This is a genomic window from Micromonospora sp. NPDC005206, assembly GCF_040608175.1.
In the GTDB taxonomy this organism is placed as follows: Bacteria; Actinomycetota; Actinomycetes; order Mycobacteriales; family Micromonosporaceae; genus Micromonospora.
The window spans coordinates 166,669-262,501 of record NZ_JBEXHU010000005.1; the positions used below are offsets into that span (position 1 = coordinate 166,669).

The following is a 95,833-nucleotide window of genomic DNA, read 5'->3' on the forward strand; positions in this document are numbered from 1 at the left end:
CTTCGCGTACCCGTGTCATCGTCCAGGGCCGTCCGAGTCCCGATCCACTCGGACAGGCCCGGAATCCCGGCTGCCTGTCCAGCCCGTCGCCGAACGGCGACAGACAGGACGACGACCCGTGGCGCCCCGCAACTTCCGACCAACCGAACGCGACCGGTCCCGTCGCGTACTCAGCCAGAACTTTCTCGTCGACCGGGCCGCGGTGGCACGGCTCGTCCGCGCGGCCGACCCCGATCCGGACGGGCTCCTGCTGGAGGTCGGCGCCGGTCGCGGCCAGCTGACCCGACCGCTCGCCGCCCGCTGCGGGCGACTGACGGCGTACGAGGTGGACCCGGCCGCCGGCCGGGAGCTGGTTGCCGTCTGCGCGGCCCTGCCCAACGTCGAGCACCGGCAGGCCGACTTCCTCGCCGCCGAGCCGCCACCGGAGCCGTTCGCGGTGGTCGGCAACATCCCGTGGTCGCTGACGTCCGCGGTGGTGTGGTGGTGCCTGGCCGCGCCCCGGTTGCGCTCGGCCACCCTGCTCACCCAGCTGGAGTACGCCCGTCGCCGCAGTGGCGACTACGGCCGGTGGACCCGGCTCACCGTGTCGACCTGGCCGGAGGTCGACTGGCGGCTTGCCGGGCGGGTGCCGCGTACCGCGTTCCGGCCGGTGCCTGCGGTGGATGCCGGGATCCTGCGGATCGACCGACGGGCGGAGCCGCTGCTGCCCCGGGCCGCCCTGCCGGCGTACCGAAGGCTGGTGGCGGTGGGCTTCGAGGGCGTCGGCGGTTCGCTGGCGGCGACCCTGCGCCGGCACCACCCGCCGGCCCGGGTGGCCGCGGCGCTGCGCGCCACCCGGACGGCGCCGGACACCCCGGTCGGGTACGTCTGGCCGGAGCAGTGGCTGGTCCTCTTCCGACTGCTGCACGCCCGCTGACCGCAGCGGGGTCAGGAGAGGGTTGTCAGCGCCGCGTTCAGCTCGTCCGGGGACTCGAACTGCTCCATCGGCAACGCCTGGAACATCTGCAACATCGCCGTGCTGGCCCCGTTCTCCTGGCCCCAGCGGACCAGGTCCTCGCGGGAGACCGGGTAGTCGAGCCCGGCCAGGTACTCCTGCAACTGAATCCCGGTGACGGTCATGCCGGCCGGCTACCCGCTCGTCGTACGCGTACACCGGTCGGCCGGGCGGCCGGCGGACGGCGTGTCGCCCGGCGGCGCGCCGCCGGTTTGTCGGAGCGGCCGCCGGGTAGCCGCGGACATGCTGGTTCAGCGGCTCGGCGCGCCGAGCGACTTCGACCCGTTGCTGGAGCGCGTCCGGGACGCCCGGGTGGTGATGATCGGCGAGTCCACCCACGGCAGCTACGACTACTACCGGCTGCGCGAGCAGCTCACCCGCCGGCTGATCGCGGAGTGCGGCTTCTCGTTCGTGGCCGTCGAAGGCGACTGGCCGGACTGTGACCGGGTGCACCGCTCGGTCACCGGTGCGCCGGGCGGCGCTCTCGACCCGCAGGCGGCGCTCGAGCGGTTCGAGCGGTGGCCGACCTGGATGTGGGCCAACGCCGAGGTGGCTCGGTTCTGCCGCTGGCTGCGGGCGTGGAACCTGGAGCGCGCGGAGGGCCAACGGGCTGGATTCCACGGGCTCGACGTGTACAGCCTCTGGGAGTCGATGCAGGCGATCTTCGACTATCTGGGGGAGGAGGATCCGACCTCGCTGGAGGCGGCGCAGGACGCGTACCGGTGCTTCGAGCCGTACGGCAAGCGGGTCGAGGAGTACGGCGCGGCCAGCCGGTTCGTCTCCGCCCGGTGCGAGGAGGAGGTGGTGCGACTGCTGGCCAGGACCCGGGAGCAGGCACTCTCCGACGGCCCGGACCGCTTCTCGGCGTGGCAGAACGCGGAGGTGGTGGCCGGCGCGGAGCGTTACTACCGGGCGATGGTGACCGGCGGACCGGATTCGTGGAACATCCGCGACATCCACATGCAGGACACCCTGGACCGGCTGCTGGACCGGTACGGCCCGGACGCCCGCGGGATCGTCTGGGCGCACAACACCCACGTCGGGGACGCCCGGGCCACCGACATGGTCACCGACGGGATGATCAACATCGGCCAGTTGGCCCGGGAGCGGCACGGCGACGACGCCGTGGCGCTGATCGGCTTCGGCAGCTACCGGGGTACGGCGATCGCCGCCCCCCGATGGGGGTCACCGGCCGAGGCGATGGTCGTCCCGCCGGCCCGGGAGGGATCGGTGGAGCGGCGGCTGCACCAGCTGATGCCGGAGCGGGCGGTGCTGGTCTTCGGCGGCGACGACCAGCCGGGCTGGGTCACCGGCACCGCGGACCACCGGGCGATCGGAGTGGTCTACGACCCGTCCTTCGAGTCCTGGGGCAACTACGTGCCCACCCGACTCGGCGAACGCTACGACGCCTTCATCTGGTGCGACGAGACCACCGCCCTGCACCCGCTGCCCGTCCCGGCCGTCTCCGGCGAGATGGAGACCTACCCCGCCGGCGTCTGACCGGGCCGGGCAGCGGGAGGGTCAGACGCCGGCCGGGGTGCGGTCCGTGAGCTTCGCGCGCAGGCCTTCACCCTCGATGTCGACGTTCGGTAGGGCGCGGTTGAGCCAGCGCGGGAGCCACCAGGCGCGGTCGCCGAGCAGCGACATTATTGCGGGAACGATGGTCATCCGCACCACGAAGGCGTCGATGGCCACACCCACGGCGAGCGCGAAGCCCATCGACTTGATCACCGGATCCTCCAGGAAGGCGAAGCCTCCGAAGACCGAGATCATGATGAGTGCGGCGGCGGTGACCACCCGGGCGCCGTGCCCCATGCCGCTGATGGTGGCCTGCCGGGCCGACTCGCCGTTCACGAAGTCCTCCCGCATGCGGGACACCAGGAACACCTCGTAGTCCATCGCGAGCCCGAACAGGATCCCGATGAGCAGGATCGGCAGGAAGCTGATCAGCGGGCCCGGGGTGTCCAGGCCGACGAGGTCGGCGAGGTGCCCCTGCTGGAAGACCGCCACCGTGATGCCGAACGTGGCGGCGACGGTCAGCAGGAAGCCCAGCGCGGCCTTGACCGGCACCAGCAGCGAACGGAACACCAGCATCAGCAGCAGCACCGAGAGCCCGACCACCAGCAGCAGATAGACCGGCAGCGCGTCGGAGAGCTTCTCGGAGACGTCGATGCCGATCGCGGTGACGCCGGTGAGCAGCACGTCCGCGTCGCGGATCCCGCCCACGGAGGCACGGATGTCGTGCACCAGGGTTTCGGTGGCCTCGTCGGTCGGGCCGGTCTTCGGCACCACCCCGAGCAGGGCGGTCCGGCCGTCCGGGCTGAGCTGCGCCGGCGCCACCGCGAGCACGTTGTCGGTGCGCTGGAGCAGCGCGGTGACCTGCGGCACCGCGGCCGAGGTGGCCTGTGGCGTGTCGCCCGCGACCACCACCGCGAGGCGGCCGGTGAAGCCCGCACCGAAGCCCTCGGTGGTCAGGTCGTTCGACACCCGGGCGGGCGAGCCGGCGGCCGCCGTGGAGGCGTCCGGCAGGGCCAGCCGCATGTCCGGCGTGGGCAGCGCGAGGACTCCGAGGCCGAGCAGGCCGACGAGGATGACCGGTACGCGGAACCGGGTGACCAGCCGCGCCCAGCGGAAGCCGAAGCCGGACCGGTCCTCGGACCGCGCGGTGGCGGTAGCCGGGCGGTCGGCGTCCGTGTCGTCGGCCGGGATGCTGTCGGCGGTGACCGAGCGCAGCCGGCGGGGAAGCACCCGGCGACCGGCGAAGCCGAGCAGCGCGGGCTGGAGGGTGATGGCGACGAGCACCGCGACGGTGACCGTGCCGGCGGCGGCGAGACCCATCACGGTGAGGAACGGAATGTCCACCACGGCGAGCCCGGCCAGGGCGATGACGACGGTGGCGCCCGCGAAGACCACGGCGGAGCCGGCCGTACCCACGGCCCGGCCGACCGCCTCCTCGGGGGACAGGCCGTCGAGCAGGTTCTGCCGGTGCCGGGAGGTGATGAACAGCGAGTAGTCGATGCCGACCGCGAGGCCGAGCATCAGCGCCAGGATCGGCGCGGTGCTGGTCAACTGCACGACGCTGCTCAGCGCGAACAGGCCGGCCATGCCGACGCCCACGCCGATGAGGGCGTTGAGCATCGTCATGCCGGCGGCCACCAGCGAGCCGAACGTGATGATCAGTACGATCGCGGCGACCAGCACACCGAGCGCCTCGGTGGAGCCGATCTCCGGCTCACCGCCCAGCACCTCGCCGCCCGGGGCGACCTGCCAGCCCTGCGCCTCGGCCGCCGCGCCGACCTGCTCGTACGCGGTCTTCTGCTCGTCGGTCACCTCGTCCGCTCCGGTGGCGAACTGGACCTGGACCAGCGCGTACCGGCCGTTGGGCGAGACGGCGCCGACCTGGAACGGGTCGACGGCGCCGACCACGCCGGGCAGTGTCGATGCCTGCTGGACGATCTCCTGCACCACGGCCTGGCCCTGCGGGCTGGCCAACTGGCCGTCACCCGGTGCCTTGACCGCGATGGTGCCGGTGGCGCCACTGGCTGCGGGGAACTGCTGCGCGAGCAGGTCGAGCGCCCGCTGGCTCTCGGTGCCGGGCATGGTGAAGTTGCTCGCCGTCGGGCCGCGCAGGGTCGCCGCGGCCAGGCCGGCGACGACGAGTACGACGAGCCAGAGCGCGACGACGAGCCGTCGCCGACGCAGCGCGCCCCGGCCGAGCCGGTAGAGCAGGGTGGCCATCAGGATTCCTTGTCCTCGGTCGTGGGTGGTTGGGGCAGGGGGGACTCGACGGGCTCGACGGCCCGCCGGACGAGGGCGAGCAGGGCGGGGCGCAACTCGTCGTCGGGAACGTCGACGAACTCGGCGCACGCCTCGGAAATGCCGGCGAGCAGCACCAGCGCGGCGATCCGGGCGCCTGGCCGGTCGGAGTGCCCGGCGAAGGCGTCCCGCAGGCGCTCGGAGATCTGCTGGATGTGCGCGAAGGCCGGCTGGGCCAGCAGCTCCGGGAACTCGCCGCGGAGCAGCGCGATCTCCCGCCGGAAGCGCACCGCGAGGTCGACGAAGCCCGCGGCGGCGACCTGCTGGGCGGCCCCGCCGGTCAGGCCGGTGAGCCGGTCGTCGAGCTCCTGCAGGACGGCGATGGCCGGGGCCATCAGCTCGGCGAGCAGGGCTTCCTTGTTGGCGAAGTGGTAGAGCACGGTGGCCTTGGAGCAGCCGACCTCGCGGGCGATGTCCTGCAACGAGGTGCCCCGGTAGCCGGTCACCGCGAACCGTCGCGCCGCCGCGGCGAGGATCTCGCCGTGCGTCTCGGACACCGCTCTGGCCATCACCGGTCCACCTCCCGCAGACCAGCATGCCTGACCGATCGGTCAGACCCTGACCGATCGGTCAGATTGCCACGGTGGCGTTCCCCACACCCCGGCCCGGTTTAACCGGCGTGCTCCGCGTCGTACCTGGTCCGCGCCTCGGCGATGCCCCGGCGGTGCCGCTCGGCCCAGCTGGTCAGCGCCACCAGCGACTCGTAGAGCTCCAACGCCATCGGGGTCGCCGTGTACTCGACCTTGGGTGGGACGGTCGGATAGACCGTGCGGTGCAGCAGGCCGTCGCGTTCCAGGTTGCGCAGGGTCAGCGTGAGCATCCGGCGGCTGATCCCCTCGATGTGCCGCTCCAGTTCGGTGAAGCGCACCGGGCCATTCGAGGCGGACACCAGGATGCTGATGCTCCACTTGCCGCCGACCCGGTCGAGCACCTCGCGGACGGTGCACGCCCGGGCCTGACCTGTGGTGAACGGCACGTTCCCCGGCGCGCAGGTCAGCTCGACCAGCGCGGACACATCGCTGTTCCTCTGGGACATCACAGTGCCTCCTTCCGCCCTCACTCATGGTCACAGACGATGGCGTCGGTAACAAACCATGCACCAAGGAGGCGTTCCGATGGACCGTTCGGTCCCGTCCCGCTGGCCGGCGCTGCTCGTGCTCTGCGCCGGCAGCCTGATGATCATCCTGGACGGCAGCGTCGTCGCGGTGGCGCTGCCCGCCGTGCAACGCGACCTGGGCTTCACCGCCGCCGGCCTGGCCTGGGTGGTCAACGCCTACCTGGTCGCTTTCGGCGGGCTGCTGCTGCTCTCCGGCCGCCTCGGCGACCTGCTCGGCCGGCGGCGGATCTTCCTGGCCGGCATCGCGCTGTTCACCCTGGCCTCGCTGGCCTGCGCGCTGGCCACCGGGCCGGCCGTCCTGGTCGGCGCCCGCTTCGGCCAGGGTGTCGGCGGCGCGCTGGCCATGGCGGTCAGCCTCGGCATGATCGTCCGGCTCTATCCCGAGCCGGCCGAGCGGGCCCGCGCGATCGCCGTCTTCAGTTTCACCGGGGCGGCGGGGGCGTCGGTCGGCACGGTGGCCGGTGGGGTGCTCACCGAGCTGGCCGGCTGGCGGTCGATCTTCCTGGTCAACCTGCCGATCGGGGCGGCCATCGTGCTGGCCGCCGTCCGCCGGCTCCCCGCCGAGCGGGGCATCGGCCTGCGGTCGGGCCTGGACCTGCCCGGCGCGCTGCTCGCCACCGCCGGACTGATGGCCGCCGTGCTGGGCATCGTGGGGACCGGTGAGCACGGCTGGACCAGCCCGCGGACCCTCGGCGCGGCGGCGCTCGCGGCGTTGCTGCTCAGCGGGTTCGCGGTCCGCCAGCGGGTGGCGCCCGTCCCGCTTCTGCCGGCCCGCGTGCTGCGCGTCCCCGGCCTGGTCGCGGCGAACGCCGTGCAGTTCCTCATGATCTCCGGGTACTTCGGCTTCCAGTTCCTGCTCGCCGTGGAGCTGCAACTGGTTCTCGGGCTGGACGCGGCGGCGACCGGCTGGGCCTTCCTGCCCACCCCGGTGGTGATCGCGGTGGTGTCGCTGGGCCTGGCCGGTCGGCTGATCGCCCGGTGGGGCGCCCGGGCCGTGCTGCTGGCCGGGCTCGGCCTGGCCACCGTCGGTTTCCTGCTGCTCGGTCGGCTGCCCGCCGACGGCGGCTACCTCGCCGACGTGCTTCCCGCGATGCTGATCTTCGGGGTGGCCGGTGGCCTGACCCTGCCGGCGGTCACCACGCTCGCCATGGCCGGCGCAACCGACGCGGACGCCGGGCTGGCGTCCGGGCTGGCCAACACCACCCAGCAGGTCGGCGGGGCGGTCGGGCTGGCCGCGCTGGCGACCCTGGCCGCCACGCGCACCGAGGGTCTGCGGGCCGCCGGCTGGGCCGAGGTGGCAGCACTGGCCGGCGGCTACCGGATCGCGTTCACCGTCGCCGCCGCCCTGGTGGTCGCCGCGCTGCTGGTCGCGCTGACCACGCTGCCGGGTGCCCGGCGCGCCGCGCCGCGCGCCGGAATCGAGCGGCAGCGAAGCGCCGCGTCCAGTTGACCGACGGCGTCGGGGCCGGGAGGGTGAGCGGGTGAGCGAGGCTGACGAAACCCGGGACGGGGTGGCCCTGACCAACCTCGACCAGCCGCTGTCCGACCGCGACGACGCGACCAAGCGCGACCTGGTCGACTACCTCGACGCGGTCTGGGACCGGATCCTCCCGCAGTTGCGGGACCGGCCGTTGTCGGTGATCCGGGTCCGCCCCGGCCAGCCGCCGTTCATGCAGAAGAATCTGCCCCGCTACACCCCGGACTGGGTCCGCCGGGTGCCGGTCTGGGCCGAGGCGTCACACCGGGAGGTCTCGTACGCCCTCTGCGACGACCGGCGCACCCTGCTCTGGTTCGCCAACCAGCGGGCGGTGGAGTACCACCCGACGCTGGCCACCGCGGCGGACCTGCACCGCCCGACCCACCTGGTGCTCGACCTGGACCCGCCGGAGGGGGACGGGTTCGCCGCGGCGGTCGGCGCCGCGCTGCTGGTTCGCCAGGCGCTCGCCGACGCCGGCCTGTCCGGGGCCGTCAAGACCAGTGGTGCCAAGGGTGTGCACGTCTTCGTCCCGATCTCCGACGGCCCCACGGCCGAGGAGCTGGCCGCCGCCACCCGGGCGGTGGCCGCCCGGGCCGAGCGGCTGGACCCGGCGCTGGCCACCACGGCGTTCATCCGGGAGGACCGGGGCGGCCGGGTCTTCGTGGACGCCACGCGGGCCGGTGGGGCGACCGTGGTGGCCGCGTACAGCCCGCGGCTGCGCCCCGGGATGCCGGTCTCCTTTCCGGTCGACTGGGCCGACCTGACCGAGGTGACCCCGGCCGATTTCACCATCCGGACCGTGCCGGCTCTGGTGGCCGGGGCCGACCCGTGGGCCGCGTCGATGCCGGCGCCGCAGCCGCTGCCCGCCGACCTCGTGGCCGAGGGGCGGACCATCCCGGTGGCCCGGGTGCAGGCCATGCACGAGGGGAAGCGCCGAGCCCGCGCCCGCCGCGAAGCCGGCTGACGGTACGCCCCGACGAGCCGTGGTCTCCGCGGGCGAGGGCGCTCCCGCGGAGGCCATCAGCTGGGGTGATGCGCTTTCAGCGTCCCTGCAGACGCTTCACGTTGTCGCCGAACGTCCAGCCCTTCGACCCGTCCCAGTTCGCCGACCAGGTCATCAGACCCTTGATGCCGGGTACGGAGTTCCACGCCTGCGTGACCAGCGACGTCGACATGTAGCCGCCGCCCGCACCGGTCTGCGCGGGCAGGCCCGGAACCTGCTTGTCGTACGGCACGCGGATGGTGGTGCCCTGGATGGTCAGGCCGTTGTTCAGGCACTGCGTCTGCACCGTGAAGCCCTGCACGGTGCCGGCGGGGTACGAGTCGCCCGCGCAGCCGTACATGCTGCCGTTGTAGTACTGCATGTTCAGCCACCAGAGCCGGCCGTTGTCCACGTACTTCTTGATGATCGGCAGGTACGAACCCCAGATCGAGCCATAGACCACGCTGCCGCCGGTGACGTAGGCCGTCTCCGGCGCCATGGTCAGGCCGAAGTTCGACGGCATCCGGGCCAGCACTCCGTCGATGATCCGGATCAGGTTGGCCTGCGACGTGGACAAGGTGTTGATGTTGCCGCTACCGGTCAGGCCGGTCTCGATGTCGATGTCGATGCCGTCGAAGTGGTAGGCCGTCAGGATCGGCACGATCGTCGCGATGAAGCGGTCGGCGACCGCGCTGGAGCTCAGGTCGATGCCCGCCGCAGCCCCGCCGATCGACATCAGGATGGTGGCGCCAGCGGCCTTGGCCTGGCACATCTCGGCCGGGGTGGCCACCTTCACGCCAGCGTCCATGCCGTTCTCCCAGAGCACCGTGCCGTCCGCGCGGATCACCGGGAAAGCCGCGTTGATCACGTTGTAGCCGTGCTGGCTGAGCCGGCTGTCGGTGATCGGGATCCACCCGAGGCCGGGGTGCACGCCGTTGGAGGCGCCATCCCAGTTCTCCCAGTAGCCCTGCAGCACCTTGCCGGCGGGCCGCGACTTCACCCCACAGGTCCCACCGGTCGGTGGCGGGGTGGTCGGCGGCGGCGTGGTCGGTGGCGGCGTGGTCGGTGGCGGCGTGGTGGGTGGAGGTGTGGTCGGTGGCGGGGTGCCTCCCGAGCACGCGCCCAGGTCACGCCACAGCGACGGGGTCGCGGCCGGGTTCCAGCCGGCGCCGGGGTGTGCGGTGTGGGTGACCAGAGCCTGGTGGAGCCGACCGCCGTAGGTGACCTGCCCGCCCGCCGGGTAGGTGTTGCCCTCGGCCCAGGCCGGCGCGGTGCAGGCGACCAGCACGGCGGCGTCCGCCGACGACACGGCGGCCATGCTGGTGGGGACGAAGGCGACGGCGGCCGCGACGGTCATCGCCGCTCCGGCTGCCACTGCGAAAATTCGACGGCTTCTCATGGCTCACTCCCCAGGCTTCGACGACCCGCGACCTCCACATATTGACGTTCGTGAAGCTTAATATCAAGGGTTGTTAACAGATACCAGGGCGTCCCCCAGCGCCGAGCGCGCCCCGCCCGGGAGGATCGCGCTCGATCCAGGAAGCAGTGGGATCATCGACGCGGCGAGGCCACCCCTTCCCGCATCGAGCGCGATCTTGGGCTCGGCGTGCGGTCTGGCGGGCCTGGGAAGCGGCGAAGCCCGGGCCGATGGCCCGGGCTTCGGTGTTCTTTGGTGCCCCCGGCAGGATTCGAACCTGCGCCCCCGCCTCCGGAGGGCGGTGCTCTATCCCCTGAGCTACGGGGGCTCAGCGACTGGAGAAGACTAGCAAACCTCCATCACGAACGCCGAATCGGTATCCGGTGCCCCGATCGTGTCGCCGATTGCCCGATGCCCCTGGTGGTCAGGCCGCCCGGCCGCCCGAAACGGGGCCGCCCGGCCGCCCGAAACGGACGGTCAGGCCGCGACCGCCCGGCCACAGCTGGGCAGCGGGTGCAGCACGATCCGCCGGGGAGGCCGGCGCGGCCACTCGTTGCGCGGCCACGAGCCGTCCACGATCAGGTGAACGGTGCGCTGCTCCTCGCCGCTGAGTCGCAACACGAAGTCGCGAGGGAGTGGCGGGTCGACCGTCGGTGTGGTGATCATGAAGCGCACCCGGCCGCGGGACGAGACGGCGGAGATCACGTCGGCCGCCGGCATGGTGCCGCGCAGCCGCACCCGGCCGATCCAGTAGACCTCGGCGAGGTGCTCCTGGGCGGACCGGGTGATCGTCGGGTACTCGCTGCGTACCCAGCGTTCGACCGCGCTGACGCAGAGCCCGCAGGCGCGCTCGCGCGGCTCCCGCGGACCCAACCCCCAGGCCCGCAGGTACGCCCCGACCGCGCCCGCGTCCAGCGGCAGGTCGAACCGGCGCTGGATGAGCGCGGTGAGGCTCTGCCGCGTCCACAGCTCCTCGTCCAGGCCGAACTCGTCGGGGTGGACGCCCCGCAGCACGTCGATCAGTTCGAGTTCCTGTTCGCGGCTGAGCATTCCCGGCTCGCCCTGCCGCTGTCCGCGACGGACGGCTGCCACCGCCCCGTCACCGCCGATGGTGTGGCGCCGGCACCAGCTGGTGACCGAACGCCGTGCGTCTCTGAGTGCAACCCCCACGTCTTGGGCAACGAGCCCGAATCGCAACTGGTCACGATATGTGTGGAGAAAACTCTCTAAGCAACGTAATCGGTTGGACCGACCAAAGCGCCCAAAAGGGACGACAGGGGGCAAGGGGCATCAGTAGGGCCCGCGCCCCGCCGGTTTCACGGCGATGACGCGGGCCCGGTGTGCCCGTACGGTGGATCAGCCCTTGGCCTGCGCCTGGAGCTGCCGGAGGTTGTTCAGCTCGTTCTGTTGGGTGGCCTTCATGGTGCGCGCCACCCGAAGCACCTCGGCGTTGTCGGTCTCGCCGAGCACCGCGTCGATCATGTGGATGCCGCCGAGGTGATGGTTGATCATCAGGGTCAGGAACTGGCGGTCGACCTCGACGCCCTGGGCGTCGCGCAGCCCGGCCATCTCCTGCGGGGTCGCCATCCCCGGCATCAGCCCGTTCTTCACGGTCGCCCCGTCGGACATCCACGACATCGGAGGCTGCGACCCGGTCGGGCTCAGCTCCCACTCCCGCAGCCAGGTCTGCATGGCGCCGATCTCGCCCTGCTGCCCGGTGGCGATGTCCACGGCCATCTGCCGTACCCCGGGCAGCGTCGCCGACCGGTAGGCGGTCAGGCTCATCTCCACCGCCTGGGTGTGGTGCGTCGTCATGTCCCGAGCGAAGCCCGCCTCGACCGAGGTGTCACCGGGCCGGGTGAGGCCCGGGGTGAGCAGGCCGCCGGCGTACCCGAGGAGCAGGCCCACCACCAGCATGGCGGCCAGGGCCAGTACGCCGTAGCGCCGCGCCGCGGGGCGGTCGCCCCGATCCGGGGCGACCGGAGCCTCGTCGTGCTCGCTGTCGGTCGTGGCGGGAGCAGTCATCGCCGTCCTTACTGGGTGGGCATCTGGGCGTCGAGGTCACGCGGCGTGGTGCCGGTGGCGGTGACACCCTGGTTGCAGAGTGCGGTCGGGCCCTCGACGGAGGCGTTCACGCGCAGGTCCTTGATGAACTCGTCGATCCGCTTGTCGTCGGCGTTGTCGACCTTGAGCTGGAAGCCCCAGGCCTGGAGCGAGATCGGCTTGTCCAGGCCCTCGTACGGGCTCATCATCGTCTTCTCGACGCCACGCACCTTGCCGGCGAGCTTGTCGACCTGGTCCTTCGGCAGGTCCGGGCGGTAGGTGATCCACACCGCGCCGTGCTCCAGGCTGTGCACCGCGTGCTCGTTGGCGATCGGGGCGTCGTACACCTCGCCCATGCAGTTCTGCCAGGCGGCGTTGTGCACCCCACCCACCGGCGGCGAGACCTTCCAGGTCAGCGGGCCGGACTTGTGCGACTCGTACTTCAGGCTTTCCGGGTCCGACTTGCGGATGTTGACGATGCCGTCGATGGCGTTCGCCCGCTTGTCCCACGGCTTGGCGCCCTGGAACGACGCCCAGGCGCCGTAGCCGATGATGCCGGCCGCGAGCACGCCCACGGCGACGAAGAGAGCGATCGGGCCCCAGGCCCGGCCCTGGCTCACCTTGACCGGGGCGATCGGCTTGCGGGGACCCTTGCCACCTGCCCGCGGAGTGCCCGCCGGCTTGCCGGAGCCGGCCTTGGCGCCGGACGCCGGCCGGCCCGCGGCCGGCTTCTTGCCGGTGCTGACCACGGTCGGGCGGCGCTCAGGGCCACCCGGGGTGCTGATGCTCATCGTGCCTCGTCAGGTCGGTTGGTCAGGGGAGGTGGCGGGCCGGATGACGCGCAGGGTCGCCGCCGAGTGCCCGAGTCTACCCCCGATAACATGGTTCGGTGACTCCTGCAGAACTAGCCTCGGTCGTCCTCACCGCTGCCCACGCCGTCTTCGCCGAGCGTGGCCTCGACCACGCCGCGCTGCCGGAGCGTACGGCGGTGGAGCGACCCCGCAACCCCGAGCACGGCGACTACGCCTCCACGCTCGCCCTGCAGCTGAGCAAGAAGGTGGGTGTGCCGCCGCGCGAGCTGGCCGCCGCCCTGGCCGATGAGCTGGGCCGGGCGCCCGGGGTCAAGTCGGTGGAGATCGCCGGGCCAGGCTTCCTGAACATCCGGCTGGACGCGGCCGCCGCCGGCCAGCTCGCCCGGGTGATCGTCGAGGCCGGCGCGGAGTATGGCCGCAGCGACCGGCTCGCCGGCGAGAAGATCAACCTGGAGTTCGTCTCGGCCAACCCGACCGGCCCGGTGCACATCGGTGGGGTCCGCTGGGCGGCCGTCGGTGACGCGCTCAGCCGGCTGCTGCGGGCCACCGGCGCCGAGGTGGGCACGGAGTACTACTTCAACGACGCCGGCTCGCAGATCGACCGGTTCGCCCGTTCGCTGCTCGCCGCCGCGAAGGGCCAGCCCGCGCCGGAGGACGGGTACGGCGGGGCGTACATCTCCGAGATCACCGCTGAGGTGCAGGCCCGCCGGCCCGACGTGCTGACCATGGACGACACCGCCGCCCAGGAGGTGTTCCGGGTCGAGGGCGTCGCGCTGATGTTCGACGAGATCCGCTCCTCGCTGCGCGACTTCGGGGTGGAGTTCGACACCTACTTCAACGAGAAGGACCTGCACGACCGGGGTGAGCTGGACCTCGCCCTGGCCCGGCTGCGCGAGCAGGGTCAGGTCTACGAGTCCGCCGGCGCCACCTGGCTGCGCACCACCGACTTCGGTGACGACAAGGACCGGGTGCTGCGCAAGTCCGACGGCGAGTGGACGTACTTCGCCGCGGACTGCGCCTACTACCTGGACAAGCGGGAGCGCGGCTTCGAGCGGGTCGTGATCATGCTGGGCGCCGACCACCACGGCTACATCGGCCGGATGAAGGCGATGGCCGCGTGCTTCGGGGACGACCCGGAGCGCAACCTGGAGATCCTCATCGGCCAGCTGGTCAGCCTGCTGCGCGACGGCGCCCCGATGCGGATGAGCAAGCGGGCCGGCACGGTGATCACCCTGGAGGACCTGGTCGACGCGATCGGGGTGGACGCCTCCCGGTACGCGCTGGCTCGCTACTCCAGCGACTCGCCGATCGACATCGACATCGAGCTGTGGACCCGGGCGACCCGCGACAACCCGGTCTACTACGTGCAGTACGTGGCGGCCCGGACGGCGGGTGTGGCCCGCAACGCCGCCGAGGTGGGGCTGCTCCAAGGCGACGCCGACGCGTTCCGCCCCGAGCTGCTCGGGCACGAGAAGGAGAACGAGCTGCTCAAGGCGCTCGCCGAGTTCCCGGCGGTGGTGGCCACCGCCGCCGAGCTGCGGGAGCCGCACCGGGTGGCCCGCTACCTGGAGGAGAGCGTCGCCGCCTCCTTCCACCGGTTCTACGACAACTGCCGGGTGCTGCCGTTGGGCGACGAGGAGGTCACCGACCTGCACCGGGCACGGCTCTGGCTCAACAACGCCACCCGCACGGTGATCGCCAACGGCCTGCACCTGCTCGGCGTCTCCGCTCCCGAGAGGATGTAGTACCTGATGCGTGCTCACGAGGCTGGTGCGCTGCACGGCGACATCGGCAGCCGAGGGCCGGCCTGGCTGCGTACCCCGGACGACGTCAACGCCCTGATGCCGGGGCTGTGGCCGCGCACCGTGACGCGCGGCGCCGACGGCGCGCTCGCCGTCGCGGGCCTGAGCGTCCGCGACCTCGCGGCCGAGTTCGGCACCCCGATGTACGTGCTGGACGAGGACGACGTGCGGTCGCGCTGCCGGGACTTCCGGTCCGCCTTCCCGACCGAGGACGTCTACTACGCCGGCAAGGCGTTCCTGTGCCGGGCTGTGGTCCGGATGATCGCCGAGGAGGGGTTGCACCTCGACGTCTGCACCGGCGGTGAGCTGGCCACCGCCCTCGCGGCCGGGATGCCGCCGGAGCGGATCGGCTTCCACGGCAACAACAAGTCGGTGACCGAGCTGGCCCGGGCGCTGGACGCCGGTGTCGGGCGGATCATCCTCGACTCGTTCATCGAGATCGACCGGCTCACCGCTCTGGCCCGCGAGCGGGGCGTCCGCCCCCGGGTCCTGGTCCGGGTCACCGTCGGGGTCGAGGCGCACACCCACGAGTTCATCGCCACCGCCCACGAGGACCAGAAGTTCGGCTTCTCCCTGGCCGGTGGCGCGGCCGCGGCGGCCGCGTTCAAGGTCCTCGACGAGGGCGTGCTGGAGCTGCGCGGCCTGCACTCGCACATCGGCTCGCAGATCTTCGACGCCAGCGGTTTCGAGGTCTCCGCCCGTCGGGTGCTCGCCCTGCAGGCCCAGATCCGCGACGCGCGCGGGGTGGAGCTGCCCGAGCTGGACCTGGGCGGCGGTTTCGGCATCGCGTACACCACCCAGGACGACCCGGCCACTCCACAGGACCTGGCCAAGCGGCTCCGCAAGATCGTCGACTCGGAGTGCGCCGCCGAGCGGCTCGCCGTGCCGCGGCTCTCCATCGAGCCGGGGCGGGCCATCGTCGGGCCGTCCGTGTTCACCCTCTACGAGGTCGGCACGGTCAAGGATCTCGACGGCATCCGGACGTACGTCAGCGTGGACGGCGGGATGAGCGACAACATCCGGACCGCGCTCTACGACGCCTCGTACTCGGCGACGTTGGCCTCTCGGGCGTCGACGGCGCAGCCGATGCTCGCCCGCGTGGTGGGAAAGCACTGTGAGTCCGGGGACATCGTGGTGAAGGATGAATTCCTGCCCGCCGACGTGCAGCCCGGCGATCTTGTCGCGGTGCCCGGCACGGGCGCCTACTGCCGCAGCATGGCCAGCAACTACAACCACGTACCGCGGCCACCGGTGGTCGCGGTACGCGACGGCCAGGCGCGTCTGATCGTCCGGCGGGAAACCGAAGAGGACCTGCTCGCATTGGATGTTGGATGACGTCACCTGTGCGCTTGGCGCTGCTCGGCTGTGGCACGGTCGGCCAGGAGGTGGTCCGGCTGCTGCACGAGCAGGGCATCGACCTGGCCGCCCGGATCGGCGCACCGCTGGAGATCGCCGGCATCGCCGTCCGTCGGCTCGGCCGGGACCGCGGTGACCTGCCGATCGACCCGACCCTGTTCACCACCGACGCGCTCGGCCTGATCAAGCGCGACGACGTGGACGTCGTGATCGAGGTGGTCGGCGGTATCGAGCCGGCCCGGAGCTGGCTGGTCGAGGCGCTGCGCGCCGGCAAGAGCGTGGTCACCGCCAACAAGGCGCTGCTCGCCGAGGACGGCGTGGCGCTGCACGACGCGGCGGCCGAGGGCGGTGGCGACCTCTACTACGAGGCGTCCGTGGCCGGGGCCATCCCGCTGCTGCGCCCGCTGCGCGAGTCGCTGCACGGCGACCGGATCAACCGGGTCACAGGCATCGTCAACGGCACCACCAACTTCATCCTCTCCGCCATGGACGCCACCGGCGCCGGCTTCGCCGAGGCCCTCGAAGAAGCCACCGAGCTGGGGTACGCGGAGGCCGACCCCACCGCCGACGTGGAGGGCTTCGACGCGGCGGCCAAGGCGGCGATCCTCGCCTCACTGGCGTTCCACACCCGGGTCGGCGCCGCCGACGTGCACCGGGAGGGGATCACCGAGGTGACCGCCGCGGACGTGGCCAGCGCGCAGGCGATGGGCTGCACGATCAAGCTGCTCTGCATCGCGGCCCGGGGTGTCGACCCGGCCGGCCGGGACACGGTCAGCGTCCGGGTGCACCCGGCGATGATCCCGCGCAGCCACCCGCTGGCAAGCGTCGGCGACGCGTTCAACGCGGTCTTCGTGGAGGCGGACGCGGCCGGGGAGCTGATGTTCTACGGCCGGGGCGCGGGTGGCGCGCCGACCGCCAGCGCGGTGCTCGGCGACGTGGTGGCGGTGGCCCGCAACCGGCTCGCCGGGGTGCGCGCGGCCAGCGAGAGCGCGTACGCCGACCTGGCGGTCCGGCCGATGGGCGAGGCGCTGACCCGCTACCACGTCAGCCTGGACGTGGCCGACCGTCCGGGTGTGCTGGCCGCGGTGGCCGGCGTGTTCGCCCGGCACGACGTGTCGATCGCGACCGTGCGGCAGGGTTCGGCCGGCGGCTCGCCCGGCCGGGACGGCGACGCCGAGCTGGTGATCGTCACCCACGTGGCGCCGGACGCCGCGCTCGCCGCGACCGTGGGCGAGCTGCGCGGCCTGGACATCGTCCGGTCGGTGACCAGCGTGCTGCGGGTCGAGGGCGGGGTGTGAGTCGTTGACCCGGTGGTGGGACGGGCACGCTCGTCCCGCCAGGTGGGTAACCCGGGGTCTGCCGCCGGTCGCTCCGGCAGGCTGGTCCAGGGTGGCCTGAACCTCAGGTCGACGCGACGGTAGAGGCGAGGAGAACGACATGTGGCGGGGTCTGATCGAGGCGTACCGGGACCGGCTGCCGGTCACCGCGGCCACGCCCGTCGTCACGCTGCACGAGGGGAACACCCCGCTGCTGCCCGCGCCGGTGCTCTCCGCCCGGATCGGGTGCGACGTGCACCTCAAGGTGGAGGGCGCCAACCCGACCGGCTCGTTCAAGGACCGCGGAATGACCGTCGCGGTCTCCAAGGCGGTCGAGGCCGGCAACAAGGCCATCATCTGCGCCTCCACCGGCAACACCAGTGCCTCCGCCGCGGCGTACGCGGCACGGGCCGGGCTGACCTGCGCGGTGCTGGTCCCGCAGGGCAAGATCGCGTTGGGCAAGCTGGCCCAGGCGCTGGTGCACGGCGCGAAGCTGCTCCAGGTGAGCGGCAACTTCGACGACTGCCTGGCGACGGCCGCCAAGCTCGCACAGGACTACCCGGTCGCGCTGGTCAACTCGGTCAACATCGACCGGCTGCACGGGCAGAAGACCGCCGCCTTCGAGATCGTCGAGGCGCTCGGTGACGCGCCCGACATCCACTGCCTGCCGGTCGGCAACGCCGGCAACATCTCGGCCTACTGGATGGGGTACTCGGAGGAGCACGCCGCCGGCGCCACCACCCGGGCGCCGAAGATGTACGGCTTCCAGGCCGCCGGGGCGGCGCCGATCGTCACCGGACAGGTGGTGGCGGAGCCGTCGACCATCGCCACCGCGATCCGGATCGGCAACCCGGCGAGCTGGACCAAGGCCCTGGACGCCCGGGACGCCTCGGGTGGCCTGATCGCGGCGGTGACCGACCGGGAGATCCTGTCCGCGTACCGGCTGCTCGCCCGCGAGGTGGGGGTCTTCGTCGAGCTGGGCAGCGCGGCCAGCGTGGCCGGTCTGCTCCAGCAGGCCGCGGTGGGCGCGATCCCGGCCGGTTCGACGGTGGTCTGCACGGTGACCGGTCACGGCCTGAAGGACCCGGAATGGGCGATCTCCACCGCGCCCGCCCCGATGACCATCGCGAACGATCCGCTGGCCGCGGCCCGCGCCCTCGATCTGGCCTGAGCGGCCACCGCTCCCGACCGTCGGGGCCCGGCCGACCGTGGAACGCGGCGGCGTTGGGGCGGCAGGGGTCCGGCGGGGGGCGGGGTGATCGAGTCAGGCACACTTTCGGGTATCCCCGCCCGCCTTCTCGTTCAGGAGTGAGCCAGGCCGATGTCGCTGCTCGCCAGATTCAGCCTCGCCAACCGAGGGCTGGTCGCCCTCATCGCGGTGGTGACCACGGCGTTCGGAGCGTTCGCCGTGCCGTCGCTGAAGCAGCAACTGCTGCCGTCGCTCGAATTCCCGGCCGCGTTCATCGTGGCCGCCTATCCCGGCGCCGGACCCGAGATCGTCGAGTCGCAGGTGACCGAGCCGATCGAGAACGCGCTCCAGGGCATTCCCGGGCTGGACCAGGTCACGTCGACCTCCCGCGAGGGGGCGGCGACCGTCCAGGTGCTGTACGAGTTCGGCACCGACCTGGACGACGTGGTCAACAAGATGCAGACCGCGCTGAGCCGGATCGACGCCCAGCTGCCGGAGAGCGTCGACCCGCAGGTCATCGCGGGCAGCACCGACGACCTGCCGGCGGTGGTGCTGGCGGCGACCGGCGCGGCGGACGAGCGGGCGCTCGCCGAGAAGCTGCGCGCGACGGTGGTGCCGGAGCTGGAGGGCATCGAGGGGGTCCGTACGGTCGAGGTGACCGGCACCCGCGACGACGTCGTGGTGGTCACCCCGGACCCGGCCAAGCTGGCCGCGGCGAAGCTCCAGCCGACCGCGATCGGCGCCGCGCTGAAGACCAACGGCGTGTCGGTGCCGGCCGGCGCGGTGACCGACGGTGGCCTGGCCCTCCCGGTGCAGGTCGGCACGCCGGTCGCCACCCTGGCCGATCTGCGCGGCATCGTGGTCGCCCCCGGGGCCGCCCCGGTGCGTCTCGGTGACGTGGCGACCGTCGAGCAGCAGCTCGCCCCGGCCACCGCGATCACCCGGACCAACGGCAAGGACAGCCTCGGCATCGCGGTCACGGCGTCGCCGGACGGCAACGCCGTGGAGATCTCGCACGAGATCCGGGACCGGCTGGCCGACCTGAAGGACGCGTCCGGCGCCGAGCTGACCGTGGTCTTCGACCAGGCGCCGTTCGTCGAGAAGTCGATCGAGTCGCTGACCACCGAGGGCCTGCTGGGCCTGCTGATGGCGGTCATCGTCATCCTGGTCTTCCTGCTGTCGGTGCGGTCGACCGTGGTCACCGCGGTCTCCATCCCGCTCTCCGTGCTGGTCGCCCTGATCGCGCTGTGGATCGGCGACTACTCGCTCAACCTGCTCACCCTCGGCGCGCTGACCATCGCGGTAGGCCGGGTGGTGGACGACTCGATCGTGGTTCTGGAGAACATCAAACGACACCTGGAGTACGGCGAGGAGAAGCGGCACGCCATCATCACCGGCGTCCGCGAGGTGGCTGGCGCGGTGACCGCGTCCACCCTCACCACGGTCGCGGTGTTCGCGCCCATCGCGCTGGTCGGCGGGTTCGTCGGGCAGCTCTTCGCGCCGTTCGCGATCACCGTGACGGTGGCGCTGCTCGCGTCGCTGCTGGTGTCACTGAGCGTGATCCCGGTGCTGGCGTACTGGTTCCTCAAGCCGCGCGGCGGCACCCCGGACGACGACGCGGTGCGCCGCGGCGCGGAGGAGAAGGAGCTGCGCAGCCCGTTGCAGCGGGCGTACCTCCCGGTGATCGGGTTCGCCACCCGAAAGCGGTCCACCCGCTGGATCACCGTCGGGCTGGGCCTGCTGGTGCTCTTCGGCACCTTCGGCCTGGCCCAGAAGCTGGAGACCAACTTCCTGGACGACTCCGGTCAGGACACGCTCAGCTTCCGGCAGGAACTGCCGGCGGGTAGCGGCCTGGCCGCCACCGACGCGGCGGCCAAGCAGGTCGAGACGGTGCTCGGGCGTACCGACGGGGTCGAGACGTACCAGGTGACCGCCGGCGGCGGGGACAACCCGTGGGCCGGCGGCGGTGGCAACAACGTCGCGAGCTGGTCCGTGGCGCTCGACGGGGACACCGACGCGAAGCAGATGCGTGAGGTGCTGCGCAAGGAGTTCGACACGCTCGGCACCGGGTTGGGCGAGATCAGCTTCGGCGGCGGGCAGGACGCCTCGACCAGCCAGCTGGAGGTGATCGTCCAGGCCAGTGACCCGGAGGTGTTGACCAGGGCCGCCGAGGCGGCCCGGACGGCGATGGCCGGGGTCCCGGACGTCGAGGACGTCACCACCAGCCTGGCCGACCGGGTGCCGCGCGTCGACGTGACCGTCGACCGGGTCGCTGCCGGCCGGGTCGGCCTCACCGAGGCCGCGGTGGGTCAGCTCGTCTCGCAGACGTTCCGCGGGGCGCCGTTGGGCCAGGTCACGCTCGACGGTCAGCAGCAGAACGTGGTGCTGCGGCTGGGCGCGCAGCCGCCGGTGTCGGTGCAGGAGCTGCGGGCGCTGCCGGTGGGTCCGGTCAAGCTGGGCGACATCGCGGCCGTGACCCAGGGCGAGGGGCCGCAGCAGGTCAGCCGGATCGATGGTGAGCGCAGCGTTTCGGTCACCGGCACGGCGACCGGCTCGAACCTGGGCGCGACCAGCCAGGAGCTGCAGAAGCGGCTGGACGCCATCGACGTGCCGGGGGCGAGCCTGACCATCGGCGGGGTCAGCGCGGACCAGGCGGACGCCTTCGGCGACCTGGGCCTGGCGGTGCTGGCCGCGATCGCGATCGTGTTCCTGATCATGGTGGCCACGTTCCGCAGCCTCACCCAGGCGCTCATCCTGTTGATCTCCATCCCGTTCGCGGCGACCGGCGCGATCGGCCTGCTGCTGGTCACCGGGACGCCGCTGGGCGTGCCGGCGTTGATCGGCGTGCTGATGCTGGTCGGCATCGTGGTCACCAACGCGATCGTGCTGCTGGACCTGATCAACCAGTACCGGGCCCAGGGCATGGGGGTCCGGGACGCGGTGGTCGAGGGCGGACGGCGCCGGCTGCGCCCGATCCTGATGACGGCGGTCGCGACCATCTTCGCGCTGCTGCCGATGGCGCTCGGGTTGACCGGCGAGGGCGGCTTCATCTCCCAGCCGCTGGCTGTCGTGGTGATCGGCGGCCTGCTCAGCTCCACGCTGCTGACGCTGATCCTGGTGCCGACGCTGTACACGATGGTGGAACACACCAAGGAATCGTTGCGGGAGCGGCGCCGCCGGCGGCGCTCCGGCGACCCGGCGGTGACCGGGCCGACCGACCCGGAGACCGCCGAGCCGGCCAGCCCGAACAAGGTGGCCGTGCCCTCCGGTGCGCCGGCGGCGACGCACGCCGAGGGCTCGCAGGCGGCGGCGGGGCGACCCGCGCCGTCGGGCGCGCTGGTGGACGGCACGGACCAGTTCGAGGTGCTACGGCTGCCCCGCAGCCGCACCTCGCCGCTGCCCCCCACGGAGCCGACCGAGTAGTCGGACCGGCACCTCGGAACGCCCCCGGCGGGTTCACCTGCCGGGGGCGTTCCGGCTCTCTGCGCGCCGACCGGTTCCGAGCGGAACCGAGGGGCCGGTCGGTGCTGCTCGCGGAGGGTATCGAGTGCGATCGACCGGGTAGCGTCGCGCTACGTGGCGTCCACCCTCTCCGTCCTGACCGGCAACCGGAGCTTTCGCAATCTCTTCCTCGCCGAGCTGGTCGTCTTCGGCGCCGACTGGTTCGTCATGGTGCCGCTGCTGGTGCTGCTGCCCCAGTTGACCGGCAGCGGGGTCTGGGGCGCGCTGGTGCTGGCGGTGGACACCGGCATCGTGGCACTGCTGCTGCCGTACACGGGCACGGTGGCCGACCGGTTCGACCGACGCAAGGTCATGATCGCCGCGAACGTGGCGGCGCTGGCGGGCGTGCTGCTGCTGCTCGGCGTCCGGAGCGCCGGGACCGCGTGGCTGGCGCTGGTGGCGATCGGCGTGGTCGCGGTCGCCAAGGCGTTCTACTCGCCGGCCGCCCAGGCCGCGCTGCCCAACGTTCTGGAGCCGCACGAGCTGGCCGCCGGCAACGCCGTTGCCGGTTCGGCCTGGGGCACCATGACGGTGGTCGGCGCCTCGCTCGGTGGCGTGCTCAGCTCGGCCGTCGGCCCGTACGCCTGCTTCTGGGTGGCGGCGGTGGGCCTGGCGCTGGCCGCGGGCCTCGCCGGGCGGATCCGGCGGCCGTTGCAGGCGCCACGGGACGTCGACCAGCCGGCCCAGCGGACCTGGCCGGCGGTCCGCGAGGCGCTCGTCTACATCGGGCACCGGCCGCGGGTCCTGGCGCTGGTCACGGTGAAGTCGGCGGTCGGCCTGGGCAACGGTGTGCTGACGGTGTTTCCGCTGCTCGCCAGCGTGTACGGGGTCGGCTCGCTGGGCGCCGGCCTGCTCTTCGCGGTACGCGGGGCGGGGGCCCTGGTGGGGCCCATCCTGATGCGCCGGGTGCTGACCAACCGGTCCTGGCTGCTGCCGGGGCTGGCGCTGTCCATGTCGCTCTACGGCCTGTCCTACCTGGGCGCGTCGGTGGTCCGCTGGTTTCCGCTGGTGCTGCTGCTGGTCTTCGTGGCGCACTTCGCGGGCGGCAGCAACTGGGTGATGTCGAACTTCGCCCTCCAAGGCGAGGTGCCGGACCGGTTGCGCGGTCGGGTCTTCGCCACCGACATGATGCTCGCGACGCTGGCCATCTCGGTGAGCCAGCTGGCGGTGGCCCTGGTGGTGGACGTGGTGGACGAGCGCGTGGTGCTGGCCGGCTGCGGGCTGGTCACCCTCGTGTACGCGGTCGGCTGGCGGATCGCCACCCGCCGGCTCTCGCTCACCGACCCGGTCGCCGAACCGGTTCCGAACCCGGCCGGCTGAGCTCGCCGGTCCCACGCTGCGGGCGTCGGACCGGATCGTCGGTGCCGACCCCTAGCATGAGCGCGTGCCGATGAACTTCAGCCCCGGGCCGGTCCGGGTTCGGGTCCCCGCGACCAGCGCCAACCTGGGCCCGGGCTTCGACGCGCTGGGCCTCGCCCTCGGGCTCTACGACGACCTGGCGGCCGAGGTCGCGCCGGGTGGGGTCCGGGTGACGGTGACCGGGCAGGGTGCGGGTGAGCTGCCCGACGACGACCGGCATCTGGTGGTGCGGGCCATGCGGGCCGCCTTCGACGTGCTCGGTGGGCAGCCCGCGGGGCTGATCGTGGAGTGCGTCAACCGGATCCCGCAGGCCCGTGGGCTGGGCTCCTCGTCCGCCGCGATCATCGCCGGGGTGTTGTTGGCCCGCGCCCTGGTCGCCGACGGGGAGCACCGGCTGGACCCGGCGGCCGTGCTCCGGCTGGCCGCCGAGATCGAGGGCCATCCCGACAATGTCGCGCCGTGCCTGCTCGGCGGCTTCACGCTGGCCTGGTCCGAGCCGACCGGCGCTCGCGCGGTGTCCCTGGCCGTCGCCGACGGGGTGCGGCCGACAATTTTCGTGCCTTCGGAGCGGGGGCTGACCGCGACCGCGCGGGCCGCGTTGCCGGCCACCGTGCCGCATGGCGACGCCGCGTTGACCGCCGGGCGGGCGGCGCTGCTGGTGCACGCGCTGACCGCGGACCCGTCGCTGCTGCTGCCCGCCACCGTCGACCGGCTCCACCAGGCCTACCGCGCACCGGGGATGCCGGGCACATCGGCCCTGGTCAACGCGTTGCGAGCGGCCGGTGTGGCGGCTGTTGTCAGTGGGGCCGGGCCGACCGTGCTGGCGCTCAGCGAGCCGCCGCCAAGCCTCCCGGTGGGAACAGATTGGCAGATCTGGCAGTTACCGATAGACGTCAGCGGTGCGCGGGTTGCTCGGGGTAGACTTGGACACGCCGAGCGGGACCCTGTTGCCGCAGGTCGGAAGAGTTGATTACGCTCTAGACCTAGCACAGCCGCGAAGCACGCGATCTCCTGCGGGGCGGCGCACCCCCGAAGCTCTCGGCGGTCAGCCCGTCACCCCTGCCAAGGCCCACGCCGCGCCGCAGTTTCCACAGGTCGCCGCAGACGGCGAGACCTGCTCACCGATGTTTGGTGAGTCGGGAAACCGACCGGCTGCTGTGTCACAGACTCCCGCGACGCGTCCTTGCGAGGCGGGTGCACCGAGGCCGCCCGGCCACCTGAGTCCGACTCCGGGCAGTCACGGCCTTTACCGAGGGAAGGAATCCATTGAGCGACACCACCGACGTGACGTCGGATGTTTCCAACGTCGCTGGCGATGCCACCACCGCCGCTCCCGCCCGTCGTCGGCGTAGCGGCACCGGTCTGTCGGCGATGCTGCTGCCAGAGCTGCAGAGCCTGGCCGCGTCGCTCGGCATCTCCGGCACGGCTCGCATGCGTAAGGGCGAGCTGATCGCCGCGATCTCCGAGCGGCAGGGCGGCAACGCCGCCGGTACCCCTCGACCGCGGGCCGAGGTCGCGGCTGCGGCCGCTCCGACCCGCGAGGAGGTGCGGGAGACCGTGGACCGTCCGGCGGCGGAGGGACGCACCGACCAGGCGCCGGCCGAGCCGGCCGCCGAGACCGAGAGCCGGGGCCGTACCCGGCGGAGCCGGACCGCCGCGGCGGAGGCGCGTACCACTGAGGCGCGCACCACCGAGGCGCGCACCGATGAGGCGGAGGCCGGCGAACGGACCGAGAACCGCCGGGACCGGGCCGAACGCCCGGAGCGGGCCGAGCGCCCGGAGCGCACCGAGCGTGCCGAGCGCCCGGAGCGCACCGAGCGGGCCGAGCGGGCCGAGCGCACTGAGCGTGCCGACCGCACCGAGCGGGGCGAGCGTGCCGAGCGGGGCGAGCGTGCCGAGCGGGGTGAGCGCACCGAGCGCGGCGAGCGTGCCGAGCGTGCCGAGCGGGGCGAGCGCAACGACCGGGGCGAGCGTGCCGAGCGAGGCGAGCGTAACGATCGGCCGGAGCGTGCCGACCGGGGCGAGCGTGCCGAGCGCAACGAGCGTGGTGACCGCAACGACCGCAACGATCGGGGCGACCGCAACGACCGTGGTCAGCGCGCCGAGCGCGACAACGACGGCGACGGCGACGGCGACGACGGCGGCCGGCGCGGCCGGCGTAGCCGCTTCCGGGACCGTCGGCGGGGCCGGGGCGACCGCCCAGAGACCGGTGGCGACACCGGAGGGCGCGAGCCGCAGGTCGGCGAGGACGACGTGCTCGTCCCGGTGGCCGGCATCATCGACGTGCTCGACAACTACGCCTTCGTGCGGACGACCGGCTACCTGGCCGGCCCGAACGACGTGTACGTGTCGATGTCCCAGATCAAGAAGTACGGCCTGCGTCGCGGTGACGCGATCACCGGTGCGGTGCGTGCGGCCCGCGAGGGCGGCAACAGCGGCGATCAGCGGCGGGACAAGTACAACCCGCTGATGCGGCTGGACACGATCAACGGGATGGAGCCGGAGGAGGCGCGGCGCCGGCCGGAGTTCTACAAGCTCACGCCGCTCTACCCGCAGGAGCGTCTGCGGCTGGAGACCGAGCCGCACATCCTCACCACCCGGGTGATCGACCTGGTCATGCCGATCGGCAAGGGCCAGCGGGCGCTCATCCAGTCTCCGCCCAAGGCGGGTAAGACGATGGTGCTCCAGGCGATCGCGAACGCGATCACCCGGAACAACCCGGAGTGCCACCTGATGGTGGTGCTGGTGGACGAGCGGCCCGAAGAGGTCACCGACATGCAGCGGTCGATCAAGGGCGAGGTCATCGCGGCCACGTTCGACCGGCCGCCGCAGGACCACACGACGGTGGCGGAGCTGGCGATCGAGCGGGCGAAGCGTCTGGTCGAGCTGGGGCACGACGTTGTCGTGCTGCTCGACTCGGTGACCCGGCTCGGTCGGTCGTACAACCTGGCGGCGCCGGCCAGCGGCCGGATCATGTCGGGTGGTATCGACTCCACCGCGCTCTACCCGCCGAAGCGCTTCCTCGGCGCGGCTCGCAACATCGAGAACGGCGGCTCGCTGACCATCATCGCCACCGCGCTGGTGGAGACCGGGTCCATGGCGGACACGGTCATCTTCGAGGAGTTCAAGGGCACCGGCAACGCGGAGCTGAAGCTGGACCGGAAGATCGCTGACAAGCGCACCTTCCCGGCCATCGACGTCAACCCGTCCGGTACCCGTAAGGAAGAGGTCCTGTTCGCGCCCGAGGAACTGGCCATCATCCACAAGCTCCGGAAGGTGCTGCACTCGCTGGACTCGCAGGCCGCCATGGACCTGCTGCTGGACCGGCTCAAGAAGTCCCGCACCAACATCGAGTTCCTGATGCAGATCGCGAAGTCGACGCCGGGGGAGTAACCACCCTCGGTTGACCAAACGAAGGGGCACGGCCACAGCGGCCGTGCCCCTTCGTCATGTCCATTCGACCCCTTTGCTCTGCTTACACCCGCGCAACAGTTCGGGCCTCTCCGCGTTGCGTCCGTTGAAGCAGAGCAAAGGGCGGAGGCAAGGCCGGCCCGGCGGCACGGCCCGGCGGCACGGCCCGACGCGGGGAGAGCCGACGAGGGTGGAGTTTTCCTTCGGTTCAGTCGATGCATCTTGAAACTTCTATTCAGGATCGGGTTGACTGTCGTCCATGCGTACCCGCAGACGATCCGCCCGTCGCATCGGCGTCCTGCTGCTGACGCCGATGCTCACCCTGGCTGCTCCGGTGCCGGCGACAGCCGCACCGCCGGCCGCGCCCATCGCCGCCCCCGTGGCTCCGTCCACCGTCGCCGAGGACGCGCCGCCCGCGTCGTCCCGGTCGGCCGGCTGGGTCAGTCTGGCCGCCGACCCGGCCACCGCGACCGCCCCGACCGCCGCCGTCGACGGCGTCGAGCCGGCCGGCGGCCTGGAGACCACCAAGGCCACCCGGCCAGTTGCGCCGGGCGTGCAGCTCACCTCCTTCGACCGGTACGACGCCGAGGGCTGGCTGCGTGCCGACGCCCTCACCACGGACCTCGGCAGCGGGGCCACCGTCGACTACGTCAACTCCGGAGCCGTCAGCCAGGCCGAGCCGCTGCGGGGACCGGTGGACCGCTCGCGTGCCGTCGCCGCGGTCAACGGTGACTTCTTCGACATCAACAACTCCGGCGCCGCCCAGGGCGTCGGCATCCGCGACGGTGAGCTGATCCAGTCGGCGGTCAGCGGGCACCGCAACGCGGTGGCGGTCACCGCGGACGGGCTCGGCCGGGTGATCGAGGTGAACTTCGACGGCACCGCCACCCTGCCCACCGGGCCGGTGCCGTTGACGCAGTTCAACAACATCGTGCAGGCCGACGGCATCGGCGCGTTCACCGAACTGTGGGGGACGTACCCCCGGGAGCGGGCGGTCGCGGGCGCGGCCCGGGTCGTCGAGGTCGTCGTGGCCGGCGGCCGCGTGGCCACGGTGACCACCGCGGCCGGCAGCGGCCCGATCGTCGCCGGCAGCACCGTGCTGCTCGGCCGCGACGCCGGCGCGGACGCGCTGGCCGGGCTCCGCCCCGGTGACCCGGTGACGGTCGCCTGGCAACCGAAGTCGTCCGACGGCAGCACTCTGCACGCGGCGGTCGGTGGTGGCAGCGTCCTGGTCCGCGACGGCGTCGTGCAGAGCATCGCCGACCCGTCGCTGGCGCCGCGCACGGCGGTCGGCTTCACCGCCGACGGTCGGAAAATGATCATGTTGACGGTGGACGGTCGGCAGGTCGACAGCCGCGGCGTGACCCAGACCGAGATGGGCCGGATGATGGCCGAACTGGGTGCCCACCACGCGCTCAACCTGGACGGCGGCGGCTCGTCCACGCTGCTGGCCCGGGAGCCGGGCGCCCCGGCCGTGCAGGTCGAGAACACCCCTTCCGACGGCAGCGAGCGGGCGGTGCCCAACGGCCTGGCCATCTACGCGCCGAAGGGCAGCGGCCGGCTCACCGGCTACTGGGTGGAGACCGCCAGTGACCCCACCGCCGCTCCCGGCATCTCACCGGTGCGCGGCGGCCGGCCCGACCGCGTCTTCCCCGGCCTCACCCGCACCCTCACCGCGGCCGGCTACGACGAGACGTACGGCCCGGCGGCCGGCGCGCCGACCTGGCGCGTGACCCCGGCGGTACGCGGCCGAATCGACCGCGACGGGGTGTTCCACGCCGGCGTGCCGGGGGCCAGCACGGTCACCGCGGCGCGCGGCGGGGCAACCGGCTCGCTGGGCCTCACGGTGCTCGGCCCGCTGGCCCGGGTCAGCTCCACAGTAGAACGCGTCGGGCTGACCGGCCGGGACGGCGACGCCCTGGTCGGTGTGGTCGGCCAGGACGCCGAGGGCAACACCGCACCGATCGAGCCGGCCGACCTGACCCTCGACTACGACCGGGACCTGCTGCGGATCACCTCCACCCACGACGGCAACCTCGCCGTCACCGCGCTGCGCGAGACCGGCTCCGGGCTCGTCACCGTCCACGTCGGACGACACAGCACCGTTCTCCCGGTCACCGTCGGACTGACCGACGTCCCGGTGGCCGGCTTCGACGACGCCGCGTCCTGGCGGTTCAGCCAGGCCCGGGCCAGCGGCTCGGTCGCCCCGGCGCCGGGGCACACCGGCACCGGCCTGCGGATGTCGTACGACTTCAGCCAGTCCACCGGCACCCGGGCCGCGTACGCCGACCCGCCGGCCTGGATCGAGGTGCCCGGCCAGCCGCAGGCCTTCGGCATGTGGATCCACGGCAACGGCACCGGTGAGTGGCCCAGCCTGCACCTGCACGACGCACAGGACACCCAGCACGTGCTGCGTGGCCCGCTGATCACCTGGACCGGCTGGCGGTACGTGGAGTTCGCGGTGCCGGCGGGGGTGCAGTATCCGGTGCGCGTCCGTCGGTTCTACGTGGCCGAGACCAACGCCGCCGCGCAGTACAGCAGCGAGGTGATCATCGACGACCTGGTGGCGAAGGTGCCGCCCACGGTCGACATGCCGCCGGTGGCGCCGCGTACCGATCGGGTGGTGGTCCGCGACGGCACCGTGGACGGCGCACCCTGGCGGTTCGCGGTGCTCTCCGACGCCCAGTTCGTCGCCGCCGACCCGGACAGCGACCTGGTCGCCCAGGCTCGACGGACGCTGCGCGAGGTGAAGGCGGCCCGGCCGGACTTCCTGCTGATCAACGGAGACTTCGTGGACACCGCCTACCCGGCCGACTTCGCGTTGGCCAAGCGGATCCTCGACGAGGAGTTGGGCGACGCGCTGCCCTGGTACTACGTGCCCGGCAACCACGAGATCATGGGCGCCCCGATCAGCAACTTCCAGGCCGCGTTCGGCGCCACCGCACGGGTCTTCGACCATGCCGGCACCCGGTTCGTCACCCTGAACTCGTCCACCGGGACGCTGCGCGGCGGCGGCTTCGACCAGGTGCGGATGCTGCGCGAGACGCTGGACGCGGCAGCCGCCGACCGGCGCGTCGGCTCGGTCGTCGTCCTGCACCACCACCCGCCGCGCGACCCCAGCCCGGCGCAGGCCAGCCAACTCGGTGACCGCAAGGAGGCGGCGCTGCTGGAGCAGTGGCTGGCCGACTTCCAGCACCGCACCGGCAAGGGCGCGCTGTTCGTGGGCGGGCACGTCGGCACGTTCCACGCCGACCGGGTGGACGGAGTGCCGTACGTGATCAACGGGAACGCGGGCAAGACGCCATCCACCCCGGCGGACCAGGGCGGTTTCACCGGCTGGACGGAGTTCGGCGTGGACCCGGTCAGCCCGGCCGAGGCCGACCGGGCCCGGCGCGACCCGCTCGCCGAGGGGCCCCGCTGGGTGGACGCGGAGTTCCACGCACACGTGGACCGGCTCGCGGTGAGCGCCCCGGCCAGCGTCGCGGTCGGCGTCCCGGCGCAGGTCACCGCCACGCTGACCCAGCCGGGTGGGCGTGCCGTCCCGGTGGCCGCCCCGGTCAGCGCGGACTGGTCCGCCTCGCCGGGGGTGCACATCGGCTCGGCGGCCGGGGTGCGACCGTGGCACACCGCGCGCTTCGACCCGGCCACCGGCACTCTGACCGCGCTGCGCCCCGGCGCCCCCATCCGCCTCAGCGTCACCGTCAACGGCCTCGTCGCCAACGCCACCAGCACCGTCACGCGGTGAGACTCCCGGAAGGGCCCCTCCGCGGAGGGGCCCTTCCGCACCCTCAGAAGTCGCCGTCGGCCACCTGGAAGACGGTGAGGCCGAGGGAGCGCCACATCCGGACCACCTGGACGCGGTCGTCGAAGACGCCGACCACCCGGTAGCGGTCCCGGACCTCCCGGTCGTAGATCTCCCGCTTGACGATCGCGTCCTTGCGGGAGTCGCCGACGGCGCGCAGGTGCAGGCCGAGGTAGGGAACCCGGACGTGCCGGGCCAGCCACGCCTCGGTGGCCGCCCGCGCCGAGGCGTCCCGCCCGGAGCAGAAGACGACCCCGTACCCGGCGGCGTGCATCGCCCGGACCGCCGCGATCACCGCCGGGTTCGGCTGGTCCTCGCTCACCCGGGTCATGTCGTACGGGCTGCGCGAGACGGCCAGCGCGACCGTGCCGTCGATGTCCACCAGGACGATCTCCGGTGGCTCGGTCGACGGCGGGTGCACGGCGGCGGGTCGTCCGGTGCGGGCCTGCGGCACGGGCAACGGCAGCGCCCGCCCCTCCAGGTAGCGCTCGTGCAGCCGGCAGATCACGTCCGCGCCGACGCGGTCGGACTCCGGGCGGGCGGCGTCGCGGCGCAGGCACTCGGCCAGCGGCACGTCGGTGAAGTCGTGCACCTCGAACTCCGCGCCGTACCGGGCGGCCAGTTCGGCCCAGTCCCGCAGGGTCCGCGAGCGCAGGTTGGTGTCGTCCACGCACACGTCCGCCCGGGTCCGCAGCAGCGCCTCGACCTGGGCCCGCTGCACGGTCGTCACCTGCGCCTCCGCCCACTGGGTGAAGAGCCGCTCGCCGTGCAGCATCCGGCGCAGGTCGTCACGGTTGACCCGGACCACGGACGGCTGGAGGGTCCGGGCGAAGGTGGTCTTGCCGGATGCCGGCAGGCCCCGGGTGGCGATCAGGCGGGTCATCGGCTCCCCTCCGGCTCGGCGGGCGTACCCCCGACGGGGTGCCGGGCGGCGGCCCGCCGGGTGGGTGAATGCCCGGCCGGGCGGCGGGAATGCGGACGGGAAGGCACGTGTTGACGATGCCGGACGAGGTGTGCGGCCCGATTACCGGGTCGGCTCAGGCCCATGGCACACTGGTCAATCGGCCACCGGTTCCGGTTCACGCCCGAGCCCGTCGCGCACGGCGCGACGGGCGGTGACGGCGACCCGGCGACCACCAACGAGAGGACCGAGGCGAGATGAAGGCAAACATCCACCCGGAGTACGTGACCACCGAGGTCAGCTGCTCCTGTGGCAACACGTTCACGACCCGCAGCACCGCCAAGGGCGGGGCGATCCACGTCGAGACCTGCAGCGCCTGCCACCCGTTCTACACCGGTAAGCAGCGCGTTCTCGACACCGCCGGCCGGGTCGCGAAGTTCCAGCAGAAGTACGCCAAGGTTCAGGCCAAGAAGGCCAAGTAGCTCCTCGTTCGGCGCCCGCGTCCGGTTTTCCACCGGACGCGGGCGCCGTCCGCGTTCCGCCCTTTTTCCGGCCGGCGACCGGCACTCGGTCCGGCCCGGCCGGCGCCGCACCCTCGAAGGAGCATCCGCAGCATGAGCAGCGAGCGTCTGGCCGGCCTCCTCGACGAGTACGCGCAGCTGGAGAAGCGGCTGGCCGATCCGGCGATCCACGCCGACCAGTCCACCGCGCGGCGGGTCGGCCGCCGGTACGCCGAGCTCGTGCCACTGCACAAGGCTGCCGGCGAGCTGGAGCAGGCGCGCGCCGACTTGGTCGCGGCCCGCGAGCTGGCGGCCGAGGATCCCTCCTTCGCTGCCGAGACCGAGGCGATCGCGGCGTCCCTGCCGGTCCTGGAGGAGCGTCTCGCCGAGCTGCTCATCCCGCGTGACCCGCACGACGCCAAGGACGTGATCGTCGAGATCAAGGCCGGTGAGGGCGGCGAGGAGTCGGCGTTGTTCGCCGGTGACCTGCTGCGGATGTACACCCGGTACGCCGAGCGCCACGGCTGGATCACCGAGGTGATCGACGCACAGGACTCCGACCTGGGCGGGGTCAAGGACGTCTCGCTGTCGATCAAGACCAAGGGCGTCCCCGAGGGCGGCAACGGCGTCTGGTCGCGGCTCAAGTGGGAGGGCGGCGTGCACCGGGTGCAGCGCGTTCCGGTCACCGAGTCGCAGGGTCGGATCCACACCAGCGCCGCCGGGGTGCTGGTGCTGCCGGAGGCCGAGGACGTCGACGTCAGCATCGACCAGAACGACCTGCGGATCGACGTGTTCCGCTCGTCCGGCCCGGGCGGCCAGTCGGTGAACACCACCGACTCGGCGGTGCGGATCACCCACCTGCCGACCGGCATCGTCGTCTCCTGCCAGAACGAGAAGTCCCAGTTGCAGAACCGGGAGCAGGCCATGCGGATCCTGCGGGCCCGGCTGCTCGCCGCCGCTCAGGAGCAGGCCGACGCGGCCGCCTCGGACGCCCGCAAGGCGCAGGTGCGCACGGTGGACCGCTCGGAGCGGATCCGCACCTACAACTTCCCGCAGAACCGGATCACCGACCACCGGATCGGCTACACGGCGTACAACCTGGATCTGGCACTGGCCGGCGAGCTGGACGGGGTGCTGGACGCCCTGACCGAGGCCGACCGCGCCGCCCGGCTGGCCGGCGACACCGAGCTGACCCGCCGCTGACCGCGGCGCCGCGGGGGCGCGGGGGCGCCGCCCGGCGGGCACCCGGCGGTCAGCTCGCGCGCGGACGGCTCTTGGCTCGCAGCATCTCCCGGTCGGCCTCCTCGAAGGCGACGCTGAGCGCGTCCCGCAGCCCACTTCCGACGGAGACCTCGGCGAAGCCGATGCTCACCCCGACCGGCGTCCCCGGCACCAGCGACTCCCAGTCCTCGGCGCGGACCGCCGCTTCGATCCGGCGGGCCACCTCGGCGGCCTCGGTCATGCCGGTGTCCGGCAGCACCACCACGAACTCGTCACCGCCGTAGCGGGCCACGAAGTCGCCCCGCCGCATCACCCGGTTGATCACCCCGGCGATGCGTTGCAGCACCAGGTCGCCGGAGTGGTGCCCGTGCCGGGTGTTGACCGCCTTGAAGCCGTCCAGGTCGCAGACGCCGATCACCACCCGCTCGCCGCGGGTGACCACGGCGGTGATGTACCGCTCCAGCCGCCGCCGGTTGGGCAGCCCGGTGAGCGGGTCGGTCAGCGCCTCGCCCTCGAACCGCGCCGCCTCGCGGCGCATCTCCTCGTGGTCGATCCGGGCGGCGATGCCGTCGATGTAGACGTCGCGCAACCGGTCGTTGCGCTGCGCGGCGAGCCGGAACGCGAGCCGGTCAGCCCGGTGCGCCGCCACGTGGTCCCCGGCCCGGGCCAGCGCGATGCTGCGCAGCCGGGCCGGCTCGGCCGCGCCGAGCGTCTCCGTGGACACCCGGATGGAGTCCAGCCGGGTGACCGCCTCGATCGGCCGCCCGGCGGCGACGGCCAGGCAGACCTGACCGAGTTGACGCATGTCGCGCGCCCGGGCGCTGTCCCCGCCGTGGCCGAGCAGCCGGGACGGATCGCCGTCTCCGCCGGACTCCACCCGGTCGCCGAGCGCGGCCTGCCGGGCGGCCGCGTAGCCGTACGCGGCGAGGCTGCTGGGACGCAGCCGGCCGGCCCGCCCGGCGTTCATGAACCGGGCCAGGTCGGCGGCGACGTCCCGCAGCACGCGCAGGCAGCCGTCGCTGTCGCCGTTGTGGTCCAGCGCCACGGCGTTGCGCAGCCGGATGCCGGGCGCGGCGAACGTCTCCTCCGGGATCCCGGCGGTCAGCCCCAGCTGCCGGGCCCGTTCGATCGCCCCGAGGGCGTACCCGTGGAAGCTGAGGTAGCTGTACGCCATCGCGAGGTCGTGCCAGCCCCAGGCGGTGTCCCGGTCCGGGTCCTCCACGGCGCCCAGCGCCCGGGCGGCCTTGACCAGGTGGGTGACGCAGCGGTCCAGTGCGCCCTGGTGGTGCGCGGCGAGCGCGGCCAGCGCGTTGAGGTGCCCGTGCAGATAGGGCTCGGCGAGGTCGCGGACCGCCGCCGAGGCCTCCTCGATGGCCCGGGTGAACTCCGCCGTGCGTCCGAGATTGATCAGCGCGGAGAGTCGCTGCACCATGGCGTCCGCTCGCGCCGCCGGGTCCGTCGTGCTGCGGATCACCCGCTCCAGCAGCGCGTACGACTCTGCGGAACGACTGGCCTCCTGCAACGCCCGGGCGTGCTTGAGGGCGTCAACCTGGTCATCGACCCGGTCGAGCCAGCCCACTCGCGACCTCCCGTCGTGTGCGCCTCGACGCACCCGTTCGTGGCGTCGCCTGCGACGCTTCATGATTATCGCGTGACTACTCTGCCGCAACACCCCCCCGAAGGGACAGGCCGGCTCCGTCCGTCCGCCGCGGTGGCCCGGGCGGCCCGGTTGCTCGCCGCCGCCGGGGTGGGCCCGGCACGGGTGGAGGCCGAGCTGCTGGCGGCGTACGTGCTGGGGGTGCCCCGGGGTCGGCTGGCGCTCGCCGACGACCTGACCGACGAGCATCGGGCCCGGCTCGACGAGTTGGTGCGCCGCCGCGCCGCCCGGGAGCCGTTGCAGCACCTGACCGGTCGCGCCGGGTTCCGGCACCTGGAGCTGGCGGTCGGCCCGGGCGTCTTCGTGCCCCGGCCGGAGACCGAGCTGCTGGCCGGCTGGGGCCTCGAACAGGGCCAGCGCCGGCCCGACCCGCTGGTGGTGGACCTGTGCAGCGGTTCCGGTGCGATCGCGCTGGCGGTCGCTCAGGAGCTGCCGGGGGCGCGGGTGGTGGCGGTGGAGCGGTCCCCGGCGGCGCTGGCCTGGCTGCGCCGCAACGCGGCGGAGCGCGCCGAGGCGGGGGACCGCCCGATCGAGGTGGTCGAGGCCGATGTCACCGCGCCGGACCTGCTGGCCGACCTGGTCGGCCGGGTGGACGTGCTGCTCTGCAACCCCCCGTACGTGCCGGTCGAGGTGGTGGTGCCGCCGGAGGTGGCCGGGCACGACCCGGCGGAGGCGGTCTTCGGCGGCGTGGACGGTCTGGCGGTGATCCGGCCGGTGATCATCCGGGCGGCGGCGCTGCTGCGCGCGGGCGGCGTGATCGGGGTCGAGCACGACGACACGCACGGTTCGGCGGTGCCCGAGCTGCTCGCCGCGGACGGCCGGTTTACCGCGATCACGGAGCATCCGGACCTCACCGGCCGTCCTCGCTACGCCACCGCATCCCGACGGGCGGACGGCCGGCACGCCCCGGGCGGGACGGCGTGGCAGACTGACTCCTCGTGATGCTCTACGACTGCCGGTCGCCCGCCGATCGGGACCGCGGCATCGCTGCGGCCATCGAGGCGGTCAAGAACGGCGAGCTGGTCGTCCTGCCGACGGACACCGTCTACGGCATCGGCGCGGACGCGTTCACCCCGTACGCGGTCAAGGCGCTGCTGGATGCGAAGGGCCGGGGGCGGCAGATGCCGCCACCGGTGCTGATCGGCTCGCGGCAGACCCTGGACGGGTTGGTCTTCTCGCTGCCCAGCGCCGCGCGGGACCTGGTGGAGGCGTTCTGGCCGGGTGCGTTGACGATCGTTGTCGAGCACTCACCGAGCCTGCAGTGGGATCTCGGCGACAAGTCGGGCACGGTGGCGGTGCGGATGCCGCTGCACCCGGTGGCGCTGGAGGTGCTGCGCGAGACCGGCCCGATGGCGGTCTCCTCGGCGAACAAGACCGGCCAGCCGGCCGCGGTCACCGCGGAGGAGGCGCGCGACCAGCTCAGCTACTCCGTGCGGGCGTACCTGGAGGCCGGGCCCTGCCCGGACCCGGTGCCCAGCACGATCGTGGACCTGACCGGTGAGGTGCCGCAGCTGCTGCGGGCCGGCGCGATCCCGCTGGAGAAGCTGCGCGACGTGGTGCCGGATCTCGTCGACGGCCGGGGGGTCTGAGTGCCCCCGTTCACCGTGCTGCACGTCTGCATGGGCAACATCTGCCGCTCGCCGATGGCCGAGCGGCTGGTGGCCCTGGCGGTGCGGGAGCGGTTGGCGCGGCGCGAGCAGGATCCGGCCCGGGCCGAGGAGCTGCTGCACAGCCACAGCGCCGGCACGGGCGGTTGGCACGCCGGCGAGGAGATGAACCCGCCGGCGGCCCGGCAGGTCGTCGGCCGGGGCGGGGACGTCGAGGGTTTCGCGGCGCGCAAGCTGCGCTCGGAGCACATCGACGCCGCCGACCTGGTCCTGACCGCGACCGCGGATCAGCAGGAGTACGTGGTGGCGCTTCGTCCGGACGCGGCGGCCCGCACCTTCGTGCTGGGTGAGTTCGGCCGCCTGCTGGCCGCGGTGGACGCCGCCGCGCTGCCGTCGGCCGAGGCGACCCCGGAGGCGGTGTACGCCCGGGGCGTGGCTCTGGTGGCGGCGGCTCACGACGCCCGGTTGGGCGCCTCGCTGCTGCCGAGCGACGATCTCGACGACCCGTGGGGTCGCGGCGACCAGTGCTTCAGCCGGGTGGCCGACGAGATCGAGGAGACGGTCCACCCGCTGGCCGCCGCGCTGCTTCCCTGAGCGGCGTGCGAGTTTCCTCCGGGTTTGGGGAAAACCCGGGGCGAAAGGGGCGTTCCGGGTCATTCTGAACGGGTCCTAGCGTGACCGGCTCCTGCGGGGAGAGCTGATGATCCGGGCCCATCTCGACAAACTGCTGACCGTGGTGATCGCCGGTGTGCTGGCCGGCCTGGTGCTGGCAGCGGCCGCCCTGCCGGTGGCCCTGGTCTTCGGGATCGGCTTCAGCGCACTGTCCACGCCCTACTCGGAGCTGCCGAACACGCTGCGCACGCCACCCACCGCCCAGCGCTCCAACCTGTACGCCAACGACGGCACCACCCTGATCACCTCCTTCTACCAGGAGGACCGGGTGGACGTGCCGCTGCAGGAGGTCGCGCCGGTGATGCGCCAGGCCATCGTGGCCGCCGAGGACGTCCGGTTCTTCCAGCACAGCGGGGTGGACCTGCGCGGTGTGGTGCGCGCGTTCACCGTGAACAAGCGCGACGGTCAGACCCGACAGGGCGCCTCCACGCTGACCATGCAGTACGTCCGCAACGTCCTCAGCAGCGATCCCCGGCTGACCGAGAGCCAGCGCAGGGCGGCCACCGAGGTCACCACCGCCCGCAAGATCCAGGAAATGCGGTACGCGCTGGCGCTGGAGCGGGAGCTGAGCAAGGACGAGATCCTCACCCGCTACCTCAACATCGCCTATTTCGGCGCCGGGGCGTACGGCATCGCGGCGGCCAGCAAGCGCTACTTCTCCCGGTCCCCGGCCGAGCTGACAGTGGCGCAGGCCGCGCTGCTGGCCGGGCTGGTCCAGTCACCGGACAGCGACGACCCGATCAACGGCGACGCCGACAGCGCCCTGCGCCGGCGGGCGTACGTGCTGAACCAGTTGGTGGAGTCGAGCCACGTGTCGGCGGACGCGGCGGCGGCGGCGCGGGACGAGCCGCTGGACCTGCGGCCCAGCGAGACCCCGAACGACTGCGCGGCCGTGCCGGACGGGCACAACGACTGGGGATTCTTCTGCGACTGGTTCACCCGCTGGTGGAGCGACCAGTCGGCGTTCGGGTCGACCGCCGACGAGCGGCAGCGCACACTGCGCCGGGGTGGGTTCTCCATCGTCTCCTCGCTCGACCCGGCGGTGCAGCGGGCCACCACCGAGCAGGTGCTGCGGATCTACCAGCCGACCGAGGCCCGGGCGGTGCCGACCGCGGTGGTGCAACCCGGCACCGGTCGGGTGCTGGCGATGGCGGTGAACCGCAGCTACAGCGTGGCGGACAACCCGGCCGGGCAGAAGAACCACCCGAACACGGTGAATCAGCTGGTGGCCGGCGGCGGGGCGATCGAGGGGTACCAGGGCGGGTCGACGTTCAAGCTCTTCACCATGCTGGCCGCGCTGGAGTCCGGGCTGCCGCTGTCGACCGAGTTCACCGCCCCGACCCGGCTGGTCACGAAGTTCCCGGTGACCGGGGAGGCGAGCTGTGACGGCCGCTGGTGTCCGGTGAACGCCACCCCCTCGTCGATGGACGGCCCGCGCACCATGTGGACCGCGTTCGGGCGTTCGGTGAACACGTACTTCGCCTGGCTCACCGAGCGGGTCGGCGCCGACCGGGTGGTGGAGATGGCCGAGCGGCTCGGCATCGTGCTGCGCGCCGACTCGGACGCCCGGCTGGCCCGGTACGGGGCGAAGAACTGGGGCCCGTTCACCCTGGGCGTGGCCGCGACGACCCCGCTCGACCTGGCCACGGCGTACGCCACGGTGGCGGCCGAGGGGACCTGGTGCGCCCCGCTGCCGGTGGTCTCGATCAGCGACTCGGCCGGCCACCCGGTCGACGCCGCGAAACCGGACTGCCGGCAGGTGCTCGACCCCGATGTGGCCCGGGCGGCCGCCGACGCGGCCCGCTGCCCGGTCGGCGACCAGTCGATGTACGGGCGTTGCGACGGCGCCACGGCACCCGGGCTGCGGTCCGGCCTCGGCCGCCCGGTCGCCGGCAAGACCGGCAGCTCGGAGCGGTACGAGACGGAGACGGTGGTGGCGTTCACGCCGCAGCTCGCGGTGGCCTCGATGGCGGCGAACCCGGACGACCCCCGCGACGCGGTGGGTGAGGCGGTGCAGGCCCGGATGGTGGACGCGGTCGGCAAGGTGCTCACCTTCGCCCTGCGCGACCAGCCGGTGCGGGATTTCGTCCCGCCGAGTGAGCGGGTGGCCTTCCAGGTCACCGGCGCCCGTACGGGCAACTGAGTCGCGCGGTTCCGGTCGGCGGGGTCAGCCGGTGTGCGGGGCGGGACGGTCGGGGGCCTGCTCGGCGCCGCGGGCGATGTTGCGGGCCATCCCGCCGAAGACCATCGCGTGGAACGGGGCCACCGACCCCCAGTAGGCGTGCCCGGCCAGCCCGCGCGGCAGGAAGACCGCGCGTTGCTGGTAGCGGCTGCGGCCGTTGTCGGCGGGCAGCACCCGCATCTCCAGCCAGGCCCGGCCGGGCAGCCGCATCTCGGCGCGCAGCCGCAGCAGTTCGCCCGGGACGATCTCCTCCACCCGCCAGAAGTCCAGGGCCTCACCGACCTGAAGGCGGTGCGGGTCGCGCCGGCCCCGGCGCAGCCCGACGCCACCGATCAGTCGGTCCAGCCAGCCGCGGATCGACCAGGCGAGCGGGAACGAGTACCAGCCGTGCTCGCCGCCGACACCTTCGATGACCCGCCAGAGCTCCGCCGGCGGCGCATCCACCGTCCGTTCCCGGAGGTCGGTGTAGGCGGTGCCGCCGGACCAGTCCGGGTCGGAGGGCAGTGGCTCGGCCGGGGCGTCCGGCCCGCTCGCGGTCGACCAGCGGGTCTCCACCTGGGCGTCGCGCACCCTGGCCAGCGCCAGCGCCACCGCCTGGTCGAAGCCGGTCAACCCGCCCGGGGGGTCGGGGACGTATCGGGCGATGTCGTGTTCGTGCGCGATCGCCTCGTGGACCAGGCTCTCCACCAGCGGGCGGGCGATGGCGTTCGGCACCGGGGTGACCAGGCCGACCCAGTGCGACGAGAGCGACGGGGTCAGCGGGCGGACCGGCACGATGACCCGCCGGCGCAGGCCGGCCACCCGGGCGTAGCGCTGCATCATGTCGCGGAAGCTGAGCACGTCCGGCCCGCCGATGTCGAAGCCGCGGTTGACCTCCGGCGGCAGCGTGGTGCAGCCGGCCAGGTAGCGCAGCACGTCGCGGACCGCGATCGGCTGGATCCGGTTGCTCACCCAGCGCGGGGTGACCATGGCGGGCAGCCGCTCGGTCAGGTAGCGCAGCATCTCGAACGACGCCGAGCCGGAGCCGATGATCACCGCGGCGCGGAGCACCGCCGTGGGCACGCCGCTGGCCAGCAGGATCCGGCCCACCTCGGCCCGGGACCGCAGGTGCGGCGAGGGGACCTCCTCGTCGGGCGCCGGCTCCGGGCCGCCCAGGTAGACGATCCGGCGTACGCCGGCAGCGCGGGCCGCCTCCGCGAAGTTCGTCGCCGCCGTCCGGTCGGCCGCCTCGAAGTCGGCTCGGCCCAGCGAGTGCACCAGGAAGTAGGCGACGTCCACGTCGGCGAACGCGGCGGGCAGTGTCTCCGGCCTGCTCAGGTCTCCCTCGACGATCTCGGCCGCCGAGGCCCAGGGCACGTCGCGCAGCCGCACGGCCTTGCGGGCCAGGCAGCGCACGGTGTGCCCTTCGTTGAGCAGCAGGGGCACCAGCCGCCCGCCGATGTATCCGGTGGCTCCGGTGACGAGGCATCGCACGGCTTCCAGTGTGCGGCCCCCTAGACTCGTTCGCTGTGGAGACCGAGACGAGCACCTTCTGGGGGCCGGATTTCGCGCAGCTCAGGGCAACCGATCCGGAGATCGCCGGGGTGGTCCTCGGCGAGCTGGACCGGTTGCGGGGCGGCCTGCAGCTCATCGCCAGCGAGAACCTGACCTCGCCGGCGGTGCTGGCCGCGCTCGGTTCGACGCTGACCAACAAGTACGCCGAGGGCTACCCGGGCCGGCGCTACTACGGCGGCTGCGCCGAGGTGGACCGGGCCGAGGAGATCGGCATCGCCCGGGCGAAGGAGCTCTTCGGGGCCGAGCACGCCAACCTCCAGCCGCACTCCGGGGCGAGCGCCAACCTGGCCGCGTACGCCGCGCTGGTGCAGCCGGGGGACACGGTGCTGGCGATGGACCTGCCGCACGGCGGGCACCTGACCCACGGCAGCCGGGTGAACTTCTCCGGGAAGTGGTTCGCCACGGTGGGGTACACCGTCCGTCCGGACACCGAGCTGATCGACTACGACGAGGTGCGGGACCTGGCCCGGGCGCACCGGCCCAAGATGATCATCTGCGGCGCCACCGCGTACCCCCGGCTGATCGACTTCGTCCGGTTCCGGGAGATCGCCGACGAGGTCGGCGCGTACCTGATGGTGGACGCGGCGCACTTCATCGGCCTGGTCGCCGGCCGGGCGATCCCGTCCCCGGTGCCGTACGCCGATGTCGTCTGCGCCACCACCCACAAGGTGCTGCGCGGCCCGCGCGGCGGCATGATCCTCTGCCGCGAGTCGCTGGCGCAGCGGATCGACAAGGCGGTCTTCCCGTTCACCCAGGGCGGCCCGCTGATGCACGCGGTCGCGGCCAAGGCGGTCGCGCTGCGCGAGGCCGCCCAGCCCGAATTCCAGACGTACGCCGGTCAGGTGATCAGCAACGCACAGGCGCTCGCCGCCGGGCTGGCCGCCGAGGGCATGCGCCCGGTGTCCGGGGGCACCGACACCCACCTCGCCCTGATCGACCTGCGGGAGCTGGGCGTGACCGGCACCGAGGCCGAGGCGCGCTGCGACGCCGCGTCGATCACCCTGAACAAGAACGCGATCCCGTACGACCCGCAGCCGCCGATGGTGGCCTCCGGCATCCGGGTGGGCACGCCCAGCGTCACCACCCAGGGTATGCGGGAGGGGGAGCTGCGCCAGGTGGCCGCCCTGATCGCGCGGGCGGTACGCGCCGATCCCGGGGCACCGGGCGGCACAGACGAGCTGTCCCGGGTCGGTGCCGAAGTGGCCGAGCTGGTCGCCGCGTTTCCGGCGTACCCCCGTGGCTGAGCCCGAGGTTGTCGCGGCCGACACCAACCGGCGCTGGCGGCTGCGGCACCTGCCGGTGCTCCTGGCCGCGTCGGTGGCGCTGGCCGCGGTCGCCGCGGTGGTCGCTGGCGCGACCGGCGGCATGACGGCCGCGCTCGGCGCGGCGGCCGGGGTCGGTGTCACGGTGCTCAGCTACACCCTCACCACCGTGGTGCTGGCCTGGGCCGACGAGATCAACCCGCAGCTGGTGCTGCCCCTCGGGCTGGGCCTGTACGCGCTGAAGTTCACCCTGCTGGGTGTGGTGCTGGTGGCCGTGGCGTCGGCCGATTGGCCCGGGTTGATCCCGCTCTGCTTCGGCATCGTCGCCGGGGTGGCAGTGTGGACAGCGGTGCACCTCTGGTGGCTGACCACGGTGCACGCCCGCCGGCCGCGGGGCTGACCTGGCCGTCGGCCGGTCGTCCCACCCAGCGGACGCGCCACAATGTGTCGGCCTCCGGTCATTTTCCGACGGGCGGAAGGGGAGTAGCGTGCCCACAGACGACGCGGCCCCCGAGATGCCCACACAACGACGGTTGTGCGGGGGGTGAGGCACAGCCTCGTCTTCCCGGCTGATATCGTTCGCCCCGTCATGGCTGGTGACCAAACCCCCCGTCCCGCCGGTGAACCGGACGACTATCCGTCCGGCGCCGGTCAGGGTTGGACCGCGCTCAGCTACCTCATCGGAGGCATGCTCGTGTGGGGTTTCATCGGCTGGCTGGTCGACCAGTGGCTCGACACCGGTGGCGTCGCCACCGGGATCGGCGTCGTGCTCGGCGTGACCGGGGGGATCATCCTCGTCGTCCGCCGGCTCGGCACGCCTACTTAGGAAGGGACACGGTGCTCGGACAGGCGAACGTTCTGGCAGCAGGCCAGGCGGCATTCCCACCCAGTGTGGACGACTTCTACCTGCCCGCCATCGTGCCCTGGGGTGTGGAAAACGCTCCTTGGTTCACCAAGTTCACGGCGATGATCTGGATCGCGGTCGGCGTCCTGATCATCTTCTTCCTGGCGACCTACCGGAAGCCGCAGCTGGTGCCGACCAAGAAGCAGTGGTTCGCCGAGTCGATCTACGGCTTCGTCCGGAACAACATTGCGGTCGACATGATCGGGCACCAGGGCGTGCGGTTCGCGCCGTACTTCACCACGCTGTTCTGCTTCGTGCTGCTGGCGAACGCGTTCGCGATCATCCCGTTCTTCCAGATCTCGCCGAACTCGCACATCGCCTTCCCGGCGATCCTCGCGGTGCTCAGCTACGTGCTGTTCAACTACATCGGCATCCGGCACCACGGCTTCGTCAAATACTTCAAGCACGCCCTGATCCCGCCGGCACCGTGGTACATCCTGCCGCTGCTGATCCCGATCGAGGCGTTCTCGACCTTCATCATCCGGCCGTTCTCGTTGGCCGTCCGTCTCTTCGCGAACATGTTCGCCGGCCACATGCTCCTGCTGGTCTTCACGCTCGGCGGCTTCGCGATGCTCAATGCCAACGCCTGGCTGGCACCGATCTCGGTGGTGTCCTGGGTGATGACCGTGGCGCTGACCCTTCTCGAGGCGCTGGTCATCGTCCTGCAGGCCTACGTCTTCACCGTGCTGAGCGCCAGCTACATCCAGGGCGCGCTCGCCGAAGCGCACTGATCCACGCACCAACCGTTGTCGTCCCGCGTGAGAGTCACGCGTGATAACCAGGAGGAACCACTAATGGACGTTATCGCCGCGGTAGAGGGCAGCACCGCCGCCATCGGCTACGGCCTCGCGGCCATCGGCCCGGGCATCGGCGTTGGCCTGGTGTTCGCCGCCTACATCCAGTCGACCGCCCGGCAGCCCGAGTCGTCCCGCATGACCCTGCCGTACGTCTGGATCGGCTTCGCCGTCATCGAGGCGCTGGCGCTGTTCGGCATCGCCTTCGGCTTCATCTGGGCCGGCAACTGATCCCGCCCTTAGACCGGGAGGTAACCATGTATTTCCTCGCCGCTGAGGGTGGTGAGTCGACCCACAACCCGATCATCCCGATTTGGCAGGAGATCGTGGTCGGCACGGTCGCCTTCGCCGTGCTCTGCTTCGTGCTGATGAAGTTCGTCTTCCCCCGCATGGAGCAGACGTTCCAGGCTCGGGTCGACGCGATCGAGGGCGGCATCAAGCGCGCCGAGGCCGCCCAGGCCGAGGCGAACCAGCTGCTCGAGCAGTACCGTGCCCAGCTCGCCGAGGCCCGCACCGACGCCGCGAAGATCCGCGACGACGCCCGGGCCGACGCCGAGGGGATCCGGCAGGACGTCCTCGCCAAGGCGCGGGAAGAGTCCGACCGGATCATCGCGGCCGGCAAGGACCAGCTCGCCGCCGAGCGGGCCACCATCGTGCGCGAGCTGCGCACCGAGGTCGGCACGATCGCGGTGGACCTGGCCAGCAAGATCGTCGGTGAGTCGCTGGCCGACGAGGCGCGGCGCAAGGGCACCGTCGACCGGTTCCTGAGCGGTCTCGAGAGCACGGGGGCCCGCTGATGCAGGCCGCCAGCCGGGAGTCGTACAAGGTCGCGGCCGAGCGCCTCGACGCGTACGTCCGCGGCGCGGAGCCGTCGGCGGTGGCCTCCACCGCTGACGCCGTCCTCTCCGTCGCCGCCCTGCTGCGGCGTGAGCCGCGGCTGCGCCGGGCGCTGTCCGAGCCGGCCCGCTCCGGCGAGGACCGGGGCGCTCTGCTCGGCAACATGCTGGGTGGTCGGATCGGCGCAGACGCGCTCGACCTGCTCGTGTCGCTGGTCTCCGGCCGCTGGTCGGCACCGTCGGAGTTGCTCGACGGCACCGAGCGGCTGGGCGTGGAGGCGCTGCTGGCCAGCGCCGACAAGGCCGGCGACCTGGGCGAGGTCGAGGACGAGCTGTTCCGCTTCGGCCAGGTCGTCACGGGTCAGTCGGCGCTGAGCAACGCGCTGGCCGACCCGGTCGCTCCAATCGAGAAGCGGGTCGCCCTGGCCCGTGATCTGCTCGCCGACAAGGCGCGCCCGGTCACCGTCCGCCTCGTCGAGGTGGCGTTGAGTGGGTTCGGTGGACGCTCCTTCATCGGGGCGCTCACCCGGCTGGTGGAGCTCGCCGCCGAGCGACGCGACCGGCAGGTGGCGTACGTGACCGTCGCGGCCCCGTTGAGTGACGAGGACGAGCGGCGGCTGGGTGCGAGCCTCACCGCGATATACGGTCGAGAGGTCTCCATCAAGCAGACGGTCGACCCCGACGTCCTGGGTGGCGTGAGCGTGCGGGTCGGCTCCGACCTGTACGACGGCACGATCCTGCGCCGCCTCAACGAGACCCGCAACGCGCTCGCGAAGCGCTGAGCGGCTCCGCCGCCCAGCGTTGCGGCGGCTTCGCCGCGCAGCGCCCGGAATGACAGACGCCATTCGGACCGGTCGGTACTAGGTATCCCGGGCCCCTGAATTTTAAGGAAGCAGAGGATGGCCGAGCTGACCATCTCGACGGAGGAGATCCGCGGCGCCCTTGAGCGCTACGTCTCCTCCTACTCGACCGACGTCTCCCGCGAGGAGGTCGGCACCGTCGCCGACACCGGTGACGGCATCGCCCACGTCGAGGGCCTGCCCTCGACCAAGACCAACGAGCTGCTGGAGTTCGAGGACGGCACGCTCGGCGTGGCGCTGAACCTCGACGTCCGGGAAATCGGTGTCGTCGTTCTCGGTGACGCCGCCAAGCTCGCGGAGGGGCAGCGCGTCAAGCGCACCGACCGGGTGCTCTCCGTGCCGGTCGGCGACGCCTTCCTCGGCCGCGTGGTCAACGCGCTCGGCCAGCCGATCGACGGCCTCGGCGACATCGCCGACGAGGGCTACCGCGAGCTGGAGCTGCAGGCTCCGAACGTGATGTCCCGGCAGTCGGTGTTCGAGCCGCTGCAGACCGGCATCAAGGCGATCGACGCGATGACGCCGATCGGCCGGGGCCAGCGGCAGCTGATCATCGGTGACCGGAAGACCGGCAAGACCACGGTCGCCCTGGACGCCATCCTCAACCAGCGGGACAACTGGCGCACCGGCGACCCGAAGAAGCAGGTCCGCTGCATCTACGTCGCCATCGGCCAGAAGGCCTCCACGATCGCCTCCATCAAGGGCCAGCTGGAGGAGGCGGGCGCGATGGAGTACACCACCATCGTCGCCTCCCCGGCGTCCGACCCGGCCGGCTTCAAGTACATCGCCCCGTACACCGGCTCGTCCATCGGGCAGCACTGGATGTACGGCGGCAAGCACGTCCTGATCGTCTTCGACGACCTGAGCAAGCAGGCCGAGGCGTACCGGGCCGTGTCGCTGCTGCTGCGCCGCCCGCCGGGCCGCGAGGCGTACCCGGGTGACGTCTTCTACCTGCACTCCCGCCTGCTGGAGCGCTGCGCGAAGCTCTCCGACGAGCTGGGTGGCGGCTCGATGACCGGTCTGCCGATCATCGAGACGAAGGCCAACGACATCTCGGCCTTCATCCCGACCAACGTCATCTCGATCACCGACGGCCAGATCTTCCTGGAGACCGACCTGTTCAACCAGGGCGTCCGTCCGGCGATCAACGTCGGGACCTCGGTCTCCCGGGTCGGTGGCGCCGCGCAGGTGAAGCCGATGCGTAAGGTTGCCGGTTCGCTGCGCCTCAACCTGGCCCAGTACCGCGAGCTGGAGGCGTTCGCCGCCTTCGCCTCCGACCTGGACAAGGCCTCCCGGGCCCAGCTGGACCGCGGTGTCCGGCTGGTCGAGCTGCTCAAGCAGCCGAACTACTCGCCGTACCCGGTGCAGGAAGAGGTCGTCACGGTCTGGGCCGGCACAGAGGGCAAGCTGGACGACATCCCGGTGGGTGAGATCCGGCGCTTCGAGTCCGAGTTCCTGCAGTACCTGCGGCACAAGCACGCGGGTGTGCTGGCCGGGATCGCCGACAACCAGTGGAGCGACGAGATCATCGGCTCCCTGGACAACGCGATCAGCGAGTTCAAGCAGGTCTTCCTTGGCAAGGCCGACGAGCGTCGGGTCAACGACGCGCCGGCCGCGCCGCTGGAGGGCGACGAGAACCGCGAGACGGTGACCCGCTTCCGCGACAGCGCGACCGACCGCCCGGCCGAGAGCTGATCCCATGGCGGCCCAGGTACGCGTTCTTCGTCAACGGATCCGCTCGGCGAAGTCGATGAAGAAGATCACCAAGGCGATGGAGCTCGTGGCGACGAGCCGGATCGCCAAGGCCCAGGCCCGGGTGCAGGCGTCCCTGCCGTACGCCCAGGCCATCACCGGCGTGCTCACGGCGCTGGCGTCCAACGCGCGGATCGACCACCCGCTGCTCACCCCGCGCGAGCGGGTGCGGCGGGCGGGCGTCCTGCTGGTCACCAGCGACCGTGGCCTGGCCGGCGGCTACAGCGCCAGCGCGATCAAGACGGCGGAGTCGCTCATCGCGCGGCTCCGGGCGGACGGCAAGGAGCCGGTGCTCTACGTCATCGGGCGTAAGGGCGTCGGGTTCTACCGGTTCCGCAACCGGCCGATCGAGGCGAACTGGACGGGGTTCAGCGAGCAGCCGTCGTTCGAGGACGCCCGCACGGTGGGTGAGACGCTGATCAAGGCGTTCACGGCCGGTGCGGACGACGTCGACGGCGGTGCCGGTGCGGACGGGGTGCTCGGCGTCGACGAGCTGCACATCGTCTACACCGAGTTCCACTCGCTGATGACGCAGACTCCGGTCGCCAAGATCATCGGTCCGATGCAGGTGGAGGACCGGCCGCGCTCCGAGGGGCTGCTGCCGGCGTACGAGTTCGAGCCGGAGGCGGAGGCGCTGCTCGACGCGCTCCTGCCGAGGTACATCAACACGCGGATCTACGCGGCGTTGATCGAGTCGGCGGCGAGTGAGTCGGCGGCACGGCGGCGGGCGATGAAGAGCGCCACCGACAACGCCGAAGAGATGATCGAGAAGTACACGCGTGAGATGAACTCGGCTCGCCAGGCCGGGATCACCCAGGAGATCAGCGAGATCGTCGGCGGCGCCAACGCGCTGGCCGCGTCGGGAAGTGAAGTGTGATGACTGCACCAGTAGAGACCAAGACGGCCACGGGTCGCGTGGTCCGGGTCATCGGCCCGGTCGTCGACGCCGAGTTCCCGCGCGACGCCATGCCGGCCCTGTTCAACGCCCTGAACGTTGACGTGAACCTGTCCGGCGGTGAGAAGACGCTGACCCTGGAGGTCGCCCAGCACCTGGGTGACAACCTGGTCCGTGCCATCTCGATGCAGCCGACGGACGGCCTGGTCCGCGGCGCGGAGGTGCGTGACCGCGGCAAGCCGATCACCGTGCCGGTGGGCGACGCGGTCAAGGGCCACGTGTTCAACGCGATCGGCGAGGTGCTCAACCTCACCGAGGGCGAGACCCTGACCCCGGACGACCACTGGGGTATCCACCGCAAGGCCCCGGCCTTCGCGGACCTGGAGCCGAAGACCGAGATGCTGGAGACCGGCATCAAGGTCATCGACCTGCTCGCCCCGTACGTCAAGGGCGGCAAGATCGGCCTGTTCGGCGGCGCGGGTGTGGGCAAGACGGTGCTCATCCAGGAGATGATCACCCGTGTGGCCCGCAACTTCGGTGGTACCTCGGTCTTCGCCGGCGTGGGTGAGCGCACCCGTGAGGGCAACGACCTCATCGCCGAGATGACCGAGTCCGGTGTCATCGAGAAGACCGCGCTGGTCTACGGCCAGATGGACGAGCCGCCGGGCACCCGGCTGCGGGTGGCGCTCTCCGCGCTGACCATGGCCGAGTACTTCCGCGACGTCAAGAAGCAGGAGGTGCTGCTCTTCATCGACAACATCTTCCGCTTCACCCAGGCCGGCTCGGAGGTCTCCACCCTGCTCGGCCGTATGCCGAGCGCGGTGGGCTACCAGCCGACCCTGGCCGACGAGATGGGCGAGCTCCAGGAGCGGATCACCTCCGTCCGGGGCCAGGCCATCACCTCCATGCAGGCGATCTACGTGCCGGCGGACGACTACACCGACCCCGCCCCGGCCACCACGTTCGCCCACCTGGACGCGACCACCAACCTGGAGCGGTCGATCTCCGACAAGGGCATCTACCCGGCCGTGGACCCGCTGGCGTCCTCGTCCCGGATCCTCGCCCCGGAGTTCGTCGGCGCCGAGCATTTCCAGGTCGCCACCGAGGTGAAGCGGATCCTGCAGCGCTACAAGGACCTGCAGGACATCATCGCCATCCTCGGCATCGAGGAGCTCTCCGAGGAAGACAAGATCACCGTGGCCCGGGCCCGGCGGATCGAGCGCTTCCTGTCGCAGAACACCTACGCTGCGGAGCAGTTCACCGGCGTGGCGGGCTCGACGGTCCCGATCAAGGAGACCATCGAGGCGTTCCGCAAGATCAGCGAGGGCGAGTACGACCACTTCCCCGAGCAGGCGTTCTTCATGTGCGGCGGTCTCGAGGACCTGGAGCGCAAGGCTGAGGAGCTGATGAAGGGCTGACAGCCCGATCAGATCTGTAACAAAAAGACTGCCCCGGCCATGCCGGGGCAGTCTTTTGTTCATTTTCACGCCTTATCATCGCCGCGGTCCGTTACTCGTGGTCGTCGGTTCCGTACCACCCGAGATACGGTCGGTCGGCGCTCACGTGAACGAGCGTTGATCTTTGCAACCTTTCGGCTACGTGCGCCCGTCTCCTCTTCGTGGGCGTAACGAACGGAGATGCTCGTGGGTAAGGCCGTCAAGAGTGGCCGTAAGCCGTCCATCTGGCGGGGCGTGCCGCGCTGGGCCAGGGTCTGCACGGTGTTCGGCACCGTGCTGACCATGCTCAGCGGGGCGGTGCTGGTCGGCACCGAGGTGCTGATGGCCCGCTACGAGGGCGCGGTCGGCAAGGCCGACCTCTTCGGCGACCAGGCGGCCGGTGCCCAGGCGAAGAAGACCGACATCAAGGGCCCGCTCAACATCCTGCTGGTCGGCATCGACCCGCGTACGCCGACAGCGGCGCCACTGGCCGACTCGATCATGGTGTTGCACGTGCCCGCGTCGATGGACCGGGCCTATCTGTTCTCGCTGCCGCGGGACCTCTACGTGCACATCCCCTCGTTCAAGAAGGCCGAGTTCGCCGGCGAGACCACGAAGATCAACGCCGCCATGTCGTTCGGCAGCCGGGTGCCGGGAGGGAACCCCGACGCGGCGCGGGGCTTCGAGCTGCTGGCCACCACTGTGCAGAACGTGACCGGCATCAAGCGGTTCGACGCGGGCGCGATCATCAACTTCACCGGCTTCCAGAAGATCGTCGACGCGATGGGCGGCGTCGACATGTACGTCGAGCGGGAAGTGCGCTCCGAGCACAAGCAGCCGGACGGCAAGCCGCGGCCGGGCAACACGCGCGGCGAGGGCTACGTCGGCCCGCAGGCGGTCTACGAGAAGGGCAACCAGCACCTCAGCGGGTGGCAGGCGCTGGACTACGTCCGGCAGCGCTACCCGAAGAACGGTGTCCCGGACTCTGACTACGGCCGGCAGCGTCACCAGCAGCAGTTCGTCAAGGCCATGGTCGGTCAGGCGTTCAGCGCCGACGTGGTGTCCAACCCGATCAAGCTGGACAAGGTGCTCCGCGCCGCGGGCCAGTCGCTGATCTTCAACGGCCGTGGCAACAGCGTGATCGACTTCGGGCTCGCCCTGAAGAGCATCCGCCCGAACACCATTCAGATGATCAAGCTCCCGGGTGGCGGGGTCTTCGACGGTAAGAAGTACAAGGGTGAGCAGTTCAAGCCCGGCGTGTCGGACTTCTTCACCGCCCTGCACAATGAACAACTGGACCCGTTCCTGCTGGAGCACCCGGAATTCCAGAACAAGACCAAGTAGCCGTGGCGCAGCTCTCCCCACCCGCCTTGGGGGCGGGTCAGCGTCAGGACTAGACTTTCGGCAACCCGCCGCCGCAGCAAGGAGACAGCGTGGCACAGCAGCTTCACGTCGAGCTCGTCGCCGTCGAGGAGAAGGTCTGGTCCGGTGACGCCGAGATGGTCGTCGCCCGGACGACCGAGGGTGAGCTCGGTGTCCTGCCGGGGCACGCGCCGCTGCTCGGCCAGCTCGCCGAGCCCGGCCAGGTGCGCATCAAGCTGGCTGGCGGTGAGCAGGTCTCCTACGACGTGGCCGGCGGCTTCCTCTCGGTGAGCGCCGACGGTGTCATCGTCCTGGCCGAGAGCGCGACCCCGGTCTCCGCGCAGAGCCACTGAGCCGTACCGGGGATGGAGATCGTCGAGGGAATCGGGATCGGCGTCGCCGTCATCCTCGGTGCGCTCCTCATCCTCTTCGTCCGGCGGGCCCTGGTCACCCGCAGCGGTGGCATCATCCGGCTCAGCGTCCGGGTCTCCACCATGCTCGACGGCCGCGGATGGTCGCCCGGCTTCGGCCGGTTCGCCGGTGACGAGCTGCGCTGGTACCGGATGTTCAGCTTCGCCCTGCGGCCCAAGCGGGTGCTCTCCCGCAAGGGGCTCGCGGTGGAGCGCCGCCGGTTGCCGGAGGGTCAGGAACGTCTCTCCATGCCGGCCGACTGGGTGATCCTCCGCTGTACCAGTCACCATGCACCGGTGGAGATCGCCATGGCGCGGTCTACAGTGACCGGTTTCCTCTCCTGGCTCGAGGCCGCCCCTCCGGGGGCGGTCTCGACGCGTATGGCCTCCCAAGATTGGCCCGCTGCCTAGTTCCCTCTCACCGTTGGGGGTTTCCGGGGAGCCCGCCCGGCTGCGGGCGGTCAGGCTTGATCCCTCCGCCGGGCGGGCTCCCCGGATACCCTGCCGGGGCACTGTGCGTCGTTCGGGCGCGCTATCTATCAACTGCCGTTACTGGTGGCGACTAGTTCTGCCTCGTAGCCGTGGTTGTCGGTGAGGTAGGCGGCGTAGGTGTCGGGGCCGCCGGCGTGCGGATGGCGGTCCGGGAAGAGCAGCGTCCAGCCGTACGCCGGGGCTGTCGTCACGAGCCGGTCCACGGCGGCCGGCGGGCCGGCGTGGAAGGCCAGGTGGTTCAGCCCCGGAGCCAGCCGATCGTGCCGGGGCCCGGAGAGCGCTGACGACTGCTCCAGCACGATGTAGGTGGGGCCGAGGCGCCACGAGCGGCCGGCCGGCCAGTCCTGGTGCAGCGACCAGCCCAGCTCGCCCAGGAGCCAGCCCCAGCTACGCGTGGCGGCCGCGAGATCGGGAACCCACACCTCGACGTGGTGCAGCCCGCCGACGCTCAGCGCTTACCGCCCGGCACCCATAGCACATCTCCCGCCGGATTTGCCGTTCTTGACAGGATAAAGAGCAGATCGGAGAGCCGGTTGAGATACTTTGCCGGGAGCGGGCTGGTCCGTTCCGGATCGTGGCTGACCAGCGCCCACGCTGCTCGTTCGGCACGCCGGGCGATGGTCCGCGCCACGTGCAGCAGCGCCGCGCCTGCGGTGCCGCCGGGGAGGATGAAGGAGTCGAGCTTGCTCAGGCGTGCGTTGTACTCGTCGCACCAGCCCTCGAGGCGCTCGACGTACTCCTCGGTCACTCGCAGCGGCGGATACTTCGGCTCCGGCTCCACCGGCGTGGACAGGTCGGCGCCCACGTCGAACAGGTCGTTCTGGATCGACGCCAGCACGGCCCGCAGTTCCTCGTCGAGCTGGCCCAGGGCGAGCGCGACGCCGATCGCCGCGTTGCACTCGTCGACATCCGCGTACGCGGCGATCCGTGGATCGGTCTTCGGCACCTGCTCGTTGTTGCTCAGCCTGGTCATGCCGGCGTCGCCGGCCTTGGTGTAGATGCGCGTGAGGTGGACGGCCATGACGCACAGCCTACGGATACCGGACCTGACGATCCCGGCGCGGCCGGACACCACCGCCGGCTGGCCGGCGGTGGTGGGCCCCGGGGACGCGGGCGATCCGGCGGTCAACGATGTCGACGTCATCCGGGTACGCGGTGACGCCCGGCTGGCCGGCACCGTGCACGTGGTGGGTGCCAAGAACTCGGCGTTGAAGTTGATGGCAGCCGCGCTGCTCGCTCCGGGCCGGAGCGTGATCACCAACGTCCCGCGGATCACCGACATCGCGATCATGGGGGAGGTGCTGCGCCGGCTGGGGTGCGACGTGCGGTTCGACGCGGACGACCCGGTGGATCCGATGGTCGCGCGGGGCGGGGTGGCCCGGTCGCGCTCGGTGACCATCGATGTACCCGAACAGCCGGGCGCCGACGCGGACTACGACCTGGTCCGCCGGCTGCGTGCGTCGATCTGCGTGCTCGGCCCGTTGCTGGCCCGCCGGGGGTACGTGCGGGTGGCTCACCCGGGCGGCGACGCGATCGGCTCGCGCGGGCTGGACATGCACGTCTCCGGGCTGACCCGGATGGGCGCGGACATCTCCGGTGAGCACGGCTTCGTCATCGCTACCGCACCGCACGGGCTCCGCGGCGCGGACATCGTGCTGGACTTCCCCAGTGTGGGCGCCACCGAGAACCTGGTGATGGCGGCGGTGCTGGCCCAGGGCACCACGACGATCGACAACGCGGCTCGGGAGCCGGAGATCGTTGACATCTGCACCATGCTCAACCAGATGGGCGCGCGGATCTCCGGCGCCGGAACGTCCACCCTGCGGATCACCGGCGTACCCGGGCTGCGCCCGGTGCGGCACGCCACCGTGGGGGACCGGATCGTGGCCGGCACCTGGGCCTTCGGCGCGGCGATGACCCGAGGCGACGTGACCGTGACCGGGCTCGACCCGGCCTTCCTGGAGGTCGCGCTGGACAAGGTGGTGGCGGCCGGCGGCCTGGTGGAGACCCGGGGAGACGGCTTCCGGGTGCGGATGGACGACCGGCCCCGCGCGGTCGACGTGGTGACGCTGCCGTACCCGGGCTTCGCCACCGACCTGCTGCCGATGGCGATCGGCCTGGCCGCGGTCAGTGACGGTGCCTCGTTGATCACCGAGAACATCTTCGACGGCCGGTTCATGTTCGCCAACGAGATGATGCGCCTCGGCGCGGACATCAAGACCGACGGCCACCACGCGGTGGTCCGGGGCCGGAGCCGACTCTCCGGAGCGCCGGTGCGGGCCACGGACATTCGCGCCGGGGCCGGCCTGATCATCGCCGGGCTCTGCGCGGACGGGGCCACCGAGGTCTCCCACGTGCACCACGTCGACCGGGGCTACCCGGACTTCGTGGCTGACCTGCGCGCGCTCGGAGTGGCTGTCGAGCGCGGGACGACGCCGGAGGAGCCGGAGCTGGAAATCTGACGCAGACCGGGTCCAGGGGGTTGTCGGGTCTCCCGACAGCCCCTTAGCCGTCGTTCAGGCTCGCCGACTAGGGTGCAGGCAGGCACTCAATCGCAGCGAGGGAGAAGCAGATGGCGGGTCGACTCGCGGTCGTCGGGGCCGGGCTGATGGGCTCCGGCATCGCCCAGGTGGCGGCGCAGGCGGGCTGGCAGGTGACGCTGCGCGACCTGGACGACGCGGCCACCAAGCGAGGGCTCGGCGGCATTCGGAAGTCGCTGGAGAAGTTCGCCGAGAAGGGCAAGATCGAGGCGTCGGACGTCGAGGCGACGCTCGCCCGGATCACCCCGACCACCGACTTGGAGGCGGCGGCGGACGCGGACATCGTGGTCGAGGCGGTCTTCGAGCGTCTGGAGATCAAGCACGAGGTGTTTCGCGCCCTGGACAAGATCTGCAAGGCCGACGCGGTGCTCGCCACCAACACCTCGGCCATCCCGGTGACCCAGATCGCCGCGGTCACCGAGCGGCCCGAGGCGGTCGTCGGCACCCACTTCTTCTCCCCGGTGCCGATGATGCAGCTCTGCGAGCTGGTCCGCGGCTACAAGACCAGCGACGCCACGCTGGCCACCGTCCGGGCCTTCGCCGAGGAGATCGGCAAGACGGTGGTGGTGGTCAACCGGGACATCGCCGGCTTCGTGACCACCCGCCTGATCTCCGCCCTGGTGGTGGAGGCGGTCAAGCTCGTCGAGTCCGGCGTGGTGTCGGCGGAGGACCTGGACACCGCCTGTCGGCTGGGCTTCGGGCACGCCATGGGCCCGCTGGCCACCACCGACCTGACCGGCGTGGATGTGCTGCTGCACGCCTCGAAGAACATCTACACCGACACGGCGGACGAGAAGTTCTTCCCACCGGAGCTGCTCCAGCGCATGGTCACCGCCGGCGACCTGGGCCGCAAGACCGGCAAGGGCTTCTACACGTACTGAGAACACGCAGCTACGGGCCCGCAGTGGCGATCACTCGCTACCGCGGGCCCGGGGCGGTGCTCATCCCGGACTGGAAGCCGGGTCGGGGTCTGCCAGCGCTGCCGCGACGAAGTCGAAGGCGTCTGGGATGACCCGACCCCAGTAGCCGAAGTCGTGTCGGCCGTCGGCGTACTCCACCTAGGCGGCCGGCTCTGGAAGAGCACGCTCCAGCGCTTGCACGTCGGCGAGGAAGTCGTCCTGCCGACCGCACCAGATGCCCAGCCGAGTGCCGCGCAGCCGATCGACGCTGGCGAAGACGGCGTCGCCAGGTGCGACGGCGGGGGAGAAGGCCGCCACCGCCCGGAGGAACCCCGGCCAGGTCCCGGCGAGCAACAGCGAGCCGAAGCCCCCCATCGACCAGCCCCAGGCCGCCAGTCGGGCGGAATCGAAGCCCCGCTCGGCGCACCAGGCCGGTAGTTCCTCGCGCACCATCCGTTGCGGGTCGTCCCGCCCGGACGGACGCCAGGAGAGTCGGTCGCCGGTTGCCCCAGCGAGCACGAACGGCGGAGCGCCCCGGCGTACCGCGTCGGTCAGGAAACGGCCCAGGCCGAGCCCGGGGAAGTCCCGCGCGGTGGTGGAAGCGCCGTGCAGCACGAGGCAGACCGGCAGTCCCCGCCCGTCGCCGTACCCGTCCGGGACGGCCGTGTAGAAGTCGACCGTGCGGCCCCGCGCGGCGGACGGGCGGCTGGTGAGCCGTTCGTCGCCGGCCGGTGCCTTCGGAGGCACCGGCCGTGCCGGCGCGGGCCGGATCAGGTCGCGCGCCGTCCAGCCGATGCCGACGGCCAGTGCACCCGCCCCCGCCCCCGCGAGCAGGAGACCACGCCGGGTCGGTCGAGCCGCCATGGTCCGAGTGTCGCAGCCCTTGGCGGAACCCGGTGTCCCGTCGTGCGGTCGAAAAAAGCCGACGGGGAACTGTCTGCTTACCGGTCAGCCGTCGCGCTTGGTCGTCCAGCCGAAGGTGGTCAGGCAGAGCACCAGGCCGATCACGCACCACAGGGCCAGCACCAGCGCGACGCGGCCCAGCTCGAACGAGCCCCCGGGCTCCTGCGCGCCGAAGCTCGACGGCAGGAAGACCGCCCGTAGCCCCTGGCACATCCACTTGAGCGGGAACAGCGCGGCCACCTGCTGCATCCAGGTGGGCAGGTCGGTGAAGACGAAGAACACTCCGGAGATGAACTGGAGCACCAGGGCGACCGGGGTGACCACCGCCGAGCCGCTGCGCGCGGTGCGGGCCAGCGACGAGATGGCGATCCCGCAGAGCGTGCAGGCGGTCACCCCGAGCACGGAGACCCAACCGAAGGTGAACCACTTCCCGGCGGTACCCGGCAGGTCGAGGTCGAACAGCGCCACCGCGACCGCCAGCAGCAGCGCGGTCTCGGCGATGCCGATCGCCACCACCATGATCACCTTGCCGGCGAACCAGACCCACTTCGGCATCGGCGTGCCCCGGTAGCGCTTGAGCACGCCCCGGTCCCGCTCGATCGGGATCCAGATGCCGAGGTTCTGGAAGCTCACCGTCATCAGGCCGGTCGCGATCATGCCGGTGATGAAGTACTGGGTGAACTTGACCCCGCCGCCGATCGTGCCGCCGAAGATCGACGCGAAGATCAGGATCATGATGATAGGGAAGCCCATCGTGAAGACCACGGACTCCCGGCTGCGCAGGAACTGGGTGATCTCCAGCCGGCCCTGCCGCAGGGCCAGCGCGCCCGCGCCCGGCCGGCGGCCCGGGGTCGCGGCGACCGGCGTCGCCGGCTTCGTCGTGGTCGTCATCGCGCGTGTCCGATCATCGTGAGGTAGACGTCCTCCAGGGTCGGCCGGGTCACGGTGAGCCCGGGGACCTCGCCGCCGTAGCGCGCGGCCAGCTCGGCCACCAGGGCCGTCGGCGTCGCGCTCGGCGCGCGCTCCAGCGTCCCGTCCGGGGTACGCCAGGAGACCGTCGCCAGCGCCTCCTGCCGGTTGCCCAGCTGGTTCGGTGCGGCGACCTCCACGAGCCGGCCGCCGGCGATCACACCCACCCGGTCGGCCAGCGCCTCCGCTTCGTCCAGGTAGTGGGTGGTCAGCACGATGGTGGTGCCGGCCGCCGCGAGGTCGCGGATCAGTTCCCAGAACTCGCGGCGGGCCTCCGGGTCGAAGCCGGTGGTCGGCTCGTCGAGGAAGAGCAGCTCGGGGCGGCCGATGATGCCCAGCGCCACGTCGAGGCGGCGCTTCTGCCCACCCGAGAGGGTGTGCGTACGGGCCTTCGCCTTGCCGGCCAGCCCGACCCGCTCGATCACCTTGTCCGGGTCGTCGGCGTCCGGGTAGAAGCCGGAGAAGTGCCGGATCACCTCGGCCACGGTCAGCTCGTCGAACTCGCCGGTGCCCTGGAGCACGATGCCGACCCGGGACCGCCAGCCGGCGTCCGGGTGGGCGGGGTCGGCCCCGAGCACGGCGACCTCGCCGGCGTCCCGGCGTCGGTAGCCCTCCAGGATCTCCACGGTCGTGGTCTTGCCGGCGCCGTTCGGGCCGAGCAGGGCGAACACCTCGCCGCGGTGGACGTCGAGGTCCACGCCCGCCACGGCCACGTTGTCGCCGTACGCCTTGCGCAGCCCCCGGACGGAGATGGCCAGCTCGTCATCCATGGTGTCCAGTGTGCGTCCTGACCGGGGTGGCGTGGCGCCCGGGGTGTGGCGGTCCGGGACACTCCGGGCGCTTCGCACCCGGACGTCCGCGACATGGACCTGTGTGGTTTTCCACAACCCGTTTTACTGAACGGTAACTTAGACTCCGGCCATGGATGAGAAGGCATCTTCGGGGCGGTTGCCCGAGCGGGACCGCCCGTGGGTGATGCGCACCTACGCCGGTCACTCGTCGGCCGCCGCGACCAACGCCCTCTTCCGCCGCAACCTGGCGAAGGGGCAGACCGGTCTCTCGGTCGCCTTCGACCTGCCCACCCAGACCGGGTACGACCCCGACCACGAGCTGGCCACCGGTGAGGTCGGCCGGGTCGGCGTGCCGGTGGCCCACCTCGGCGACATGCGGGCGCTCTTCGACGGCATTCCGCTGGCCGACATGAACACCTCGATGACCATCAACGCCCCGGCGATGTGGCTGCTCGCCCTGTACGGCACCGTGGGGCTGGAGCAGAACGCCGAGCTGGCCCGCTGCGCCGGCACCACGCAGAACGACATCATCAAGGAGTACCTGTCCCGGGGGACGTACATCTTCCCGCCGGCGGCGTCGCTGCGGCTCACCGCCGACGTGGTGGCCTACACGCTGCGTGAGATGCCGCGGTGGAACCCGGTCAACATCTGCTCGTACCACCTCCAGGAGGCCGGTGCCACGCCGGTGCAGGAGGTCGGCTTCGCGCTGGCCACGGCGGTCGCCGTGCTTGACGCGGTCCGCGACTCGGGCCAGGTGCCCGCCGAGCGGATCGGTGACGTGGTGCAGCGGATCTCGTTCTTCGTCAACGCCGGGGTGCGGTTCGTGGAGGAGATCGCCAAGATGCGCGCGTTCAGCGTGCTCTGGGACGAGATCACCCGGGACCGGTATGGCGTCACCGAGGCCAGGCAGCGCCGGTTCCGCTACGGCGTTCAGGTCAACTCGCTCGGCCTGACCGAAGCGCAGCCGGAGAACAACATCCAGCGCATCGTGCTGGAGATGCTCGGCGTGACGTTGTCCCGCGACGCCCGGGCCCGCGCGGTGCAGCTGCCCGCCTGGAACGAGGCGCTCGGCCTGCCCCGCCCGTGGGACCAGCAATGGTCGCTGCGGATGCAGCAGGTCCTGGCGTACGAGTCGGACCTGCTCGAATACCCCGACCTCTTCGCCGGCTCGCACGTGATGACCGCGCTGGTCGACGAGATCGTCACCGGTGCCCGCGTCGAGCTGGACAAGGTGCTGGAGTTGGGCGGCGTGGTCGCCGCCGTGGAGACCGGTTACCTCAAGAGCGCGCTGGTCGCCTCGCTGGCCGAGCGCCGCCGCCGGATGGAGTCCGGTGCCGACGTGGTGGTCGGCGTCAACCGGTTCACTGGGACCGAGTCGTCCCCGCTGACCGCGGCCGGAGCGGAGGCGGTCGAGCAGGTCGATCCGGCGGTCGAAACCGCCGCCGCCACCGGCGTACGCCGGTGGCGGGCCGACCGGGACGCCGCGGCCGTCGAGGCGGCCCTGGCCCGGCTCAGGGCGGCCGCCGCGACCACCGCGAACCTGATGCCGGCCACCCTGGAGTGCGTGCGGGCCGGCGTGACCACCGGCGAGTGGGCCGGCGCGCTGCGCCAGGTCTTCGGCGAGTACCGGGCGCCCACCGGACTGGCCGGCGCCACCGGCACCGGCGGCGACCCGGGCCTCGCGGCCGTCCGCGCACGGGTTACCGCCACAGCCCGCGAGCTGGGCAGCGGCCGGCTGCGGCTGCTGGTCGGCAAGCCCGGCCTGGACGGGCACTCCAACGGCGCCGAGCAGATCGCGGTACGCGCCCGCGACGCCGGCTTCGAGGTCGTCTACCAGGGCATCCGGCTGACCGCCGGGCAGATCGTCGCCGCGGCCGTTGAGGAGGACGTCGACCTGGTCGGGCTCTCCGTGCTCTCCGGCTCGCACCTTGCCGCCGTGCCGGCCGTGCTCGACGGGCTGCGCGCCGCCGGTCGGGCGGACCTGCCGGTGGTGGTGGGCGGCATCATCCCCGCCGGCGACGCCGACACGCTGCGGGCGGCCGGGGTGGCTCGGGTCTTCACCCCGAAGGACTTCGCCCTCACCGGCATCATCGACGACCTGGTGACGGTCATCCGGCGCGCCAACGACCTGCCCTGACCCGGGCTGGTGTGACCGGTCAGCGGCCGGCGTAGGTCATGCAGTCGGCCATGTCGTTGTCCGGGCCGACCCTTATGGACGAGGCGTGGCACTCGAGCTGCTCATTGTGCCGACAGTCGGACCGCTGGCACGCGCCCACCTGAGCGATCAGGCTGTCCACACCGCCGCGCACCGGCGACTCGACGAAGGTGTGGCAGTGCGCGTGATCCATGCTGCCGATCGTGATCGCGAAGGCGTGGCAGTCGCCGGCGTTGTTGTACGCGCAGGCCACGACCACGCACTCCTGGACCCGGGGCATCTCCATCGCTGTAGTCATGCCGACCTCCTCTAGGCTTCTTGACCGATCGTAGGCTTTTGCCGGCTTCGTGATCCTTGCTATGCCGCGACGCTGGGTAGCTGTCTGGTTTGTCGGCCACCCGGTGCGGTGGGTCGTGGCTTTGTCGGCCGCGCGGTGTGGTGCGTTGTGGGTTTGTCGGGTGCGGCGGCGGTGGGTCGTGGGTTGTCGGGCGCGGTGCGGGTGGGTCGTGGGTTGTCGGGCGCGGTGCGGTGCGTCGTGGGCGGTGTGGGGCCCGCCGTGCCCGGCTTCGGGCGGTCAGGCTTGATCCCTACGCCGGGCACGGCGGGCCCCACACCGTCGGTGGTCGCCGTTCGTCCTGATCCCTCCGCTGCGTGACGGACCATTCCGTCTGGCGGGGTGGCGGGGTCTGATTGGTCCCTGTAGTTGGACGCGGCCGGGTGCTCCCTTCTGGGGGGCGGTCGCTGTTGTGAGCGATATACCTCGGAGGCATAAATATGCCTCCGAGGTATACCCCTCGTTGACCACCTCGCCCCGGGTTCGCTTCATCCTCGTTCGCGGTGGTCGACTCGATGTCAGCGTGTCAGCGATGTCAGCGATGTCGGCGATGTCGGCGATTTCGGGGATGTCCCGGTGTCCTGGGCGGCCGGATGGCCCGATATCGGTGATACCGAGTCGATCAACCCCAGCCGGTCGAGTTGACGCCCGCGACAGCCGGCAATTTCGTGCCGTATGTCCCGTATCGGGGGTCTCTGGCGTGTGACCGGCTGCATCCGTGGGGTGGAATCGTGGCGGGCCGGGGGTCGTTACACACCCTGACGATCGCAGCACCACCGGTCCGGCACCCCGCCCCTCTGGGGGTTGGGATGGCGGCCGGGCCCGGGTTGGAATGCCCGCGGGTGGCCGGTCGTTGCAGACCCCTGACCGACCCCCTCACTCGGGGGCCGCTGGAACGGAGCCCCCGCTCACCGGGGTGCCGATGGATGGGCCACCCCCGGAATGCCGGCGGCCCGGCGGTCGTTACATACAGTCCCGGCGCCACGAGCCCCCGCCCGTAGGCCGCCGACGATGACTTTCCCCCCTTGCAGTTGGAAGCGCCGGACGAGGTGCTCGCATCCTTGCGCCGTCCCCCTCGGGCGTGTGGGTGTCTACCCCCTGAAGGAGCTGACCTCTCATGAACACGATTATTCGTAAGAGCATGCTGTCTGTTGCTGGTCTCGCGTTCGCCGGTGGCGTGTTCGCCGGTCCGATCGCCGCGCACGCCGCCACCCCCGTCGAGGGCAAGCCGGTCGCGGTCGCGGTGCAGACGGCCAAGGTGCAGGGCGCGCAGTCGCACATCGACCTGAACGACGAGCAGACCGGCAATGTGAAGGCGATCATCGCGGCGACGAAGAAGGCTGGTCTGCCTGAGCGGGCCGCGGTGATCTCGATCGCCACGAGTCTGCAGGAGTCGAAGCTGGAGAACCTGGGTCACCTCGGCGACGCCAACGACCATGACTCGCTGGGCCTGTTCCAGCAGCGCCCGACCAGTGGTTGGGGCACGCCCGAGCAGATCACCAACCCCGAGTACTCCACCACCGCGTTCCTCAAGGGTTTGAAGCAGGTTGACGGGTGGCAGGACATGGCGTTGACCGACGCCGCGCAGACCGTGCAGGTCTCGGCCTACCCGGATGCCTACGCCCAGTGGGAGCAGCAGGCCACCGACCTGGTCGCCCAGCACTGGAACAGCTGACCCACCGCACCACCGCACGACATCGACCGCTGGCCGGCACCCCACCCCGGGGTGCCGGCCAGCGGCATGTCTGGACCGGCGGGAACGCCCTGGCCCGCGGCCCGCGGCTCGTCAGACGCGGAAGCCGGCGGCGCGTGCTGCCTCGCGTTCCCGGCGGCGTTCGGAGCGTCGGCGTAGGAACCAGTAGACGAACGCCACCAGGCCGAGCAGGAAGGCGAGCACCAGCACCGGCAGGATGATCGCCACCAGGGAGACCACCACGCTGGTGGCGTCCTCGGCGGTGCTGGCCACTGGGGCGCCGAACCCGGCGGTGGTCGCGTTGACTACCGGCCGCGCTGCGGACTTGAGCAGGTGTACGCCGAACGCGAGCAGAACGCCGGTGACCACTTGCACCCACTGGTGCGACGAGAAGAAGCTGCCCGGGTCGGTGACCGTCACCGTCTCCGACGACGATCCGGCGCCGAAGGCCAGGCCGCCGGCGGTGGGTCGGACCACGGTCTGCACCACGTCGTTGATGTGGTCGACCACCGGCACCTTGTCCGCCACCATCTCGACGGCGAGCAGCAGGGCCAGGATGGCGACGACCCAGCCGTTGCCGAGCCATGTCCAGCCGCTGGGCAGGTCGATCAGGTCGGTGTAGCGGGCGAGCAGACCGAGGGTGAGCAGGGGTATGTACGCGTTCAGGCCCGCCGAGGCGGCGAGACCGGTACCGGTGAGGACTTCGAGCACCATCTCAGCATCCCATCGACGCGCCAGTGCCGCTCGGTGGCGACCGGTGGGTGCTCGGCTACCCTCGTCGGGTGCGGTTGGTCATTGCGAAGTGCTCGGTGGACTACGTCGGACGGCTCTCGGCTCACCTGCCGCTGGCGACCCGGCTGCTGATGGTGAAGGCGGACGGGTCGGTGTCGATCCATGCCGACGACCGGGCGTACAAGCCGTTGAACTGGATGAGCCCGCCGTGTCGGCTGGAGGAGGCCCCCGGCGTGTGGCGGGTGGTCAACAAGGCTGGCGAGGAGCTGCGGATCACCCTTGAGGAGATCTTCCAGGACACCTCGTACGAGTTGGGGGTGGACCCCGGCCTGCGCAAGGACGGGGTGGAGGCGCATCTCCAGGAGTTGCTGGCGGCCAACCCGAGCGTGTTGGGCGACGGGTACACGCTGGTCCGCCGCGAGTACATGACGGCGATCGGCCCGGTCGACCTGCTCTGCCGGGACGCCAACTCCGGTGCGGTCGCGGTCGAGGTCAAGCGGCGCGGTGAGATCGACGGGGTCGAGCAGCTCACCCGCTATCTCGAACTGATGAACCGCGACCCGCTGCTCAGCCCGGTCACCGGGGTCTTCGCCGCGCAGGAGATCAAGCCGCAGGCGCGGGTGCTCGCCGCCGACCGGGGCATCCGGTGCGTGGTCGTGGACTACGACAAGCTGCGGGGCATCGAGAAGGACGAGTTGACCCTCTTCTGACCGGTTCACTCCCCGGTTCGCACCGCGATCAGCGACTTGGGTAGGCCGGCCACCCGCTCGACGAGCATCCGCGAGTCGGGGAAGTAGTGGCGCATCTGCGACCGGTCCAGCAGTTCGGTCCAGAGCACCTGGTGGATGGCGGCGTCGTGGCTCCGGGTCGGCTTGTGGCCTAGCGGCCACCGTCGGGCGACCGCGGTGCGAAGCCGGACCGGCAGGAACTGCATTCCGGGCGCGATCCAGTGCGGCTCGATCGGGAAGTAGCGGTAGGGCGTCTGCACCCAGTGCCGTTCGGCCAACGAGTGGACTGCCGCGGCGAACCGCGGCTGGCGTTCGTGCCCGCCCACGTGCTCCAGCACCGAGTTGGAGAAGACCAGGTCGAAGTCGCCGTTGGTGACCTGCGGCGGCAGGTCGCAGGCATCGGCCTGTACGACGTGGGCCCACTCTGGGACGACGGTGGGCGGTTGCTCCAGGTTGACCACGGTCACCCGAGTGGGCCGGATGGTGGCGCGATTCCAGGTGCCGAGCCGGCCGCCGAGATCGACCACGTGCATGTCGCCGATCGTCGGGAACGTGCGTGCGAGCCAGTCCGAGCGACGCCGCCGCTGCCGGGCGCTCCACGACCGGTCACTGTCGACAAGGCGGTAGCGCAATCGATTAGGGCCCATTTAACGCAATGTACCGCCGCGAATACCGTGTCCAAACATGTGGATGCGTCGATCTCGGTGGAGATCGGTTATCCGACACTCACCTGCCGTACATCATTTTGATGGCCTTGACGAGTCGGGCGACGTCGGTCGGGGTCCGCTCGAAGGTCATGGACGGCAGCAGCGACCGGGCCCTCCGGCGGGTGATCGCCTTGGCCCGGCCGAATTCGCGCAGTCCGTCCTCGCCGTGGATCCGCCCGAAGCCGGAGTCACCGACCCCGCCGAACGGCAGGGTGGACATCCCGGCGAAGGTGAGGGTGGAGTTGACCGAGGCCATCCCGGAGCGCAGCCGTCGGGCGATGGCAACCGCGCGCCGCCGACCGAAGACCGAGCCACCCAGGCCGTACGCGAGCGCGTTGGCCCGGGCGACGGCTTCGTCGGCGTCGCGGACCCGGCTGATGGTGAGCGTCGGCCCGAAGGTCTCCTCGCGGACGGCGGCCGAGTCCTCCGGTACGTCCACCAGCACGGTCGGGTGCACGTACGGCGGCTGCACCGCGCTCGGGCCGCCCAGCACGGCGCGCCCGCCGGAGTTGACCGCGGCCTCGATGTGGCGGCGGATCACGTCGACCTGGCCGGGCATGGTGATCGGGCCGATGTCGGTGCCCTCGGGCCCGACGGTCAGCCGGCCCGCGCGGGCCACCACCTTGTCGACGAAGGTGTCGAAGACCTGGTCGACGGCGTACACCCGTTCGATGCCGATGCAGGTCTGGCCGGCGTTGGTCATTCCGCCCCAGACGCACGCCTCGGCGGCGGCGTCCAGGTCGGCGTCGCTGTCGACGATCATGGCGTCCTTGCCGCCGCCCTCGATGAGCACCGGGGTCAGCGTCTCGGCGCAGGCGGCCATGACCTTGCGGGCGGTGGCGGTGGAGCCGGTGAAGGCGAGCTTGTTCACCCCGGAACGGCACAGCGCCGCGCCCACGCCGCCCAGCCCGTGCACGGCGGTGAACACCGGTTGCTCGGGTACGACCTCGGCGAAGCTGTCCACCAGCCACTGGCCGGCCGCGGGCGTGTACTCGCTCGGCTTGAGCACGACGGCGTTGCCGGCGGCCAGCGCGTACGCGGCGGAGCCGATCGGGGTGAAGACCGGATAGTTCCACGGCCCGATGACGCCGACCACGCCGTACGGCTGGTATTCGAGGTGCCCGGAGAACTCGGCGAGGATGAGCCGGGACCGCACCCGGCGCGGGCCGAGCACCCGGCCGGCGTTGCGGGCGGCCCAGTCGATGTGCTCGATCGCGGTGACGATCTCGACGATGGCGTCGGCGACCGGCTTGCCGCCCTCGACGTGCACCAGCTCGGCGAGCTGCTCGATCCGCTTGGCGAGCAGGGCGCGCCAGCGCAGCAGCCGTTCGCGGCGGCCGGTGAAGCCCAGCCCGGCCCACCATTCGCCGGCGGTGCGGGCGCGCTCGACGGCCCGCCGGACGTCGGCGTCGGTGGCGACCGGGAGGCGACCGGCCTCGACGCCGGTGGCGGGGCTGGTGGACACCAGTTGGCCTGCCTCGATGACCGGGTTGCCGGGGATCTGCACAGCCGTCATGGCGGAAGTCTAGACCCGAAGATTACTCGCCGGTAGGCCGCGATTCGGCCCGGCGGGACGGGAGTCGCATCGGGCCGCCCGCTCGTTGATCAGAGCAGGTCAGGCCCTCTGCTCGGATCCCGCCCGCCCGAACCGTCGAACGGGAGATGGCCGGGAGGTGGCGAGGAGTTGACCGGCCGGTCGGTATTGACGATTACCGTCTGATGGCAGGCTGGCGCGCGGCGTAGTCGTGTGGGGTGGAGGGCTGGCTGTCCATGGAGGAACATCCGGAACTGATGCCGCTGTTGACGGTCGCGGGTGGGTCGATGCGCGGGGCGAGTTTTCGTCTGCGGGCCGAGGCGCAGGTGATCGGTCGGGCGCCGACCGGTCACGTCGTCATCAACGACCCGCACCTGAGCCGGCAGCACGCGGCGGTGTGGCGGGCGCCGGAGGGCCCGGCACTGCGCGACCTGGGCTCAACCAACGGCACCTGGCTCAACGACCGCCGGATCACCGAGGTGGAACTCCTCTCCGACGGCGATGTGATCCGGCTCGGCCGCACCGAGCTGCGTCTGTTCGATCCGGGAGTGGCCCACACCGATCCGGTCGGGCTCAGCTTCGGCCCGTCCCGGCGTGACGTCCGGCCGACGCTGCCGCTGCCGCTGGCCACGCCGCCCACCGCACGTCGCTGAGTAAAAGGACGTCGTGGTTGGTGCGGGCCCACACCCGGGGCGCACCCGGGATGGCTGCCGGGCACCTGGACCGGCGCGGACCGGGGTGGCAGCATGCCGCGGGTGGAGACCGAGCAGCGGACCGTGACAGCGAACGGCATCACCCAGGCGGTACGCGTGGCGGGCCCGCCGGACGGCACTCCGGTGCTGCTGATCCACGGCAACTGCTCGTCCGCCCTGTTCTGGGAGCCGCTGGTCCGGCGGCTGCCGCCGACGCTGCGGGTGGTCGCGCCGGACCTGCGTGGTTACGGCGCCTCGGAGACCGCCCCGGTGGACGCGACCCGGGGTCTTCGGGATTTCTCCGACGACGTGGCCGCGCTGCTGGAGGACCCGACGTTCTTCGGCGCGGCCGACGCCCGCCCGGTGGTGGTGGGGCACTCCCTCGGCGGGGGCGTGGCGATGCGACTGCTGGTCGACCACCCGCACCGGGTGGGCGCGCTGCTGCTCGCCGCGCCGGTCTCCCCGTACGGCTTCGGTGGCACCCGCGACCTGGCCGGCACGCCGACGACGCCCGACTTCGCCGGTACCGGTGCCGGCACGGCGAACCCGGACTTCGTCGCCCGGCTCACCGCGGGTGATCGCGGCACCGAGGCCCAGACCAGCCCGCGTGCCGTGCTGCGAGCGACCTATGTGGCCGATCCGTCGTCGCTGGGCGGCGACGAGGAGTTGCTGCTCGACAGCCTGCTCTCCACCGTCACGGGGGACGACAACTACCCCGGCACGGCGGCGTCCTCGGAGAACTGGCCGGGCGTGGCGCCGGGGGAGCGCGGGGTGCTCAACGCGCTCGCGCCGACCTGGTTCCGGCTCGCCGACGAGCTGGTGGCCGTCGCCGACAAGCCTCCGGTCACCTGGGTACGCGGTGACGCCGACGTGATCGTCTCGGACACTTCGCTGTTCGACCTGGCGTACCTGGGCTCGCTGGGTGCCGTACCGGGGTGGCCCGGTGCGGCGGAGTGCCCGCCGCAGCCGATGGTCGGTCAGACCCGGGCGGTGCTGGAGCGGTACGCGGCGGCCGGCGGCGCGTACCACGAGGTGGTGCTGCCCGGTTGCGGGCACAGCCCGCACCTGGAGCGCCCGGCGGAGTTCGTCGCGGAGCTGCTGGCGTTGACCGCCGTCCCGGCCGGCTGAGTGCAGGCCCGGCCAGCCGGGCGGCCGGTGGCGTCGTGGGTGAAATATGCCACGGCGTCTCGACAACCCAGCGTCACGTGGCAGACTCGCGCGCATAACCTTAGCGGCCGTTCAGTGGCCGTGCGGAGTGTCTGGGGAGGCCGGTCGTGGCGCGCGAGTTCAGCACCGTGGGTGTGGTGGGGCTGGGCACCATGGGTGCCGGCATCGTCGAGGTCTTCGCCCGCAACGGCATCGACGTCGTCGCGGTGGAGATCTCCGAGCCGGCGCTGGAGCGTGGCCGGGTCAACCTCACCGGCTCCACGGACCGGGCGGTGGCCAAGGGCAAGCTCGCACCGGAGGACCGGGACGCGCTGCTCGGCCGGGTGCACTTCGCGGTCGGGCTGGACGCGCTGCACTCCGTCGACCTGGTCATCGAGGCGGTGCCCGAGCACCTGGACCTGAAGCAGCGGATCTTCGCCGAGCTGGACCGGGTCTGCAAGCCCGAGGCGATCCTGGCGACCAACACCTCCTCGTTGAGCGTCACCGAGATCTCGGTGGCCACCCACCGGCCCAACCAGGTCATCGGCATCCACTTCTTCAACCCGGCGCCGGTGATGAAGCTGGTCGAGGTGGTCCGGACCGTGGTCACCTCGGCCGAGGTGGTCGCCGACGTGGAGGCGCTCTGCGCACGGCTCGGCAAGGTCGACGTCACCATCAACGACCGGGCCGGTTTCATCGCCAACGCGCTGCTCTTCGGCTACCTGAACCACGCGGTCGGGATGTTCGAGTCGCACTACGCGACGCGGGAGGACATCGACGCCGCGATGAAGCTCGGCTGTGGCCTGCCGATGGGTCCGCTGGCGTTGATGGACCTCATCGGCCTGGACACCGCGTACGAGATCCTGGACACCATGTACCGGCGCGGCGGGCGGGACCGCCGGCACGCCCCGGTGCCGCTGCTCAAGCAGATGGTCACCGCGGGGCTGCTGGGCCGGAAGTCCGGCCGGGGCTTCTACACCTACGAACGGCCCGGTTCCCCGGTGGTCGTACCCGACGAGGCGACGCCGCTGGCCACGGAGGCCGCGCTCGCCGACGGCGCGCGCGCCATCGCCAAGGTGGGCGTGGTGGGCTCCGGGACGATGGCCACCGGCATCATCGAGGTCTTCGCGAAGGCCGGCTACGAGGTCATCTCGGTGACCCGGGGCGCGGAGAAGTCCGCGAAGGTGTGCGAGGCGGTGAAGACCTCGCTGAACAAGGGCGTGGTGCGCGGCAAGCTCGCCGAGGCCGACCGGGACGCCGCCCTGGGCCGGATCAGCTGGTCGGCCACGCTCGACCACCTCGCCGACGTCGACCTGGTGGTCGAGGCGGTGGTCGAGGAGTTGAGCGTGAAGAAGGCGCTCTTCGCCAGCCTCGACGAGATCTGCAAGCCGGGCGTGGTGCTGGCGACCACCACCTCGTCCCTGCCGGTGATCGACGTGGCGATGGCCACCCAGCGGCCCGCCGACGTGGTGGGGCTGCACTTCTTCAACCCGGCGCCGATCATGCCGCTGGTCGAGGTGGTCCGCACCATCCGTACCTCCCCGGAGACCACGGCGACCGCCCGGGCGGTGTGTGCCGCGCTGGGCAAGACCGGCGTGGTGTGCGGCGACCGGTCCGGGTTCATCGTGAACGCGCTGCTCTTCCCGTATCTGAACGACGCGGTGAAGATGCTGGAGGCCAGCTACTCCACGGCCGACGACATCGACCACGCGATGAAGCTGGGCTGCGGCTACCCGATGGGCCCGTTCGAGCTGCTCGACGTGGTCGGGCTGGACGTCTCGCTGGCCATTCAGCGGGAGCTGTACCTGGAGCTGCGCGAGCCGGGCTTCGCGCCCGCGCCGCTGCTGGAGCACCTGGTCACCGCCGGCTACCTGGGCCGCAAGACCCGCCGGGGCTTCCGCGACCACTCGCACCGCTGACCGGGTCAACGCCGGACGGTCCCGGCGGCGTCTGAGTGATCTCTGCGTCGGGCGGGGCCGGCCGCGAGGTCGTCCCGCCCGACGGACCGTACGCTTGGTAGTTGTGAGCCCCCGTCGCAACCGCCCTCGCCGGGACGAGAACGCCAACCTGGACGCCGACCGTGTCCGGCAGGGCGTCGCCTCGGTGCAGCAGTGGACCGACGGCGCCTGGCAGGTACGCGGGATCGGCGCGGGCGCGTCGGTCAAGACGTACCGCTGCCCCGGTTGTGACCAGGAGATCCGGCCCGGGGTGGCGCACCTGGTGGCCTGGCCGGCGGACGGCCTGGGTGACCTGACCGACCGGCGGCACTGGCACAGCGGCTGCTGGCGCGCACGGGAGCGGCGTGGCCCGGCGGCGCAGCGCGGCCGGGGCGCCCCGCGCCACGGCTGAGCGATCTGGATCACCCTGTTCGCGCCCGGGCGGGCGAAGGCGGCGGCTTCGCGCCAGACTTGACGGGTGAGCACACCGATCCGCGCGTCGTCGGTCCTGCCCGGTCGCCGGGAGGACATCGAGTTGCACACCGCCGACGGTCTGCGGCTGGTCGGTGAGCTGGCACTGCCGGTCGACCGGCCGCCGGCGGCCACCCTGGTCTGCCTGCACCCGCTGCCCACCCACGGCGGGATGATGGACAGCCACGTGTTCCGCAAGGCGGCCTGGCGGCTGCCGGCGCTGGCCGACGTGGCCGTGCTCCGGTTCAACACCCGGGGGACCAGCAGCATGCGCGGCACCAGCGAGGGGGCCTTCGACGAGGCCGTCGGCGAGCGCTACGACGTGGCCGCCGCCATCGAGTACGCGGAGTTCGCCGAGCTGCCCAACATCTGGCTGGTCGGCTGGTCGTTCGGCACCGACCTGGCGCTCAAGTACGGCTGCGACCCGGCGGTGGCGGGCGCGATCCTGCTCTCCCCGCCGCTGCGCTTCTCGGCTCCCGAGGATCTGGCCACCTGGGCCGGCTCCGGTCGCCCGCTGGTGGCCCTGGTGCCGGAGTTCGACGACTACCTGCGCCCGGCCGAGGCCGGGGAGCGGTTCGCCGCGGTTCCGCAGGCCGAGGTGGTGGGCGTGCCGAACGCCAAGCACCTCTGGGTCGGTGACGCGGAGACGGTGCTCGACGAGATCGTCCGCCGGGTGAACCCGGCGGTCGAGGTGCCTCTGCCGACGACCTGGGACGGCCCGATGGAGACCGGCGACGTCAGCGCGTACGCCGACCGGACGGTGGCCTCGTTCGCCGACACGCCCGTTCCCGGTCCGCCCGCCGGCCGGGCGGACTGACCCGCACGGCTCAGCGGGTCTCCTGGCGGGGCAGCACCACCTCGCGCAGGATCAGTTGCAGCGCGGCCACCGTGGGGATGGCGATCAGCGCGCCCACCACGCCCAGCAGCGCCACCCCGAGCAGCGCGGCCAGCAGGGCGGCCACCTCGTTGACCTCCACCGAGCGTCGCATCACCTTCGGGTAGATCAGGTAGTTCTCCACCTGCTGGTAGATGAGGAAGAAGACCGCGCAGGCGATGCCGGTCGGCAGGTCGGTGGCGAAGCCGACCAGGCTCACGACCACCGCACCCAGGGTGGCGCCGATCTGCGGGATCAGGTCGGTCACCGCGACCACCACGGCCAGCGCGAAGGGGTACGGCAACCCGACGATCAACGCGAAGACGAAGGTGGTCGCGCCGGCCAGCACCGCGATGCTGAGCGCGCCGACCATGTAAGCGCCCACCTTGGCCAGGATCTCGTCGCCGATCAGCTGCACCCGCTCGCGTCGCGTCCGGGGCACCAGCGCGTAGCCCAGAGAACGCAGCCGGTTGAAGTACGCCAGGAAGTAGATGGTCAGCACCAGCACGGTCAACGCCCGGAACACCGTGCCGAAGATCAGTTGGGCGCCGCCGAGCACCCCGCCGAGAGCCCGGCCGACGGTGCCCGCGTTGACCGCACCCTGCACCCGCTTCACCAGGTCGTACCGCTCCACCAGGTCGTTGACCGTCGGGTTTCGGCGCAGCTCCTCGACGTACGTCGGCAGTTGGTCGATGAACTGCCCGGACTGGGTCACGATCGGCGGGACCAGCGCCACCACGCCGCCGCAGAGCAGCAGCACCACGGTCAGCGCCACCACCGCGACCGCCAGGCCGTGGGGCAGCCCCCAGCGGCGCAGCCGGGCCACCGCCGGGTAGAGACCGACCGCCAGGAAGAGCGCGATCACCACCAGCACCAGGATGCCGCCGGCGTTACGAATCCCCAGATAGAGGGTGTACGCCAGCAGCACGCCGAGCGCGCCCGTGAAGCCGAGCAGGAAGCTGCTGCGCCGCAGCGGACGCCCCGGCGTACCGAACTTGCCGGACGGGACGGCCGGCGGCTCGTCCGGGTCGACGCCCGGGCCGGGGATCGGCACCGGGTGTGGCGTCTCGGCCGCCGGGGGACCGGCCGGCGGGGGAGCGGGGGTTGCGTCCGGATCGTCGGCCGGCGGGCCGTGCTGCGGCACCAGGGACCTCCCGGGTCAGACGGTGGGGCGACGGGCGACGGCGACGAACGCCCGCCAGGCGGACGGCGCGAACACCAGCACCGGGCCGGTCGGGTCCTTGCTGTCTCGCACGCCCACCACCCCGGGCAGATTGTCCGCCACCTCGACACACTCTCCGTTGCCGCTCCGGCTGGACGTCCGCCACCGGGCGTCGGTCAGGTCCATGAGGTCACAACTTCCTTCATCAGCTCGATCGACTGCCGGCGGGACAGCGCACTGTTCCTGATCATCTCCCAGCGAGCCAGCAGCGTAGCCACCTCATGGTCGCCATCGACGACGAGGCCGTCAATCTGGTGCTCCATGTGGCCCACCCAACCACCGTCCTCGCCCCGCGCCAGATTGAACGGCCCCGACAGGCCGACGTGCAGCCCGACCTCGGCCGGGATGATGTGCAGACTGATGTGTGGCCGTTCCAGGCTGGCGACCAGATGCGTGATCTGCTCGACCAACAGCCCTCGCACGTCCTCCCCGGCACGCCGCAGCACCAACTCGTCGACGACCGCGATGAACTGCGGCGGTTCCGGCTGGATCAGCAGCGACTGTCGGTCCAGCCGGGCGTGCACCCGACGTTCCACCTCGTCGTCGCTGAGCAGGTCGTCGCACCGAATGACCGCGCGGGCGTAGTTCTCGGTCTGTAGCAGGCCGGGGATCAGTGTGGGCTGGAAGCAGCGCAGCTGGCGGGCGCTGCGCTCGGCGTCCAGCCAGGGTCGGAACCAGCTCGGCTGGCCGTCCCGCTCGGCGAGCTTGAGCAGGTAGACCAGCAGGCCGCCGGTGGCCAGCACCTCGTCGGCGCGGGCCAGGAACAGCCGGTCCAGCGGACGCTGACCCAGCTCCAGAGCGGACACCATCGAGCCGGAGTAGTGCACCAGCCGGCCGAACTCCTCCTGGCTCATCCCGGCGGCCGTCCGCAGCCGCCGCAGTTGAGCGCGGATCATGTCGGCCGTCGGCGCGGCGTCGCCTTCCACAGTGCCTCCGCAGGTCGCAGGTCCTCTCCACCGGCTCGCCCGGCGGGTCGCGTCACCGACGCAGTCACGCCTGGGGAAGCGCCGACGCCTTCCGACCGTAGCGGTGCGATCAGCAGACTGTCACGTACCGGATCTGCTGCCGGTCACTCCGGTCCCCCACCGCGCCGGGCCGCCGTACGCGTCCCGTGCCCCAGCCGAGGAGGTACCCCATGCCCCGCTCCAGCCGCGCCGGCCGCCTCGGACGGTCCCTGCGCGCCGGGCCGGCGCCGAGGTCGTCCGCTGGCTGCTCGCCGGACTCCGGCCGGCCGCACCCAGCCCGTACGCCGAGGTCCGGGCTGCCACAGCCGCGGCTCGGGCCGTACCCCTCGCATCCCCGACCCTGCGGTGACCGGACGCCGCACACCCCGCTGCGGCCGATGTGGTGCTGCCGTGCCGACGGCCGGCCGTGGCCGTGCGCGGAGGCTCGGCTGCTGCTGAAGGCGGAGTTCGACGCGGACCCGGCGGCCCTGACCATCTACCTGGCCGGGCTCTATCACGAGGCGGCGCATGACCTGTACCAGCTCAACCCCTACGGCGGGCCGACACCACGGGAGCTGTTCGAACGCTTCGTGGCCTGGGGCCCGTTCCGCCGTCCGGTCATCGACCCGCCCGCCACCGGGCCCTGATCTGACACCCGGCTCCCGGCACACAGATCTTGGACAGTTTCCGTTACGCGTGAACGGAAACTGTCCAAGTTTGCCGTGACTCGTGCGCGGGCGCGCGGTGTCGCCGTACCGGTCAGTCCTTCTCGACAGTGACCTTGCTGGGCTTGGCGCTGCGCTCGTCGGTGGTCGGCTTGCTGGGACGCTTGCCGTTCTCGCCGGTGCTGGTGATCTTGGTCGGCTTGGCGCCCCGGCCGCCCTCCCCTGGGACAGCGGCCACGGTCGGCTCGCCGTCCACCCCGGCGCTGGCCCCGCCGCCGTCGACAGTGGTCACCGGCTCGGCGACCGGCTTGGTCCTGGTCTGCCCGGAGTCCGTTTCCGGCTCGTCCCCGGCGTCCGCCGACTGTCCGGCGTCGGCGGGCTGTCCGGCCTCGGTCGGGCGGGCGGCATCAGCCGGCTGTCGGGCGTCGGCGGGCTGTCGTGTGTCGGCCGGCTGTCGGGCGTCGGCGGGCTGTCCGGCGTCGCCGGGCTGTGCGGGGCCGGCGGGCCGCGCGGCGTCGGCGGGATCGGCCTTGATCCCGTTGGCCGTGCCGGCCCCGGCGGTTGCCGTGCCGTTCGCCGTCGTAGCGGTCCCGGCGGCCACGCCGTTCGCCGTCCTGGCGGGTGCGGCTCCGGTGGCCGCTGCGGCGGGCGCGGGACTGGTGGCCGGGCCGTCGCCGGCGGCCGGAACGGTGGCGCTCTGCAACCGCAGCTCGGCCACCTGACGCTGGAGCTCGTCGGACTCCTGCCGGGACTTCCAGGTCTCCTGCCGCAGGTCGGCGAGCTGCTGCTGGGCCTGGGCGATCTCCAGCATCACCTGGGCGAGCTGCTGCCGGCCGGCGGCCGCCTCCTGCTGGGTGGCCGCCAGGTGCTGCTGGGTGGTGGCCAGGTGCTGCTGCGTGGTGGCCGCGTACTCCTCGAACTGGCGGCGGGAAGCCGCGACATGCTCGTCCGCCTCGCGGCGCTTGTCGCCCGCCTCGGTCTCGGACCGGCTCAGCAGCGTGGTGGCCTCCTCCTCGGCCCGCAGGCGCATGGTCAGTGCGTCCTGCTCAGCCGCCTGGCGGACCGCCGCGGCGCCCTGCTCGATCTCGTTCTTGCGGGTGGCGTACTCGGTCTCCAGCTCGTTCTTGCGGCTGGAGTACTCGGTTTCCAACTGGTCGCGACGGGTGGTGAAGCCCGTCTCCAGCTCCTGCTGGCGGCCGCCGAACGTGGTTTCCAGCTCCTGCTGACGGCTGGTGAAGCCGGTCTCCAGCTCGTGCAGGCGGGACTTGTACTGCTTTTCCAGCTCGTCGCGGCGCTTGGCGAACTCCTGCTCGGCGGCGGACCGCCGCTGGGCCAGCTCCCGGTCGGCCGTCTCCCGTCGGGAGTTGACCTCCTGCTCCACCCCGGCCCGCCAGGCGCCCAGCTCCTGCTGGGTCTGCGCCCGCGCGTGCTGCACGTACGCCTCGGTCTCGCTGCGCATCCGCTGCACGTACGACTCGGTCTCGGTCCGGCTGCGCTTGGCCGACTCGGTGGCCTGCGTGACCACCCGCTCCGCCTCCTGCTGGGCCTTCGCCCGGGTGGCCCGCCCGGCCATCGACGCGTCGTCGATGATCTGCTTGGCTTCCCGCTGCGCCTTGGCGTGGGTGGCCCGGCCGGCCTCGGTCGCCGTGTCGGTGAGCCGCTTGGCCTCCTGAAGGGCCTTGGCGTGCACCTCCTTGGCGGCCTCGCGCAGCTCGCCGGCCTCCTGCCGGGCGGTGGCCAGCGCCTCGCGGGCCGTTTCGCGCAGCTTCGTGGATTCCTGCTGGGCCCGGGTGTGGATTTCCTTGGCGGTGTCCCGCAGCTGGGTGGCCTCCTGCTGGGCCTTCGCCAGCGCGTCCTGCGCCGTCTTGCGCAGCTTCTCCGACTCGTCCTTGGCCGACCGCAGGGTCGACTCCGCCTCGGCGCGGCGGGCGGCGCTGTGCCGCTCCTCCTCCGCGCGCCGGGCGGCGAGAGCGATCTCGAAATCCTTCAGTGCCCGGGCGGCCTGCTCGCGGGCCTCCTCGATGATGTGCTCGGCGGCGGCGCGACGGGCCTCGATCTCCTCGTTCGCCGTGGAGAGGATCTGCTCAGCCTGCTCCTCGGCGAGGGTGAGGATCGACTCGACCCGGGGGCCGAGGTGTCGGAACGAGGCGCGGTCCACCACGTTCATCTGCTTGCGCACCTGGGCGAGGTCCCGCTGGAGCACCTCGACCTGGCCGGCGAGCTTGTGGATCTGTGTGTACGCCTGTTCCCGTTCGGCGGCGAGGGTGGCGATCTCGTGCTCGGCACGCGCCACGTACCGGTCGACCTGTCGTTTCTCGTAACCCCGCAGAGCGGACTCGAAGCTGGGCTCCGTGGTCACGTCCCCGCCGAGTGCAAACAGTTCCTCGCCGTGCGACATGCCCCCATCCTCACACGCATCGGGCCCGGCTGGGGCGATACGGACGCCCCTTGTGGGAGCTACTTCACTCCGTACGCAGAGCGGGATGTCAAGGGGTGGGAAACGCATACGGCGCGAGGTGTCACCGGTCACCCGGTGTCACCTCGCGCCGTCGATGCCCCGACCTGACGCCTCGGGTCAGCCGGCGGTCTCCGCGGTCACCCGCTCCTGACCGCCGTCGGCCTTCTTGGCTTCCGGCTTGGCTTCCGGCTTCGCCGCCGGAACGCCGGGGACGATGCCGGCGAGCCCGGAGAGCATCTGACCGAGCTGCGAGGTGACCGCGTCCCTCTGCCGGGTGAGGTCCTCGACCTCGCGGCGGGCGGCCTGGGTGGTCAGCTCCGCCTCGGTGCGGGCCTCGGTGAGCAGGCGCTGCGACTCGGCCTTGGCCTCGTTGAACGTCTTCTCGGACAGCGCCTTGGACTTGTCGATCGTCTCGTTGGCGCTGCGCTCCGACTCGACCCGGCGGGCCTCGGCGCGCTGCTCGATCTCCTTGGCACGCTCCTGCGCGGCCCGGGCGCGCTGCTCGGCCTCGCTGACCATCTTCTGGGTCTGCGCCACCTGGGCGGCGTGCCGCTCGGACTCCTCGCGCTCGGACTTCTCGCGCCGCTCGGCCAACTGGAGCTCCAGGGCCTGGAGGTCCTTGTCGCGCTTGTCCCGCGCGTCGGTGAGCAGCTTGGTCGCCTCGGCGCGCTTCTCTTCGGCCTCCCGGGCCGCCTTGGCCCGCTGCTGAGTGATCTCGCGCTCGGCGGTGGCCCGGAGGGTGGCCACCTCCCGCTCCACGGTCGACTTCAGCTCGGCCACCTCGTGCGCGGTGACGGTACGCAGCTGCTTGGTCTCGCGGTCGGCGTCGGCGCGCAGCGTGTCGGCCTCGCGGCGGGCCTGCACCCGGACCTCGGCGGCCTCGCGCTCGGCGGCGGTGCGCAGGTTGCCGGCCTCGCGCTCGGCGCTGGCCTTCATCGCGGCGGCCTCGGCGCGGGCCTTGTCGGTGATCTCACGAGCCTCGAGGCGGGCGGCGGAGAGGATGCCCTCCGACTCGCGCTTGGCCTCGTTGCGGTGGTCGTTGGCCTGCTCCTCGGCGAGCCGGAGGATCTGCTCGACGCGGGTGCCGAGCCCGGAGAGGGTGGGCCGGCTGTTCTCCTCGAGCTGCTTGTTCGTGTCGGTGAGCTTCTGCTCCAGCGCACTCATGCGCTGTTCGGCTTGGCGGAGCCGACGCTGGGCGTCGTTCATCCGCTGCTCGGCCTCGGCACGTGCCTGCTCGGACTGGGTCAGCGCGGCCGTCATCCGGCCGATGAAGTCGTCGACCTGGTGGGTGTTGTATCCGCGCAGGCCAACGGTGAAATCTGGCTGCGAGTTCGCGTTATCGAAGAACGCGAGAGGGGAGGACTGCTGCTGGGGCATTGGGACATACTGGCAGACGCCCCAGGGTGCTTCGCAAGAGCGGTGCGCAGCTTTCGTGTCCTCTTTACATGGTCAACTCCCACGCTCAGCGAGGCCGGACCAATGGGCGATCTTGGCAGGTCCCGGGCGGGTCGGACGCCACGCAGCGTGACGCGAAAAAGGGCCACGGGACGTGCCCGTGGCCCTTTGTTCGATCCGGGTGGGTATCCCGCTATTGCGTTGGAAGAACAATGGCCGTTCACCCATTGGCCGTCCGGGGCTCGTCCGTCCGGCCGGCGGCCCGGTCAGTGCCCCGGACCGGGGGTGCCGATCAGTGCCCCCGGAAGCGGTTGATCGCGTCCTCGTGCCGGGCCCGCAGCTCCCCGTCGCGTACGCCCAGCCCGTCGGCGGGGGCGAGGCAGCGCACGCCGACCTTGCCCTGGTGGGCGTTGCGGTGCACCTCGTACGCCGCCTGACCGGTCTGCTCCAACGGGTAGGTCCGGGACACCGTCGGGTGCACCTTGCCGAGCGCGACCAGGCGGTTGGCCTGCCACGCCTCGTGGTAGTTGGCGAAGTGGCTGCCGACGATCCGCTTGAGGTGCATCCACAGGTACCGGTTGTCGTACTGGTGCTGGAAGCCGCTGGTGGACGCGCAGGTGACGATGGTGCCACCACGCCGGGCCACGTAGACGCTCGCGCCGAAGGTCTCCCGGCCGGGGTGCTCGAAGACGATGTCCGGGTCCTCGCCGCCGGTCAGCTCGCGGATCCGCTCGCCGAAGCGCTTCCACTCGTCCGGGTCCTGGGTCTCCTCGTCCTTCCAGAACCGGAAACCCTCCGCCGCCCGGTCGATGACCAGCTCCGCGCCCATCCGGCGGCACAGCTCGGCCTTCTCCGGCGAGGAGACGACGCAGACCGGGATCGCCCCGCCGTTCAGCGCCATCTGGGTGGCGTACCCGCCGAGACCGCCGGAGGCGCCCCAGATCAGCACCACGTCGCCCTGCTTCATGTTCGCGCCGTGGTGCGAGACGAGCTGCCGGTACGCGGTGGAGTTGACCAGCCCGGGGCTGGCCGCCTCCTCCCAGCTCAGGTGTCGCGGCTTGGGCATCAGCTGGTTGGCCTTGACCACGGCCAGCTCGGCCAGCCCACCGAAGTTGGTTTCGAAGCCCCAGATCCGCTGCTGCGGGTCGAGCATGGTGTCGTCGTGCCCGGCCGCGTCCTCCAGCTCAACGGAGAGGCAGTGCGCGACCACCTCGTCGCCGGCGGCCCACCGGGTCACCCCGGGGCCGGTGCGCAGCACCACGCCGGCCGCGTCCGAGCCGACCACGTGGTACGGCAGGTCGTGCCGGCGGGTCAGCTCCGAGATCCGGCCGTAGCGCTGGAGGAACTTGAAGGTGGGCAGCGGCTCGAAGATGCTGGTCCACACCGTGTTGTAGTTGATCGCGCTGGCCATCACCGCCACCAGCGCCTCGCCCGGCCCCAACTCCGGCGTCGGCACCTCCTGCACGTGCAGCGCCTCGCGGGGGTCCTTGTCCCGGGTGGCCATGCCGTCGAACATCCGGGCCTCTTCGGCGCGGACGACCACGCCCCGGTAGCTCTCCGGAACGGGCAGCCCGCCGACGCCGGCGAGTTCGCGGTCCGGATCGCTTGATTCCTCCGCCGCCATGATCGCTTCGAGGATGTCCTGCACGGTGACCTCCGGTTCATCCGCACCCGCACGGGCCCGGGTGCTGCCATCGTCGGCGCCGGTGGGCGCGACCGCCATGTCGGCATTCGACACATCCGGCACCGGTCGCGCTCCTGTGAGCCGGGACGTTACTGAACGGTAGCTAAAGCCGGAAGTCCTCTGTGAAAAACTGCATCCGCCGATGCGTGAAGGTGTCCGAGCACCCCGTCAACCGCGCACCCACGCGCTCGCGCACCGGCCTCCGAGCCGCCGTGGCGGTGTTAGGAAGGGCCCCTTCCTATACACGAGGCGATAAGAAGGGGCCCTTCCTTGCACGGTCAGTGGGTGGTGGCGGGTTCGACGAGTTCGACCAGGACGCCGCCGGCGTCCTTGGGGTGCACGAAGTTGATCCGGGAGTTGGCGGTGCCGCGCCGCGGCGCGTCGTAGAGCAGCCGCATTCCGCGCGCCCGCAGCGCGGCGCAGGCCACGTCGATGTCCACCACGGTGTACGCGACCTGCTGCACGCCCGGCCCGTTGCGGTCCAGGAACCTGGCGATCGTCGACTCCGGGGTGAGCGGGGCGAGCAACTGCACGCACCCGCCCTCGGCGGTCGGCCCGACGGCCAGCATCGCTTCCCGGACGCCCTGCTCAGCGTTGGTCTCGGTGTGCACGCAGCGCATTCCGAACGTTCGCTGGTAGAAGTCGATCGCGGCGTCCAGGTCGGCCACGGCGATCCCGACGTGGTCAATCTTGCGAAGCCCGATGTCTGTGACGTAGTCCGCACCGGGCTCGGCGGGGGAGTTCTCAGCCATGGCGCTAGTCTGGCCGAACAATCGTTAAAGGCGTACAGCTCGGCACCCCCCTCGGAGGCAGGCATGGCTTCGGTGATCGTCAGCGGCGCGCGGACCCCGATGGGGCGGCTGCTGGGCAACCTCAAGGACCTCCCGGCCACGAAGCTCGGCGGGATCGCGATCAAGGCGGCGCTGGAGCGCGCCGGCGTCAGCCCGGATCAGGTCCAGTACGTGATCATGGGGCAGGTGCTGCAGGCCGGCGCCGGTCAGATCCCGGCCCGGCAGGCGGCGGTCGAGGCCGGCGTGCCGATGTCCGTGCCGGCGCTGACCATCAACAAGGTCTGCCTCTCCGGCCTGGACGCGATCGCCCTGGCCGACCAGCTCATCCGGGCCGGCGAGTTCGACATCGTGGTGGCCGGCGGCATGGAGTCGATGACCAACGCCCCGCACCTGCTGCTCGGCCAGCGCTCCGGTTACAAGTACGGCGACGTGGTGGTCAAGGACCACATGGCGCACGACGGGCTCAGCGACGCCTGGGACTGCTGCTCGATGGGCGAGTCCACCGAGCGGCTCGGCACGAAGCACGGCATCCCCCGCGAGGAGCAGGACGCCTTCGCAGCGGCCAGCCACCAGCGGGCCGCCGCCGCCCAGAAGAACGGCCACTTCGCCGACGAGATCACCCCCGTGGTGATCCCGCAGCGCAAGGGCGACCCGCTGGTGATCAGCGAGGACGAGGGCATCCGCCCGGACACCACTGTCGAGTCGCTGGCCAAGCTGCGTCCCGCGTTCACCAAGGACGGCACCATCACCGCCGGCAGCTCCTCGCCCATCTCCGACGGCGCCGCCGCGGTGGTCGTGATGAGCATGGCGAAGGCCAAGGAGCTGGGGCTGACCTGGCTGGCCGAGATCGGCGCGCACGGCAACGTGGCGGGCCCGGACAACTCCCTGCACTCGCAGCCGTCCAACGCGATCAACCACGCCCTGAAGAAGGGCGGCCTGAGCGTCGAGGACCTGGACCTCATCGAGATCAACGAAGCGTTCGCCCAGGTCGGCATCCAGTCCACCCGTGACCTGGGCATCAGCCCGGACAAGGTCAACGTCAACGGCGGCGCGATCGCGCTGGGGCACCCGATCGGCATGTCCGGCGCCCGGCTGGTGCTCACGCTCGCGCTGGAGTTGAAGCGGCGTGGCGGCGGCACCGGCGCGGCGGCGCTCTGTGGCGGCGGCGGCCAGGGGGACGCCCTGATCATCCATGTACCGGGAAAGGCTGAGACCAACCAGTGAGTGAAGCGGTCGAGCACGTTCCGGCGGCCGGTGCACCGTCGGTGCGCCGGACCCGGGACGTACCGCTGCTGGTCGAGCGGGCCCGCGCGGGTGACCCCCGCGCGGTGGCCCGACTGATCACGCTGGTGGAGAACGGCGACGAGCTGCTGCCGGAGATCGCCGCGGCCCTGGCGCCGTACGCCGGCCAGGCCCAGGTGGTGGGGCTGACCGGCTCGCCCGGCGTGGGCAAGTCGACCACCACGAACGAGCTGGTCCGCGCGCTGCGGGCGCGCGGTCACCGGGTCGGCGTGCTGGCGGTCGACCCGTCCAGCCCGTTCACCGGCGGCGCGATCCTCGGTGACCGGGTGCGGATGCAGGACCACGCCACCGACCCGGGCGTCTACATCCGGTCGATGTCCAGCCGGGGGCACCTCGGCGGGTTGGCCGCGGCGACGCCGCAGGCGGTCCGGGTGCTGGAGGGCGCCGGCTGCGACGTGGTGCTGGTGGAGACCGTCGGCGTCGGGCAGGCCGAGGTGGAGGTCGCCTCGCTGGCCGACACCACGCTGGTGCTGCTCGCCCCCGGCATGGGCGACGCGATCCAGGCGGTCAAGGCCGGCATTCTGGAGATCGCCGACGTGTTCGTGGTCAACAAGGCCGACCGGGACGGCGCCGACGCCACCGTCCGCGACATCCAGGGCATGATCGCCCTCGGTGAGCGCGGCCCGGGGATGTGGCGGCCGCAGGTGGTCCGGTCGGTCGCCGCGCGCGGTGAGGGCATCGACGACATCGCCGCCGCGATCGACAAGCACCGTGGCTGGCTGGTCGAGCACGGTGAGCTGCGCCGCCGCCAGGAGGCGCGGGCCGCAGCCGAGATCGAGGCCATCGCGCTCGGCGTGCTCCGCGCCCGGATCGGTTCCCTGCGCGACGGTACGGAGCTGCCCGCGCTCGCCGCGAAGGTCGCCGAGGGCGCCCTCGACCCGTACGCGGCGTCGGACGCTCTGCTGACCCAGGTCGCCCGCTGACCGTCCACCGGGGACACCCTCGTGTCCCGGCGTCCTTGTAGGCTCGCACCGCCCCACGGCGGTGGGGGCCGGCCGGGGTGCCGGCGCGGTGGCGCGAGGAGCAGGGGAGCGGGACGTGAACCACGAGGCGACGCAGGAGCTCACCACGGTGCCGTCGGTGGCTGGCGGGTCGACGCAGGTCTCCGACGAGGTGATCGAGAAGATCGCCGTCGCGGCGGCCCGCGCGGTGCCCGGGGTGGCCGAGATGGGCGGGGACGTCGCCCGGTTCTTCAACTCGGTCCTCGACCGGGTCGGGCTGGACCAGGTGGGCGATGCCCGGCGGGGCTGCTCGGCGCACGTGACCGGGGACGCGGCCGTGGTCAACCTGGTGCTGGTCATCCAGGCCGGTCAGCCGGTGCCGGAGATCACCGGCCAGGTGCGGGCCCGGGTCACCGAGGCGGTCGAGGCGTACGGGCTGCGGGTGGACGAGGTCAACATCCGGGTCGACGACGTGGCGATGGGCGGACCGGCGACGCCGGCCGTCTGACCATCGGCGCAGCTCAGGTTACCCGCCAGTACGACGCGACTTAGCGATCGTTCAGGCAAGGGCTCTACACTCGACGTGCAGTCGAGGACCGAGGAGGAGCCCTGCGCATGGACGCCGACGAGATCGCCGCCGGACGGGCACGCTGGCAGGCCCGGTACGACTCCGCGCGCAAGCGGGACGCGGACTTCACCACGCTCTCCGGGATGCCGGTCGATCCGGTGTACGGGCCGCCGGAGGGCGCCGCCTACCCGGGGTTCGAGCGGATCGGCTGGCCGGGCGAGTACCCGTACACCCGGGGGCTGCATCCGACCGGCTACCGCGGGCGGACCTGGACGATCCGGCAGTTCGCCGGCTTCGGCAACGCCCAGCAGACCAACGAGCGCTACAAGATGATCCTCGGCGCCGGCGGTGGTGGCCTCTCGGTCGCGTTCGACATGCCGACCCTGATGGGCCGCGACTCCGACGACCCGCAGGCGCTCGGCGAGGTCGGCCACTGCGGCGTCGCCATCGACACCGCCACCGACATGGCGGCGCTCTTCGACGGCATCGACCTGGCCGGCGTCACCACCTCGATGACGATCTCCGGCCCGGCCGTGCCGGTGTTCTGCATGTACCTGGTCGCCGCCGAGCGGCAGGGCGCGGATCTGTCCACGCTGGACGGCACGCTGCAGACCGACATCTTCAAGGAGTACATCGCGCAGAAGGAGTGGCTCTTCGACCCCGAGCCGCACCTGCGCCTGATCGGCGACCTGATGGAGTACTGCGCCCGGGAGATCCCGCGCTACAAGCCGCTGTCGGTCTCCGGCTACCACATCCGCGAGGCCGGCTCGACCGCCGCGCAGGAGCTGGCGTACACCCTGGCCGACGGTTTCGGCTACGTGGAGCTGGGCTTGAGCCGCGGGCTGGACGTCAACGTCTTCGCGCCGGGGCTCAGCTTCTTCTTCGACTCGCACGTCGACTTCTTCGAGGAGATCGCCAAGTTCCGCGCCGCCCGGCGGATCTGGGCCCGGTGGCTGCGCGAGGTCTACGGAGCGACCAGCGAGAAGGCCCTCTGGCTGCGGTTCCACACGCAGACCGCCGGGGTGTCGCTGACCGCCCAGCAGCCGGTCAACAACGTCGTACGCACCGCCGTCGAGGCCCTCGCGGCGGTGCTCGGCGGGACCAACTCGCTGCACACCAACGCGCTGGACGAGACCCTGGCGCTGCCCACCGACGAGTCCGCCGAGATCGCCCTGCGTACCCAGCAGGTGCTGATGGAGGAGACCGGCGTGGTCAACGTGGCCGACCCGCTCGGCGGCTCCTGGTACGTGGAGGCGCTGACCGACAAGATCGAGGCCGAGGCGGAGGAGATCTTCGCCCGGATCCGGCAGCTCGGCGGGGAGGGCCCGCACCAGATCGGCCCGATGACCTCCGGCATCCTGCGCGGCATCGAGGACGGCTGGTTCACCGGGCACATCGCCGAGTCGGCCTTCGTCTACCAGCAGGCGCTGGAGAAGGGCGACAAGAAGATCGTCGGCGTCAACTGCCACACCGGCACGGTCGCCAAGGAGCTGGAGATCCTGCGCATCTCGCACGAGGTGGAGCTGGAGCAGCGCCGGGTGCTCGCCGAGCGCAGGAGCGCCCGGGACGAGTCCGCGGTCCGCGCGGCGGTCGCCCGGATGGTCGACGTCAGTCGCACCGACCAGAACATGGTCCCCGCCATGCTCGACGCCGTCCGCGCCGAAGCCACCCTCGGTGAGATTTGCGACGCCCTCCGGGCGGAATGGGGCACGTACCGCGAACCCGCGCGCTTCTGACGCACCCCGCCAAACCTGCACGTGCCGCCCCGGAGATGCCGCATCTCCGGGGCGGAAAGTGCATGATCACGGGGGTTGTGGCGGTGCGGGTGAGAGTTGCAACGTCCCAGTTGCGGGTGAGCGGAGATCGCGGGCTCACGTGCGAGACTAGGTAACCATGAGCGACCCACGGATCACCTCGTCGATCTTCACCCGCGGCGCGGTCGACCTCAGCACGCTGCGCGGCCCCGCACCAGCCAGTACCCGCCCCGGCACACCCCCGCAGGGCGGCCCGGCCGCCGGCACTCCCGGCGCACCCACTGCCGGCGGTAACGCCGCCATCGTCGACGTCACCGAGGCGACCATCCAGGCCGACGTGCTCGAGCGGTCGATGGCCATGCCCGTCATCGTCTTCTTCGGCGCGGCCGGCTTCCCGGAGAGCGACGAGTTCGCCCCGGTGCTGGAGCGGCTGGCCGCCGAGAGCGCCGGAGCATGGGTGCTGGCACGGGTTGACGTGCAGGAGAACCCCCGGATCGCCCAGATGTTCCGGGTCCAGGGCATCCCCATGGTCTACGCGGTCGTCGGTGGCCAGCCGATCGACGCCTTCTCCGGCGTGGTGCCCGAGGCGCAGCTGCGCCAGTGGATCCAGGCCGTGCTCAAGGCCGGTGGCGTGGCCGTCGCCGAGCCGGAGGACCCCCGCCTCGACGAGGCGGACGACGCCCTGATGAGCGGCGATCTGGACGCCGCCGAGCGGGCGTACTTCAAGATCCTGGCGGACAGCCCGGCGGACGCCGCCGCCGAGGCGGGCCTGGCCCAGGTCGGAGTTGCCCGCCGGGTGGCCGGCGCCGACCCGGCAACCGCGCTGGCCGCCGCCGAGAGTGCCCCCGACGACGTGGCGGCCCAGCTGCTCGCCGCCGACATCGAGGTGCTCAGCGGCCTGGCCGACCAGGCGTACGCCCGGCTCGTCAGCCTCGTCCGGCGCACCGTCGGCGAGGACCGCGAGACGGTACGCCAGCACCTGGTCTCACTGTTCACCATCGCCGGCCCGGATGATCCGACGGTCGCCTCGGCACGCCGGGCCCTGGCCAGCGCCCTGTTCTGAGTTCGTAGCACGCCAGCGCGGGCCGGCGTTCCGGCCGGCCCGCCCGACCACCGAGGACGGGAGCTCATGATGCGCCGGATCGCCGTCCTCGACGCGCCGACAAATCTCGGTCTGCGGCCGCCGACGTCCACCTCGGTCCCGGGCTGCGCGAAGGCGCCCGGCGCGCTGCGCGACCACGACCTGCTGGCCCGACTGCGGGCCCGCGACGCCGGCTGCCTCACCCCACCCCGGTACGACCCGGGTGACTGGCGGCCCGGCGACGGGGTGTGCCACGCCCGGGAGATCGCCGACTACTCGCTGGCGCTCGCCGAGCGGATCGGCTCCATCATCGACCGGGGGGAGTTCCCGGTGGTGCTGGGCGGCGACTGCTCCGTGCTGCTCGGGTCGGCGCTGGCCATGCACCGCCTCGGCGAGGCGGTCGGCGGGCGGATCGGGCTGGTCTTCGTGGACGGGCACTCCGATTTCCGGCACCCCGGCAACGCCTCCTACGTGGGTGCGGCGGCTGGCGAGGATTTGGCCCTGGTCACCGGGCGGGGGCAGGCCGACCTGGCCGCGCTGGAGGGGCGCCGACCCTACTTCCGTGACATCGACGTGGTGGTGCTCGGCATCCGGGCGCAGGACGAATACCGGCTCGACCTCCAGGCGGCCGGGATCGTCACCCGGCCGGTGCCGGCGCTGCGCGCCGAGGGCGCCGCCCGGACGGCCCAGTGGGCCCACGAGCAGCTCGCCGACTGCGCGGGCTACTGGGTGCACATCGACGTGGACGTGCTCGACCCGGCGGTGATGCCCGCGGTGGACGCGCCGGACCCGGGCGGGATCGCCTTCGCCGAGCTGGAGATCCTGCTCGCCGGATTGGTCGACACCCCGCACTGCCTCGGCGTCGAGCTGACCGTCTTCGACCCCGACTACGACCCGGACGGCTCCTACGCGGCCGAGATCGTCAACACCGTGGTGGCCGGGCTGGCCCCGGTGACCGCCCCCGAGGCGGTGCCGCCCCGGTTGCTGTCGGCCCGGCCGGCGCCAACGCCGCGCCGCGGCAAGGGTCGGCCCGGGGCCGATTCCGAGCGGCTCGACGGGCCGCGTCCCGCGACCGGCGCCGAGGCACGGTTCGGCGATCCCGCCGCGCTCGACCTCCCCGTCACTGCCGGCTCGCCCGCCGACGCCGAGCCCTCCGGCGTCCGCCCGTCGGCGGGCCGGCTGCCTCGCGGCGTTCCGGCCCCTGCCGAGCCGGAGTCGTTGGGGATCCTCGGCCCGGGCCACTCGGAGCCGGCCGGCGCCCCCGCTCCGGTCGAGCGGGAACCGGTCGGCCCGCCCGCGTCGGCTGGCCCAGGCCTGCTACGACGACCCTCGCCAGCCGCCCCGGACCCCGCCGGCCGCTCCAACGCCGACACCGCCTGACCCACTCACTGCCCCCGTCCCGCTCCCACCCACCTGGCCACCCGGGTGATCAAGAGGTTCGCGTCAGGATCCCGCTCAGAACTGACGCAAACCTCTTGATCACCCGAGTCGAGGAGGGGTGGGTGGGTCAGGGGGTTGGGAGGGCGCGCAGGAAACGCCCGGTGATCGGTACGGCGGACGCGGTGCTGGCGCCGCCCTTCTCCACGAAGACGGCGAACGCGACGTCACCCCGCCAGCCGACGAACCAGGCGTGCGTGTGGGCCGGGTTGTCGTCGTACTCGGCGGTGCCGGTCTTGCCGTACACCTCGCCGCCCGGGACGTCCTTGAGCGCGCTGCCGCTGCCGGCGGTGACCACCTCGCGCATCATGGTGCGCAGCGCCTCGATCGACTGCGGCTTGAGCGGTCCGCTGGTCGCGGCCGGCTTGGCCGGCGCCGGGTCGATCAGCAGCTTCGGCTGGATGAAGGCACCCCGGGCGACCGTGGCGGTGGCGCCGGCCATCGCCAGCGGGCTGACCAGCGTGGTGCCCTGCCCGAACGAGGCGGCGGCCTGCTCGGCGAGGCTGCCGCCCGTCGACACCTTGCCGGTGAACGCGTCCGTGCCCAGGTCCCACTGCCCCTCCAGGCCCAGCGAGCGGCCGGCGGCGGCCAGCCCGTCGCCGCCGAGCTTCGGCGCCAGCGAGGCGAACGCCGTGTTGCAGGACTTGGCGAAGTCGGTGCGGAACGGCACCGAGCCGAGCTCGAAGTTGTCCGAGTTCTTGAAGGACCGACCGTCGACGGTGAAGGTCTTCGGGCACGCCACCGGCCCGTCCAGCGTGACCGCGCCGCGATCCAGCAGGCCCAACGTGCTGACCATCTTGAACGTCGAGCCCGGCGGCACCTGGGCGGTGAAGGCCAGGTTCTCCCCGGCCGGCCCGGGCCCGTTGGCCGCGGCGAGCACCGCGCCGTCGCTGATCCGCACCGCCACCAGGGCGGACCGGCGCGGCTCGGCGCGCAGCGCCCCGTCGGCCGCGTTCTGGGTGGCCACGTCCAGGGTGGTCTTCAACGCCTGCCCGGGCTGCGGCTCCCGGCGGAACAGCTCGGTGCCGGTGGATTCCAGCTTGCCGTCCTCGGCGGGGCGCTCGACCAGCACGGTCAGCCCCGGGCCGCCGCGCAGCCGCTCGTCGTAACGGCCCTGGAGCCCGCCGTGCCCGACCAGGTCACCGGCGACGTAGCGGTCCGGGTGCGCGGCCAGGTCGTCGGCCTGCGCCGGGTCGACCGATCCGAGCAGTGCCCGCGCGAACTCCCGGGTCGGCGCCAGGTCGAGCTTGTCGGTCGGGAACTTGGTGCCGGGCAGGTCGTAGATCCGGGGCTTGATCTGCCGGTACGCCTCCTGGCGCAGTGTCACCACCTCGACGAGGGCATCCGGCTCGGCCTTGGCTATCCGCTCGGGCAGATCGGACAGGTCGACTGCGGGGACCAGCGCCGGACGGATCGCCTTGAAGGCCGCGTCGAGGTCCTTGACCAGCTTCTTGACGTCGGTGACCTCACGCGGCTGCACACCCACCCGGACCACCGGGCGGGGTGTCACGATCGGTTGCCCGGCGCCGTCCAGCAGCCCCGCCCGGGGGCCGGTGTCGCGGCGCAGGGCCAGCCGGTCGCCCTTGGTGAGCTGCTCGTGCACCACCCGGGGCTCCCAGATCACCTGCCACTGGTCGTCGTCGCCGTGGGTGAGCCGCACCTCCCGGTCGTACGCCCAGCGGACCTGACCGGGAAGCTGCCACTCCACCCGGACGCTCGCGGTCGCGGTGTCGGCGGTGATCTTCGGCTCGCCTTGGCGGGTCAGCGTGGGCGGGGTGGCCGCCAGCTCACCGGAGAGCTCCTTGATCTCGCGCGCCACCTCGGTCGACGGCAGTTTGGCGCCGGTCGTGTCGACCACGCCGACCGCCTGGAGGTCGCCGCTGCGCCAGCCCGCGAGAAAGGCGTCGACGCTGCGTTCCGGCCCGTCCTCACCCGAGCAGGCGGCCAGGAGACCGGCGGTGAGCAGGGTCGCGGCGAGGGCGGCGACGCTCCGCCGGTGGTTCGGTCGGTGGGGCCGGGGGTACGACAAGGGCATGGAGCGGGTCCTTCCGATCTCGGACAGCCTCTGCACGGTAGTACGCGGCCGCTGTCCGGAGCGTCCCGCGGTGCCGCCCGACGTGCGGAAAGACGGCGCGCGCCCGTGTGATGAACATCGCGCGGCGGGGTATCCCGCAACCGGCCAACCTCGGACCCGCAACGGGTGAAAGGACAGAGTCCCGATCCGGACGTCCGGCCAGTGGTCCACCGACGAAGGTGCAGAGCGGTAGGCCTAGGCTGGGCGGCAGAGTGACCCACAACGCGGTGGGTCGAGGGGAGTGGCACCGATGGACCGGCGTCCGGCGATCAAACCGGAACCCGACCTCCGGCAGGATGACTCCGGCCGGGACGACGACAGCTTCGATTCGGCGACCGACGGGGACGGCTCCGGCCGGCTCGACTCGGGAGTGACCGGGCTGACCGGGTCGAGCATCGACACCATCTACGATCTGGGCCTGCCGACCGAGGCGATGGCCGACGACGTGGAGGATGCCGAGCTCGACGAGCCGGTGCCCAACGCGGAGCGCCTGGTGGCGCAGGCTGTCGCGCTCGCGGGGGACGACCACGACGCGGCGACCCTGGTCGGACGCTTCTGGCGGTTCGCCCCGGACGAGGAGCTGGTCGGCTTCACGGCGGAAGAGATGCTCGACGCGGCCCGGGCGCACCGGGATCTCGCCCAGCAGCGGGTGCCCGGGGAGCTGAAGCTGCGGATCCACGAGCCGCACGCGGATCAGCACCACACGGTCGTCGAGTTCGTCACCGACGACATGCCGTTCCTTGTCGACTCGGTGACCGCGCTGCTCAACTCGTACCACCTGGACGTGCACCTGCTGGTGCACCCGCTGGTCGTGGTCCGGCGCGAGCCGCTGGGCCGCCTCACCGAGGTCTCCGCGGACGTGGAGCCGGACGACGCGATCGCCGGCGACATCATCGAGAGCTGGATGCGGATCGAGATCGACCCGGTCCGGGACGCGGCCGAGCGGGAGCGGCTGCGCCGCGAGCTGCAGCGGGTGCTCACCGACGTGCGGGAGGCGGTGGAGGACTGGCCGAAGATGCGCCAGCGCGCCCTGGCTCTGGCCGACGAGTTGGCCGCCGCGCGGACCTCCGACAACCGCCCACCGGTGCCGGAGAAGGACATCACCGATTCGGTGGAGCTGCTGCGCTGGCTCGCCCAGGACCACTTCACCTTCCTCGGCTACCGGGAGTACCGGTTGGTGGATGCTCCCGGCGGGGACGGCGCGGACGTGGTCGACGGCAAGGCCCTGGAGGCGGTGCTCGGCACCGGTCTGGGCATCCTGCGGTCGGATTCCCCGGAGGCCCGTTCGCTGGCGTCGATGACGCCGGAGGCCCACGAGAAGGTGCTGGAGAAGCGTCTGCTCATCATCACCAAAGCCAACTCGCGGGCCACCGTGCACCGCTCGGCGTACCTGGACTACATCGGCTTCAAGATCTTCAACGAGGCCGGCGACGTGATCGGCGAGCGGCGCTTCCTGGGGTTGTTCTCCACCGCCGCGTACCGGACCAGCGTGCGGGAGCTGCCGGTGGTGCGCCGCAAGGTGGCCGAGGTCCTGGACCGCTCCGGCCTGAGCCGGCGCAGCCACTCCGGCAAGGATCTGCTCCAGATTCTGGAGACCTACCCGCGCGACGAGCTGTTCCAGATCAAGACCGACGACCTGTACCACGCCGTGATCGGCGTGCTGCGGATGGCCGGCCGCCGGCAGCTGCGGGTCTTCCTGCGTCGGGACGCCTACGGGCGGTTCATCTCCTGCCTGATCTACCTGCCCCGGGACCGGTTCACCACACAGAACCGGCTACGGATGCAGGACATCCTGCTGCGCGAGCTGAACGGTGTCGGGGTGGACTACACCACCCGGGTCACCGAGTCGATGCTGGCCCGCGTGCACTTCATCGTCCGTACCGACCCGACCCGGCCGCCCGGCGAGATCGACGCCGACCTGCTCGCCGAGGAGCTCGCCGACGCGACCCGGCTCTGGGACGACGACTACCGGCTGGTGCTGGAGCGCAAACTCGGCGACGAGCAGGCCAAGCACCTCTTCGCCCGGTACGCCGACGCGTTCCCGGAGGGCTACAAGGACGGGCACACGCCGTACGAGGCGATGAAGGACCTGGCCAAGCTGGAGCTGCTGGAGGAGCCCGGCCAGCTGGAGATGCACCTGTTCCGCAAGCAGCTCGCCCCCCGGCCCGGCACCCGGGTCCCGGGTGACGACCTGGCCGAGGCCATGGACGTCCGGTTCAAGGTCTACCGGTACGGCGAGCCGATGATGCTCTCCGCGGTGCTGCCGGTGCTGCACTCGCTCGGCGTCCGCGTGGTCGACGAGCACCCGTACGAGGTGGACCGGGTCGACGGCCGGGTGTACCTCTACGACTTCGGTCTCATGCTGCCCGAGGGGCATCAGGAGCTGGCCGAGGTGCGCCCGCACGTGGAGAACGCGTTCGCGGCGGCGTGGCGCGGCGAGGCCGAGGTGGACCGGTTCAACGAGCTGGTGCTGCGCGGCGGGCTGACCTGGCGACAGGTGGTGGTGCTGCGGGCGTACGCGAAGTACCTGCGGCAGGCCGGCACGGTCTTCTCGCAGGACTACATGGAGCAGACCTTTATCGCGTACCCGAAGGTTGCCGCGCTGCTGGTGGAGCTCTTCGAGACCCGGTTCGCCCCGGGTGAGTTCAGCGCGGAGCAGCGCCAGCAGCGCAGCGGTGAGCTGGTGGAGACGATCCGGGGCGCGCTGGACGACGTGGCCAGCCTCGACCAGGACCGGATCCTGCGCTCGTACCTGACGCTGATCGAGGCGACCCTGCGGACCAGCTTCTACCAGAAGCCGGTCGGTGGGCGGCCGAAGGCGTACGTGGCCTTCAAGCTCGATCCGCAGGCGATCCCGGACCTGCCGGCCCCACGGCCGAAGTTCGAGATCTTCGTCTACTCGCCCCGGTTCGAGGGCGTGCACCTGCGGTTCGGGCCGGTGGCCCGGGGCGGGCTGCGCTGGTCCGACCGTCGGGAGGACTTCCGCACGGAGGTGCTCGGCCTGGTCAAGGCGCAGATGGTGAAGAACACCGTGATCGTGCCGGTGGGCGCCAAGGGCGGCTTCGTGCTCAAGCAGAAGCCGGGCGACCGGGACGAGGCGGTCGCCTGCTATCAGGAGTTCGTCGGCGCGATGCTGGACGTCACCGACAACATCGTCAGCGGGCAGATCGTGCCGCCCGTCGACGTGGTCCGCCACGACGGCGACGACCCGTACCTGGTCGTGGCGGCGGACAAGGGCACCGCGACGTTCTCCGACATCGCCAACGAGATCTCCGCGGCCCACAACTTCTGGCTGGGCGACGCGTTCGCCTCCGGCGGTTCGGCGGGCTACGACCACAAGAAGATGGGCATCACTGCCCGGGGCGCCTGGGAGTCGGTCAAGCGGCACTTCCGGGAGTTGGGTCTGGACACCCAGGCCCAGGACTTCACCGTGGTCGGTGTCGGCGACATGTCCGGCGACGTGTTCGGCAACGGGATGCTGCTCTCCGAGCACATCCGGTTGGTGGCCGCCTTCGACCACCGGCACATCTTCCTGGACCCGGACCCGGACGCGGCCACCTCGTACGCCGAGCGCAAGCGGCTGTTCGACCTGACCCGATCGTCCTGGGAGGACTACAACCCGGAGCTGATCTCGGCCGGCGGCGGCATCTTCTCGCGTACCGCCAAGTCCATTCCGATCACCCCGCAGGTGCGGGCGGCGATCGGCCTGGACGACGACGTCACGCAGATGTCGCCGCAGGAGCTGATGAAGGCCATCCTCACCGCGCCGGTGGACCTGTTCTGGAACGGCGGCATCGGCACCTACGTCAAGGCGTCCAGCCAGACCAACGCCGAGGTGGGCGACAAGTCCAACGACGCGATCCGGGTGGACGGGCGCAGCCTGCGCTGCCGGGTGGCCGGCGAGGGCGGCAACCTGGGCTGGACCCAGCTCGGTCGGATCGAGTACGCCTTGACCGGTGGCCGGATCTACACCGACTTCATCGACAACGCGGCCGGGGTGGACACCTCCGACCACGAGGTGAACATCAAGATCCTGCTGAACACCGCTGTCGGCGACGGAGACCTGGCCATGGCCGCCCGCGACGAGCTGCTGGCCGAGATGACCGACGAGGTCAGGGAGCTGGTGCTGCGGGACAACTACGACCAGGCCCGGGCGATCAACAACGCCCAGGCCCAGGCCGCCTCGCTGCTCCCGGTGCACCGTCGGATGATCAACGACCTGGAGCGCTCCGGCGCGTTGGACCGGTCGCTGGAGGCGCTGCCGCCGGACGAGGAGCTGGCGGTCCGCAGCGAGTCCGGGCTGACCGCGCCGGAGTTCGCGGTGCTGCTCGCGTACGTGAAGATCGTCCTTGAGCGGGAGATCCTCACCGAGGGGTTGGCGGACGAGGAGTGGACGACCGAGGTCATGGTCAACTACTTCCCGACGCCGATGCGCGAGCGGTTCGCCGACCGGATGGGCCGGCACCGGCTACGCCGGGACATCGTCACCACCGTGCTGGTCAACGAGGCGATCAACCGGGGCGGCATCACGTTCGTCTTCCGGGTGGTCGAGGAGACCGCGGCCAGCGCGGCCGACGTGATCCGGGCGTACGTGGTGGTCCGCGAGGTGTTTGGGCTGCGTGAGCTGTGGGACGCGGTCGAGGCGCTGGACAACAAGGTCTCGCCCGAGCTGCAGACCAGCGTCTACCTGGACACCCGCCGGCTGCTCGACCGCGCGGTGCGCTGGCTGGTGACCAACCGGCGCTCGCCGATCGACGTGCCGACCGAGATCGCCCGCCTGCGGGACGGGGTGACCCGGCTGCTGCCGGGCCTGGAGGAACTGTTCTACGGCAGCGAGCGGCAGGCCATCGCGGCGCACATCGACTCGATGACCGAGCGGGGGCTGCCCCGGGAGTTGGCGGAGCAGGCGACCCGTCTGATGTACAGCTTCGGCCTGCTGGACGTGGTGGAGACCGCGACCCGCAGCGGTCGGGACGTGGGCGAGGTGGCCTCGGTCTACTTCGTGCTCTCCGACCTGTTCCGGGTGGACTCGCTGCTGTCGAAGATCTCCCTGCTGCCGCGCGAGGACCGTTGGCAGACGCTGGCACGGATGGCGCTGCGGTACGACCTGTACGCCGCGCTGGCCGCGCTCACCGCGGAGGTGCTCGACTCCACTCCTGATGAGCTGCCGCCGCACGAGCGGGTGCAGCAGTGGGAGCAGTCGAACGCCACCTCGATCCACCGGGCGCGCCGGGCGATGGGGGAGTTCGACGAGTCGCGGGCGGATCTCGCCGCCCTGTCCGTGCTGCTGCGTCAGATCCGCACCCTGGTGCGGACCTCCGCCGCGGCCTGAGTCGGTACGCCGGACACGGTCCGGCCGATCGGGGTGACCCGATCGGCCGGACCGCTTTCGTTGTCGCGGGTCACTTCACCAGGGTGGCGAAGACGACCACGTTGTCCGGGTAGCTCTTGACGGCCTCGTCGAACTGACCGCCGCAGGTGACCACCCGCAGGCCGGGCCGGTCGTTCGGCCCGTACACCAGCTCCGTGGGGAAGGACGTCTTCGGGTACGACTTCACTGAGTCGACCTTGAAGGCGACCGGTTGGCCGTCGGCCCGCCGCACGGTGATGGTGTCGCCGGGGACGAGAGAGCCGAGATCGAAGAAGACGGCCGGTCCGAGCTTCGCCGAGTCCACGTGCCCGACGATGACCGCGTTACCGGTTTCGCCGGGGCTCGGGCCCGGTTCGTACCAGCCGGCCTGGTCGGCCTGCTCCAGCGGGGGAACCTCGACGGTGCCGTCCGGGTTGGTGCCCAGTGACATGATCGTCGCGTTGACGCTGATCTTGGGGATCTCGATGCTGGTCGGGGCGGACCGCTCCAGTCCAGCCTGGACGGCCCCTACGGGCTCCCCGTCGGCCGGCGGAACCGTACCGGTGACCGCCGGCCCGGTGACCTCGGGACCGGCCTGGGCCAGCGGCTGCGGCGGGCGGGGAGGGGGCGTGGTCTTCATCGAGGTGCCGATCATGCCAGCACCGATCATGGCCAGGGTGACGACGACGACCGCGCCGGCGGCGCGCCACGGTTTCCCGTGACGGCCGCCGGCCCGTGTCGTCGTCACGTCAGACGAGCGAACCATCGGTCCGCCGACGACGCATCAGCACGATCCCGCCCAGCGCGGCAGCGCCGAGCAGGCTCGCCCCACCGGTGGCCAGGCCACGGTCGGTGCCGGTGCTCGCGCCACCGTCACCGCCGTCGACCCCGCCGCGGGGCAGCACGACGAGCTCACCCTCGCCGCACGAGCCCTTGAGCTCGTAGCGACCCGGGCGGGCGTCCTTGTCGACCTTGGCCTCGCCGTAGTAGACGAAGTCCCGCTTGTTCTCCCAGCGGTCCTTGGAGTCCCGGTCCTTCTTGTCTTCGTCCTTGGACTCCCAGTCCTTCTTGTCGTGGTCCTTGGAGTCCCGGTCCTTCTTGTCTTCGTCCTTGGACTCCCAGTCCTTCTTGCCCTCGTCCTTGGCGTCGCGGCCTTCCTGGCCGTGCTCTTCGCCCTTCCAGTCCTTGCTGTCCTCGTCGCGGTGGCCGTCGGCGGCGGCGCCGCCGCCCTGGCCGCCGTACTCGTACGTGCCCTCGTAGTCCTTGCTGTTCTCGTCCTTGCTGTTCTCGTCCTTGCTGTTCTCGTCCTTGCTGTTCTCGTCCTTGCTGTTCTCGTCCTTGCTGTTCTCGTCCTTGCTGTTCTCGTCCTACGTA

At 71.8% G+C, this 95,833-nt stretch carries 81 protein-coding genes and 1 tRNA gene; 51 read left to right on the forward strand and 31 right to left on the reverse strand.

The genetic code is table 11. The annotated features are described in order from the left end of the window. The first annotated feature begins 118 nt into the window (after positions 1–118). Complete coding sequence (erm, locus tag ABZU69_RS08940; protein WP_354963814.1) at positions 119–916, forward strand: ErmE/ErmH/ErmO/ErmR family 23S rRNA (adenine(2058)-N(6))-methyltransferase; 798 nt, start codon at positions 119–121, stop codon at positions 914–916. An 11-nt stretch (positions 917–927) separates the two neighbouring features. Here erm and ABZU69_RS08945 read toward each other — a convergent pair whose 3' ends face one another. Next, positions 928–1,119 (reverse strand): DUF2795 domain-containing protein, encoded by a 192-nt coding sequence (locus tag ABZU69_RS08945; protein ID WP_354963815.1) that lies wholly within the window; start codon positions 1,117–1,119, stop codon positions 928–930. 118 nt (positions 1,120–1,237) lie between these two features. Between ABZU69_RS08945 and ABZU69_RS08950 the strand changes: the two genes are divergently transcribed. Then, complete coding sequence (locus tag ABZU69_RS08950; protein WP_354963816.1) at positions 1,238–2,494, forward strand: erythromycin esterase family protein; 1,257 nt, start codon at positions 1,238–1,240, stop codon at positions 2,492–2,494. 21 nt (positions 2,495–2,515) lie between these two features. Here the strand turns inward: ABZU69_RS08950 and ABZU69_RS08955 are convergent, their stop codons facing one another. The 3 genes from ABZU69_RS08955 to ABZU69_RS08965 form a co-directional block, all read right to left on the reverse strand. Continuing rightward, positions 2,516–4,732, reverse strand: coding sequence for an MMPL family transporter (locus tag ABZU69_RS08955; RefSeq protein WP_354963817.1), 2,217 nt, complete (start codon positions 4,730–4,732; stop codon positions 2,516–2,518). Next, positions 4,732–5,319 carry a helix-turn-helix domain-containing protein gene (locus ABZU69_RS08960; protein WP_354963818.1) on the reverse strand — a complete coding sequence of 196 codons (588 nt, stop codon included), beginning with the start codon at positions 5,317–5,319 and terminating at the stop codon, positions 4,732–4,734. The genes ABZU69_RS08955 and ABZU69_RS08960 overlap by 1 nt, the downstream gene beginning before the upstream one ends. 101 nt (positions 5,320–5,420) lie before the next feature. Then, entirely contained in the window at positions 5,421–5,849 is a 429-nt protein-coding gene (locus ABZU69_RS08965; RefSeq protein ID WP_354963819.1) for a helix-turn-helix domain-containing protein, read from the reverse strand. Positions 5,850–5,925: 76 nt separating this feature from the next. On the opposite strand from ABZU69_RS08965, the gene ABZU69_RS08970 reads away from it, so the two are divergent. Together ABZU69_RS08970 and ligD are read left to right on the forward strand one after the other, a co-directional pair. Further along, a complete protein-coding gene (locus ABZU69_RS08970; protein ID WP_354963820.1) occupies positions 5,926–7,377 on the forward strand; it encodes an MFS transporter in 1,452 nt (483 codons plus the stop codon). 31 nt (positions 7,378–7,408) lie between these two features. Then, positions 7,409–8,368, forward strand: a complete 960-nt coding sequence (gene ligD / locus ABZU69_RS08975; RefSeq protein ID WP_354963821.1) for a non-homologous end-joining DNA ligase — start codon at positions 7,409–7,411, stop codon at positions 8,366–8,368. Between the two features lie 76 nt (positions 8,369–8,444). On the opposite strand, the gene ABZU69_RS08980 is transcribed toward ligD, so the two are convergent. From ABZU69_RS08980 to ABZU69_RS09000, 5 genes are all read right to left on the reverse strand, one after another. Continuing rightward, positions 8,445–9,785, reverse strand: a complete 1,341-nt coding sequence (locus ABZU69_RS08980) for a glycosyl hydrolase family 18 protein (protein ID WP_354963822.1) — start codon at positions 9,783–9,785, stop codon at positions 8,445–8,447. Between the two features lie 271 nt (positions 9,786–10,056). Next, positions 10,057–10,131, reverse strand: a tRNA-Arg gene (locus ABZU69_RS08985). 149 nt (positions 10,132–10,280) lie between these two features. Next, on the reverse strand, positions 10,281–10,973 hold the full coding sequence (locus tag ABZU69_RS08990) for a winged helix-turn-helix domain-containing protein (protein ID WP_354964011.1): 693 nt from the start codon (positions 10,971–10,973) through the stop codon (positions 10,281–10,283). Positions 10,974–11,159: 186 nt separating this feature from the next. After that, positions 11,160–11,828: a DUF305 domain-containing protein gene (locus tag ABZU69_RS08995; protein WP_354963823.1), complete on the reverse strand. Its 669-nt coding sequence runs from the start codon at positions 11,826–11,828 to the stop codon at positions 11,160–11,162. Positions 11,829–11,836: 8 nt separating this feature from the next. Then, positions 11,837–12,637 (reverse strand): DUF3105 domain-containing protein, encoded by an 801-nt coding sequence (locus ABZU69_RS09000; RefSeq protein ID WP_354963824.1) that lies wholly within the window; start codon positions 12,635–12,637, stop codon positions 11,837–11,839. Positions 12,638–12,735: 98 nt separating this feature from the next. Here ABZU69_RS09000 and argS point away from each other — a divergent pair, with 98 nt between their 5' ends. The 9 genes from argS to ABZU69_RS09045 all read left to right on the forward strand — a co-directional run bounded on the left by argS (position 12,736) and on the right by ABZU69_RS09045 (position 30,337). Continuing rightward, positions 12,736–14,403, forward strand: a complete 1,668-nt coding sequence (gene argS / locus ABZU69_RS09005) for an arginine--tRNA ligase (protein ID WP_354963825.1) — start codon at positions 12,736–12,738, stop codon at positions 14,401–14,403. Between the two features lie 6 nt (positions 14,404–14,409). Then, a complete protein-coding gene (lysA, locus tag ABZU69_RS09010; protein WP_354963826.1) occupies positions 14,410–15,795 on the forward strand; it encodes a diaminopimelate decarboxylase in 1,386 nt (461 codons plus the stop codon). A gap of 8 nt (positions 15,796–15,803) precedes the next feature. Beyond that, positions 15,804–17,114: a homoserine dehydrogenase gene (locus ABZU69_RS09015; protein ID WP_354964012.1), complete on the forward strand. Its 1,311-nt coding sequence runs from the start codon at positions 15,804–15,806 to the stop codon at positions 17,112–17,114. A gap of 139 nt (positions 17,115–17,253) precedes the next feature. After that, positions 17,254–18,303, forward strand: a complete 1,050-nt coding sequence (gene thrC / locus ABZU69_RS09020; RefSeq protein ID WP_354963827.1) for a threonine synthase — start codon at positions 17,254–17,256, stop codon at positions 18,301–18,303. A gap of 150 nt (positions 18,304–18,453) precedes the next feature. Beyond that, positions 18,454–21,744, forward strand: coding sequence for an efflux RND transporter permease subunit (locus tag ABZU69_RS09025; RefSeq protein ID WP_354963828.1), 3,291 nt, complete (start codon positions 18,454–18,456; stop codon positions 21,742–21,744). A gap of 153 nt (positions 21,745–21,897) precedes the next feature. Next, positions 21,898–23,142, forward strand: a complete 1,245-nt coding sequence (locus ABZU69_RS09030; RefSeq protein WP_354963829.1) for an MFS transporter — start codon at positions 21,898–21,900, stop codon at positions 23,140–23,142. Positions 23,143–23,206: 64 nt separating this feature from the next. After that, on the forward strand, positions 23,207–24,151 hold the full coding sequence (thrB, locus tag ABZU69_RS09035) for a homoserine kinase (RefSeq protein WP_354963830.1): 945 nt from the start codon (positions 23,207–23,209) through the stop codon (positions 24,149–24,151). A gap of 296 nt (positions 24,152–24,447) precedes the next feature. Then, positions 24,448–26,574, forward strand: coding sequence for a transcription termination factor Rho (rho, locus tag ABZU69_RS09040; protein WP_354963831.1), 2,127 nt, complete (start codon positions 24,448–24,450; stop codon positions 26,572–26,574). Positions 26,575–26,851: 277 nt separating this feature from the next. After that, entirely contained in the window at positions 26,852–30,337 is a 3,486-nt protein-coding gene (locus tag ABZU69_RS09045) for a phosphodiester glycosidase family protein (RefSeq protein WP_354963832.1), read from the forward strand. A gap of 43 nt (positions 30,338–30,380) precedes the next feature. Here the strand turns inward: ABZU69_RS09045 and ABZU69_RS09050 are convergent, their stop codons facing one another. After that, entirely contained in the window at positions 30,381–31,277 is an 897-nt protein-coding gene (locus ABZU69_RS09050; RefSeq protein WP_354963833.1) for an AAA family ATPase, read from the reverse strand. 275 nt (positions 31,278–31,552) lie between these two features. On the opposite strand from ABZU69_RS09050, the gene rpmE reads away from it, so the two are divergent. Both rpmE and prfA read left to right on the forward strand, forming a co-directional pair. Continuing rightward, positions 31,553–31,777 carry a 50S ribosomal protein L31 gene (rpmE, locus tag ABZU69_RS09055; protein ID WP_007464546.1) on the forward strand — a complete coding sequence of 75 codons (225 nt, stop codon included), beginning with the start codon at positions 31,553–31,555 and terminating at the stop codon, positions 31,775–31,777. 132 nt (positions 31,778–31,909) lie between these two features. Next, the gene (gene prfA / locus ABZU69_RS09060) at positions 31,910–32,998 is read left to right on the forward strand and encodes a peptide chain release factor 1 (RefSeq protein ID WP_354963834.1); all 1,089 of its coding nucleotides are present in this window, start codon (positions 31,910–31,912) and stop codon (positions 32,996–32,998) included. A gap of 49 nt (positions 32,999–33,047) precedes the next feature. On the opposite strand, the gene ABZU69_RS09065 is transcribed toward prfA, so the two are convergent. Beyond that, a complete protein-coding gene (locus ABZU69_RS09065; protein ID WP_354963835.1) occupies positions 33,048–34,595 on the reverse strand; it encodes a GGDEF domain-containing protein in 1,548 nt (515 codons plus the stop codon). 72 nt (positions 34,596–34,667) lie between these two features. Here ABZU69_RS09065 and prmC point away from each other — a divergent pair, with 72 nt between their 5' ends. From prmC to ABZU69_RS09085, 4 genes are all read left to right on the forward strand, one after another. Beyond that, the gene (gene prmC / locus ABZU69_RS09070) at positions 34,668–35,615 is read left to right on the forward strand and encodes a peptide chain release factor N(5)-glutamine methyltransferase (RefSeq protein WP_354963836.1); all 948 of its coding nucleotides are present in this window, start codon (positions 34,668–34,670) and stop codon (positions 35,613–35,615) included. Then, entirely contained in the window at positions 35,615–36,262 is a 648-nt protein-coding gene (locus tag ABZU69_RS09075; protein ID WP_089021912.1) for an L-threonylcarbamoyladenylate synthase, read from the forward strand. The genes prmC and ABZU69_RS09075 overlap by 1 nt, the downstream gene beginning before the upstream one ends. Next, a complete protein-coding gene (locus ABZU69_RS09080; RefSeq protein ID WP_354963837.1) occupies positions 36,263–36,874 on the forward strand; it encodes a phosphotyrosine protein phosphatase in 612 nt (203 codons plus the stop codon). It begins immediately after the preceding gene. A gap of 106 nt (positions 36,875–36,980) precedes the next feature. After that, the gene (locus tag ABZU69_RS09085) at positions 36,981–39,095 is read left to right on the forward strand and encodes a transglycosylase domain-containing protein (protein WP_354963838.1); all 2,115 of its coding nucleotides are present in this window, start codon (positions 36,981–36,983) and stop codon (positions 39,093–39,095) included. A gap of 24 nt (positions 39,096–39,119) precedes the next feature. Here ABZU69_RS09085 and ABZU69_RS09090 read toward each other — a convergent pair whose 3' ends face one another. Next, on the reverse strand, positions 39,120–40,607 hold the full coding sequence (locus ABZU69_RS09090) for an SDR family oxidoreductase (protein WP_354963839.1): 1,488 nt from the start codon (positions 40,605–40,607) through the stop codon (positions 39,120–39,122). A gap of 35 nt (positions 40,608–40,642) precedes the next feature. Here ABZU69_RS09090 and glyA point away from each other — a divergent pair, with 35 nt between their 5' ends. The 13 genes from glyA to ABZU69_RS09155 all read left to right on the forward strand — a co-directional run bounded on the left by glyA (position 40,643) and on the right by ABZU69_RS09155 (position 51,607). Continuing rightward, entirely contained in the window at positions 40,643–41,932 is a 1,290-nt protein-coding gene (gene glyA, locus ABZU69_RS09095) for a serine hydroxymethyltransferase (RefSeq protein WP_354963840.1), read from the forward strand. Further along, positions 41,925–42,350: a hypothetical protein gene (locus ABZU69_RS09100; protein WP_354963841.1), complete on the forward strand. Its 426-nt coding sequence runs from the start codon at positions 41,925–41,927 to the stop codon at positions 42,348–42,350. The genes glyA and ABZU69_RS09100 overlap by 8 nt, the downstream gene beginning before the upstream one ends. 189 nt (positions 42,351–42,539) lie before the next feature. After that, positions 42,540–42,776, forward strand: a complete 237-nt coding sequence (locus ABZU69_RS09105; protein WP_091405894.1) for an AtpZ/AtpI family protein — start codon at positions 42,540–42,542, stop codon at positions 42,774–42,776. An 11-nt stretch (positions 42,777–42,787) separates the two neighbouring features. After that, positions 42,788–43,585: a F0F1 ATP synthase subunit A gene (gene atpB, locus ABZU69_RS09110; RefSeq protein WP_354963842.1), complete on the forward strand. Its 798-nt coding sequence runs from the start codon at positions 42,788–42,790 to the stop codon at positions 43,583–43,585. A 63-nt stretch (positions 43,586–43,648) separates the two neighbouring features. Further along, entirely contained in the window at positions 43,649–43,879 is a 231-nt protein-coding gene (locus ABZU69_RS09115) for an ATP synthase F0 subunit C (protein ID WP_354963843.1), read from the forward strand. Between the two features lie 26 nt (positions 43,880–43,905). Continuing rightward, positions 43,906–44,445, forward strand: coding sequence for a F0F1 ATP synthase subunit B (locus tag ABZU69_RS09120; RefSeq protein ID WP_354963844.1), 540 nt, complete (start codon positions 43,906–43,908; stop codon positions 44,443–44,445). Beyond that, on the forward strand, positions 44,445–45,266 hold the full coding sequence (locus tag ABZU69_RS09125; RefSeq protein ID WP_354963845.1) for a F0F1 ATP synthase subunit delta: 822 nt from the start codon (positions 44,445–44,447) through the stop codon (positions 45,264–45,266). Before ABZU69_RS09120 ends, ABZU69_RS09125 begins: the two co-directional genes overlap by 1 nt. A 117-nt stretch (positions 45,267–45,383) precedes the next feature. Next, positions 45,384–47,036 (forward strand): F0F1 ATP synthase subunit alpha, encoded by a 1,653-nt coding sequence (gene atpA, locus ABZU69_RS09130; RefSeq protein WP_354963846.1) that lies wholly within the window; start codon positions 45,384–45,386, stop codon positions 47,034–47,036. 4 nt (positions 47,037–47,040) lie between these two features. Further along, entirely contained in the window at positions 47,041–47,970 is a 930-nt protein-coding gene (locus tag ABZU69_RS09135) for a F0F1 ATP synthase subunit gamma (protein WP_354963847.1), read from the forward strand. After that, on the forward strand, positions 47,970–49,406 hold the full coding sequence (atpD, locus tag ABZU69_RS09140; RefSeq protein ID WP_354963848.1) for a F0F1 ATP synthase subunit beta: 1,437 nt from the start codon (positions 47,970–47,972) through the stop codon (positions 49,404–49,406). The genes ABZU69_RS09135 and atpD overlap by 1 nt, the downstream gene beginning before the upstream one ends. Positions 49,407–49,625: 219 nt before the next feature. Next, positions 49,626–50,768 (forward strand): LCP family protein, encoded by a 1,143-nt coding sequence (locus tag ABZU69_RS09145; protein ID WP_354963849.1) that lies wholly within the window; start codon positions 49,626–49,628, stop codon positions 50,766–50,768. Positions 50,769–50,857: 89 nt separating this feature from the next. Then, complete coding sequence (locus tag ABZU69_RS09150) at positions 50,858–51,139, forward strand: F0F1 ATP synthase subunit epsilon (RefSeq protein WP_354963850.1); 282 nt, start codon at positions 50,858–50,860, stop codon at positions 51,137–51,139. Positions 51,140–51,151: 12 nt separating this feature from the next. After that, positions 51,152–51,607 carry a DUF2550 domain-containing protein gene (locus tag ABZU69_RS09155; RefSeq protein ID WP_354963851.1) on the forward strand — a complete coding sequence of 152 codons (456 nt, stop codon included), beginning with the start codon at positions 51,152–51,154 and terminating at the stop codon, positions 51,605–51,607. A gap of 128 nt (positions 51,608–51,735) precedes the next feature. Here ABZU69_RS09155 and ABZU69_RS09160 read toward each other — a convergent pair whose 3' ends face one another. Beyond that, positions 51,736–52,110 carry a VOC family protein gene (locus ABZU69_RS09160; protein ID WP_354963852.1) on the reverse strand — a complete coding sequence of 125 codons (375 nt, stop codon included), beginning with the start codon at positions 52,108–52,110 and terminating at the stop codon, positions 51,736–51,738. Positions 52,111–52,136: 26 nt separating this feature from the next. After that, positions 52,137–52,709 (reverse strand): cob(I)yrinic acid a,c-diamide adenosyltransferase, encoded by a 573-nt coding sequence (locus ABZU69_RS09165; protein ID WP_210909719.1) that lies wholly within the window; start codon positions 52,707–52,709, stop codon positions 52,137–52,139. Between ABZU69_RS09165 and murA the strand changes: the two genes are divergently transcribed. Together murA and ABZU69_RS09175 are read left to right on the forward strand one after the other, a co-directional pair. Continuing rightward, a complete protein-coding gene (murA, locus tag ABZU69_RS09170) occupies positions 52,708–54,150 on the forward strand; it encodes a UDP-N-acetylglucosamine 1-carboxyvinyltransferase (protein ID WP_354963853.1) in 1,443 nt (480 codons plus the stop codon). The genes ABZU69_RS09165 and murA overlap by 2 nt on opposite strands. 110 nt (positions 54,151–54,260) lie before the next feature. Next, positions 54,261–55,109 (forward strand): 3-hydroxyacyl-CoA dehydrogenase family protein, encoded by an 849-nt coding sequence (locus ABZU69_RS09175; protein WP_354963854.1) that lies wholly within the window; start codon positions 54,261–54,263, stop codon positions 55,107–55,109. Positions 55,110–55,286: 177 nt separating this feature from the next. On the opposite strand, the gene ABZU69_RS09180 is transcribed toward ABZU69_RS09175, so the two are convergent. From ABZU69_RS09180 to ABZU69_RS09190, 3 genes are all read right to left on the reverse strand, one after another. Then, positions 55,287–55,991 carry an alpha/beta hydrolase-fold protein gene (locus tag ABZU69_RS09180; RefSeq protein ID WP_354963855.1) on the reverse strand — a complete coding sequence of 235 codons (705 nt, stop codon included), beginning with the start codon at positions 55,989–55,991 and terminating at the stop codon, positions 55,287–55,289. A gap of 84 nt (positions 55,992–56,075) precedes the next feature. After that, the gene (locus ABZU69_RS09185; RefSeq protein ID WP_354963856.1) at positions 56,076–56,921 is read right to left on the reverse strand and encodes an ABC transporter permease; all 846 of its coding nucleotides are present in this window, start codon (positions 56,919–56,921) and stop codon (positions 56,076–56,078) included. Continuing rightward, positions 56,918–57,769 carry an ABC transporter ATP-binding protein gene (locus ABZU69_RS09190; RefSeq protein ID WP_354963857.1) on the reverse strand — a complete coding sequence of 284 codons (852 nt, stop codon included), beginning with the start codon at positions 57,767–57,769 and terminating at the stop codon, positions 56,918–56,920. The genes ABZU69_RS09185 and ABZU69_RS09190 overlap by 4 nt, the downstream gene beginning before the upstream one ends. 151 nt (positions 57,770–57,920) lie before the next feature. Between ABZU69_RS09190 and ABZU69_RS09195 the strand changes: the two genes are divergently transcribed. Beyond that, entirely contained in the window at positions 57,921–59,927 is a 2,007-nt protein-coding gene (locus ABZU69_RS09195) for a protein meaA (protein WP_354963858.1), read from the forward strand. 19 nt (positions 59,928–59,946) lie between these two features. On the opposite strand, the gene ABZU69_RS09200 is transcribed toward ABZU69_RS09195, so the two are convergent. Further along, complete coding sequence (locus tag ABZU69_RS09200) at positions 59,947–60,243, reverse strand: DUF1540 domain-containing protein (protein WP_354963859.1); 297 nt, start codon at positions 60,241–60,243, stop codon at positions 59,947–59,949. Positions 60,244–61,396: 1,153 nt separating this feature from the next. Here ABZU69_RS09200 and ABZU69_RS09205 point away from each other — a divergent pair. Next, on the forward strand, positions 61,397–61,954 hold the full coding sequence (locus ABZU69_RS09205) for a hypothetical protein (RefSeq protein ID WP_354963860.1): 558 nt from the start codon (positions 61,397–61,399) through the stop codon (positions 61,952–61,954). A gap of 111 nt (positions 61,955–62,065) precedes the next feature. On the opposite strand, the gene ABZU69_RS09210 is transcribed toward ABZU69_RS09205, so the two are convergent. Continuing rightward, on the reverse strand, positions 62,066–62,683 hold the full coding sequence (locus tag ABZU69_RS09210; protein WP_354964013.1) for a DUF4126 domain-containing protein: 618 nt from the start codon (positions 62,681–62,683) through the stop codon (positions 62,066–62,068). A 71-nt stretch (positions 62,684–62,754) separates the two neighbouring features. Between ABZU69_RS09210 and nucS the strand changes: the two genes are divergently transcribed. Then, positions 62,755–63,414 (forward strand): endonuclease NucS, encoded by a 660-nt coding sequence (nucS, locus tag ABZU69_RS09215; RefSeq protein WP_354963861.1) that lies wholly within the window; start codon positions 62,755–62,757, stop codon positions 63,412–63,414. Positions 63,415–63,419: 5 nt separating this feature from the next. Here nucS and ABZU69_RS09220 read toward each other — a convergent pair whose 3' ends face one another. Both ABZU69_RS09220 and ABZU69_RS09225 read right to left on the reverse strand, forming a co-directional pair. Next, entirely contained in the window at positions 63,420–64,079 is a 660-nt protein-coding gene (locus ABZU69_RS09220) for a class I SAM-dependent methyltransferase (protein WP_354963862.1), read from the reverse strand. A 79-nt stretch (positions 64,080–64,158) separates the two neighbouring features. Further along, entirely contained in the window at positions 64,159–65,655 is a 1,497-nt protein-coding gene (locus ABZU69_RS09225) for an aldehyde dehydrogenase family protein (RefSeq protein WP_354963863.1), read from the reverse strand. A 254-nt stretch (positions 65,656–65,909) separates the two neighbouring features. On the opposite strand from ABZU69_RS09225, the gene ABZU69_RS09230 reads away from it, so the two are divergent. The 5 genes from ABZU69_RS09230 (at position 65,910) to ABZU69_RS09250 (ending at position 70,736) form a co-directional block, all read left to right on the forward strand. Further along, the gene (locus tag ABZU69_RS09230) at positions 65,910–66,326 is read left to right on the forward strand and encodes an FHA domain-containing protein (protein ID WP_354963864.1); all 417 of its coding nucleotides are present in this window, start codon (positions 65,910–65,912) and stop codon (positions 66,324–66,326) included. Positions 66,327–66,419: 93 nt separating this feature from the next. Continuing rightward, positions 66,420–67,493 (forward strand): alpha/beta hydrolase, encoded by a 1,074-nt coding sequence (locus tag ABZU69_RS09235; protein WP_354963865.1) that lies wholly within the window; start codon positions 66,420–66,422, stop codon positions 67,491–67,493. 146 nt (positions 67,494–67,639) lie between these two features. Continuing rightward, the gene (locus tag ABZU69_RS09240; RefSeq protein WP_354963866.1) at positions 67,640–69,430 is read left to right on the forward strand and encodes a 3-hydroxybutyryl-CoA dehydrogenase; all 1,791 of its coding nucleotides are present in this window, start codon (positions 67,640–67,642) and stop codon (positions 69,428–69,430) included. 103 nt (positions 69,431–69,533) lie between these two features. Then, positions 69,534–69,860, forward strand: a complete 327-nt coding sequence (locus ABZU69_RS09245; RefSeq protein WP_354963867.1) for a hypothetical protein — start codon at positions 69,534–69,536, stop codon at positions 69,858–69,860. A 66-nt stretch (positions 69,861–69,926) separates the two neighbouring features. Continuing rightward, the gene (locus tag ABZU69_RS09250) at positions 69,927–70,736 is read left to right on the forward strand and encodes an alpha/beta hydrolase (RefSeq protein ID WP_354963868.1); all 810 of its coding nucleotides are present in this window, start codon (positions 69,927–69,929) and stop codon (positions 70,734–70,736) included. 10 nt (positions 70,737–70,746) lie between these two features. Here ABZU69_RS09250 and ABZU69_RS09255 read toward each other — a convergent pair whose 3' ends face one another. From ABZU69_RS09255 to ABZU69_RS09265, 3 genes are all read right to left on the reverse strand, one after another. Then, positions 70,747–71,841: an AI-2E family transporter gene (locus ABZU69_RS09255; RefSeq protein ID WP_354964014.1), complete on the reverse strand. Its 1,095-nt coding sequence runs from the start codon at positions 71,839–71,841 to the stop codon at positions 70,747–70,749. Positions 71,842–71,952: 111 nt separating this feature from the next. Continuing rightward, complete coding sequence (locus tag ABZU69_RS09260; protein WP_354963869.1) at positions 71,953–72,141, reverse strand: DUF397 domain-containing protein; 189 nt, start codon at positions 72,139–72,141, stop codon at positions 71,953–71,955. After that, entirely contained in the window at positions 72,132–72,941 is an 810-nt protein-coding gene (locus ABZU69_RS09265; protein ID WP_354963870.1) for a helix-turn-helix transcriptional regulator, read from the reverse strand. Before ABZU69_RS09265 ends, ABZU69_RS09260 begins: the two co-directional genes overlap by 10 nt. Positions 72,942–73,276: 335 nt before the next feature. Here ABZU69_RS09265 and ABZU69_RS09270 point away from each other — a divergent pair, with 335 nt between their 5' ends. Further along, positions 73,277–73,606, forward strand: coding sequence for a hypothetical protein (locus tag ABZU69_RS09270; protein WP_354964015.1), 330 nt, complete (start codon positions 73,277–73,279; stop codon positions 73,604–73,606). Positions 73,607–73,718: 112 nt separating this feature from the next. Here the strand turns inward: ABZU69_RS09270 and ABZU69_RS09275 are convergent, their stop codons facing one another. The 4 genes from ABZU69_RS09275 to mce form a co-directional block, all read right to left on the reverse strand. After that, positions 73,719–76,022 (reverse strand): hypothetical protein, encoded by a 2,304-nt coding sequence (locus ABZU69_RS09275; protein WP_354963871.1) that lies wholly within the window; start codon positions 76,020–76,022, stop codon positions 73,719–73,721. Between the two features lie 177 nt (positions 76,023–76,199). Beyond that, the gene (locus ABZU69_RS09280) at positions 76,200–77,459 is read right to left on the reverse strand and encodes a cell division protein DivIVA (protein WP_354963872.1); all 1,260 of its coding nucleotides are present in this window, start codon (positions 77,457–77,459) and stop codon (positions 76,200–76,202) included. Between the two features lie 310 nt (positions 77,460–77,769). Further along, positions 77,770–79,125 (reverse strand): crotonyl-CoA carboxylase/reductase, encoded by a 1,356-nt coding sequence (gene ccrA, locus ABZU69_RS09285; protein WP_354964016.1) that lies wholly within the window; start codon positions 79,123–79,125, stop codon positions 77,770–77,772. Positions 79,126–79,439: 314 nt separating this feature from the next. Beyond that, the gene (mce, locus tag ABZU69_RS09290) at positions 79,440–79,913 is read right to left on the reverse strand and encodes a methylmalonyl-CoA epimerase (protein WP_354963873.1); all 474 of its coding nucleotides are present in this window, start codon (positions 79,911–79,913) and stop codon (positions 79,440–79,442) included. A gap of 63 nt (positions 79,914–79,976) precedes the next feature. On the opposite strand from mce, the gene ABZU69_RS09295 reads away from it, so the two are divergent. The 6 genes from ABZU69_RS09295 (at position 79,977) to ABZU69_RS09320 (ending at position 86,978) form a co-directional block, all read left to right on the forward strand. Beyond that, the gene (locus tag ABZU69_RS09295; RefSeq protein WP_354963874.1) at positions 79,977–81,176 is read left to right on the forward strand and encodes an acetyl-CoA C-acetyltransferase; all 1,200 of its coding nucleotides are present in this window, start codon (positions 79,977–79,979) and stop codon (positions 81,174–81,176) included. Next, a complete protein-coding gene (gene meaB / locus ABZU69_RS09300) occupies positions 81,173–82,177 on the forward strand; it encodes a methylmalonyl Co-A mutase-associated GTPase MeaB (protein WP_354963875.1) in 1,005 nt (334 codons plus the stop codon). Before ABZU69_RS09295 ends, meaB begins: the two co-directional genes overlap by 4 nt. A gap of 115 nt (positions 82,178–82,292) precedes the next feature. Next, positions 82,293–82,703, forward strand: a complete 411-nt coding sequence (locus ABZU69_RS09305) for an Asp23/Gls24 family envelope stress response protein (RefSeq protein WP_354963876.1) — start codon at positions 82,293–82,295, stop codon at positions 82,701–82,703. A 107-nt stretch (positions 82,704–82,810) separates the two neighbouring features. After that, positions 82,811–84,499, forward strand: a complete 1,689-nt coding sequence (locus tag ABZU69_RS09310; protein WP_354963877.1) for a methylmalonyl-CoA mutase family protein — start codon at positions 82,811–82,813, stop codon at positions 84,497–84,499. A 157-nt stretch (positions 84,500–84,656) separates the two neighbouring features. Further along, on the forward strand, positions 84,657–85,580 hold the full coding sequence (locus ABZU69_RS09315) for a tetratricopeptide repeat protein (protein ID WP_354963878.1): 924 nt from the start codon (positions 84,657–84,659) through the stop codon (positions 85,578–85,580). 66 nt (positions 85,581–85,646) lie between these two features. Beyond that, the gene (locus ABZU69_RS09320; protein WP_354963879.1) at positions 85,647–86,978 is read left to right on the forward strand and encodes an arginase family protein; all 1,332 of its coding nucleotides are present in this window, start codon (positions 85,647–85,649) and stop codon (positions 86,976–86,978) included. Positions 86,979–87,105: 127 nt separating this feature from the next. Here the strand turns inward: ABZU69_RS09320 and ABZU69_RS09325 are convergent, their stop codons facing one another. Beyond that, positions 87,106–89,070, reverse strand: a complete 1,965-nt coding sequence (locus ABZU69_RS09325; RefSeq protein ID WP_354963880.1) for a penicillin-binding transpeptidase domain-containing protein — start codon at positions 89,068–89,070, stop codon at positions 87,106–87,108. Between the two features lie 289 nt (positions 89,071–89,359). Between ABZU69_RS09325 and ABZU69_RS09330 the strand changes: the two genes are divergently transcribed. Next, positions 89,360–94,441: an NAD-glutamate dehydrogenase gene (locus tag ABZU69_RS09330; protein WP_354963881.1), complete on the forward strand. Its 5,082-nt coding sequence runs from the start codon at positions 89,360–89,362 to the stop codon at positions 94,439–94,441. Positions 94,442–94,511: 70 nt separating this feature from the next. Here the strand turns inward: ABZU69_RS09330 and ABZU69_RS09335 are convergent, their stop codons facing one another. Together ABZU69_RS09335 and ABZU69_RS09340 are read right to left on the reverse strand one after the other, a co-directional pair. Beyond that, the gene (locus ABZU69_RS09335; RefSeq protein ID WP_354963882.1) at positions 94,512–95,207 is read right to left on the reverse strand and encodes a class F sortase; all 696 of its coding nucleotides are present in this window, start codon (positions 95,205–95,207) and stop codon (positions 94,512–94,514) included. Position 95,208: 1 nt separating this feature from the next. Continuing rightward, entirely contained in the window at positions 95,209–95,364 is a 156-nt protein-coding gene (locus tag ABZU69_RS09340; RefSeq protein ID WP_354963883.1) for a hypothetical protein, read from the reverse strand. 168 nt (positions 95,365–95,532) lie between these two features. Between ABZU69_RS09340 and ABZU69_RS09345 the strand changes: the two genes are divergently transcribed. Beyond that, positions 95,533–95,833, forward strand: a 301-nt coding sequence (locus tag ABZU69_RS09345) for a hypothetical protein (protein WP_354963884.1), incomplete at its 3' end; no start/stop codon positions are given.

Excerpts from the sequence above, each read along its gene's own strand:
- ABZU69_RS09205 (WP_354963860.1), top strand. The coding sequence starts at position 61,397 with ATGAACACGATTATTCGTAAGAGCATGCTGTCTGTTGCTGGTCTCGCG.
- ABZU69_RS09175 (WP_354963854.1), top strand. The coding sequence starts at position 54,261 with ATGGCGGGTCGACTCGCGGTCGTCGGGGCCGGGCTGATGGGCTCCGGC.
- ABZU69_RS09050 (WP_354963833.1), bottom strand. The coding sequence starts at position 31,277 with ATGACCCGCCTGATCGCCACCCGGGGCCTGCCGGCATCCGGCAAGACC.
- lysA (WP_354963826.1), top strand. The coding sequence starts at position 14,410 with ATGCGTGCTCACGAGGCTGGTGCGCTGCACGGCGACATCGGCAGCCGA.
- ABZU69_RS09085 (WP_354963838.1), top strand. The coding sequence starts at position 36,981 with ATGATCCGGGCCCATCTCGACAAACTGCTGACCGTGGTGATCGCCGGT.
- ABZU69_RS09135 (WP_354963847.1), top strand. The coding sequence starts at position 47,041 with ATGGCGGCCCAGGTACGCGTTCTTCGTCAACGGATCCGCTCGGCGAAG.
- ABZU69_RS08995 (WP_354963823.1), bottom strand. The coding sequence starts at position 11,828 with ATGACTGCTCCCGCCACGACCGACAGCGAGCACGACGAGGCTCCGGTC.
- ABZU69_RS09045 (WP_354963832.1), top strand. The coding sequence starts at position 26,852 with ATGCGTACCCGCAGACGATCCGCCCGTCGCATCGGCGTCCTGCTGCTG.
- ABZU69_RS09260 (WP_354963869.1), bottom strand. The coding sequence starts at position 72,141 with ATGGACCTGACCGACGCCCGGTGGCGGACGTCCAGCCGGAGCGGCAAC.
- ABZU69_RS09225 (WP_354963863.1), bottom strand. The coding sequence starts at position 65,655 with ATGACGGCTGTGCAGATCCCCGGCAACCCGGTCATCGAGGCAGGCCAA.
- ABZU69_RS09025 (WP_354963828.1), top strand. The coding sequence starts at position 18,454 with ATGTCGCTGCTCGCCAGATTCAGCCTCGCCAACCGAGGGCTGGTCGCC.
- ABZU69_RS08955 (WP_354963817.1), bottom strand. The coding sequence starts at position 4,732 with ATGGCCACCCTGCTCTACCGGCTCGGCCGGGGCGCGCTGCGTCGGCGA.
- ABZU69_RS09125 (WP_354963845.1), top strand. The coding sequence starts at position 44,445 with ATGCAGGCCGCCAGCCGGGAGTCGTACAAGGTCGCGGCCGAGCGCCTC.
- ABZU69_RS09320 (WP_354963879.1), top strand. The coding sequence starts at position 85,647 with ATGATGCGCCGGATCGCCGTCCTCGACGCGCCGACAAATCTCGGTCTG.
- ABZU69_RS09195 (WP_354963858.1), top strand. The coding sequence starts at position 57,921 with ATGGATGAGAAGGCATCTTCGGGGCGGTTGCCCGAGCGGGACCGCCCG.
- ABZU69_RS09120 (WP_354963844.1), top strand. The coding sequence starts at position 43,906 with ATGTATTTCCTCGCCGCTGAGGGTGGTGAGTCGACCCACAACCCGATC.
- ABZU69_RS09105 (WP_091405894.1), top strand. The coding sequence starts at position 42,540 with ATGGCTGGTGACCAAACCCCCCGTCCCGCCGGTGAACCGGACGACTAT.
- atpD (WP_354963848.1), top strand. The coding sequence starts at position 47,970 with ATGACTGCACCAGTAGAGACCAAGACGGCCACGGGTCGCGTGGTCCGG.
- ABZU69_RS09075 (WP_089021912.1), top strand. The coding sequence starts at position 35,615 with ATGCTCTACGACTGCCGGTCGCCCGCCGATCGGGACCGCGGCATCGCT.
- ABZU69_RS08960 (WP_354963818.1), bottom strand. The coding sequence starts at position 5,319 with ATGGCCAGAGCGGTGTCCGAGACGCACGGCGAGATCCTCGCCGCGGCG.
- ABZU69_RS09185 (WP_354963856.1), bottom strand. The coding sequence starts at position 56,921 with ATGACGACCACGACGAAGCCGGCGACGCCGGTCGCCGCGACCCCGGGC.
- ABZU69_RS09280 (WP_354963872.1), bottom strand. The coding sequence starts at position 77,459 with ATGCCCCAGCAGCAGTCCTCCCCTCTCGCGTTCTTCGATAACGCGAAC.
- ABZU69_RS09115 (WP_354963843.1), top strand. The coding sequence starts at position 43,649 with ATGGACGTTATCGCCGCGGTAGAGGGCAGCACCGCCGCCATCGGCTAC.
- ABZU69_RS09190 (WP_354963857.1), bottom strand. The coding sequence starts at position 57,769 with ATGGATGACGAGCTGGCCATCTCCGTCCGGGGGCTGCGCAAGGCGTAC.
- ABZU69_RS09295 (WP_354963874.1), top strand. The coding sequence starts at position 79,977 with ATGGCTTCGGTGATCGTCAGCGGCGCGCGGACCCCGATGGGGCGGCTG.
- ABZU69_RS09180 (WP_354963855.1), bottom strand. The coding sequence starts at position 55,991 with ATGGCGGCTCGACCGACCCGGCGTGGTCTCCTGCTCGCGGGGGCGGGG.
- ABZU69_RS09145 (WP_354963849.1), top strand. The coding sequence starts at position 49,626 with ATGCTCGTGGGTAAGGCCGTCAAGAGTGGCCGTAAGCCGTCCATCTGG.
- ABZU69_RS08950 (WP_354963816.1), top strand. The coding sequence starts at position 1,238 with ATGCTGGTTCAGCGGCTCGGCGCGCCGAGCGACTTCGACCCGTTGCTG.
- ABZU69_RS09165 (WP_210909719.1), bottom strand. The coding sequence starts at position 52,709 with ATGGCCGTCCACCTCACGCGCATCTACACCAAGGCCGGCGACGCCGGC.
- ABZU69_RS09275 (WP_354963871.1), bottom strand. The coding sequence starts at position 76,022 with ATGTCGCACGGCGAGGAACTGTTTGCACTCGGCGGGGACGTGACCACG.
- ABZU69_RS09315 (WP_354963878.1), top strand. The coding sequence starts at position 84,657 with ATGAGCGACCCACGGATCACCTCGTCGATCTTCACCCGCGGCGCGGTC.
- ABZU69_RS09200 (WP_354963859.1), bottom strand. The coding sequence starts at position 60,243 with ATGACTACAGCGATGGAGATGCCCCGGGTCCAGGAGTGCGTGGTCGTG.
- ABZU69_RS09325 (WP_354963880.1), bottom strand. The coding sequence starts at position 89,070 with ATGCCCTTGTCGTACCCCCGGCCCCACCGACCGAACCACCGGCGGAGC.
- prfA (WP_354963834.1), top strand. The coding sequence starts at position 31,910 with ATGAGCAGCGAGCGTCTGGCCGGCCTCCTCGACGAGTACGCGCAGCTG.
- ABZU69_RS09330 (WP_354963881.1), top strand. The coding sequence starts at position 89,360 with ATGGACCGGCGTCCGGCGATCAAACCGGAACCCGACCTCCGGCAGGAT.
- rpmE (WP_007464546.1), top strand. The coding sequence starts at position 31,553 with ATGAAGGCAAACATCCACCCGGAGTACGTGACCACCGAGGTCAGCTGC.
- ABZU69_RS08980 (WP_354963822.1), bottom strand. The coding sequence starts at position 9,785 with ATGAGAAGCCGTCGAATTTTCGCAGTGGCAGCCGGAGCGGCGATGACC.
- mce (WP_354963873.1), bottom strand. The coding sequence starts at position 79,913 with ATGGCTGAGAACTCCCCCGCCGAGCCCGGTGCGGACTACGTCACAGAC.
- ABZU69_RS09230 (WP_354963864.1), top strand. The coding sequence starts at position 65,910 with ATGGAGGAACATCCGGAACTGATGCCGCTGTTGACGGTCGCGGGTGGG.
- murA (WP_354963853.1), top strand. The coding sequence starts at position 52,708 with ATGACGCACAGCCTACGGATACCGGACCTGACGATCCCGGCGCGGCCG.
- ABZU69_RS08945 (WP_354963815.1), bottom strand. The coding sequence starts at position 1,119 with ATGACCGTCACCGGGATTCAGTTGCAGGAGTACCTGGCCGGGCTCGAC.
- atpA (WP_354963846.1), top strand. The coding sequence starts at position 45,384 with ATGGCCGAGCTGACCATCTCGACGGAGGAGATCCGCGGCGCCCTTGAG.
- ABZU69_RS09000 (WP_354963824.1), bottom strand. The coding sequence starts at position 12,637 with ATGAGCATCAGCACCCCGGGTGGCCCTGAGCGCCGCCCGACCGTGGTC.
- ABZU69_RS09235 (WP_354963865.1), top strand. The coding sequence starts at position 66,420 with ATGCCGCGGGTGGAGACCGAGCAGCGGACCGTGACAGCGAACGGCATC.
- ABZU69_RS08970 (WP_354963820.1), top strand. The coding sequence starts at position 5,926 with ATGGACCGTTCGGTCCCGTCCCGCTGGCCGGCGCTGCTCGTGCTCTGC.
- ABZU69_RS09310 (WP_354963877.1), top strand. The coding sequence starts at position 82,811 with ATGGACGCCGACGAGATCGCCGCCGGACGGGCACGCTGGCAGGCCCGG.
- thrC (WP_354963827.1), top strand. The coding sequence starts at position 17,254 with ATGTGGCGGGGTCTGATCGAGGCGTACCGGGACCGGCTGCCGGTCACC.
- ABZU69_RS09155 (WP_354963851.1), top strand. The coding sequence starts at position 51,152 with ATGGAGATCGTCGAGGGAATCGGGATCGGCGTCGCCGTCATCCTCGGT.
- ABZU69_RS09220 (WP_354963862.1), bottom strand. The coding sequence starts at position 64,079 with ATGGGCCCTAATCGATTGCGCTACCGCCTTGTCGACAGTGACCGGTCG.